The organism is Acinetobacter sp. 25-47-122, assembly GCF_056779695.1.
In genome coordinates, this window is sequence record NZ_JBWYIJ010000004.1 from 1 (window position 1) to 115,343 (window position 115,343).

The following is a 115,343-nucleotide window of genomic DNA, read 5'->3' on the forward strand; positions in this document are numbered from 1 at the left end:
AGCTCAAGAAGCTCTTCGTCGTCTACAAGGTCACATTTGTTTAAGAATACAACGATGTATGGAACACCTACTTGGCGAGAAAGAAGGATGTGTTCACGAGTTTGTGGCATTGGACCATCAGTCGCAGCACATACAAGGATCGCGCCGTCCATTTGAGCAGCACCAGTAATCATGTTTTTAACATAATCGGCGTGGCCCGGGCAGTCTACGTGAGCGTAGTGACGAGTTGGAGAATCGTATTCTACGTGTGATGTATTAATTGTAATACCACGTGCTTTTTCTTCTGGTGCAGAGTCGATTGCAGCGTAGTCTTTAGCTTCACCACCGAATTTCTTCGCACATACAGTTGCGATAGCAGCAGTTAAAGTTGTTTTACCATGGTCAACGTGACCGATTGTGCCCACGTTAACGTGTGGCTTATTACGTTCAAACTTAGCCTTAGCCATGAGATCTTCCTCGTTTACGTCGAACACAATTCTAAGATTGTTCAGTATCGACCTGTCGCCAAAAAAATGACACTTTAAATACTTGAAAAGCAGACTAATAAGCCTGCTTTCTTTAAAACTTTGTAGAGTTTTCTACTAAACTGTATATCTGGAGCTCTTATCGAGATTTGAACTCGAGACCTCTCCCTTACCAAGGGAGTGCTCTACCACTGAGCTATAAGAGCATTTAATACTTCGATGGAGCGGGAGACGAGGGTCGAACTCGCGACATGCAGCTTGGAAGGCTGCCGCTCTACCAACTGAGCTACTCCCGCATATTGGTAAGACACTAGATCGAAGTTTTAAAATTGGTGGTGAGAGAAGGATTCGAACCTTCGAAGCTTACGCGGCAGAGTTACAGTCTGCTCCCTTTGACCGCTCGGGAATCTCACCATTTACACTTACTTCAGTGTTGTTCTTTACTCGACTACTTAAACTCTCTAAGATGGTGCCGGCACACGGATTCGAACTGTGGACCTACTGATTACAAGTCAGTTGCTCTACCAACTGAGCTATGCCGGCGTTTCTTAGTGTTTCGTACGTTTCGTATCGGAACGGTGTGCAGTTTAGCAAAACTTGAAATCCGTGCAAGTGTTTTTTTCAAAAAAAACCCTAAAAACTCACAAAATCAATCCGTTTGATGATAATTCAACCGCTTTGATCACTGCGCGAGCTTTTATTTGGGTTTCATTCCACTCAGAATCAGGATTTGAGTCTGCAACAAGACCCGCACCAGCCTGCACATAAACCTTATTTTCGCGAATAACACAGGTTCTAATTGCGATAGACATGTCCATTTCACCATGCCAGCCTAAATAACCAACAGCACCGCCAAAAATTCCACGTTTTACTGGCTCAACTTCGTCAATAATTTCCATAGCACGAATTTTTGGCGCCCCAGAAAGTGTTCCTGCAGGGAATGTTGCTTTAAAAACATCCAAAGCATCTACGCCTTCCGCAACTTCCCCTTGCACATTAGAAACAATATGCATGACATGTGAATAACGTTCGATCACCATTTGATCAGTGACTTGCACTTTACCGATTTTTGATACACGCCCAATATCATTGCGACCCAAATCAATCAACATTAAGTGCTCTGCGATTTCTTTCTCATCGGAAAGTAAATCTTTTTCCAGCGCTAGATCTTCTTCTTTTGTTTTACCGCGTGGTCGTGTGCCCGCTAATGGGCGCACAGTCGCCACCCCATTTTCTAAACGCGATAAAATTTCTGGTGATGAGCCCACAATATAAAATGGCTTTTCATCACTAAGCGTCTTTCCTTGTACTAAAAACAGATATGGTGAAGGATTAAGATGACGTAATGCACGATATACTTGTAAAGGATCACCATCAAAGTCCGATACCATGCGATGACCAGGAACCACCTGCATCACATCACCCGCACGAATGTACTCTTTAACAGTTTCAATCGATTCTAAGAATTTTTCTTTACCTGTTAATGATTCAAAATGAGGGGCCGTGTGAGGCTTTGCCTGCAAGCTCACCGGTGTGGCAAGTAATGATTCGATTTCATCCAGCTGGGTTTGTGCTTTATTAAAAGCATCTGCATCCTGTGTATCCGCATGTACGATAATAAATAGCGTGTCTTTTAAATTATCAAAAACCACAACTGTTTTAGACAACATGAGCCATAAATCTGGCAATCCAACAGGATCAGCATCAGGAACGTTATTTAAGCGTGGCTCAATATAGCGTACCGCGTCATATCCCAAATAGCCCACCAAGCCCCCTGTAAAGTTGGGTAAATCTGGGAGTTCTGCTTTTGACGGCACTTTGAACTGCGATTGAAAGTCACGGATATACTGGAAAGGATCTTGGCACTCAAACGATTCGACTTGGCCATCAGCATGCTGAATTGTTAACTGTCCTTCATTACAAGAGAATACCGTTGACTCGCCCAGACCAATAATGGAATAACGCGCCCAGTTTTCACCACCTTCTACAGACTCAAATAAATAGGCTTGTTGATGTTGTTTTAAACGTGCAAATACTGACAATGGAGTATCAGTATCTGCTAAGCGTTGGCGATAAACTGGAATTAAGTTAAAACCTTGCGATTGAAGTTGTTGAAATTGAGTTGACGTTGTCATGAGGAATTCTCTGTAGTTTTCGATGCATATTGAATGTTCTATAAAGTCTGTGCTGAGAGACGCCATCGAAAAACATTAAAACTATTCATTCCTCTACCCTTCTTTATTTATTACAACTTATTTAGAAATCAACACAGTTAAATCATCAACTACTTGTTGCGGCTTACATAACTGAATATCATCACCATGATTATAACCATAGCTTACGACAATACAATCAATACCCGCACGGCGCGCTGCCTCTACATCATTCGATGAATCACCAATCATCAAGGTATTGTCCACATCAGTTCCAAAGGCCTCAACACAATGCAACAAAGGTTTGGGATCTGGTTTTCTCACCTCAAAACGATCTCCACCCACCGTATCCACAAAATAGTGATCCATGTTTAATTCAGCTAATATTTTTCTAGCGGGTAATTCCGGCTTATTCGTGACACACACCATTTTTTTTTGATGAGCTCGACCCCACTCTAAAAATTCGATAATGCCGTGAAATGGACGCGTATCCACGCACGGTTCGGCATTATAAATTTCTAAAAAAGTATCCAATAATTGTTGATGCTCAGAAGGCTCTACACGCCCAGTCAGATGCATTAAAACACTCTGACAGAACAATGAAGTTCCTTTGCCAATCCAATTTCGAACTTGAGTTTCTGTGACCAAAGGCAGTTCTAATACATTCAAACTCATATTCATGGCACGATATAGATCAAATGCCGAATCAACCAAGGTTCCATCCAGATCAAAAAGAATTAAGTCACGCTGTTCCAAATTCGCAATATTCATTATTTTAAACCTAACAAAAAAGGCATGCGAAAGCATGCCTTAAAAAATCACATGCAACTTAGTTGAAAATAAACCAGGCAACCAGTGCCACAATCACTAACACCAATAATGCCATTAAGCCAATATTGGCATTTTTTTGAGTTTCCAACTCTTTTTCCGTACAAGCTGCAGGAATATTTACCTCACACGCTTCATGCTTATTGACAGTTGCATTAACATCAACTCCCTCAGGAATTGGCGCTGGTTTAGGAATTCCTACATTTTGAGGCATACCATCTCGTGTAAGCTGAACTGAGCTATCTCGCTCTTTCAGATCAGGCATACCCTGCTCAAGCATTTCAGCTGCTGCTGTCTTCTCTACTGCAACCTTTGAAGAAATTTCAGCTGTTGCGATTGCTTCGCTAGGCTGCTGAATATCTTGTAATGTTTGTGCAGATTGCGCAGGTGCTAAAACTAAAAATTTATGGCTAGCAAATTGCAGAATATCGCCATCTTTAACAATAGTTTCGCCTTCAGCAACTTTTGTATCGTTAATAAACGTGCCATTTGACGAACCTAAGTCTTGAACAGTGAGCACCTGCTCTTTTAGAAACAAAGCAGCATGACGACGTGATACATCTGCAGACTGAATCAAAATATCTGCATCTTGATGACGACCCACCAACATGTCTCGATCGATATCAACTTCTTTACCCGCAAATTCGCCAGTAATTGTTTGTAATTTCCAAGTCATAGTTTCGATCCATTATTCAAGTTTTGACATTTTAACATGGCTGTTTTCGAGATTCACATTGAACGCATGTTATCGAGATGGTCTCAATGTCGTGGTTGTGACCGTATTTTGTGTTCTTTGCACATCTTGTTTTGGCTCAATCGCGATAGGGGTTTCCACCACGACTTGGGCATTGTTTGTATTTGTTGTGGCAACTTGATTGTAAATCACAGGCTTTGGCAGCACTCGCGTTGATTTCACCACAGGATCCTGAGTCACGATGACATTTGGACGTTCAATCACACGCCCTACTGGCTTAGACTGTGCTGTTGGAGCAGTATAACGCTGTACCTGCGGCTCTACTGCTTGAGGTGTTGATGGCACTACGATAGGCTTGACGGGTTGAGGAGTACTTGATACAGGCAACCGCTGTTGGAAGATATCATCAACATTATCCGGTAACTTTTTAAATGTCCCATCACCATCCAGTGCTAACTGCAAACTGTATAAACGATCATAGCGTTGCTGTGACAATCTACGAATATCAGCCGTATCTCCTACGATTGTTGGATGAATAAAAACGAGTAGGTTTCGTTTCACATTATTCTTTGCATCTGCTCTAAACAGTCTACCCAAACCAGGAATCGAGCTTAGACCTGGGACGCCTTGACGCGTTAACTTAGTATCATCTGAAATCAGACCACCCAGCACAATTGTTTGACCATTTTCAGCCAAAATTGAGGTTTTTATGGCACGCTTAGTGGTCACCAAGTCTTTCGCCTCACCACTATCTGGCTTCACCGAGGATACTTCTTGTTCTACAGCAAGACGAACTGTTCCACCTTCACCAATTTGTGGAATAACCTTTAATGTTACACCAACATCTTTACGCTCAATTGAAGTATAAGGGTTTGCTGTTCCACCTGTTGTTGTCACAGATCCTGTCTGGAATGGGACATTCTCACCCACAACGATATAAGCTTCCTCGTTATCCATGGTGACAATCGATGGTGTAGACAGTAAGTTCGACTTGGTATTGGTCTTTAATGCCTGAATCAGTGCGCCATACAGTTTACGCGATCCATTCGCACCTTCTTTATATTCACCCAAGGCCAATGAAGCACCAGCTCCAATCAAACCAGCACCCGTAGCTACATTACCAAGGAATCCAGAAGCCAATTGACTCAGCCCTACACCCGCTTTATCAAAATTGATTACACCAATACCACTACTGATGTCACCTAGTGCCCACTGAACACCCAATTGATCTACGTCATTTCCTTCAACTTCAACAATAGCAGCCTCAATGAGAATTTGTTGACGACGCACGTCAAGTTGATGAATAGCAGATTCAATTTCACGCATGAGTTGAGGATCTGCTTTTACCACTAATGCATTTTGTGCACCATCAGCAATAATACTCACGCCATTACTATTAAAACTTGTAATGTCTTGTTGATTTTGATTTGAACCACTATTCAAATTAATCGCTGGGGTACTAACACTCCCATTTGAAGACGTATTACTCGAGGTATTATTAATTAATGAGTTACTAGCACTTGAATTGGAGCTTGCACTATTTGAATTACTGGTACTATTCACCGCCTGACCAGATACTAAACCTTGTAAAATTTCAGCCAAATTTTTTGCGCTTGCATACTTAAGCTTAAATACTTTTAGACCGCCCAAGCGATCAGCTGAAGGAACATCAAGCATTTCGATCATTTGACGAATGCGTTTACGAGTACTTGGATCACCCTTGATCAAAATCCGATTAGTACGTGCATCTGCAATAATACGTACTCGAGAACCTGAAATGTCTTTGGCACCACCCGTAGAAGACATTGAATCCAACAAAACTATCAGCTCTTCAGCTTGGCTAGACTGCAAGCTAATAGCTTCAATATCGTTTTGTCCCGTTCCATCTAAATTACGAATAATCGTTTCAAGCTGTGCAATATTATTCGCACGATCTGAGACTATAAGCGCATTTGTTCCTTGTACCGCCGCCAAATGCGCAAATTGCGGCATGAGTGGTCTTAACGCGGGTATTAGATCATTGGGGTTAGTATTTTCCAGCCAAATGACACGAGTGACCACTTGATCACCTCGTGCGTTCCGAGAGGCATCAAAAGGCACACCTGAATTTTTTACATTATTGTCAGGGACTAAGCGGATAGTGTTACCCGTAGGTACAGCAACAACACCATTAACGTTTAACACACCCAAGAACAGATCATAGACTTCAGCTTTGTTTAAAGCCTTATTTGAAATAACCGTCACATTACCCCGAACCCGCGGATCAACTGCGAAGTTTTTTCCCGTGATATCTGCAACTTCGTTGATAAATGCAGTCAAATCTGCATCACGCAGGTTAATTTTCCAAGTTTGCGCTTGCGCAGCGGTACTTACGACAGCCAATACTGGTGCTACTGCGACCATCGCCCAAAGTGACCGATTTCGATTAAAAAAATCCATAACTTGTTATATTTCCTAATACTTTATGCAAATTAACACATTTTAAAATTCTTGTTGGAAGGTCATCACTTGATCACCTCGTTTTACTTCAATGCGAACTTTACCTTCTCGTTTAGCCTGTTCTAGCAGTTGTGCATCGCTTTGTCCTTGACCGACTGATTGCCCATTCAAGGATAAAACGCGATCGCCAGGTCTTAATCCCAGTTTACTTCTCAAAAATGCAGGCGTTCGATCAGTGACTTCATAACCTTGACCACTGTCAGTGTTGACACCCATATTACTTAAGTATTGTTCACGATTTTCTTGAATTTGATTGATTGCCTGCCCAATGGCATTTTGAGTGGTCGTTTGACCAGAATTCGGTGTTACGTTAGCAGAATTTTGCTGTGCATCAGGTATCAGTGGCTGATTAAGATTTTCTATTCCGGTAAATCTCAACTCAGTCGTCGCACCACTTGACTGTTTCAATACCACATGATCCCAATATACTTCTGAAAGCTGATAAGAACTTCCTTCTAAGGTTTGTCCAATGGTATAACGATCAGCAACCTCTCGAACTTTAATCACGGCTGAAGATTGACTACTCGGCGTCGAAACCACAACCCCTTGCAACGTAAGCGCTAAATTAGCATCAGCAGCACTTACTTGCGCACCTGTTTCTTGAAACAATGAGAAACTCGATATATTCGGAACAGGAAGTTGCTGCGAACCTAATGCGACTTGCTCAACTTGCATGACTTGCGGTGGTGCAACCACCAACCAAAATAATGAAGCGAGCTTCCACATCATGATTAAAATCAGAACAAATAAAGTAAGTGGAGCAATTCGATCTAAATCTTTAAATGAAATTTGTGAGAACTTATCTTGGAATCCCTTCATTAGAAGCCTCCACTCAGCAGTGGCTGTCTCGTACTGACAACAAAGGTATCCAAACCAGCTTTACCATCATATGAAGGCACATTCATTAATAATCTTTGGGTCACCTGTGCATCCAACATTAATGCAGGATCTAAACTAAGGTTGGCCATTTTTTGCCCGCGCTGATCTTGTACATCAATGAGCAGTTTTCCAGCTTCGTCTGAAAATTGCCCTTTTAAGGATGGCATATTCATTCGTTCTTGTTTTTGGGCAAATGTATAAGTTAGCGTACCACCACCCCATTGCATCTCTCCGTCAGTTTTTGCAAAACCATCGTTTTGTTTGAATTGAAATGCTACATCCTTCAGTTGAATACTATTCTGAGGCCATTGCCAATCCACAAATGTTTTAAGTGTTTCAGGAGCAATATTTCCACTCATATTTTTGATAATTATTTTTTTCCCAAGCCCATAACCCACTACACCATTGAGTTGAGTCTGACCACTATGTATTTCTAAGTTGGCACCAGCCCTTAATAAAATCAGATCGAAAGGACGTGTTTGCCAGATGACAGAACCCGCGAGATTTCCTTTTTGCCAATCTGCTTGACCTTGCCAGATATTGCCACTGACATTTTTTAAAATTTGATTATTTTTATAAAATTTAGCTATAAGCCACGATGCTGGAACTTGTAAAAAAACAAATAATAAAAAAGCGAAGATAGCGACGCTTAACCACACCATTTTTTTTGATTTTTTTATCATTCCATGTATACCAACATCTAAGTCTAATTAACCGCAAAATGTTTGAAAATTTTCTATCTTGGTATTATGCATAATTTTTACACTTCTCCAATTCACTTATAAAAAAACCAAGCAGATTTGCTTGGTTTTTTTAATATTAGTGTCATTACATGACAAATCAGTGAAATTAGATAAGAAAATCTTCTAATTTGGCACCTTTTTCAAGCTCTGCAACCAACCAACGTGGCTTCTTTCCACGCCCTGTCCAAGTCTCCGCAGTATTATTTTTATTACGATAACGAGGCTCTACAGATTTACGCGTGCTTTTCTTACGCTTTTGTGCACCATATTCAATGAATTGCTCTAAAGACATACCCACTGATTCAGCAATTTGAGTAATCTGATGATAAGCATCTTCAATTTCCTGATCTTTCTTAGACTCGATCAAAGCTTGGGCTTCAGCAGTTAACTTTCTTAACTCTTCAACAGATAAATTACTAATATCAGGCATAACATTTACTCCAAAAAATTCAATATCATTATTAGATTTATAAAGCGTCATCTTATTGTTATAAATTATTTTAATCAATCCATCATGTTATTTAATATACATAAATAAAACAAATAATTTAACACATTAATTAACCGAGTCTATTTCTATTATTTTTTCTCTAATATGCTCTGGAATCAAAACCTTTTGCATTGTATTTTTATCCACGCAAACTATAACGGCCTCAGCAATTGCCACAATTTCATTCTGCTGCTCACTCCAAACTGTATATTCCATCCTGAAGGCAGAGTTACGCAATTCAACCACTTTAGTTCCAATGCGTAAATAATCAGGATAAAACACTGGTTTAAGATATTTACAACTATTTGAAGCCACAACAGTATTAATATTTAACGCTAAGATTTCTAATTGATTTAAATACTCTATTCGAGCAGTTTCAATATAGCGATAATAAATCACATTATTGACATGTCCAAAAGCATCCATATCACCCCAAGCGACTTTTTGATGGGTAATGACTTTGTACTCATTCATTTGTTTCATTCATCATTCTCATAACTTAAATTGAATAAATTTATTATGGGTCTCAAAGACACTGTTCAATTGCTGAGTTAATACAGCATCGCCTTTTAATACAGATTTAATTCTTAAATAGTTCATTAAAGGGTGATCAGGATATAATTGCAATAATGCCTCAGCATCCTGTTCACGATGAGTCGCAGTATAAATATGCCATTTAGAAAAACTCAAAATCGGTAATCCAGGATATTTCATTTCAAAATGATCAATCTGGTTTTCAAGCATTTCATAATCAGGATTTTGTTTTAACAATTGTTGTTGAAACCATAAATAAAAAATATCCTGATCGAACCGTTCTTCTAATAAAGACAAAGAAAGTTGAGTTTCATCAAAAGCCATCTCAGGAATGCGAGAAATAAGTTTTAACCATAACGATTTAATACCATATGAAGACGACACAATTTGATCACTCATTTGAGCATACCGAATTTGAATAAGCTCTAAATCTGTATTTGAAACGTTGTCAAAATCATTGAGTAGCTTTAAAAGCCATTTCTTTTTATGTTCCAAATCTAAATGACCATATTGCGTGGCTTTTAAATAATGCCATGGATATTGAATCGCAAATCTACCCCATAGATGATTCAACTTATGCTGATAAGCATCTTCAAGATCTTTTAACCAAGGTGACAGCATATGACCATGTAAAAACTCTAAATGGGTTAAAGCCTGATCTGGAAGCTCTTGAGCTAAATAAATTTCAATACGCTGGAGTTCAGCCAATTCAAAAGCATCTGCAGGACTTTGTTGTAAAACTCTCAACGCATCATCAATACGATCTTGCTTCAACCAAATACGAGATTGAATAACTTCTTTGAGTAATCCTGAGTTCTCAAACACAGGTTGTAAATATTCTCGCTGTTTTGTGTTGGCCTCCAAAACCCACAAAACACCTAATTTTTCATACGTATGTAACCTTGAAAAGTCTGTCACTTGTTGAATTTTACGCTGCTCTCTTGATCTCATCTTTCCAACCCAAAACCATAAAAGATGAAGAGATAAAGCAACGAATAGAAGAAAAAATGAAACAAACCAGAGGTTCGTTTGAATCTGAATACCGTGCCAAAGCATGTAAATATAACCTGGCCCTTCTTGATAACTCAGCACACTTAACACGGCTAATATCATTAAACCAACTAATGCATAAACTATAAAAATATGTTTCATGATTAGCCCTCTAAAATTGCTTTACTGTTCAATTTAGGGACAGGTAAAAGTTGTGCTTGTTTGAGATGTTTCGCTTTATTTTTTATTTTGATTGCCGCAGCATCAGGCAGTTGATCCAGTTCATCGATAATTGAGGTCAGTGCATTTTGATAATCAATGTAATGTCCTTGTTGTAGTGCTCTTTGAGCAAATAACACTCTCAATTGAACTTCTTTTAAAACTAATCTTCGATTAAGTAATACCGGCATCTGTTCATCAACGCGTTCAACTTTGAATACACGCTCAAACCATGAGGATTGCGAAGAGTTATCACTCGTGAGTTGCTGTACTTGTTGTTCATTTTTCAAATTTGCATCAATATTTTCAAGCAAGTCACCTAACTGAGCAATTTGAATATTTTTTGCCACAACATATTGTTGAATCATTTTTTGATCATGCTCAACAGCTCGATGCATTGAAACCTGCAATGTATCTGCCAAAGCCAAGCGCTCAACCAGTTGATCCAGTTGATTGAGTTGCTCAAGTGCATATACAAACTCATGTTGATCTAAGGCAAATTGAATTAGCTCTAATTTTTGACTTAAGAGTTTGATTGGATTGATTTCAGATTGAATTTCTTGTTGATTATTGTTTTGCTGAGGTGGATTGGATTGAGACGAAACCTGCTGATTTGAGCGCTGAATTGCTACCAACTGATCATTCAAACTTGCCACTAATTGCTCTGATTTATGTTGAGTTTGTTGTAGCAACTCAACTTTTTCTTGTAATGAAAAATGATCATAGCTGAGTTTAATCAACCAAATGATTAAGCCTAAAATGAATAGATATAAAATTTTCTTCATGAGTGCCTATGTTCACTTTCAAGCTGCGACAAAATCGTATCTGGCATTAAGTCCGCAATTTGAGTGATTTGAAATTTAGTATTTGAGGTCTGTTGATACATACACACGATCTGATATAAACGATCCGCTAAAACCAAGTAATGACCGTGTTGCATAAATACAGGATAATTTTTGCATAAACTCAGCCAATTTTTCCAACCGGCTTCACTACTAATCAATACAGCATAAGGTTGTGGATTTGCAGTGAATGCTTCAAGTAGATGTTTAAATTTATCTTGAGCATCACTTGGGCAGTAGCGGGAGTATAAAACAAAATTAAGTACTTCAATTTTAGCAGTACGACACTGCTGCATCATGAACTGACGGCCACCTTCTCCCCGCCAAAACGCAATACGTTTGAGATCAGCATTTTGTGTTAAAACCGGAAGACTTAACATTCCTTCAGATGTTTCAACATCTGGAACTAAACTTTTAACACCATATCGACTTAGAGCTTCAGCTGTTTTCCGGCCAACTGCAATCCATTTGATATGATTTAAATCGGTCAATCTAAGTCCCGATTTTTCGAGAAACTGCATGCCAACTTCAACGGCTGTTGGACTGACGACCACAATCACTTGTGCTGAAATTAATTGCTGAAAGAGCTGATCAAGTTCATCACTCCAATGAACAGCAGCCAACTCTAGTACAGATAACTCGATAGGCTCATATCCTGCACGTACCAGTGCCTCATTGAGAGGCTTAGCACGATCTGCAGGTCGAGTATTGATAAACTTCATTTCATTTTTTTATTTATACAGTGCTTTTAATAAATCAGCAGCACCTTGGTCAATCAAAGCTTTTGCTAGTGAAACACCCAACGTTTCAGCTTGTTCAACTGGACCTTCTACTTTAGCAACCAATAATGTTTGACCATCCACACTGCCTACGCGCCCCTCTAATTGAATCTGTTGATCATTTAAAGTCGCATATCCCGCAATCGGTACCTGACACCCGCCTTCCAAATAAGCATTAAATGCCCGTTCTGCACGAACACACGCATCAGTTTCTGCATGTAATAAAGGTCGAATCAACTCTAATACGCGTGCATCGTCACCTCGACACTCAAGACCTAATGCACCTTGGCCAACTGCGGGTAAACTCGTCTGTGCATCCAGCGTGTGTCGAATACGCTCTGCTAAACCTAAACGTTTTAAGCCTGCACTTGCCAGAATGATGGCATCGTAAAGCCCATCATCAAGCTTAGATAGTCGTGTGCCTACATTTCCACGTAAATCTATAATCTCAAGATCTGGACGGGCTTTTAAAATTTGACATTTACGACGCAAACTTGAGGTTCCTACTTTGGCACCAAGGGGCAAATCTTCAAACTTGCTATAATTATTCGAAACAAAAGCATCTAAAGGATCTTCTCGCTCGCAAATCACGGCAAGACTTAATCCTTCTGGGAGCGCCATCGGCACATCTTTCATGGAATGGACAGCCAGATCTGCACGACCATCAAGTAATGCAGCCTCAAGCTCTTTAACAAATAAACCTTTTCCACCAATCTTGGCTAAAGGAGTGTCTAAAATTTTATCACCTTGGGTCACAAACGTCACCAACTCAACTTTTAGGCCAGCATGTAGGGTCTCAAGTCGCTCACGAATATGCTCCGCTTGCCATAAAGCCAATGGACTTTGACGAGTTGCAATTTTTAAGGTTTTGATCATTTTAATGCTGCCAAACTTTAGACATCCTAAACTTACCCTGCTGTCCCAAAATTGCAAGTAAATTGTTCGGCAATCACTATAATTTTAGGCAACTAAATATTTTGAATTCTTTCTCTAAGCAAAGGTAAGTGACGGCGACTGACCGCCAATTTCTCTTCAAGTTCACGACAACGAACTTGATACTGGCCTGAAGCAACCAACTCCAATCCATCCAAATAATCCAATGCAATCAGCGCATTTCGATGAATTCGTATAAATTTATTTGAAAACTCACGCTCTAGATCTTTTAAAGTCTCATCAATCAACACACTGCCGTTTTTGTGTCGTACTGTTACGTATTTCTGATCAGCTAGAAAATAGTAAACATTTTCGATAGGAATGAGTTCAAGACCACGATACGTTTTCGCAGCGATTTGCTGACGTTGATGTTTTTCTTCCATATTTTCTTTTTGCTCTATATTCGACATTTGAGCTTGAGTAAGTTTAGTTAAATTATTGAGTGTATTTTCTAATTCTGATTTGATAATCGGTTTTAATAAATAGCCTTTCGCTTGTGCCTGAATCGCAGTCAAAGCATGCTCATCATAGGCCGTGCAAAAAACAATAGCGGGCATTGGGTTTAGCTGTGAAAGATGCTGAGCACATGTCAAACCATCCATTTCAGGCATTTGGATGTCAAGTAAAATTACATCAGGCTCATATTGTTGCACTAAGGTCAAAGCTTCTTTTCCATGGTGCGCAGTTGCAACAACTTGATGCCCCAATTGAGTGACCAAGCGAGATAAGCGCTCAACCGCGAGTGGCTCATCATCACAAATTAGGATGTCCATTGTTCCTCCTTGCTCAAGTTAACGTTACTTATTTTAATGTATTAACTTGATTTTATTTATATTGGTACTGGACTACAGTCGTGTAAATTCCATTACCTGCATGACTCCTAAACTGTACCGTATACCCATAGTGTGCTTTCAAACGCTGTTTCACGTTTTCTATCGCAATACCATTCCCCTCCCTATTGGCCATTTTATCGGCTATATAAGGGTTAGTAATGACTATAGTGACTTGATTTTGTAATATTTCAACCAATATGACAATCTTTGCATCAATTAACTTTTTCTCCACCCCATGAAAGATACTATTCTCAATTAAAGGCTGTAAAGTTAAAAAAGGAATACTTGCTTGGCCCAACTGCTCTGGTTGCAAGATATTCCATTCCACATTTAATCTCGAACCCAACCTTAGCTTTTCAACCGCCAAATAATGTTCACACAATTGGATTTCTTCTTTTAATGTGACAATTTTCAGCTCTTGAAAGCTTGCTCTAAACAACCTTGAAAGATCGATGAGCATTTGCTCTGCTTTATCTGGATCACTCCCAATCAGACTCACCACACTATTTAAACTATTAAAAAGAAAGTGTGGATGTATTCTTGCTTGCATGGCTTGAATTCGAGCATTCAATTCACCTTGTTGCTGCTTTAACCACTCACCCCGAACATAGATATATCGTAAACAAAAAGTGATCAACAATACGCCATAGCTCATGTGTAAAATCACATGATCAAATAAAAGTAACCATGAAAATTTTTGTAAAGAAAAGTTACTTCCCCAAAAAAACAGAAAATTCAAACTACAAGTAGTGAAGAGGATGATGAGTTCTAATAGTACAAATGTATAAATCGCAGACTGCAAAGTGGTTAGTTTTTGCCAAAACTCCCTAAATAAATCAATTACGGCAATAAAGACCAATACCACCCAATTGATATAAAGCACATACTTGATCACTTGTGATGTCTGTAAATTTGACCAAGACTGTGACTCTGCTAGGCACAGCAATAACGCCAAAAAAATACTGGCAATAAATAACTCTGCAAAATATTGCCATTGCCCAATACGTACAAAGAAATTCGCATCAATAAATTCTTGTTTATCTTTTGAAGAATTATCCATAGGCAAGACTTCGGCATCTTGATTTGAATTTGTTATACTGGATGCAAAATTACTGCTTTTTCTTTTACTGAGCCGACATGACCACATCTTCTAATTCCTCTAATCCGTCACAAGCCCAAACTTCAGGTATGTGGGGCGGTCGTTTTTCCGAAGCAACTGATGCCTTTGTCGCTGAATTTACAGCATCTGTCCAATTTGACCAACGCTTTTATAAACAAGATATTGCAGGTTCAATCGCACATGCAACGATGTTGGCAAAAGTCGGTGTACTCACTGAACAAGAGCGTGATGACATCATCGCAGGCTTAACCGCAATTAAAGCGGACATTGAAGCTGGCAACTTCGAATGGCGTATTGATTTAGAAGATGTTCACATGAACATTGAATCTCGATTAACACAACGTATTGGGATTACAGGGAAGAAATTACATACAGGTCGTAGCCGTAATGACCAAGTAGCAACGGATATTCGTTTGTATGTACGTGATGAAATTGATGCCATCCTAGGGTTATTACACAAACTGCAAAAAGGCATTCTAGGTTTGGCTGCTAAAAATACAAATACAATTATGCCTGGCTTTACCCATCTTCAAACTGCACAACCTGTGACGTTTGGACATCATTTAATGGCATGGTTTGAAATGCTGGTACGTGACTCAGAACGCCTGATTGACTGCCGTAAACGCGTGAATCGCATGCCTTTAGGTTCTGCTGCGCTTGCAGGTACCACTTATCCAATCGATCGTGCTTATACAGCAGAACTTTTAGGATTTGAAGCAGTTGCAGAAAACTCATTAGATGCTGTATCTGATCGTGATTTTGGTATTGAGTTTAATGCTGCGGCATCACTCATCATGATGCACTTATCTCGCATGTCTGAAGAATTAATTCTTTGGACATCTGCACAATTCAAGTTTGTGAATATTCCTGACCGCTTCTGCACAGGCTCTTCGATTATGCCTCAGAAGAAAAATCCTGATGTACCTGAACTTGTTCGTGGTAAAACAGGCCGTGTATATGGCGACTTAATGAGTCTACTTACCCTCATGAAAGGTCAACCTTTGGCATATAACAAAGACAACCAAGAAGATAAAGAACCACTATTTGATGCTATCGATACAGTTCGAGGCTCTTTGATGGCTTTCGCAGACATGATTCCTGCACTTGTTCCAAATATTCCTGAAATGCGCGAAGCTGCGCTGCGTGGTTTCTCAACAGCAACCGACCTTGCTGATTACTTAGTGAAAAATGGTGTTGCATTCCGCGATGCACATGAAATCGTCGGTAAAGCAGTTGCGCTTGGCGTACAAGAAGGTAAGGATTTATCAGAACTTACGCTTGAACAACTTCAACAATTCTCTGATTTAATTCAAGCTGACGTCTTTGAAAAAGCATTAACTTTAGAAGCTTCTGTCAATGCACGTAACCACATCGGTGGAACAGCACCTGCTCAAGTTGAAGCAGCAATTGAGCGTGCTCATGCGCGTTTAGAAGCTCTTTACGCTTAATTTCTGATTTTATTTTTGGAGTATTGATATGTCTCGCCAAGTATTTTGCCGTAAGTATCAAAAAGAAATGGAAGGTTTGGATTTTGCACCATTCCCTGGTCCTAAAGGTCAGGAACTATTTGATAGTGTTTCTAAGCAAGCATGGGGCGAATGGTTAAAGCATCAAACTACTTTAATCAATGAAAAACGTTTAAATGTCTTTGAAGCTGATGCAAAGAAATTTCTTGAAGAACAACGTGAAAAGTTCTTCAACAATGATGAAACTTTAGAAAAAGCTGAAGGCCTAAAGCCTGAGTAAAAAAGAAAGCACTGCTTTTCTTTTTTACGTAAGATAAGGACGAAGTCCGCGTAGGCTTTAATCTAAAAAGAATCCCCATCTTTGGGGATTCTTTTTTATGCGTTACTTTAAAAATTAGGCAAGAAAAACACAGAAGGTGTGCACAGGCTTTAATCCCAAAAGAATCTGCGTAATAGAGGTCCTTTTTTATGGGACATCAAATAAATATCAATGGAGTCAAAATTTAGCTGACGAAAGAAGTGCTTGTGGTGGATTTAAAATATGACCTAATTGGTAAACTCCATCCATATTTAACTGCATCTCCATTCGGTCAACACGAATTGGGCCAAATTTAATGTAAATCTGCCGATTTTGAAGATCAAACCGCTGCTCCAAAACCTGTCCATTGAATTGTAAAGAGTTCATAGATGTTAAGTCCATAAGCGCTTTAAAAGGTTGCTCTTCATCCTTTATATAATGAATCCTTTTTCTATCACTCACAAAATTTTCTAAATGGTTTAAATCCTGAGATTTAAAAGATGTAATTTCACGAATTTGAGATTCCTCAATACCTAAAGCATTGACCAAACTTAACTGATCGTCTGGCAGTAATTTAAAATGCCCATTGTTAGGATGTGCCGCCCAACTCATACTCGAAAGACCCCAAGCACAGATTCCCCACAAAACTTGCTTAAATTGTCTCATTCCCCATCGCTCTCACTGAACGTAATAAAAGCCATCTTTAAAAACATTTCAGCCAAACACAACTACCATTTATCTTAAATATCATTTACTTAACAAGAGTTGTTAGACTCACGTCACAGACAAATCTTTTTTATTGATATTTATCTTGCTATCTAAAAAAGACTGCATAAATGTAAAGCAGAAAATAGACACATAAGATGATTATGAGTTATCAATTTCATCAGAGTAGGCTAATCTCTGTATTAAAATTAACCACCATTTGAGCGCATCATGTTTATCATTCGTCCTTATATTGAGACTGACTTAGAAGACATCATTCAACTCTGGGAAAGATGTGATCTAACACGACCATGGAATAATCCGGAAATTGATATTTTTAGGAAGGCTGCACAAAAAGATGACTTATTCTTGGTGGCTGTGAAAGATCAGTTCATTATCGCAACATTAATGGGTGGTTACGACGGTCATCGCGGGTGGATCAATTACCTCGCGGTACATCCCAATCATCAACGGAATGGTGTTGCTACAGCGTTGATTCAACATTTGGAAAAAAGATTGATTGCACTTGGTTGTCCAGAAGTTCAGCTTTTAGTGCAAAAAGAATTTATTGATATTCAAAACTTTTATGAACAATTGGGATATGACGAAAAAGAAGTTGTATGCCTTGCTAAAAGACTCATTCACGACCATTAAGAAATTTTATAAAACAGGAGCATTTATCAATTTACCGATCCGTAAAAATATTGGGAATCGAATATTAAATTTATGACCGGTATCATTATTCAAAGTTAAGGCATATTGGCTCATCTGATTTAAGATTTGTGTCGCCTGATTATTGGCTTGCGTATTTTGTTTAAGATATTTCTTTAAAGCTGACCATGTATTTAAATAATCAATCAATTGATCAATCCGCCATTTACAATGCATGTGCTGCTCACAGGTCGGGATTTCTTCAAAAGGAAATGGAATCGTTTGATATTTCAGATCAATATAGTGACGCTCACTCTCCCAATATGTTTTCAATACTTGGTGATATAGCTTTTCAATACAGCTTTGAAGCTCCTCATTCTCCACTTCAATAAGCCCATATCCAATCACTGCAAAGACACCCTGGGGCTTCAGTGTTCGATAGACCTCTTGAAAAAATAACTCGAAGTCAAACCAATGAATGGCTTGGGCAACTGTAATCAGGTCAAAACATTGTGCTTTAAAATTGCTATGTTCAGCATTATCAATTCGGTAAATTACATTATCTATTGCTGGGGCTTGCTGAAGTTGTGCTGCGCTTATATCCGTTGCAATGACTTGATTAAAATGCGGAGCCAATAAGCGGGTGAATTGTCCTGAACCTGCCCCGCAATCCCAAGCCATTTCATAGTTCTGAACATATTTGAAGATTTCGTCAATCACACTTTGTGGATAACTTGGACGAGCTTGTTGATAAAGCTCACTTTGATCAGAAAATAGGTCTTTCATTTTTTATTCTGAATTTGATCGAGAAATCAACCTTAGCACATCAAAAAAAATGGATGATGAATGACTTCGATTCATTTTGTATTATTTTATAAGCAAAAAAAATCCTCAACATTGTTGAGGATTTTTCGAATATGGTGGCGAGACCCAGGATCGAACTGGGGACACACGGATTTTCAATCCGTTGCTCTACCAACTGAGCTATCACGCCGATGGGGTGTATTAAGCCGTAACTGAGCTCAATAGTCAATAAAAATCATGCATTTTTTATTTGTTCGAGTAAATTTTACCCAAAAAAAAATCTCTGATGGGATCAGAGATTGAAAATACAAATTCTTAAAAGAATATGGTGGCGAGACCCAGGATCGAACTGGGGACACACGGATTTTCAATCCGTTGCTCTACCAACTGAGCTATCACGCCGATGTCGCGTATTAAACAGTTTCATCTCGATATAGTCAAGCAAGTTTTTGGGATATTTAAACAAATGGATGTTTTTAAAACAACATTTAGATTATTCGATGTAAATACATACAAATCCAATAAAAAAAGCCAGTATTGACTGACTTTTAATATTTAAAATCGAACAATAGTTTTAAATTTTTTCCAAACTACTTAAACAACGATGTATTGCACCACATCCAGGCTCAAAATGATTAACGCCTTTCTCTTCTTCCATTCGACATGCTTCACTCACTAAGCGCTCTGCGACACCACGTCCACGGTTAGCCGGATGAACTACGATATTTTCAAGCGTTCGACTTTCACCTTGTCCAGTTGACCAAATGGCCCCAATGATCTTTGTATTAAATTCTGCCGTGTAAAGTAAGGTATACTGAGCTAAGTTTTGCTCAAGTTGTTCAATGGCATCTTGTCCGTCACTAAATTCTGGACTGGTGTCATATAAGCGCTCAAGCTGTTCACGAACTTCAACATTATCAAGCGAAGTTATTGCATGTACGGTTATAGGCATTGATTAACCCTCCTGAGCAATCTAATATGCTGTCACTTTCGTGACATCGAAAATCTACATTCATCATTTTTAACGTTTTTGAGGAACGTGTCTATGACGCAACGTATCAGTGAAGTGGTAAGAAACACAAACGAAACCAAAATTCGTGTTCGCGTGAATCTTGATGGTACTGGTCAAGGCACCCTCAATACAGGTGTTCCATTTTTAGACCATATGATCGACCAAATCAAGCGTCATGGTTTATTTGATATCGATATTCATTGCGACGGCGATTTAGAAATTGATGATCACCATACAGTAGAAGACTGTGGTATTACCCTTGGTCAGGCATTTGCACAGGCTTTAGGTGACAAAAAAGGTTTACGTCGCTATGGTCACTTCTATGCACCACTTGATGAGTCCTTGAGTCGTGTCGTTGTTGACCTATCAGGCCGCCCTGGCTTATGGATGGACATTCCATTTACGCGCGCGCGCATTGGTACTTTTGATGTCGACCTATTCTCTGAGTTTTTCCAAGGCTTTGTGAATCACGCATTAATGACACTCCACATAGACAATTTGAAAGGTAAAAATAGCCATCACCAAATTGAAAGTGTATTTAAAGCATTTGCACGAGCACTTCGTATGGCTTGTGAAGTAGATCCACGTGCAGAAAATACTGTAGCTTCAACCAAAGGTACTTTGTAATGACCCGTATTGCCCTTCTTGATTATGGCATGGGAAATCTTCACTCAGCAGCAAAAGCACTTGAGCATGTTGGTGCAACCGTTGATGTGACCAATGATCCTAAGCTGATTGCTCAAGCAGATAAAATTGTGTTCCCAGGCGTTGGTGCAATGCGTGATTGCATGCAAGGTATGCACGAGGCTGGCATTGACGAGGTTGTACGCAATGCCGTTTTCAACAAGCCTGTCCTTGCGATTTGTGTCGGCATGCAAGCTCTGCTGCAACACTCTGAAGAAAATGGTGGTGCAGATGCATTAGGCATTTTTGATGGTGCTGTTAAACGCTTTCCAGATATTGAAGGTTTAAAAGTTCCCCATATGGGTTGGAATCAGGTACACCAAGCAGATCCAAGCCATCCAATGTGGAACAACATTGATCAAGATGCTCGTTTCTATTTCGTACATAGTTTCTATGTTGAACCGAAACAATCTGAGATCATTGCTGCGACATGTAACTACGGTTTGGAATTCTGCACCGCAATCCATAAAGATAATTTGTTTGCTACGCAGTTCCATCCAGAAAAAAGTCATACAGCTGGCTTACAGTTGTTGAAAAATTTTGTAGAGTGGAAAATTTAAAGCCATAATAAAGCTCACTGTTTTCAGTGAGCTTTTTTTCAGACTTTACTCTAAATATCTTTTACGACAAAGCCACCTTCAATTGGCTCAACAGTTACTTTAATTTCTGCTTTTAGATTCAGCGCAGCATAACGACTTTTAAGTTCTGAAATTAATTGTTCTGGCGTTGCATCTTTTAAAGCCAACTCATCCTTCAAAGGATACTGTTTAAAACTTTCTGATTTTTTACCATCTTTAGCGTCTGAAACCCATCGTTCTGCAGCACTCAGTACTTTCGCTAATTCAACTAGATGTTGAGCATTGGCAGGAGTTGACTCTTGCACCCATTTCGACAGCGTTTCCTTAGAGACTCCCAATGCATTCACCACATCAGTCGGTTTAATGTTTTTCTCTTTGATCAATTTTCTAAGTTTTTTAGCACCTTCGCTAAATAAATCATCTTCTTGAACTGCCATCGCTTCTGTCCAAATCTTATTCACTGTCTGCAGTCTCAATTTAACATTAAGCCTATGCAGTTGAGTCTAATATTGCCAAACAAATCAGATGAAATTGAAATTATTTTCAATATAGATAATTCACAAATAAAAGTGTGATCTAATTTTTCTCATTACTCAGTTTGAATTAAAAAAGAAAAATAAATTGACCCAATGATTAATTGTTAACTTATGTAAAGACAATGAGCACCAATTTTAATCATTAAAAAAATACACAAAATTCACAAAATCAATCAACGAATCGAACAAGTTGGCATTTTAGGTATTTACACCATGCTACTCGATAATATTCATGCATTATAAGTGTACATTTATTCTATCAAGCACCAAATTAAACCACAATAAATAATTGATTTTGTTAACATTTTTAAACATTACCCTTGTGTTGTATTAAGTTGCTGTTTTTACGGCATATCTTCAAAATTATTCCACTTATATTGTTTTTTTTCGATTTGTCTGAAATTTTTTTCTTTGTTAATTATGAACTTGCTGAAACAACAAAGATCCAACACTAACCACATATATTTTGGAGCAATCTGCACATGTTTAAACTTTTTACTGGAAAAATCAGTGGCGTTCTAAGCCTTGCTTTACAGGGAATTACGAAAGCAGTTGGTTTTATTCTAGAAACCGTAACGACAGTTGTAGATACCGTTGTTGACACAGTAGGGACGCTGACCAAACCATTAACGGATAAGTTAACAGAATTGCCACTGATCGGAGATACAGTGGAATCGGTACTCAATCTTGAAAATAATTTACTAGGAAATTTAAGCGGAGGCTTACACGCTATCGCTGATGATTTTTCGAAGGGAGATCTATTAGGGGGCATTAATACTGCATTGAATGGCACTACTGCAACTGTAGGCCAAACCATCAAAGATGTTTCAAATGTTGTAGGTGAAGTCGCTGGTTTAGCCGATCCCGTGACCGACCTGCTCAGCCAAGTGCCAGGTTTAGGTGCTGTCGTAGATGTTGTCGGAGAAACTTCTTCAAATCTTTTGGGATTCGTGAGTGAAACGGGAGATTATGTCGCAAGTACCAAACCTCTTGATCTCGTGACTGGTCTCATTGATGATCCTTTAGGCAGTGTCACAGGAACATTAGGAGATGTCTCAGGAACATTGGATAATTTACTGGATGATTTATCGCCTGTAACAGATGCTCTGTCATCGATTCCTGTCGTGGGTGATCTTGTAGGATTCACGGGAGAGATCACAAATGCTTTAGGTGCAATCCCAACCAGTATCACACCAACCAGCTTTGATCTAATCTCTAGCTTAGATACAACACCATACATTTAATTCAAAGTTCGTATAAAAAACCGTCAACATTGTTCTGACGGTTTTTTTTCATTGTTACTTCGCTCATTTGATGTTTCTTTGCTAAGATTGCTGCGAATAAACTCCAGAATACTGGCAAGGAGCGAAAGCATGCTGATTATCCCTGCAATTGACCTTAAAGATGGTAAATGTGTCCGTTTAAAACAAGGTCGTATGGAAGACGATACCGTTTTCTCTGATGATCCTGTGGCAACAGCACAACATTGGGTAGACGCTGGCGCTCGCCGTTTACATTTAGTTGATCTAAATGGTGCTTTCGCTGGTACACCTATTCACAAACCTGTTGTGGAAGCGATTGCAAAAGCACAACCTGAACTGCCAATTCAAATTGGTGGTGGCATCCGTTCTCTTGAAACCATCGAACACTACTTAGATGCAGGTGTATCATTCGTCATTATTGGTACAAAAGCAGTCAAAGAACCTGAGTTTGTTGAGGAGGCGTGTAGAAAATTCGCAGGTCACATCATTGTCGGTATTGATGCAATCAATGGCATGGTCGCAACTGATGGCTGGGCAAATGTAACTGACGTAAAAGCAACTGATTTAGCTAAACGCTTTGCAGATGCTGGTGTATCTAGTATCGTGTATACCGATATTGCACGTGATGGCATGATGCAAGGTGTGAATATCGAACAAACAGTTAATCTTGCGAATTATTCAGGTTTACCTGTGATCGCTTCAGGCGGTGTGACCAATCTTGACGACGTTCGCAACTTAAAAGGTCAGCCTGGTATTTTAGGTGCGATTACTGGTCGTGCAATTTATGAAGGCACTTTAAATCTTCGTGAAGCTCAATTATTACTTGATGAACAAGCGCTCTAATAGCGCATGTTTCTAAAGAGGTCTTAGGACCTCTTTTTTCTTACTTAAAAAATATGTTGAATTTATCTCCTACCCTTAAAACCAAAACACCACAACTTGCCCTCATTGCAATTACGATGATTTGGGGTGCCAGTTTCATTACAGTCAAATATGGATTGAGCTTCAGCACACCAGTGCTTTTCGTTGCCTTTCGATTTGCAGCAGCTGCGCTGGCTGTTGGTCTCATCTCACTTCAATATTGTAAAAATTTTAGTGCCAAAGATATTTGGGCAGGATTTTGCATTGGAACAGTGATTGCAATTGGCTATGGAACGCAAACCATTGGCTTACAGACCATCACCAGTAGCGAGTCTGCATTTTTGACAGCACTTTATGTGCCGTTGGTTCCCATCTTATTGTGGTTGCTCTTTAAAAAAAGGCCACATGTCATGACATGGATGGGGGCAGCACTCGCCTTTGTAGGTTTAGTTTTCTTAACAGGCAATGGGTTTGGTGCTATTCGGCTTGAATTTGGTCAGATCATTACCTTGATAGGATCAATTGCGATTGCACTTGAAATTATTCTCATTAGTTACTTTGCGCCTCGAGTCAATTTACGCCGAGTGACGATATTACAACTCATTTTTGCATCGTTAATTTGTTTTCTAATGGCACCATTGGTGGGTGAAACACAACTCCCTGAGTTTAACTGGATCTTCGTCGCGATTATTGGAGGTTTAGGACTTGCAAGTGCAATCATTCAGTTGGTCATGAACTGGGCTCAACGCGTGGTTGACCCTTCACAGGCTGCCATTATTTATTCTGGCGAACCTGTTTGGGCGGCTTTGATTGGGAGATTAGCAGGTGAGCGTTTAGCTATGCTTTCAATTTTAGGTGGCGTGTTGGTTGTGCTCGGTGTAATTACCAGTGAGTGGAGACCAAAATTTAAGAAGAAAGAATAAGCTTATTGGGGTTCTTTTAGCTTTAACATCATACATGGTTGAAAATACTGCACTTCAGGCATAGGCGCATAAAAGGGATGCAAAAGAGCCTTCCATTTTAAATACGCCTCTGACTGCCTAAAACCTTCCGTATGATCTTCAAGTTTGTCCCAATAAATCAGTAAAATATAAGCATGTTCATTATTCGTATTTTTAATCAGCTGAACCGCATTTAGCCCCTTCATTGGTGAAATAATGTCTTTAGCTAATTTAAAAGCATTTTCGAATGCCTGACTCTGATTCATTTTGATATTTAAATGAACATGCTCAATAATCATGACACCACCCCATTCATGAGTTTTAATTATTGATACATTGGCTCGTTATCATTGACCTTAATAATCCCTTTGATCGCACGATAAACAATCCAAACCCATGACAAACCAATCACTGCAATACAAAATGTTGTTGCACCCAGTGCTACACCAGCAAAGGCATTAGGATTGTCACCCGTGAAGAATAAGAATAAAAACGGGAGGAACGCGATGATATTCCAAATTAAATACCACCAAAAAGTACGAATTTGCCAAGTAAAATGACTTTCAAAAATTGAGCCCTGTACTTTTGATCGTTTCCAATAGTTAATAATTAGCGCAATAACCGCCAAAATACCTGCTGAAAAAATAGCGATGATATACAGGATATAAAGTAAAATCGTTAAGCTGCGGTTTGGATCTTGATCAGCTGTATAATTCATAAAGTCACCTTTTTAATTTTTTTGAGGCTTTATAATTTCAAACCATTAAATGGTGAAATTATCCATAAAATAATCAGTATATTAAACGCTATAGTACAGAAATAAATTTTTCGAAATGGTTGTTTTTGTGTTTTATGACGCAAGCGTTGCTGAGCAAGCCAAGCACTTGGCCATCCTCCTAATATAGAAACCACATGTAATGTATTTTCTGGTACACGTTGACTCCCCTGTTGAGCCGCCGCTTTATCGTGTGCATATAAGCCATAGGTGATCAGGTTCATCAATAAAATGACCAACACCACCATCATACTCAATAGCCCTAATAGGACTAATATAGCAAGCGTTAAGATATAAGTAATAATCGCCACTTGCATCGGTTGCATTTTTTGTTGAGTAACTGGTGAATGACGCGGCTTCGTTTTTACTTTTTTTGCCTGAGTCGCTTTTAAGTATGTTACTTGTTTCGCTTTAAATCGACCTTGACCATCCAATTGAACGATATACTCCAAAGCACAACCTGGAATGGGTCTTGGGCCTGGTTTGGCAAAATCTTTAATGTGAAGGAAAACGCGATCTTTGGATGAATCATTGGGTTGAATAAATCCATAGCCTTTTTCATCAAACCATTCAACTAGACGACCTTGATCACGCATATTTCCCCCAGATTTTTTAATTTTTTAAGCTGTTACAAATTTTAATCGTTCAACCAGCATATTGCGCATTTCTAAAGGATTTTTTTGCAAAATATCCTCGCTAACACGCCCCATTTCTTTGTTCTTTTGAGCCACTAGCAAACGCATCATCCAGAAACGTCCAGCTGCCATCGCTAAATAGAGTTCTAGGCATGATTTTTCATCACTGGTCATTTCACGTACACTTTGATAAGCCTCCAAGAATGCTAAGGCCTTTTCCTCATTCAAATGAACACTTGGATATTCTGTACAGAAATCATTCATCGTAATAGCGATATCAAACAAAAGTTCATCTTTATTCAACTCATAAAAATCGAGTATCCCTTTTAAAGTAGCCCCTTCAAATAAAGTGTTATCTCTAAATAGGTCAGAATGGATAAAACCTCGTGGACGATCAGGGTACATTGCGGTAAGAGCGTCATATAAACCTAACAAACTATTTAATAATACTTGATCGGCTGGATTTAGCGTAGGTCGAAGCTGCTGAGCCACACTTAACCAATAATCATGATTACGATACTCTGCGCGCTCTAAGGGAAAGTTATCGAGAGCCACATGTATTTGAGCCTGTGCAATAGCAATGGACTGAACCTGTTCAAGTGATGAAGGCATAGGATGCTTGCCACGCATTCTAGGCGCAATTTGTGCAGGTTTATTTTTTAAGATCTGAATCGAACGTCCTGAATGTTTCAAAGGTACAGGCACAGGCAGACCTGCCTGACCCAGATGCTCAAGTACAGGGACGAGTTCACCTGCGCCTTGCTCATCCATATCTTCAAAAATTGTTAAAACAAATTCGGTTTGATCTGCACAAACTAGAAAATAGTTCGTATTTTGAATACCTCCTTGAATCGGAATCAGGTCAATCACCTCTAATCCATAAGGCGTAGCAAAATCCTGAACTTCCTTTAAAGTCAAAGTGGTATAAACCGACATAAAAAACCTGCGAAAAAACTTACATTATTTTGATAGAATACCTGCTCCGACTACCAAGGTGTAGCACCAAAGTCTGTAAGTTTCATAATCGGCTGTTATTTTTGGAAAAAATTATGCTTGCTAAACGTATTATTCCTTGCCTCGACGTAGATAACGGTCGAGTTGTAAAAGGTGTTCAATTCCTTGATATTCGTGATGCAGGCGACCCAGTTGAAGTAGCACGTCGTTATAACGAACAAGGTGCAGATGAGATTACTTTTCTCGATATCACTGCAACATCTAATGGGCGTGACACCACTTACCGTACGGTTGAGCGTATGGCTGAAACTGTATTTGTACCACTGACCGTAGGTGGCGGTGTTCGTAAAGTTGAAGATATTCGTTTATTGCTTAACGCTGGTGCAGACAAAGTCAGTATTAACTCAGCTGCTGTCTTTAATCCTGAATTCGTTCAAGAAGCCTCTCAACGTTTTGGTGCACAATGTATTGTAGTTGCGATTGATGCAAAAAAAACGGGTGAAAATAAGTGGGAGATTTTCACACATGGTGGTCGCAAACCAACGGGTATCGATGCGATTGAATGGTCTGTGAAAATGGCAGAATACGGCGCAGGCGAATTGCTCATTACGTCAATGGATGCAGATGGTACAAAAGCTGGTTATGACTTAGCATTGATGCGTCAGATTAATGATCGTGTAACGATTCCAACGATTGCTTCAGGTGGTGTGGGTAATCTTCAACATCTAGCAGACGGAATTTTACAAGGGGGTGCTGATGCAGTGCTTGCAGCCTCTATCTTCCACTTTGGTCAACACACTATCCCGGAAGCAAAACAATATTTAGCTGAACAAGGCATTGAAATGCGTCTTTAATCATGCCCCATAAAAAAGAGGCAAATGCCTCTTTTTTTGCAAAAAAAAGAGCCCGAAGGCCCTAAAAACCAAGAAAAAACAGCGCTTGGTTCGTTATGCAAAGCGATAAACTGGAGAGTTCTACCATCAGATTTTCATTCTCCGATTTATTCATCTCATATCATAAATGACAGATCTGCACGAAATCTTGACAAAAGCTACATATTTTATTGACCAAACATGACAAATCAGACGTCAATTCAGCCAATTCCATATCTAATCTGACTTACTCCACTATAGCCAAAGCTTTTTTTGAAATATCGGAGCGCGCTGCTTTCTGCTCAACCCACTTTGCGGGGAAATATTGTTCAACGATATGATTGACTCGTTTTGAAATAAAAGACGGTAACTGCACCCCTAAAGGGTTATCTTCCTTCAAATCTGGCGTTGAAATGACGCGTGTCCCTAAAATGTAATCAAACCAAGGCTTAGTGACACACCAATTTGCATCTTGATTGGCGTTCATATGGTGGTCATAGTGCCAAGGAATTTTCTTTTTTGCCCAATGAGGTTCGAGGTGAGCTCTGCGATGCGTGTAGTAGTAGTTACAAGCACTATAAAGCACGGATAAACTCATGCCTTTCGAGATTGGATAAAATGCTGTTCCAAATACAGCAGCAACAATCCCCAAGGATACGATTTCATTTTTTGTTCGCCAATTTGAGATTCCCTCTACATAACCCTCATCATGGAAATCTTGTGTTCTAACTTCACGGTGATGTGCCCAATGAGATTCCATATTTTTAGGCACAGGACTAAACCTCGCTTTACCCGGACGGTGTACACCATGTAGAACATATTTATGCGCGACCCATTCAAATCCATTGGCAATGATTAAGCCTGCAACAAAACCTTTAATCATGTTCAAAATCCCTGTTTCTTTTCTTTCAATATATCTAACTCAAGCTCTCAACCATTGACGCAAGATAAAATTTTCATTGACAAATCACGACATATTTTTCAATGTCGTATGGTAGAAAAAGCGCTTGTATGGCACTGTAAAAACAGGCTTAATAACTCATCGTGATTTCAATTGATAAAACAAGAAAAGTATTAATCACATGCAGCAGATAAAGGATTATTCAGGCTCGGTTCATGGTGGACTTGGACATCTCTTACATAATTATTGTGAAGAGAACGGTCTCCCTATTTCTGCAAAATTGGCAAGTATTCAGCAAGCCGAACGCTTTGACTTTAGCATTTGGCGTGAAATATTAAATGAAATTTATGAAGTACACCCACAACCTGCGTTAGGGTTAGAAATTGCTCAATGGGTCAAACCACAACATTTAGGCATTATCGCGTATATCGCTTTATCATGCGATAACCTAGCAGAAGCACTCACCCGTTATCATGAATATCATCGTTTAATTTATGATGGTACACCTCTCGCCGTTGATCTGGAGCAAGGCGTATTTAGCGTACGTTGGGAAGATTTGCCAATGCATTTGTCGACACAAATCACGGATGAAATTGCGATGGCATTATTGGTTGAATTTCTAAAACGTTATGCGGGTATTGAGCATTTACATATTCAAGAAATTCACTTTCGCTTTCCAGCACCAAAAAATATTGCGATTTATGAGCGTTTTTTTCAGAGCAAAGTAAAATTCTCTCAGCCTCATGTCAAGCTTACTTTTCCAAGCCAGCTCCTACAAGCACCGATTAAACAAGCTGATCAAACTTTACAAAAACTCCTGATGCAACAAGCTCAAGATTTGTTAAGTCGACTCCCAAACAACACACAAATCGATGAGCGGTTACAGCAAGCCATTCTGATTGGAATACAGAGACACAATTATCAAATTCAAACTGTCGCAGAACAAGTGGGAATGTCCGTCAGACAACTTCAGCGCCATTTACAAAATCAAGGTGATACCTATCAGCAGCGTGTTCAAGAAGTCCGCAAACTTCTAGCGATTCAATATCTACAAGATCCTTATCTCAGCTTACATGAGATTTCGTTATTGCTCAGTTATTCTGAACAAAGTGCATTCCAACGCGCATTTCGTCAGTGGATGAAGATGACACCCCAACAGTGGCGTATTCAACATCATATTCGCACTTGATGATTGTGAATTTAAGTCTTCAGTCTAAAGATGATTGATGAATCACAAGAAAGGATTTTCTATTTCATTCTCAGCCGTCGTTTCTATTTTTTCTGCTAAATTTTTTTGATCTTCTAAGTAGATGACCATTGCATCTAAATATTGTTTTAACGCTTTCGCAGCGGCTAAACCGGCTTGGTCTTTGGTGATTTGCAAGTTGCCATAAATACTCACACGATCAAGATCGTTTTCAAGCGTTAAGTCATGAATGGAATGTGACTCAGTCCCATTTTCAAAAGGCTTAAACATGGCAAATCTCTTTAAGTTTATAAATATCAATCCCTGAAGATAAATGAATCTTCAGGGCGAATTCGAGCTTTTTTATTTAAGGATTTGTAATAAATATTGCAACAACGCTTGAACCAACTCTTTCACGATTGCATCTTGTGCTTGTTCATCGATCTTAGCCTCTTGATTCGTTGCGGTTGTATTGACAGGTACGCTTTGACTACTAAACTCTTTTTGCAGCGCTTTGAGTTGATCTGTTGAGATATCAACTGCACATTGGCTTTCGGCATCCCAGTGCGAATACTCTATGGCTTGTTGGGCTTTGACCTGATTGGCTTTTAATGGCAATTTATAAGTATTTCGCTTTTGCTCAGATGTAAGTTGAGGAAACAAATTCATGCCAAGCACTTCTTCTAACTGACATACACTGACCACTTGCATCTGTAGTGAATTATTATTGGGAGCGTAATATGCGCCAATAGCACCTGTTTTAGGTATATACACGGCTTTAAACACCGCTGTTGGAACAATAACACCACGTCCAATGGTTTTCAATTTTTTGCCACTATATACAGGCCCGGTAATCACATACACATCATGTTTCTGCTTCGTAACGATTGCACGTGTCGCTTCCTCAATTTCTCGCCAGATTTGTTGGTTATTCTGCGGAGCTTGAGGAACCATATTGGCTAAGGAAAAGCTGTCGTATTGTGCTGCTTTATTTGGCATATCAGCATTTGGAGCCATATGGCCACGGTCATATCCCGACCCACGATAATCTGCTAATAATGCTCGATGCTTTTCTGCTACACGAGTCTCCTCATGGAAACTGTCTTCTCTTTTTATTTTTTGGCTCAGCCGATCTGGATTCAGATATTCAGCTACCCATAATGGTGTTTTTGAGACACCAGAATACATGGTGGTAAATCCATTAAAGCATAATGGGTAGCGATCTTTATTTAAGCTCTCTTTGATTAAATAAGGTGGCTCTTGGCGATAAAATTGATTTAGACAAGCTGTATTATTAACCGAACCTGAAAATGGCAGATATGAAGACAACTTTTCTTGACCGAAAGCAATTGCAAAGCTTCCTGCTGCAACAATACCTAATACAGCTTTTACCACAATATTATTCAAACTCAGATTACCTATTCATTCCGTGTTCAACTTCTGGCCCAATACGTGGGCTTTATTCAAAACCGGCCACAGCTTAACAAGCTATGAATTTGAAGTACATCAAGTGAATTTTCAAGTGAATAAAGGATCTTCGCATTCCGTTCAAATATCACTCAAAATAAGTAACAAATTGTTGTTTTTATAGAATAGTTTTTTAATACTCTTTAAGGTTTTACGTGTATTTGATTGAATTACATCAATTACTTGTGAGATGGTATAAAAGTTATTTAGTAAATTAAAAGAATTGAAAGTGAGGACACTATGAAATTAGCACATACTTCTTTGACAGCATTAGTAATGGGTTTATCTTTGGCAAGTGCAAGTGCATTTGCTGAGCCACCAGTTCAAGCTGGCGAAACTTTGGAAAGCCTTTCTAAAGCTAAAGTCGTAACAACAGTGAATGGTCAGCCTGGTACTTTACAAGAAGTATTAGCTAATGGTCAGATGAAAGTTATTTCTGAAGGCGCTACAACACAAGCGCCTGCTGATACGAAAGCGCCTATTGGAAACTTACCACCTGCTGAAGCAGAAGAAACTGCTCCTCAAGCACAAACTGCAGTTCCAGCTCAACCTGAAGTAAATGCAACTGAAGAAGCGCCTGTAGAAGCACCAGCGGCTGAGTAAGGTATTAGGCTTAATAAAAAAACCGCCTTTGAGGCGGTTTTTTATATCCAAAATTTTAGCAAACGCTTACTCAGATTTCGATCTGGCTTCCCATTTCGACCACGCGATTTGGTGGAATTAAATAGAAATCACTCACAGGACTGGTATTCCGCTGCATTGATATAAATAATTTTTCACGCCATGGCGCCATTCCTTCTCCCACGGTATGAATCAGACGATCACGTGAAATAAAGAAACTAATTTGCATCATATCAAATTCAAAATTTAACTGCTCATATGCCGCTTTCAGCGCAACTGGAATGTTGGGTTGGTCTTTAAACCCATAATATACAAAAATCCTAAAGAATCGATTATCCATCTTTTCTACACGAATTCTCTCAATATCAGGTACATAAGGTACATCTTTAGTAATGACCGTAATCATCATATTACGTTCGTGTAGAACCTTATTATGCTTAATATTGTGCAACATCGCATGTGGAACGATATTAGGTGTTCCTGTGAGGAAAATTGCATCCCCAGGAACGATCAGCGTTTCATCACTCATCTTGACACTTTGAATAAAGAGATCAATAGGTAACGCATCAGACTCAAGCTTATTAAGTACGATTTGACGGCCATCTTTCCACGTCATTAAAACGGTAAATACAATTGCACCAATCAAGATTGGCACCCATCCACCACCAACAATTTTTAAAGAAGTCGAAGCAACAAAAACAAGGTCAATGATCAATAAAGGCACGGCGAAAAGTGCTACTTTCCAAACAGGCCAGCGCCAAACGCCATAAGCTAAAATCGAAATTAAAATCGTACCGCACAGCATCGTCATGGTCACTGCTACACCGTAGGCACTGGCAAGATTCGCGCTATTTTCAAATAATAAAATGAGAATAATGACTGAAATAAATAATACCCAGTTGATGAACGGGACATAGATTTGTCCTTGTTCAACATCAGAGGTGTGTTGCACGGTTAAACGCGGTAAATAGCGTAACTGGATCGCTTGATTAACCATTGAGAATACGCCCGTAATCACCGCTTGTGAGGCAATCACAGCAGCAGCGGTTGCAAGACCAATCATTGGGAATAAAGCCCAATCAGGGACCAACAGGTAAAATGGGTTCTCAATTGCATTTGGATCTCGTAAAAGTAAAGCACCTTGACCCGCATAGTTAAAAACTAGACTTGGCAATACAATCACAAACCAAGCAAGCTTAATGGGCATGCGACCAAAATGTCCCATATCTGCATATAGTGCTTCACCCCCCGTCATCGTTAAAATGACGGCACCCATCGTGAGGAATGCAACAAAAGGTTGGTTGATGATAAAGCCAAACGCCCAGTGCGGACTGATCATTGCCAACACGAACGGTGTTTGCATAACACTCCATAAGCCTAATAGTCCAATAGATGCAAACCACAATAATGTGATTGGTCCAAAGAACTTACCCATGGTCGCCGTGCCGTGGCGCTGAATTAAAAACAGTGCTGTTAAAATACCGACGGCCAATGGTAATAACCATTGATTAAACATCGGAGTCGCAATACTTAAACCTTCAATCGCGGATAAAATAGAAATTGCTGGGGTAATAATGCCATCACCAAAAAACAGTGATGCACCGATAAAGCCCAAGGCAATGAGATAAATTTTGCGCTGATCTGCAATACGGGTTGAACGTAGATTTAAGGCAAGAAGCGACATAATACCGCCTTCGCCATTGTTATCTGCCTTCATGATGACTGAGACATATTTAAAGCTGATGGTGAGCATCATGCACCAGAAAATGAGCGATAAAATGCCCAAAACGGTTGCCTCAGTAATTGCAATATGAGCCGTAAGGAAGCATTGACGCAATGCATACAGAGGACTGGTTCCAATGTCACCAAACACCACCCCTAATGCTGCCAACGTTACCGCAGGAAGTGCGGCTTTTTTTGCAGTGCTTTGCATATTTTAGTCTTCATGCATTCGACAGAATTTTTCGGCAATCATATCACTGGCTAAAAACTTTTTCTTTAAATCAATTGTTTCAACTTGGCATCTGCTTTTTTTTTAGTTATCATCGCACGCCTTGGTGAAGTGTCCGAGTGGCTGAAGGAGCACGCCTGGAAAGTGTGTATACGTTAATAGCGTATCGAGGGTTCGAATCCCTCTTTCACCGCCAGAATTTAAAAAACCGAATCTCATGATTCGGTTTTTTTTCGCCTAAAACTTCGCTTTTGGCACGTATCTCGCTTCATTTTACTGTCATCAACATCATGTTAAGTTAATAAAAACAATACTTAAGGAGCTGAGCAACCTAACAACGTTATTCAAATAGATGATTTTTGCACACCTATAAAATAGAGAACCTGCTATTCCGGAGATAATATGAATAACAGCGCCAACTATGTAAAACAAATTAAAAATGCAAAACGTGGTGGCTACACACCCACTATCGCTAAAGATGTGAATAAACACAAAATTCAAAAAGCGCTAAGATTAATTGAGCAATGGAGAAAATTAGCACAAGAGTTAAAACCTCAAATGCAATTTGATATGGCTTATACTCTTGAAGAGTGTGCACAAGACCTTGATCGTATTCTAAAAAACAAATAGCTGATCCTATAAAATTTTCTCAAGATGCCTGTACACGCTACGACGGGCATCACTATAAAATGAGGAGAAAAGACGATCAAAAATAAAGCAAAAACAATTCATCCTGCTCAATTTTAATTAATCGATTAATTTTTGACTTGCGTTTTAGTGAAAAAACGCTATTATTCTCTCCACGTTGCCGGCATAGCTCAGTTGGTAGAGCAACTGACTTGTAATCAGTAGGTCCACAGTTCGAATCCGTGTGCCGGCACCATTTTATACTTAGCCTCGCTTTTTAGTGAGGCTTTGTTGTTTTTGATGATTTATTTTTTTATTGCACTCACTTGTACATACCGTACGATTCCCTCTTGATAAAGTTTCGCACACAACTTTGCTGTCATCTTAATTTTTGCCAAATCTAAAACGTGATACGAATGAGCTTGGATGTTCTTTTTAAAAATATCACTCTGAATATACGTTGCAAATCCTGCAAATACCTCGCGACTCAAATCTTGAATATGTATATCTCTAAAACCCGTTTGCACTAAGATTGATTGTGTTTCATCGAATGAGTGCAAATGGTTCAGTTGAACGTCAGCTGCTTTTAATAATAATTTAACTTTCAATTGCGCTAGAGGACTCAAAGTATAGAACTTTGAATTCAAAGCAAGATAATGAAATGCTAAGCGTCCTTTTGAATTCAAAATACCATCTACAGAACGAAGAAATAAATTCAAATTACTGTGATAAGCAGCATCGATGCAAATTGCCGCATCAAATTTAAATTCAAATGATCTAGATTCTAAATTTAAAAATGTTCCCTGCGAGATCCGATTGACATGAGGTAAAAACTTACGCGTATGATTTACATAATATTGTTGTAATTCAATTCCTTCCAAGTATTCGATTTGAAATTTTTCTTTCCATAAAATTAAGCTAGCACCTTGCCCACAACCTAAATCAATTAATTTATCTTTTGAATTTAAATCGATAGATTGAGCAAGGGTTATTGCGAGTAACTCGCAGGCTTGTGGATAATTCAGCTGGTCAGTTTGCCATAGACCTAAATTACTCCAAGCACAATTACGGTGATCCCCCAATAAAACTGCATTGATCGCGTATTTATGTTGAGGTGCTTTCATCCATGCTTGGAGCTTCTTCATTCAATCCCTTAATATCCTAACTCTGGTGCAACCTGTACCTTAGGCTTTAAACCTAAAAATGGTAACGGCGCATCAAGTAATTTTGCTATATCCATTGCTGAAGTCACCGCGGACTCCAAAATTGGTAATCCATCACATGACCAAGAGCCACAATAAAATACTTTACGACCTTGTTGTTGGTGACGAGCACTCAACTCATGCGTTAGTGGTAGAGTATGACGGTCTACAACAGCTCTAGTGAGTTTCACTTTATGTATTACTTTTTTAGGATCAATCTCAATTACTGGATTCCAAGTTTGAAAAACAGGAGATTTACCCACTAATGTTGGCTCAATCGAATTCAGCCAAACAGTGAAATGCTGTTTAGTAAATTTACGATCCATCATATAACTCAATACGCACCAATCTTTACGCTTCACAGGCATTACCACTGAATCAGTATGAATGACCAATTCACCATCAACAAACTTAAATTGTTTGAGAAGTGCAATATCATCCGCAAACTGTTCAGCATCTAAAAACTCATGAACTTTTGTTGTTGGTGTCGCGACAATCACGCGATCAAATAAGTCAGACTCACCTGCTTCATTTTCCACATAGACTAAATCACCCTGCTCTTGTACACGAGTAATAGGCTGCCCACTTCTTAAATCGATATCTTCCAGCAATTTATCAACGAAAGCTGGCGTCCCACCTTGAATTCGAAGAAGTGCATCTCCATCCGTCAGTTGGCGTAAGAAAATCAACAATGGTTTCGCTGGCCATTCACCAATTGTTTTTGCATCACATGTACAAATGGTAAATAGGACAGGCATGACTGCCCCATTCCAAAATACCTCTTCTATTTGGTTATATTTAACGAACTCATCTAAAGTGATATCTTGATTCTTAGATTTAAAAAACTGCTTCAATGCAGATCTAAGTTGTAACATCCCTTTCACTAAACGGATGCCATATTGCTTTAATCCTTTTCGATTGTTAATGATTGGAAAGTTGCCTATGCGTGAACGTGATGTTGTCAGCCAAGTATCGATTTTATCTTCAAATAACCAGCTACATGACATATATGTACGTACTGGAAAAGTGTTGAGACCCAAATGTGTGGCAAGACTCAATGTATTTTTCCAGAGCATTGGATTCATGACACGTAATGGCGAATCAATAATCCCACCTTCATACTCAAGACTATAACTATCCATACCACGCCCTGGAAGCGCCTCGAAAACTGTGATCTGGTGACCAGCATCCTTGAGAATTCTCGCAGTTGCCAACCCTGCCATACCACTTCCAATCACTGCAATTTTCAAAATTATGATCCAAGCATTAAAAATTTTTTTAATTATGCGATAGAACACTTTGAAACTTGCTATTAAAAACTTCCAGATTTTATTTGTTTTTGATTAATTTTTAATCAAATAAATTTGCGTAAAATTCTTGCTACACTATTTGTCATACGCTAAATATTTAATACACTTGTATTTTTTAAGAAATCAAAAAATATGTTTAAAAACAAAATAGATATTTTCACCAATAATTTAATTTTTTAGTTTACAGCTTAAAAAAAATGCATTATCATTGTTTTGAAAATGAGAACTACATCACATTAATAAGAAGCACAAATAGAATGTGATCTAGAAAATAAATATAAATTACAGCGTATAAGGACCTCTGTTGTGTGGGATAGAGGTCCTTTATTTTTTTAAAATGATGATCACAAAAAAAGCGGAAATGATATTTCCGCTTTTCTCGTTCCAATTAACGTGCAATTTCACCAAATTTACCATTATTGAAATCATGAAAAGCTTGAATGATTTCTTCTTTGGTGTTCATGACGAATGGTCCATGCCCTTGAATTGGCTCATTTAGTGGCTCACCTGTAAGCACTAAAAATTGTGTATCTTTATATGCTTGCAATTGAATTGCCGCCTCACCATCACGAGCAAACATCACAATTGAACTGTCTAGAACTTTTTGAGTCCCATTAATTACGAGTTCTCCATTCAACACTACAACCAATACATTGTGATCTACAGGAACATGTATGAATGTTTCATACTCAGCTTTAAGCTGACCATCCCACACATTTATTGGAGTAAATGTTTCAGCAGGACCATAATGACCACCAAACTCACCCGCAATTACACGGATGTGACCAGCATCATCATCCATGGTAATTGTTGGAATATCATGAGATGTGATCGCTTGATAACGTGGTTGAGTCATTTTATCTTTGGCTGGTAGATTGACCCAAAGCTGTGCCATTTCAAGAATTCCACCTTTTTGAGCAAATTCAGGAGAATGAAACTCTTCGTGAACCAATCCGGCCCCAGCAGTCATCCATTGCACATCTCCTGCCTCGATAACACCACCACCACTGGAATCCTTATGTGCTAAACCACCTTGGTAGGCGATAGTCACTGTTTCAAATCCGCGATGAGGATGTGAACCAACACCTAACTGACGTGTCGTTGGCTCAAAGTGATGTGGTGCACCATAATCTAATAACAAAAAAGGACTAAGTGCTTGACCTAACCGATCATAAGAAAATAAGTTACGCACTGGCAGACCATCACCAACCCAATGTGTATGTTGGTTACGATAAACCCCAATTACTCTTTTCATCTTTTACTCCTATATTCGATAGGATGAACATGCGCTCATTTTAGACTTTGCACAGAAAATAAAAAGAGCTTTACTGCCACACAGATTCCTATTTTTATGATTATAACAATCTAAATTAATTCATAAATGTGACTATTCACTGAAATTTGAAATTTATAATTACAATATTCCTATTAATAAGACTAATTATCCTAAAAATGGTCACAAATTTATCTCATTTTCAGTCTAATATAACTGGTGACTGAATACGAGTTCATTGATACGTATTCACACTTACTAACATCATAGAGGCTAATAATAATGGGCAAACCTTACGTTCGTTTAGATAAAGATAATGCAGTAGTGCTTTTAGTCGATCACCAAACAGGTCTTCTTTCTCTTGTACGTGATATCGATCCTGATAAGTTTAAAAACAATGTTTTAGCACTCGCAGCAGCAGCAAAATACTTTAACTTGCCGACAATTTTAACAACAAGTTTTGAAGATGGTCCTAATGGTCCACTCGTTCCAGAATTAGTTGAAATGTTCCCTGATGCTCCATATATCGCGCGTCCAGGTCAAATCAATGCTTGGGATAACGAAGATTTTGTAAATGCTGTTAAAGCGACAGGTAAAAAACAACTGATCATCGCTGGTGTTGTGACTGAAGTATGTGTTGCATTCCCTACACTTTCAGCTCTTGCTGAAGACTTTGATGTATTCGTGATTACTGATGCATCTGGTACATTCAACCAAATTACGCGCGATGCTGCATGGAACCGCATGTCTCAAGCAGGTGCTCAACTTATGACATGGTTTGGTGCTGCAGGTGAGTTACATCGTGACTGGCGTAATGATATCGAAGGTTTAGGTGCTTTATTCGGTGAGCATATTCCTGACTATAAAAACTTAATGGTTAGCTATGTAAAGAACACCACTAAAAAATAATATTTAATAAAAGCGACCTTTGGGTCGCTTTTTTTTACCATATTCAAAACCCAAGATGATTTCTTGAACGGCTTAGTTTAACCTATGCTTAAACTTTATCGGATCAGGCGTCGAGGTGAAAATTGCATTCATTTGATGACTATTACTATTTTTATTTGGTCGTTAAATACGGCGGTTTCAGTGCTGCTAGTGACGCGTCAAATATAACTAAATCAAAGCTTAGTCGACGTATTTTAGAACTCGAAGCAAAATTTAATGTCACACTCATTCAACGTTCTACTCGCCATTTCAAAGTAACGCCTTTAGGTCAAGAATTTTTTCAAGAATGTGAAAAAGTAATCAACCAAGTTGATTGCGCTCATAATGTTTTACTTAAACAGAAAAGTGAACCTCAGGGTCTAGTTAAAATTAGTTGCCCACCCGTAATGATGCGTTATCAAATTCGCTCTTTACTCAATGATTTTTTGAAGCGCTATCCAAAAGTTCAAGTCGAGATGGAATTAACCAGCCGACGCGTAGATGTATTGCACGATGATATTGACTTGGCGATCAGAACTAATTTTTCTGCCAATGAAGACTCCACCATCGTGGTTCGTGATGTCATCAAAACCACTCATTGTTTAGTGGCAACCCCTGAGCTTTTACAGGGTCGCGTTTTAGAATATCCAACTGAAATCAATGATTTTCCAACAATTGTTTTAGGAACTCAAAAAACACACTATCAATGGAATTTGCACCGAATTGAAGGGCATGATCTCATTGAAATTCCATTACAACCACGTATTAAAAGTAATGATTTGGCTGGTGTGTATTATTCAGTGATGGATGGATTAGGTATTGCAGATCTACCTTATCTTACAGTGCAAAAGGATTTGGCAGCAGGACGGCTTATACACATCTTACCTGACTGGTGCTCAAATATAGGGACTGTGCAACTCGTTTATGCATCACGTAAAGGACAACGACTCGTGATGGAAAAACTCATCGACCACTTGGTTGAAGGTTTACGACAAGCAGCACAAAATCAAGAAGGTTATGCCTCTTAATAAAAAACCAGCACATCGTGCTGGTTCTTTACTTTTCAACTTAATTTAGATCTTACCTACAAGATCGATTGATGGTGCAAGTGTAGCATCACCTTCTTTCCATTTCGCAGGACATACTTCGCCTGGGTGGGCATGAACATATTGAGCCGCTTTCACTTTGCGAAGAAGTTCTTGAGCATCACGACCAATACCACCTGCATTAATCTCTACAATTTGAATTTTTCCTTCAGGATCAATTACAAATGTACCACGATCTGCCAAACCTTCAGATTCAATCAATACATCAAAGTTTTTAGACAATGTCCACGTTGGGTCACCAATAAGTGGATACTGAATTTTACCAATCACATCTGAAGTATCATGCCAAGCTTTATGTGTGAAATGAGTATCTGTAGATACACCATAAATTTCTACACCTAACTTTTGGAATTCAGCATAGTTATCAGCAAGATCGCCTAATTCTGTTGGACATACAAATGTAAAATCTGCAGGATAGAAAAAGACAACAGACCATTTACCTTTAAAATCTTGCTCAGAAACTTCAATGAACTCACCATTTTGATAAGCAGTTGCATTGAATGGTTTGACTTCAGTATTGATTAAACTCATGTGTTTTCCTCTATTTCTTTGTGAGAGTGTTGCTTCGTTGAAATAGAGAATACAAAAGATGATTGGATTGGTAAAACCGAAAGTATTTATAAAAACAATCGAATTTCCAGATTTAAAAGTTAATATATTTCTTTAAGAGAATAAATTAAATATAAAACACTGATTTTTTTTTAAAACTTATTTAATTGGTTTCAAATTTTTGAAAATAATACTTTTCTTTTTTCATCCCAAAGAGAAAGATCATTCACTCTGTATGACCATAAACGATTCGAGTAATATCCATTGGGTTTAACCTCACACTATGAAAGCTCACTGTTCGAGGCTTACGATTCACCATCTTTCCCAAGATCATTAATCAAACGCTGATCTATTTCTATAATCATTATAAGAAACGATTGAAAATCTTGCTGCTCTAGCTCATTAAACTTCCTCTTCTGCACTCACCTGATGATAAGATCGATTAAAATAGACAAGACTTTCCTCTTGCGAGCTTTGTTGAATAGCTACAACTCGGCAAATAAAAATACTGTGTGTGCCCACTTGTTGAATTTGCTCAATCTCACAATCAAAACTGACTAAAGCGTCCTTTAAGACCGGGCAACCTGTTTTCAATTTACCCCATTGGGCTAATCCAAAACGTTGTTCTGCACTCAATTGACTCGATGCAAAAGCATTTGAAAGAGACTCATGTTGAGAACTGAGCACATTGACAGATAAAACTTTGTTCTCAATAAAATACTGATGAGATCGGGATGATTGATTCATACACACCAAAAGCGTAGCAGGTGAATCAGTAACGCTACATACAGCAGAAGCCGTGAAACCATGCTGTCCTGTTTCACCAGCTGTTGTAATAATATTGACTGCAGTGGTTAATAAAGACATTGCGTTTCTGTAGTCTGAAGCTTCAACCATTTTTCTCTTCTCAAATATAAATTGCTAAACTCGTGCGAACCTAGGATATAGGTGATTGCACAGATGATCCATCTTGAATGTAGAAAATAAACTCAGCTAAAGCACTAACTTCTTAGTTTAAGATCGCTGAACCCGTACTTAAGGCTTCAAGTTTGTCACGTCCCACGTGACGAGACAGTGGTATCATTTCACAGTTGGTTGAAGGGTATAGCTTATCAGCATCGACAAATTGCAAAACTTTACGCAAAGTGTTCACCACTTCGTCAAGTGTTTCAATTTGATTGGTTGCCACATCGATTACACCGATTATGACTATCTTCCACGAATCAGTTCAATAAGATCCATGGATATATGTGAGTTTTGCACTCTAAAGAAATGATGCCCCAACTTAGATTTTTGTAGTATCGGGAGTGACGTTTCAAAAGGACGCCGTTCATTACTCAAAGTTCGTTTCCCATTTTTATTATCTTTCATAGAATTACTTTTACAAATATGTATGGCGGCTTCTCATTTCAAATTTTCAAGCGCTAGCTCAAGAATAGCAATTCTCTAGACAAATCAAAATTAACTTTGTATCAAATTACTCAGGGTCATAAATAGAAATAAATCAAGTAGCGATCTAACGTCGCTCGAATTACGAGTCTAAAAGCTCTATGATGAACTGTGCTCAGATTATTCACGGTATATTTACTTAAGACCAATCAAAATAATTCGATCAATAAACCTATCATGACTACCTAAAAAAAGAGCCTAGATAGTGAATCTAGGCTTCTCTTATTTTTATGCTGGGATACTTGCTACTATATCCTCTCGAGACCAGAGTCTGTGATTTTGTATCGCTTTCTTAAATTTATCTTGATGATCTTTAAAGGTTTTACTACTAAAAATAGCATCATTTATGAAAAATATTTTTAAATCATAATCTTATATAGATTATTAAATCCCAAGAAAAAAGATCGGCCATCTAAGTTTATTTCAAATACTTCACCTGATTCGACTTCAACTTGTTTAGAAACTTCTACAAGAATTTGCCCTCTCATCGTATTTTGAACTTTATGAAATGGGATAATGTTAATTCGAATGGTTTCACCATTCACTGCTTTTGCTGTAGTCCAGCCATTAGAGATATTCATTTTCACTTACTCATTAATGAGCTCATGTAAAATTAAAAATAATATTAAATATTTAAATCGAGAGTATGGATTCTAATATCGAAGAGGCTCAAGCCTATAATTCAAATTACAATTTTACATTAGCATGTATTTAATTATAAAAAGCCCACAATGAGATTGTGGACTTCTAAGATCGGCATGGTGCGAGTTCATGCTCTGCGTTAACTGTTTAGATATCATAGATATTAAAATCTATAAATTGAGAATACGCAATTCTAAGTTCTATCTAAACACTTCCGTTTCGCTTACGGATTCGATCAACAACGATTATACCATAAAAAATATTTTATGGTTTAATTTTAATATTTAAATGAGCTGGTAAATTTTACCAGTATTTAAACTATGAAAATTTAAATCAAAACTAGGTCTTATATTTTCATTATCAACAGTGATAAATTTAATATTTATTTGAGATAAGTTCGAAGCATGCTGCGAAGTATTAAATGTACCTATCACTGCATATTTAACTTCAAACTGATCTTTCACCTCAATTAATGAGGTATTCATGAAATAGCTACAATATCACTTGCTTGTAAGCCACGCTGACCTTGTTGCACAACAAATTGAACTCGCTGTCCTTCGACTAGATTCTTGAAACCATTTGCTCGAATTTCACTAAAATGAGCAAATACATCTTGACCATTATCTACAGCGATAAATCCGAAACCCTTAGTTTCGTTGAACCACTTAACTGTACCAGTTGTTAAATTAGACATCATTTATTTCCTATATTATGTAATGAATAATTAGAAAATAATTTTGAAGATAGACTTTTAATAGAATGAAAGATGTAATTAATATCAGATCAAAATAAAATTAGTAAACAATAAAATTATAATTCTAGAAAACCAATATAACACATATTTAATTGATTTATTGATTTAATTTTCTTTAATAAAAAAACCTAACTACAGATCGACCGCAATTAGGTTGTAAACTTTTAAATTAGTTTTTAATTGGTAGCGGGAGCTGGATTTGAACCAACGACCTTCGGGTTATGAGCCCGACGAGCTACCAGACTGCTCCATCCCGCATCAACAAGTGTATTTGTACGCTAATTTGAGATATATAGCAATCTAAATAATTTTTTTATCTAAAACTATAAAATCATTATCGTTACTAGATAAATTACTCAGATAATTCTGTTTTAAATTTTTGATGTAAAGACCTATACAAATTGAGTTTAGATTTTTCATTATTTAGTAATAATGTCGACTCTTCAGCCCAAGTAGCCTTTCCCACATCTAAACCAGAATGATTCAATGCCCAATCAGATATATACCCATAGATAAAAGAGTTATCAGCAAAGACCCATTTTACGATCTTATTTTGTTCATTCAGAAACACCTTATATGTAGGTAATGAACCAAAAAAACTAAATTTAGTGTATATATATTTGTAATGTTCGTTCATAGAATTATTTAAAAAAAAAGATGAACTATAATAGCAGTTTTATGTGTTTTAACTCATAAAAAAATATCGCTTGTAAAATCAATTCGAGGTTGATTTTAAAATACGGATTCACTTTTTTTCATAAAAAATTAATGATCACATGAAGGTCTTCTCGATCACTTTCTCAAGAATAATTTTAGAATTAATGTTGGCTATGCCTTTAATTTTGTTTAACTTATTAATAATAAACTGGGAAAACCCATTCAAATCTTTGGTGGCCACAAAGAGAACGTAATTCGAATCCCCTGTAATGATAAAAGCATTGATCACTTCATCAAAATTACGAATCTGACTCAGAAAGTGCTGATGATCTGATTCTGTCAGCTGATTGAGTTTAATCTCAACAATCGCCTCAACTTCAATACCCAATTTTTCATAATTAATTTTTGCTTGGTATTTTTCGATGACTCCATTGTTTTCTAAAATTTTGACACGTCGATGACATGCTGAAGCAGAGAGATTCACTAAATCTGCCAATTCTTGATGACTTAGTCGTGCATTTTGTTGTAATAGTCTTAAAATTTTATGATCAATGAGGTCTAAATTCATTCCTAAATATCATCCTGATTTTTTATATTTAATTCGAATACTATCCAGTTTTAGAACAATTTCAAGCATAATTATCGGATAAATATGAAAAAATGCCGTGATAAAATCGAATGAAATAACACGGACTAAGTTAGGTTAAAAATGATTACCTTAGATCAATGCAAAGCATGGGATGCTCAAGACAAACTAAGCTACTTAAAGAATGAATTTGCTTTACCTGAGAACACCATTTATTTAGATGGAAATTCCCTTGGGGCACGCCCTAAATCTGCTTTAACACGTGCTCACGAAGTGGTGAGTCAAGAGTGGGGAGAAGATCTCATCAATAGCTGGAACAAAGCGGATTGGTGGGGATTATCGACTCGGTTAGGTGATAAGGTGGCTCAGCTCATTGGGGCAAATCCAGGCGAAACGGTGATCTCTGACTCAACCACACTCAATCTGTTTAAAGCGCTCTCTGCTGCTGTCAAAATCCAAGCTGAAATCGCTCCTGAACGTAAAGCGATTATTGCGGAAAAGGACGTCTTCCCGACTGACCTCTATATTATTGAAGGTTATATTGACCTTGTTCAAAAAGGCTACCAACTGGTTTTAATCGAACATCCTGATGAATTAGAAACCACTCTGAAAGCCCATCAAACGGCAGTTGTGGTGTTGTCACATATCAATTACCGCTCAGGCTATTTCTATGACATGGAACAGGTCAACCAAACGATTCATCAACATAACGCTTTGGTCATCTGGGATCTATGCCACTCTGCAGGCGCTGTTCCAATCGATTTAAACAAGACCCAAAGTGATTTTGCCGTAAGTTGCACATATAAATACCTTAATGGTGGACCAGGTTCTCCTGCTCTAATCTGGGTAAATGCAAAACACCAAAATAAATTTTGGCAACCTCTTTCAGGATGGTGGGGTCATCAACGTCCTTTCGATATGGCTGATCACTACGAGCCAGCTCAAGGCATTCGTCGTTTTTTATGTGGCACACAAAGTATTTTGTCCATGAGTTTGATCGAATGTGGTTTAGATGTGTTCTTAAAAACTGACATGCAAAAGATCCGAGAAAAATCTCTAAATTTAACGGATCTCTTTATTCAATTGGTTGAACAGGAATGTGCTGAATTTGGTTTTGAGTTAATTACACCAATCGATCATTTACAGCGCGGTAGTCATGTGAGTTATTGCCATGAACACGGCTATGCCATTGTCCAAGCGCTTGTTGCGCGTGGTGTGATTGGAGATTACCGAGAGCCAGCCGTGCTCAGATTTGGGGTCACACCTTTGTACCTAAGCCATGAAGACATTTGGCATGCTGTTCAACATCTTAAACAAGTGATGCTGAATGAAGAATGGAAAAATGAAAAATATTCGGTGCGAGGTCAAGTAACTTAATTCAGTTACTCACTTTACATCACCATGGCCAGGAGGGCTTATGAGTAACTTCGATAAAATTCAAACACGCGAAGCAGGATTACATAAAAAATTAACCGCTAAACAAATGGGCATGATTGCAATAGGCGGTGCCATTGGCACTGGTCTATTCATGGGTAGTAAATTTGCCATTAGTTTTGCAGGACCTGCTGTCATTCTAAGCTATGCGATCGGCGGATTAATTGCTTTTGCACTAATGGCTTGCTTGGCAGAAATGACTGTACAACACCCCACTTCAGGCTCGTTTGGTGCTTACGCTGAACATTATATAAATCCACTTTCTGGTTTCTTAGTTCGTTATAGCTACTGGGCATGTATCGTGTTGGCTGTAGGCACAGAAATTACCGCCGTGGCTGACTATATGAAACTTTGGTTTCCTCATGTCGGTTCAGGTATTTGGATCGTGTTTTTTTCAACCGTACTTCTCGCAGTAAATGCTTATAGTGTCAAAGCATTTGGCTTAGTTGAATATTGGTTTTCGACGATCAAAGTGTTTGCCATCATTGTGTTTATTCTGTTGGCAATAGGTATTTTGACGCAAGATCCAAATCCTCATCAAGCGCTAACTCACAATCTCACTGCACATGATGGCTTTATGCCAAATGGATTTAAAGGTGTTTGGATTGGTGTCATTATTTCTATTTTTAGTTATCTCAGTATCGAAATGATCGCGGTTGCTGCAGGTGAAGCCAATGATCCTGAAAAAGCAGTTAAATACGCTTTCAAAAGCACTGCGATTCGCTTATTTCTATTTTATTTACTATCGCTGAGTTTAATTGTCACTCTCGTTCCATGGACTCAATTGATAGCACCAGGTGCAACCAGTCCTTTCGTGTCTGTTATGCAAATTGTCGGCATTCCTTTTGCTGATCATATTTTAAACTTCATTGTGATTGTGGCAGCACTGTCCGCAATGAACAGCATGTTATATATCTCAACGCGTATGTTATTCAGTTTGTCACGTTCAGGAGATGCACCTAAGCTGTTTGGTAAAATTCGTAAAAATGGGGTGCCCATCAATGCCTTGCTACTTTCGGCAACAGGTATTGCCGTGGCGAGTATTGTATATAGCATTAATCCCGAATCAGCATTTCCAATCATGATTGCACTGTCCATGTTTGGAGCTTTATTTACTTGGGGGGCGATCTTTGCCACACACTACTTCTTTAGAAAGAACTTGGCAAAAAATAATATCCACCTCAAATACAGCATTCCTGGTAGTCGTTATATTTCCTTTATTGGTTTGTTTGCCATTCTTGCAATCACGCTTACCACATGGTTTACGCAAGAATTTAAATCAACTCTCCAGTTTGGCGTGCCTTTTATCGTGATGTTAATCATTTTCTATCAAATGAAGAAATCATCCTTAAAGCATCAATTAACTGAAAATGAACAAGCCTAGTAAAGGAGCTGTAAATAATGCTCTATGACAACTCGAAAACTGTGGTGGATGAAAATCAGATCTTATCTGATTTTAAAAAAATGAGCCAAGCGACTTATATGCAACACCATCATATTGCCGATTTACAGTACGACTTTCAGAGAAGATCTACACTGGATTTTTTCCCCACACCTGTTGCCACCAATACTACTATTATTTTTATACATGGTGGTTATTGGCAATGGTGTGAAAAAAGGGATTTTGCCTTTGTTGCTGAATTTGTTTTAAAGCAAAATGCTCAATGTGTTTTGATTGAATATGATTTAGCGCCTCAAAGTAGTTTAAATCTGATAAATCTACAAATTCGCAAAGCGCTCGATTATATCCAAAAACAAAATTGGATCAGCCCCAATGTCATTGTGGTTGGACATTCTGCCGGTGCCCATTTGGCTGCTTTAAATTTAGATCATCCCTTGATTTGTTCAGCGATATTACTCAGTGGTATCTATGACCTAAAACCGATTCAAGAAACGCATTTAAACAAGGCTTTAAATTTATCTGAGCTAGACATTAAAAACTTAAGTCCAGTTGAACATTCTACGCACTTTGCGAAGCCCTGTACGATTGTGTATGGACTCGATGAGTTACCAGAACTGAAATGGCAAAGCCAAAAATATTATCAATTTCGGCAGCAACTAGAGCCTGAATTCACGCATCTCTTGAGTTTTGCAGGCACCAACCACTATTCCATTTTGGAACGATATTTTCAATCGATAATGACCACCTAATTTCTGCTCAGCTTTAATCAGCTGAATCACCAGCTTAATTCATATCTAGTCACATGGATGTTACTATGTCAAAACCATGCTTTTACAAGCTATTCCTTTCCTGCACCTTTATTTTGTCAAATCTTACATTTGCCGAGATAACACTCATAGATGAACAGCAAATTGTGAGTAAATCAGATCGTTTAAAACTTACTACGTCTGGTAGTATTCGTCTACAAGCTTTAAATTTCGATCATTACGATCAATCTAACGAAAATCAGAAATATCGCAGAGATGGTTATAGCTCAAATAGCCGTATGTATGCCAATGCTGATTATGCATGGAATGAACGTTTGCATTTAATTGCAGGCTATCAAAACTATATCAATCTTCCCAAGATGCTGGATTGGGACGGTCATTACCGTTCCTCTGATGAAAACATCACCACCGAACAGGCGTATATTGGTCTGCGTGATTCAGAATACGGTACCGTTAAATTTGGAAAAATCTATAGTATTTATTACGACATTGTAGGTGCCAAAACTGACCTATGGAATTACTCAACCTTGGCTCAGCCCCAAACGTGGAGCCCTGTCGCTTATACAGATGGTACGCAAGCAGCTCATAAAACCTTAAGGTACGAGTTTAAAACGGGTAAAGCAGACTTATATGCCAGCTATTTATTCAAGGATAATACGACGGTCGCAGATACGGATGTGCAATATCAACGCAAAAATGGCGCTGAATTGGCAGTTGATGTGCATTTAAATAAAAATTTAAGTTGGGCGACCTCATGGAAATACAACGATGCCAGTCTGAATAATCAACAAGATAAACATAATTTAAAGCAAGAAATTTGGGCAAGTTCATTATTTTATTTTGATGGAAAATGGATGCTCAGCTTTGGCATTGGTTGGTATAAAAATCTAGTTCCAAATTTTGATGCTTACAGTGAATCGAGCGATATTCAACTCCAATCATTGCTGAATACTGAGGCTTATGGGGTTGAATTTTATGCGGGACAGCACTTCAAGATTGAAGAATACGGTATCAAATTCATTCAGCCCTATATCATGGGAAATCAACTTGAATATACCAGTGGCTCCGAATTTAAACGCCGAGATCTCGGTGTTGGTATAGCAGCTAGATTTAACCATGGTTTTGGATTTGATTATGAACGTTTATATACACATGATACGTTTCAAACCCCTAATATGCATTTATTCCGTTTACGTTATGAATGGTAAATTCTAATTTTAGGTAAACTATCCTTCAAAGCCTTGTTATTTAAAAAGGCTTTGAATGATCACTCATGGATTCGCATCAAATCTCAATAAGTTGTAGCGTTATACAAAGTCTTTACTAAATTTTATTTAATGCAGAACATCTCAATTAACTTAATATTTTTAGGAAGTTGCATTGACATGGGTTCAAAATAAATCGTATCGAATGAATTATTATCATCTACGGCTTTACCTTGCGGCGTAAAACGCTGACTTTTGACATAGGCTCTGGCTTTATTTTGACAATCAATTTGATGAACGGCTTGTATGTAGCCCTTGGGTTTGATGTTTAATGAGGGTACGCCATGCTCATACACATATTTATAATCAATTTCAAAAATATGAGGGGCTTGATTGAGTGATTTAATGGTCGTTTTATCAATATAAGACCAGCCCCCATCATCCCGATCAAACATGGTCCATTGTGGTGATTGTGCTAAGCTCATGCTGCTACACAGCACACAAGTTAAAAATATAATCCCGTCTTTCATTCAACTATCCCTAATTCAACTATGAACAAACGTTTTACTATATCACCATAAAAACAAAAAACCCTTTGTTATACAAAGGGTTTTTAACTATTTAAATAATTAATTTTAAATATATTTAAAACGATTACACTTCAAATAAATTAACAAATTAATTAGGTATATGATTCAGAACGGTAAATCATCATCTAAATCAGACGGTGCTGTCGCCATAGGCTTTACCGGCTGCTGCTGAGGTTTAGGTGATTGGAAACCTTGATTAACATTGCCATAGTTGCCTTGAGGCGCCTGATTACCATAACCACCTTGAGCAGGCGCTTGGTTCCCATAACCACCTTGGTTATTATTATTGAAACGAGGTTGCTGATAACCACCATCACCTTGATTATCACCTTGCTGACGATTATTAGAATCTAACATCTGCATTTGTTCGCCACGGATTTCTGTCGTATAACGCTCTTGACCATTTTGGTCTGTCCACTGACGGGTACGTAAAGAGCCTTCAATATAAACTTTTGAACCTTTACGTAAATATTGCTGTGCAATTTCACCTAAACGATTATGTAAGACGATACGGTGCCATTCTGTTTGTTCTTTGCGTTCACCTGAGTTTTTATCTGTCCAAGATTCACTTGTTGCAATTGAAAACTGCGTTAATGAACCACCATTGGGAAATGTTTTTGTCTCAGGATCTTTACCTAAAGTACCAACTAAAATAACTTTATTCACGCCGCGCATGTGCTCTAATCTTCCTATTCGATTCTATGTTTTACTTTATAAGAGTTATGATTAAATGGCTACCTCTTTACCCAACAAGTGCGTTAAATGTTGTCGCGCAGTTTCGTCTAACTGCTGCTTATCAACTTTGACATAGACCACTTGTTGATCAGTCATTACCACGACCTCTTCAATACCACGAATTGCCAGTAATTGAGAAGTCCATTCATCTGTTTCTTGGACTTTGGGCAAACTCAAAATCAGTGATGATAAATAACGTGGCTGCTTTAACCCAAAACTAATCAACAGCCAAAGAATGGCAATTCCTGTCAGTACACCCCAGCCTAGAGCAGTGTTATTTAACATCAGCAATTGACCACCCAATATACCGCCAAAAAAAGCACCTAAGAATTGACCACTGGCATTCACACCCATTGCTGTCGCTTTGGATTGGATAGGTGCTGCCTTCGATAACCAAGATGGCAGTAGTGCTTCCATCACATTAAAGGCAATAAAGAAAAGACCTAAACCAAGCAACAAAATGTATTTCGATTCAAATCCAAAAATCATCACGATCAAACCGGCGATGATCCCAGCAATCGCAGTCAGAAAAATACCTCGCATTTTTCGATATTTTTCAGCAAGAATGATACTAGGAAAAGCAAAAAATAAACTGATTACCAATAAGGGAAGATAGATCAAACCATGCTGAGCTAAAGGAATATCTGCAAAGTCAATCAATTGAGAAGGCACATAGATGAACATCGCCGTCAGCAATAAATGCAAAGCAAACACAGAAACATGTAAGCGATTTAAATCGCCCATTTTCAAAACTTGTTTTAGCTGAGTGAGATAACCTTGCTGAAAATTTTTATGATGACGTGTTGTTTTGGGAACAAGAAATAGCATTGCAATGGCAAGTAATCCCATGAGCGTGGTGACCCAGAATAAGCCTGAAATACCCACCACGCTGGTCAACCATGGCCCTAAACTAAATGCAATTACGAAAGAGAGACCAATACTCATCCCCATCATTGCCATCGCTTTCATACGATTTTCTTCACGCGTAACATCTGCCAATAACGCCATGACGACAGCAGAGACAGCTCCACCCCCAGCTATTGCACGCCCTATAATCACACCATAGATTGTGTCTGACATTGCGGCGATTGCACCACCCAAGGCAAACAGCAATAAACCCAATACGATCAGCGGCTTTCGGCTATAACGGTCTGCAATCAAACTAAAAGGAATTTGTAGTATTGCCTGAGTCAAACCATACACACCTACGGCCAAACCAATCAAAGCAGGTGTTGCATATTCATAAGCCTGTCCCGCAACAGAAAAGACCGGGACAATCATAAACAAACCTAACATTCGCAATGCAAAAATGCTGCTCAATGCAAATGTGGAACGGCGTTCTAAGGCATTCATCATAAAATTTAGGTTATCGCGTGATTTCTATGTCTACTTTGATTATAGAATATTCGGCTGATGAACAGGCATGAATTTTATTTGAAATAAAGATCAACACCATCTGTTTTCCCTAGAACAAATGCCTTAAGCAAAAAAAGCACAGCTTGTGCTGTGCTTTTTTTGATGTGTTCATCTAGCCTTGTAGCGCTTGACGTTTTTTATATTGAATAGATGCAATCACTGCCCAAACAATAAATGCTACACCAATCAGACCTGTTACCACTTCAGGAACATGTACACCTGTACCACTCGCAATCATAATGAAAGCCAATGCACCAATTGCATAGTGCGCACCATGTTCTAAATAGATGTAAGCATCTAAAGTGCCTTTTTCAACGAGATAGATGGTAATCGAACGAACAAAGATTGCACCAATCGCAAGACCTAACATAATCACCACAACATCTGAGGTAATCGCAAAAGCACCAATCACACCGTCAAAACTAAATGATGCATCCAATACTTCTAAATACAAGAACCCGCCGATACCTGCTTTGACTACGCCTGTTGGCACACCATTACTATCGTGACCAATTGCATTACCATTTTCATCAATTTCAGGCTCACCACCCAGCAAATGACTCAGTACTTGTACGCCAATATAAATGACGATGCCCCAGATACCCGCCATAGTCACGACTAAGCGTTTAGCTTCATCAACATTAGCTGCCATGATCAGTAAAGCCACCAAAGCAACAAATACAGATAGTGCAGGTACAGATGCCAATTTCGCTAAACGACGCTCAATCCATTTGAACCAATGCGTGTCTTTGCCATCATCCAAGAAAAAGTTAAGGAATACCATCAATAAGAATGCACCACCAAATGCTGCAATTTCAGGATGATGATTCATCAGTCGTGCCGAATATTCTTTAGGGTCATTTAATGCCAAATTGACAACTTCCATCATACCCATATCCGCTGTGACCGCGACGATCACAATTGGGAAGATTAAACGCATACCAAATACTGCAATGAGAATACCCACAGTCAGGAAAAGCATTTTCCAAAAGTGATCCCAATGACGAAGCACTGAAGCATTCACGACAGCATTATCAAAAGAAAGTGAAACTTCCATCACAGCTAAAATTGCAGTGATGGTCAGTACGGTGAACATGGTCTTGAGGCCAGCTTCTGGACCATGGGTATAACCCCAATAGGCAGACAGCGCAAGACACACGATCGTGAATACGATAGAGAAACCAAAATGTTTCCACATAATCTAGCGACCTTATAAAAATGATGTGAATCAATAAAAATTTTACAAAACATAAACTTAGAGTTTTTATATGACGATTATTAAACGAAGTCTGTGCTTAGTGATTTGTAAAAATTCTATAAATTGAATGTCTGATTTCTAGCGCTAAAAGACACTCAATTAAACTGTGCTAATTATGACGAGTTTTCAAAATTTATCCAAAGTTCTTCGTATGATTTTTTTGTTGAAGATGATGTATCGCTCAAGCTAGTTTTGTAACGACAAATTGATATGATCTTAGATGATACCTAGAGATAATTTTATTCAGGATGGATTTATGCGTTTTTCAGAAGCCGTTTGGCAACGAAACTACGATTTATATCAAAAAACATTAGCACTCCCTTTTAACCAAGAACTGGCGCTTGGAACACTCGATCGAGAAGTTTTTTGCCATTACGTCATCCAGGATGCGCATTACCTAGTTGCCTATGGTCGTGCATTGGCTATTTGTGGTGCTAAAGCATATGACTCCGATGCCATTATTCAATTTACGCAAGGCGCTAATGAAGCAATTGTGGTTGAGCGTGAACTGCACAATGGTTTTATGCACGAATTTGGCATCACTAAAGCTGATTTTGAAAATACACCTTTGACTGCTGCTTGCCATCATTACACCTCATTTCTGACAGCTACTGCATGGTCAGAGAGTTATCCTGTCGTTTTAGCTTCATTACTGCCGTGCTATTGGATTTATGCGGAAGTGGGCAAAGACATTCTTAAACGTAATATTGCAAATAATCCTTATCAAGCGTGGATTGACACTTATGCTGGCGAGCATTTCAACGAAGAAGTACGCAAAGTCATTGAAATTATTGACCGAGTTGCGGCAGAAAGCGATCAACATACCATTGAAAAAATGCATCAAGCTTACACACGGGGAGCTGAACTCGAATATTTATTCTGGGATAGTGCTTATCATCAACGTCAATGGTTAAGCCTAGATCACTCATGATGCTATCACCTGCATAACCAAATTAAAGGTCGGTGATCTAAACTGCATTGCCGACTTTCAGGCTCATTTCGATTTAAATGGATTTAAAACTGGATTTTAAAGCAAACTTCAAGCACAATTACTATTGATAATAATTCTCATTATCATAAATAAAATTTACTTGAGGTTTTCTATGCAACATTCACTGGGAACAGAAGCAATCCGTGCATATTTCACTTTACAATGCTGTTGGTTAAATAATGAAGAAGTTTATTTAGAAAAAGGCTGTACACACTGTGGATCTGCTGCCACATATCTCATTTATTTTACCAATCATCATATTCAAAATTTAATGCTCGACTTCATTGCTCAATACTCTTGTTCAAGCTCTATACGTTTTGATTTTCTAGATTTACAACATTTCGAAGCCGAATATAACGATTTTCTTCAACACTTAGAAAAAGAAGTAAATTTTTACGCACGTCAACATCATGCTATTGAAAGACATATATGTTTTGAACAGGTGGACTCTATTTTCGAACGTCACTATTCACGTGCTTGCTGATCAATATTCACCCGAAATTCACTTATATTTAACATCCTATGGCTCATCATGACATCAAATTTGTGAATTGATTCTGTCTTGTTCATCTATTTAAAATCAGATTGCAGGAGCTCTCAAAGCACTTTACATTGGACTTTTGCTGTTCAATGAAATTTTACCGACATAATTTGTCGTGTTTTATTTTTCATTTGTGCTTGAACAAAATTAAATCGCTATCATATATCACCTTCACTCAGCATATTTTCGAGATGTTTTATGAGCCAAAGTCATATCCGTATTCGAGGCGCACGCACCCATAACTTAAAAAATGTGAACCTTGATATTCCACGCGATAAATTCGTGGTGATTACGGGACTTTCAGGTTCAGGTAAATCTTCACTGGCTTTCGACACCTTATATGCAGAAGGTCAACGTCGCTATGTTGAATCTTTATCTGCCTATGCACGCCAATTCCTGTCACAAATGGAAAAACCTGAAGTCGATTCGATTGAAGGTTTAAGCCCAGCTATTGCCATCGAGCAGAAATCAACCAGTCATAACCCACGTTCAACGGTCGGTACGATTACTGAAATTTATGACTATTTACGTTTGTTGTATGCTCGAGTGGGTACACCCTACTGCCCTGAGCATGACTTGCCGATGGTGGCACAAACCGTGTCGGAAATGGTTGATGCGGTTAAAGCACTTGAAGAAGGTACGGCTTTATTGTTACTTGCTCCTGTTGTACGTGAGCGCAAAGGTGAATACACCAATTTATTTGAGCAATTACAAAGCCAAGGTTTCGTCCGTGCACGTGTAGACGGTGAAATCATGGAAATTGATCCACCGCCTGAACTGGATAAGAAGAAAAAACATACCATTGAAGTCGTTGTCGACCGTTTTAAAGTCCGCGATGACTTAGGCAACCGTATTGCAGAAAGTTTTGAAACCGCACTGCGTTTAGGTGGTGATATTGCTATTTTGTCATGGATGAAAGGCGAGCAATCTGATCGTGTGTTTTCAGCAAAACACTCATGTCCTGAATGTGACCGTGCCGTTGCCGAATTAGAACCTCGTCTGTTTTCTTTTAACAACCCATTTGGTGCTTGCCCAGTCTGTGATGGTTTAGGGACACGCAGCCATTTTAGTTCTGACAAACTCATTCCAAACCCTGAAGTCAGCATTAGCCAAGGGGCAATTCGTGGTTGGGATCGTCAGCGTCCATACTATTACAGCATGATTGAAAAAGTCGCTGCACACTTCGACTTCTCTCTTGATACGCCGTGGAATGAACTTGATGCGGATACCAAAAAGAAATTCCTTTACGGTACAGGCAAAGAAAAAATTGACTTAAGCTATATCGATGAACGTGGTCGCCGTCATAACCGTGTGATGGCTTTCGAAGGAGTTTTACCACATTTAGAACGTCGTTACCGTGAAACTGAATCAAACTATGTGCGTGATGATTTAGCACAATACTTATCTAATGCTGCGTGTGACGCTTGTGGCGGTTCACGTCTCAATGAAATTTCACGTCATGTGCGTGTCAAAGACAAAACCATTGCCGAAATCACCAAAATGTCGATTGGCGATGCTGAAAGCTATTATCAAGATCTCAATCTTGAAGGCGCCAAAGGTGAAATTGCCGATAAGATTTTTAAAGAAATTCGTGAGCGTTTGCACTTCCTTGTATCAGTCGGCTTGAACTATTTAAGTCTATCTCGTTCAGCCGAAACCTTATCAGGTGGTGAAGCACAGCGTATCCGTTTGGCTTCGCAAATTGGTGCAGGTCTTATGGGCGTCATGTACGTGCTTGATGAGCCATCGATTGGTTTGCATCAACGTGATAATGACCGTTTGCTGGAGACTTTGGTTCGGTTACGTGATCTCGGCAATACCGTTTTAGTGGTAGAGCATGATGAAGATGCCATTCGCGCAGCTGATCATATTATTGATATTGGTCCGGGTGCAGGTGTCCATGGCGGTCATGTTATTGCTGAAGGAACGTACGATGAATTGGCAGCCAATGAAGACTCTCTGACTGGTAAATACTTGTCAGGTAAGTTAAAAATTGAAGTGCCAAAAATGCGTGTGCAACCGCCAAAACCTGATGAGCAAATTAAATTGATGGGTGCATGTGGTCACAACTTAAAGAATGTTGATCTCACCATTCCTTTAGGTGTGATGACCTGTGTGACGGGTGTATCGGGTTCAGGTAAATCGACTTTAATTAACCGTACTTTATTGCCACTTGCAGCAACACAATTGAATGGTGCAACGACGTTAACGGCAGAAAAATTTGATTCGATTGATGGCTTACAATTCCTCGATAAAGTCGTGGATATTGACCAAAGCCCAATTGGACGTACACCGCGCTCAAACCCTGCAACTTATACAGGTTTGTTTACGCCAATTCGTGAACTCTTTGCTCAAACCCCAGAAGCCAAAGCGCGTGGTTATGCCGCGGGTCGTTTCTCATTTAACGTGAAAGGTGGTCGCTGTGAAGCCTGTGAAGGCGACGGTATGATTAAAGTTGCGATGCATTTCTTACCGGATATGTATGTGCCATGCGATGCCTGCCACGGCAAGCGTTATAACCGTGAAACATTGGAAGTCGGCTATAAAGGCAAAAACATTTCTGACGTATTAGAGATGACGGTTGAAGACGCCATGCATTTCTTTGATGCGATTCCTGTCATTCATCGTCGTTTAGAAACTTTACATCAAGTTGGTTTGGGCTATATCCGTTTAGGTCAGTCGGCAACCACGCTTTCAGGTGGTGAAGCACAGCGTGTGAAACTTGCACGTGAGTTGGCGAAGCGTGATACAGGTAAAACACTGTATGTGCTTGATGAGCCAACCACAGGTTTACATTTCCACGATATTGCGAAACTTTTGGATATTCTTCATGAGCTACGCAATAAAGGTAATACCATTGTGGTGATTGAGCATAACTTAGATGTGATTAAAACTGCCGACTGGATTGTGGACTTAGGTCCTGAAGGTGGTGCTGGTGGCGGTATGATTATTGCTGAAGGTACGCCTGAAGAAGTAGCGAAAAATAAGGTTTCGCATACGGCGAGATTCTTAAAGCCGATGTTGAAATAATCTCCCCTAACGCCTCTTTAACAAAGAGGGGGAGGATTTTTAAATAATAAATTTTATGCTAAAACGGTGATTAATTCACCGTTTTTTTATTAGGGGAAACAATGCTGTTTTCAGAAAGATATGGTTATAAAAGTGTTCGAGAAACTATTCAAAAAGAGAGTATTGATGAAAGTTTAAGAAATAAATTATGGTCTTTACTTTATGAGCATATTTTTTCTCAAGATTTATCTTATGACAATATTGCTAAACATTTTTCCCCTTTAAGAGTAGAACTATGCAAAAACTTCTTTAAAATTCCGATTGATGAAATACTTCCCCCTATACAATTTAATGCTTTCATAAAGAAACACTTATTTGCAGGTGAATGGTTTAAATTTTATGATTTAATAGAATTCATCATAAAAAATCAAAAAAATTCTATCTATGTTGATTACAAAACTGTTTTTGATATCAGAAAATTTATAAAAGAAATTAACGTAGTTCTAGAATCCGAGCAGTCAGTATATAGATTAGTTGCCAATCAAATTACCGAAATCACATCAGAAGAAGAAATCCAATCTATCGAAGAAGCCTTAGAAAATTCAAATCCATTTTCAGGTGTTCAACAACATTTAAATCAAGCTCTAACACTTATGTCCGACCGCCAAAATCCTGACTACAGAAACTCGATTAAAGAATCGATTAGTGCGGTCGAATCTATTTGCAAGACTGTTACAAAAGACGATAAAGCCACTTTAGGAAAAGCACTTAAAATTATTGAAGATCAATTCGGTTTACACCCTGCACTTAAAGGAAGTTTAAGCCAACTTTATGGCTATACATCCGATAGCGATGGTATTCGCCATGCAATGTTAGAAGAATCTAATCTAACCTATATCGACGCTAAATTTATGCTCGTTGCGTGCACCAACTTTATTAACTATTTAATTGAGAAAACCAAAGATTAAAACTGAAATTTAATGATATGACAAGCGACATGGATGTCGCTCGTTTGATTGGAATATAAGGATGTGTCCTCAATCAAACAAAAGCATTTTGCCTACTTTTTTTCTTTCAAAAGTAGGAAACTCCTACGCAAATTTAATAAAAAACCTAACTGACAATTGAGGACGTAACTACCGCCAATATTCACATAATCTTAGCTTGAAACCGTATTACGCCCCTGTGCTTTCGCTCTAAATAATGCTTGGTCTGCCTTAGCAAATAAGGCTTTCCAAGAATCAGCGCCGACAGCGACACCCACACTGATCGAAACCGTAAATGATTGACCTTGCTCATCTGTAAATTGTAAATCACCAATACTCTTACGCATCTTTTCTGCAGCACGTAACCCATGCGCTAAGTCTAAATTTTCAATCAACACCAAAAACTCATCCCCACCAAAGCGAACGACTAAATCAGTTGATCGAACATTATGACTTAAACAATTTGCCACCTGCTGAATGACTTGATCCCCTGCAACATGACCATATTGATCATTAACCTGTTTAAAATAATCAATATCTACAATCATCAAACACGTTTGGGTAAACTTATTGGGCTGAGCTTCCATAAGTTTGGTATAAGCTTCTAGAGCAAAACGATTTGAAACACCTGTTAATTTATCAGTATTGGCAATATTCTTTAATTCAAATTCAAACTCATCACGTTGATGCAACATTTTCTGAAGTTTTTGCATCGCTTCGTGTAATGAATGTACTTGCTTCTGCTGATCTTCAATAAAATGACTATCGACCAAAGCATTGGCATACGACAATTCAACTAATTTATCTCTCACCATGATAAGCGGCGAAATAACTTTACGTTGAACATAGATCATCGTAAATAAAGCAGCCAATAGTGAAATTAAAGAGACAATCAAAGTGAGTAGGAAGTTCAGTTGATTCGCGTCTTTTTCTGACTTTGCGATTTCAACGCTCTTATTTAGCAAATAGTCTTGTAAATCGATAACTGTTAAGAATTTACCAGATACAGCTACACTTAATTCAGTCCCTGATAAAAAATAAGGTTGTCCCTTTCGGCTTTCATCAATTAATCGCATGATGATAGGTAAACCTTGATCAATAAACTGAGTTTTCACTTCTTGGTGTAAGCGAGCGAATTCAGCTGTACGATGGCGTTCGGGTTGGATGGTATTCACTAAATCCCACAAATAGCGAACTTGTTTTTGCGTTTGTAATGCGCGTGCAATATTGTCACTTGGTAACGGCTGCTGAAATGTCACATGTGCAGTTACATTTGAAGCAACACGTCCAGCCTGATCACGCAAATCTGCTAACACCAAAATCATGGTGTAATAATGCCCCATCGAACTGTCTTTACTTTTAGACTGCATTACCAGTTTTTTCAGTAAATCATGGCTGCTATCCCACGCATTAAACATTGTAAGAATAGCTTGATCTAAAGCTTCAGGCGTACGCTCTGCAAATGGCAACGAAATATAGTGATCGACTTGTTTGCGACCTTCCGCTAATTTTGGATTTAGGTATTGAGCGACGTACTCTTCTAACCCATCATATCCAGACTGATCTAATCGATGAATCGAGACCTTAATTTGTTCATCTACTCCCGCGCGATACTCAATAAGCGCTTGTTTATTTTTTTCAAACTCTTCTTGTGAACTCGACATTGCCATGTTCGCAGGGCCACGCTCGCGTGAAATACGGTTCGCTAGAGCAGCAACGGCACGAAGATTTTCTATTTCAATCAATGCTGTTTGTGATTTCTGATATTCGCGATAATGGCTAATGACCAATGGGATTGAAATACAGAGGATAGATAAGACGATAATCATCACGAACACAAATAGGCGGCGACCAATTTGTTCGGAATGTGATTTTAACATCCAAACTACCTCTAAAATAAAAGACCGTATAAAGCGGTGAGATTTATAAAATTTCTTTGAACTTAGTTATATTTTACAATATAACCATGCTTAAAAAGCACTTAAAGCACAAGTTTTTATTTAAGAAACAATGTGATAAATATCACACTATTGTAATGCCGTAAATTTTTTTTGTTCAATATTTAAATTATTTTTCCACCAATATACAAGTGACATATTTGGCAGTATTTACTTTTTTTGAATTAAAATCAGATGATTATTTTGATCACTTAATCAGCATCGAAAAAATAGATCATGCGCATAATTTTTAATCATTATACAAACCTCATCCTTTAAACCATAATGCTTACATTGCAAAGACACTGATTCATATCAGATTTGCTTAATGAATTTTGTTCTACCCTCGGATGTTTCTCCCACATACAGAACATCCTTTTTCAGCCCAGCCATCCCAATCGGCTGGGTTTTTTTTATCTTTTATATGACTTTTAACGTAAATAATGAAATAAACCAAGTCGATCTAAAATATCTAAAGTGATTTCCTTTCGTTGCTGAATTTTATCACCATTTTTCATTTCTAAATTTAATGCAAAGGCAGTGACTTGACCGCTGGCTTGTTCTACAAAACCCACATACCAGCCCACCTGAGGCTCAATATCCATTCCCCAACCACTTTTGGCATATAGCTTATTCGCACCACGTGATTCGACATACATCATGTCTCTTACATCTTGTTGTACATCTCTACGAAAGGGCAATGACAACTGTGCCAATCTATAAACAAATTTAACTTGTTGATCAGGTGTAATCTCTAAAGGACCTTTTAACCAAAATTGATCTATCTCATCCCCGACTTTTGTATTTCCATACTGAATTCGACTTAATTCCTGTTGCATCAATGTTGGTCCAATACGGTGTGCTAAGGCTTGATACACAGGTACAACAGATGCTTGTAAGGCTTCACCAAGCGTAAAATCACGTTGCCAACTATCATATGAACGCTTATTTCCATCCCATTTAAACACTTCATACCGAGTTGATTTATGATGTTCTAATCCAATCAAAGCATTCACTATTTTAAAAGTGGATGCAGGGATAAAATTTTCTTTTGCTCTTGTTCGATCAGAACCGTAAGTTTTAACGTGTTTGCCATCATAGGTGAGAAATACACCTTGAATATTTTGCTGATTAAATAGGGTCTCAATATGATGCTGATTCTTTGATTCACTGCTATTCAGCATTGAATCGTCTTTTAAATCGTATGCTTTTGTTCTCGGATTAATATGATCTAAGGCCTGGCAGGCAGATAAAAAAACAGACGTTAAAACAAGTGCAACAACGTAGATTCCTTTCAATTCAATGTTCCAATTTGACCAATGCATTTAATTCAATTTTGACAGATTATTTCCAATTTTTTTGTCTATTTTTAACACTTTTTTTAAAAATAATATTTACATGTGCAATATGCTGGTGCATAATGCCCCACATTAGGGCGAGATAGAAATATACCTCAGCAGAATTTCTGTATTTCCCTCAAGTTTTGGCGAAAAAACCTAGTTTTCTATGAAAACTAGGTTTTTTTTTGCTCATTATTGATAAAGAATACACCCAATTATGCACTATAATGGTGCAAATAAATATAAGTTAAAAAAATCCAGCTTTGGAGAAAGCTGGGTATATAAGAGAAATAACAACTATAATATTTAGTAAATCTAAAAGGTAAAACTCAATTTATTTAAATATAAAAAAAAACTTAGTTAACGAGCATGTAATTATGTGAAAATTAACTTAAATTGCAAACATCGTAACCCTTTGAAATTCCGAATCGACCTAACACTTTACTGCCAAGTAGGTGAAAAAAGTCACATTATTTATTTTCAAATGAGTTAAAATTAAACGAAAATCTTAAATTTCATGTAAATTAACATTTTCTTTATACGTTTTATCCGATTTTAATAATCTTTTTTTTGTATAATTTCGATGCAATTTTTTAAGCTTAACCGACCTTGAAAATCTCCTTATCACATTGTTATTTTTGAATAAAATGTTCAAAAATTCATGTTCTTAATCTTCTTGTATCAAGACATAACACACAAAATAAATTTAGACCAGCATAGTTTTACCTTAAAGATCATTGACTTAATACATTGTTACAATACAATATTTACTGCATATTCATTCGACATTTATTTGGTAACTATTATGAAAAAAATTAGTTTAGCCACTGCTTTATTAGTAGCAATGACTGGGGCACACGCGTATCAAGTTGAAGTACAAGGGGCTGCTGAGTACTTTGATGACTCATTAAACAATGATAACTACACTGGTTCTGTACAAGGTACTTATTACTTCAAGAATGTTGACTCAACTAAAGGTCCTTTAGCTGAAGCGGCTTTCTTAAATCAAGCATCTAATGTTTCTGTTGCTTATAACTTCGGTGAATATTCTGCTGATGTTAAAGTACCTGCTTACGGTATTAATGAAGAAGTTAAAGCAGAACAACATAACTACGGTGCTAAAGCTGAAGCTTACATCCCAACTAAACTTATTCCTTTATATGCAAGCGCGTCATATAGCCATTCAAAAACTGATGCTAAAAATGACTTCACTGCAAACAACCCATTAAACCACCCACAAGTTGCTAAATTAGCAGATGGTAACGGCGATCGTTATGCTTTAGAACTTGGTGCAATGTTACTTCCAAACTTCTTAGTTGCTGTAGGTTATACAAGCGTTGCTGATCAATACTCTTTTGATGTCTTTAAAGCAATCAACAACGGCAGCGTATTCTCAGCACTTGAAACAGGTACTATTGCTGAAGATCAAGATGCGATCACAGCTCGTACTAAATATGTAGGCGGCATCACTGATACAAATATGTCTGTTGGCTTTGAAGCTGGTTTAGTATACGGTGAAGATACACTTTACCAATTAAAATCTGACCTTTACTTCAATCCACAGTTAAGCGCAGGCGTTTCTTATACTGAATCAAGCTTTAATGACACTCCAAGCTCAGCTATCGGTGCTAACGTAAACTACTTCATCACTCCAGCTGTAGCTGTTGGTGCAAGTTATGTAAATGCTAACGCTGAAAATGGTTCTAGTCGTGATACTGAAACTGTTGGCTTAAATGCTAAATTCCGTTTCTAATAAATTATTAGATACAGAATCAAAAAAGGACGCATAATGCGTCCTTTTTTAATCATTCACTATTTACTCAGGGCTACGAATTACACTTAAGAAATGTAAATGTCTTTCGTATTGATCAATGACATCTTGAATTAAGTCTTCTTGTGTCCAGTCCATTACATCATAGGCCTGTCCACCCTCTCTTAAAAACACTTCCGCCTGATAATGATCCTGCTCATTCACCATTGTATCTGGCATAAAGCTCGGTGGCGTTGTTCTTTGTGACATCACTTGATATACGAAATTCAACTCGTCATGATGATCTACCCTCAACTCTATTCCTTCACCCAATCGATTTACACTAACCTTAAACTGTCTTCTTTTGAACTCTTTCTGAACTTGCTCTAATGCTTGAGATACTTGAGATTCAATAAATACATCAACCTCTTCCTTAGAATGAGGATAGTGCATAATCAATCCTAAGCGTTTTTGCCAACTCCGTGGTTGATGAATTGCTCGAGGTGTAATTCTCGCCTCTTGCAGAGCATTCATTTTAATTAAATCTACTTTTAAGGCTTTGAGTAATCCCCAACAAATAAAAAGCATAATGACGGAGAATGGCAACGCACTCATGATGGTCGCAGATTGTAAAGCACCAAGTCCACCGACCAATAATAATACAATTGCCAATACCGCCATAAGCACCGTCCAAAAAAGTCGTTGCCATGTCGGAGAACCTTCACCTTTAGCCGTCAAATAGTCTGTAACTAATGCACCTGAATCCGCTGAAGTGACAAAGAATAAAATAACCAGCGATGTTGCTACCACACTCATCATTGAAGCGAATGGTAAGCTATTTAAAAATTCGAACAATGCAACGGAAGAATCCTTCTGTACTGCTAGCATGAGTGCTTGATTGCCTTCTTGCATAATACTGAAGAGTGCAGCATTCCCCATAAAGCCCATCCAAATGAGTGTAAATCCAGTAGGAATCAACATAACCCCAACAATAAACTCTCGAATGGTTCTTCCATGTGACACACGTGCGATAAACATCCCGACAAATGGTGACCATGATATCCACCATGCCCAATACATAATCGTCCAACCACCAATCCAACCATTCGGTTGATAAGCATATAAATTAAATGTCATGGTAAAGAGATTAGAAACATACTGACCCATGTTCTGAATTGTGGTTTGCAAAAGATAAATGGTAGAACTCGCGAAGAATACAAAGAGCAATAAACTTATTGCCAATACCAAATTCAACTCAGACAACCGTTTAATTCCTTTTTCTAAACCTAGAAAAACGGACAATGATGCCAATGAGCTGACGATAATGATCAGTATCACTTGAGTACTTGCTGATTGAGGAACATCAAATAAATAATTCAAGCCTGAGTTAATTTGCGTTACACCAAAACCCAACGTTGTCGCCACACCAAATACTGTTCCAATCGTGGCAAATGTGTCTACGGCATCCCCCATGGGACCATGAATTTTTTTTCCAATGATCGGATAAAGCGCGGAACGTACTTTTAAAGGCAATTGATGTCGATAAGCAAAATACGCCAAAGACAATCCAATCAATGCATAGATTCCCCATGCATGAAGTCCCCAGTGGAAGAAAGTCACTCGCATCGCTTGCTGCGCTGCCAAAACCGTTTCTCCATCACCGACTGGCGGAGAGACATAATGCATTACAGGTTCTGCTACCCCAAAAAACATCAAGCCAATCCCCATACCTGCGGTAAAGAGCATTGCAAACCAAGAGCCATTACTGTAACTCGGTTGGCTATGATCTGGACCGAGCCTGATTTTGCCGTAGTCAGAAATTGCGATATAAGCCAGCACGATCAGAAATATGGCAACTGCTAAAACATAGAACCAACTAAAAGAATCCGTAATCCATTGGTTCAGTTGCTGAGTAACCAATTCAAAACCATGAGGAGATAACACCACAGTGGCCAAAAATACAAAAATAATGAGTACCGTGCTGATAAAAACACGTGGATTCACATTTGAATACCATGAAGGATGCTGAGAAGACATAATTCCCCTATATATTTATTTTTCGGTGAAACGCTTCAAACTGGATAAAACGCTATATGAAATGAGATCATTTATCCTCAACCTCATACAAAGCCGAGTTAGTTTCATCAAAGACGGAATAGAAAAATCGACTCAATATAGAGCATCGGAGACTGTTTTTTGATCTAAGTACTTATTATTCATGATTTTGCAGATGAATGCCGTTAGCAAGATGTAACGTTCTGTTTTAATCATCCTGATGCTTTGGCAAATGAGCAATGTATTGCAGTGCAATTAAGCGCGAAACAATCAAAGCCAGATACATGACTCCACTAAACATTTGAATCATGGCAATCAGTCTCGCCAGCGGACTCAAGGGCATAATATCTGAAAGACCTGTTGCCGACTGAATACTAAAACTGAGAAACAACAAATCTAACCAACTATGTTGAACAGATTGTTCAGGCGTTATGCTAAAACTCAGTGGGTCATATAGCTGGCAGATGCTATACAAAAATGCGAAGCTCCATGCAATTAAAGTAAAAACAGCCGCTGCCGCAAATAATTCATCTTTGGTCAAATAGCGGTCTTCGAACATATATCGAACCAAACCATAAGCCGCTGTCGTATACGCGATAACTTCAAATACATGCGCTGTAATTTGAATATAGGCTTGATGATATCCAATCAGAATCAAGAAAGAAAAAATGAGAGCTCCTAATACCCCAAATAAACCTACAGCACTAAAAATTGGGGTCATTTTGATGACTTTAGCAATAATAAGAAGGACTAAAGCGCCGAGAATCCAAGTCATGGAGCGATAAGCCAAATCATGACTTGATATCACTGCGAGGAATAAAATCAGCAGCTGTAAAATCAGTAGACACGCGGATGGTAAACGTACGAGATCACGTATCACGCGGCATATTAAACTCATCTCAACTCCAACTATTTTTATTGTTTTGTTTGAATGAAAGCATAGCGGACAGTTGATGACTTGTATGTCATTTAAAATAGAAATTTGGTAAAGAAAAAAAGCCCCTTAAAGGGGCTTTTTATCATGATCAGTATGGTTTAGTGGTCTGACGCACCAGAAATACCAATACCTGTTTGTGAACGTACAAACTGTGCATCAAATGCTTTACGTTCTGCTTGCGCTTGTGCAGAATTGTCTGTCACAGAGAACAACCAGCAGAAGAAGAATGCTAAAGGCATCGCAAATAATGCAGGACCGTTATATGGATTAATTGGTGTATCAGAAATACCAAGCGTATCTACCCAAACTGCTTTAGAAAGTACGATGAGTACAACCGCTAAAACTAATCCAACAACACCACCGGCAACTGCACCACGCGTTGTTAAACCTTTCCAGAACATTGAAAGTACAAGCACTGGGAAGTTTGCACATGCAGCAACAGAGAATGCTAAACCTACCATGAAGGCAACGTTTTGTTTCTCGAACAAGATACCCAAGATCATCGCAAAGATCGCAAGACCTAAAGTCGCGATTTTAGACATACGAAGTTCAGATTCAGGTGTAGTTTGTCCTTTTTTCAATACGTTCGCATATAAGTCATGTGAAATTGCTGAAGCACCTGACAACGTTAAACCTGCAACAACTGCGAGAATCGTGGCAAATGCAACCGCTGAAATGAAGCCCATGAACAAGTCACCGCCTAAAGCATCAGACAAGTGAACCGCAGCCATGTTATTACCACCAACAAGCTCTAGCTTGCCAGTTACTGCCATTTTCGCAATATCAAGGAATTGTGGGTTGTTCGATACATAGAGAATCGCACCGAAACCAATGATGAAAGTTAAAAGATAGAAGTAACCGATAAAGCCTGTTGCAACAACAACTGATTTACGTGCTTCTTTCGCATCTTTTACTGTGAAGAAACGCATGAGGATATGTGGTAAACCAGCTGTACCAAACATCAATGCTAAACCAAGAGAAATCGCATCAATTGGGTTTGATGCCAGACTACCTGGTCCCATGATTTTGGTTGCATCATCTAAGGTTAAATCATGTACTTTAGAGAAGACTTGAATCGATTGCTCGAACATATTGGTGAAGCTAAAGCCAACGCCTTTCATCACCATAAATGCCATGAAGGTAGCACCTGACAACAACATCACTGCCTTAATGATTTGCACCCATGTTGTCGCTAACATACCGCCAAACATAACGTATGCCATCATGAGCAGACCGACGATGACGACAGCAATGTTATAGTTCAAGCCAAACAGAAGCTTGATCAACTGACCAGCGCCGACCATTTGGGCAATCAAGTAGAATGCAACAACAACAAGAGAGCTTAACGCTGCCAGTGTGCGTACAGGTTTTTCTTGTAAACGGAATGATACAACGTCAGATAAATTGTATTTACCCAAGTTACGCAAACGCTCTGCTATCAAGAAAAGTACGATAGGCCAACCTACCATGAAACCAAGTGAATAGAGTAAGCCATCGAAACCTGACAGGAAAACCATCGCAGAAATACCAAGGAACGATGCTGCGGACATATAGTCACCAGCAATGGCTAAACCATTTTGGAAACCAGAAATTCCACCGCCTGCGGTATAGAAATCTTTGGTGTTCGTGGTTTGTTTAGCTGCCCATTTGGTAATCCCCAGCGTTGCACCGACGAAAATCAAGAACATGATAATCGCAGGCCAATTTGTTGCTTGTTGTTCTGCTGCACCTAAATCAGGACCTGCGAATGCCAATCCAGATAACATTGCAGTCCCTGCAAATGTGAGTAAAGAATTCCATTTCATCTTAGTGTAGTCCCTTCTCGTGAGTGATGGCTTCAACTTCGCGCATAGCTTCTTCGTTTAATTGATCGAGCTTATTGTTGGCAATGTACGAATACACACCACATAACAAGAAAGACAGCACGATGATGCCTAATCCTAGAGGGATACCCCAAGTGGTTACACCACCTGAAAGCGATGACAATAAAAATTCTTTGTTATAGCCAACTAAAAGCATAAAACCAACGTAGACAAACAGCATAATGCCTGTCAATGTCCAGCTCAGTGTGCTTTTCTTTTTGACCATTTCTTTGAACTTGGGATTCTGTAGAATTTGCTCTACTTGTCTCTCATCCATAAACAAGACTCCATATGAGACCCAACCGTAGGTCATTTTTTTTATTTAAATTATTCCGATTTTTAAATTAGCAAGATTTTGCATTGGTTGTAATTTAGACTTTGGTCGCTAAATTTTGATCAATTTGAACGTGACAGTTCATGGATGCGTTATCATTACACGAGATTCTCAAGTGTAAGTCCTATGAACAGTTGGTTGATTATTGGGGTACTCGCCCTCTACATCCTCATCCTTTTTATTTGCGCCTTTTTTGGTGAAAAACATGCCAGTCGGCTCAGCCCACGTGGACGCATGTTATTGTTTAGTTTGACCTTAGGCGTGTACTGTTCGTCTTGGACATTCTACGGTGCAACGGGTGCTGCTGTTCGTGAAGGGATCATTTTCCTTCCAATCTACTTAGGCCCACTTCTGTTTGTCTGGTTTGGTTATGATATTTGGCGTCGCTTAGGTCGGGTACGTCAGCACCATGCTATTTCCTCAATTGCTGACTTTGTGGCAGCACGTTATGGCAAAAGCGGACCTCTCGCCTCACTCGTCACCATTTTAGCCGTGATCGCCATCATTCCTTATCTTGCCTTACAACTGAGAGCCATTGCACTCAGTGCATCCGTGATGTTGCAACAAGATTCAGAAGTGATGAATCTGACCACCAATGGTGTTCTTGCACTTACAGGGGTTCTCGCAATTTTGGCTATGATGTTTGGTACACGTCAGATTGCCAACACCGAACAGCATGGTGGTTTAATGCTGGCAGTCGCTTTTGAATCCTTTGTTAAATTATTTGCACTCCTCTGTGTCGCTTTTTTCTTTTTATTTGAACGCCCCGAAAACCTCATTCAAGTTTCCGCAGACGTATCCAAAACCTTCCATGAAATTCAACTGATGGGCGTGCCAGATACCTTTTGGATTCAAACACTTTTAGCAGCATTAGCGATTATATGTTTGCCACGCCAGTTTCATGTTGCTGTAGTTGAATTACGTGATGAAAAACATATTCGTGGTGCGCGCAGATGGTTTGCCGCTTACATCATTTTAACCGTTGTCGCGATTATTCCGATTGCAAGTTGGGCACTTCATGCTGCACCAGAATACATGGCAGTCCCTGATGTTGCCGTGCTGTCACTGCCTTTGAGCTATAACCAAGAATGGCTGACGCTCTTAGCATTCCTTGGAGGATTTTCGGCTTCAACTGGTATGCTTTTAGTCTCTTCAGTCGCACTCTCAATCATGCTCAGTAACGACTTGATTATGCCTGCGCTATGGCGCTTGGGTTGGATTTCTCGTCATGACAAGCGTTTACCTCGAATGCTGAAATTCACACGTCGCGTATGTATTTTGGCGGTCATGCTACTTGGATTCTTGTTCTTCCATTTCTTTAATGACATTGATCAGCTGTCAGTATTTGGTCTTTTGGCATTTAGTGCTGTTGCACAGTTTGCACCTGCACTTATTGGGGGGTTGTACTGGCGTGGTGGAAGTAAGCAAGGGGTCTATGCAGGTCTCATCGTTGGTTTTGTGATGTGGAGTTACACACTGCTCTTACCAACAATTTTAAGAAGTTTACCAGATGAATATTATCAATTTACTTATTCGTTTCTAATGTTTGGTCCTCTGGGATTTGACTTATTAAAGCCTGAAGCATTACTTGGTTTTGAATCATTTGCGCCATTAACACATGGTGTAATTTGGTCACTTGGCTTAAATATCGTGCTCTACATCTGGATCTCACGAATTTATCGTCCAAGTATTGCTGAGCAAATACAGGCAGAAAGTTTCTTCTATTACGAAACTAAACCCCTACAAACGCAACAAACCTCAAATGAAGTTAATTATTTACATCATGATGTCGCACGATTAAAAGTGGGTGACCTGATCACGCTTGCCAAACGGATTACGGGTGAAGGTCCGACCATGCATGCGTTTAATCAATTCTGCTTATCCAATAATGTGATATTAAACGAAAACAGCAGTGCCAATGGGATGTGGTGGCGTTTCACTGAACAATATCTTGCTGGCACAATTGGAGCTGCATCGGCACGTACCCTACTCACTACAGCCATGGTTAACAATGGATTAGCACTTGGACAGGTCGCTAATATTCTAGACCAAGCATCACAATGGCAACGCTTTAACCAAAATCTAATTATGACCATGATCGACCACATGACCCAAGGGGTAAGTGTTGTCGATGAAAACATGTGTTTAGTCGCATGGAATAATCAATATCTCGTTTTATTCGATTATCCAAAAGATTTGGTATATGTGGGCTGCCCGATTGCAGACTTGATCCGATACAACGCAGAGCGCGGTGAATGTGGACCTGGTTCCGTTGAAGAGCACGTACGTAAACGTATTCATTGGATGAAAGTAGGTAGCGCTCATGAGTTTGAACGTATTCGTAAAGATGGTCGTGTTATCCAAATGCGAGGAAATCCAATCGAAGGCGGTGGCTTCGTGACGACATTTGCTGATATTACGGCATTCCGAGAAACTGAAGCACTACTTGAAGGACGCGTTCAAGATCGCACTCAACAACTTGCCAATGCCTTGGCAGAACAACAATTGGCACGTGAACAAGCTGACAAAGCCAATATGTCAAAAAGTCGATTCATTGCTGCAGCAAGTCATGATTTACTTCAACCTATGCACGCTGCACGGTTATTCAGTACGGCATTAGAACAAAGCATTCAAAATGAAGAAGATGCTAAAACGCTACAGCAACTCGATCGTGCCTTACATGGTGCAGAGAGTATGCTTTCTGCATTATTAGACATTGCACGTTTAGAAGGTGGAACAATACAACCTAAACGACAAGCCTATCCATTACATGACCTATTGAGTGACTTAGAACTACAATTTAAATCAATTGCAGCACAACGAGCGATCTCCTTCCGAGTGCATGACGTGAAATTCTGGATTGATACAGATCCTCAATGGATTCGCCGTATTATTCAAAACTTTGTCAGTAATGCCCTAAGATACACAGCAAAAGGTCGTGTAATTGTTGGGGTGTTACGTTCAGCAGAAAGAGCAAACCATATTCGTATTGGTGTTTGGGATACTGGTCCAGGGATTGCTGAACAACAACGTATTAAACTCTTCCAAGAGTTTGAACGTTGTGGACATACCTCGCCATGGGGTGAACAAGGTTTAGGTCTTGGACTCGCCATCGTTCAGAGAATGACCAGCATGTTGGGTTATCCTGTGCATGTGTATTCCGAGTTGGGTAAGGGTTCATGTTTTATGATTGAAGTCCCACTCATCGATGCACCAAAGGTTGTGACCGCACCAGTTCAAGCCACACCATTAAAATCTGCAGCGTATAAAATTTTATGTTTAGACAATGATGAAACTATTTTAGAAGGCATGGCAACTTTGCTTACTAAATGGGGTTATCAAGTGTTTAAAGCCACAGAACCTGAACAAGCGCTTGAGATTATTCAACAAGAGAACATTCAAGTTTGGTTGGTCGATCAACACCTGAATTCAAATAAAATAGGATTAGATTTTATTGTAGAACATCGTCAAGAAAATGTGCCTGTGGCATTGATTACAGCTGATTCAGATCCTGAGCTTCCGCAAAGACTCAAAGAGCTGAATATTGTCCTATTGAAAAAACCTCTCAAACCTGCCTCTCTACGTTCATGGTTATCAGGTTTAAAAATTTCAAAATAAGATTCGAAATAGTCACATTTTGATACATTCATCACCCAGTTTTTCCACGAAAAGCTGGGTGATTTTTATACATATTCACACCGTACTTTACAATGATTGGCAGATCTCAGCTTTAGAGGTGGCAAAAGAGAACAAAATAAAGCTAAAAAGAGCATTGGCAATTGACCAAAAAAATCAAAGTCCGATTTTCTATGGCAAAACACATCAAAAGTTGAAATATCATTTAAAACAAATAGTTACAAGTTTACTAACATCATGTTTTTAGATGACAAATTTACTCATCAAATAAAAATTAATACTTTAGTCTTATTCTTATTGCAATCAACATAATTCTAAATCTAGCCATCAGCACATCTTCTTTCGATTAAAGCAATCAAAGTGCCTCAAATTTTCTCGAGAATAAAAGTATCAAATGGAGTCTTGCAATGAACATTTCAGAAGCTATGCCACATGGTTTAGATCGTAATCACGAATTTCATCGCCAATATGGTGCCAATGCAATTTTGCCTGAAATCAAGTGGCAAGAAATTTTTCCATCTACATCCTTAAAAAATGTACATGTACGTGCCTTGGAACAGATTTACCAAACTGCAGTACCTTTGGCTTTACAGGTTTTTGAACAATTAAAATTTGATGTATTTACACCAGCAGCTTATCACCCTCAAGGCTTAGGTTTATTTGATAAATTGGCACAACAAGAAAATCAACTTATTCAACGTTTAGCATCAGAATGCCGAGATTTAGATGAACATACGCGTCATCAAGTGTGGAGTATGTTGTTGCGTGGTGGTGCCGTTTTGGTATTTAAAGCTTGGCTTGGTAAAGTGAAAACTGGTGAAAATACGCTTGATACCACGCAGTTTGATGAAATTTCAGATTTACTCTTTATCAAAACACCGCCGCTTGCACTCGCAGAAAAATTAGGCATCGATGCACATGCAGATTTCGATCATATTTTTCTCATGTATGGCAATGAGGTGTTTTTAGATCGTTTTAATGGGCTTGAAACGGCTGCACTCTTTGTTGATTTGAAAGTTTATGATGCCGCTTTTTTAAGTCTTAGAGATGATCGCGTTGCAGAATATTTAAAACGCAAGGGCTATGTAACACAAGATCAAATTGATGAACTTCAATGTGCACTCAATCCTCTATATTGTAATGAGTTGACACCTAAACAGGACTGTTTAGCCTAAAGTAGATACGCATCGAAAAAAAGACCTTTGATTAGGTCTTTTTTTCAAATCTAAGAATCAATTAAACACGTTTTTCTTCGATGTTTAATGCATTAATCGCTAATACAGCCTGAGTACGATTTTGAACGCCTAATTTACGGAAAATCGCGGTCACATGCGCTTTAATCGTTGCTTCAGAAACATCAAGTTCGTATGCGATCTGTTTATTCAACAAACCTTCCGCAACCATCATTAACACTCGGAATTGTTGTGGTGTTAGAGATTGAATACGTTCTGCTAAAGCTGTTTCATCTGCAGCACGTGGATCAAAGTTTAAATTCGCAGGCAGATTTGGCGGTAACCACATATCCCCTTCTAATACCTGACGAATCGCTTCACCAATGTGACTTGGATGCGCTGATTTTGGAATATAGCCCATTGCACCATGTGCAATCGAGCGTTGAATAATTGAAACTTCTTCATGCGCCGATACGACAATAATTGGTAACGATGGATACTGTGCACGCACATGCACCAACGCTGAGAAGCCTGATGCACCTGGAAGATTCAAATCTAAAAGTACTAAATCTGGTTCAGGACCTTTTTCTAAACGTTCATAAAATTCATTAACAGCAGCTGTTTCATGGATTTGGGCTTGCGGTAAGCTGTAACGAACTGCTTGAATTAAAGCATGACGAAACAGTGGATGATCATCAACGATTAAAATATTCATAAGCGAGGCGAGAGATCTCAAACACAATCAATATACTAACTGTGCTATAGCTGTTAAGGATATATAAATATTAACGAATTTTTGCAGAAAATGTCGGGCTAAATCTTACAAACGCGATTTTTTTATGTAATTTTGAAAATTCGATAAGCACATCACTTTTAAATATAAAATTTATTCAAATATTGAAATAGCTTATTCATAATCATAAATATACGTTTATTCAGTTATTTATCACTTATTTGTATCTCAAAAAGATTTAATTATCGCCATATACGCAAAAATGATATTTATTCTTATTTTGCTTATTTTACAGAATAAGCATAAATCCACATAAATAGTGCATCCGAGATTAATTTTAAATTTTTAGGTTTGTACTATGTCTACTGCTCAACAAAAACCATTAAATATCGTTGCTGTCTCTGGCGGTCTAAATAATCCTTCAAAAACTGAAGCGCTTGTTCAAGCGATTTTGGATGAGTTAGGTGAAGCAACACCTATTAATGTGCATTTTATTAAATTTAGCGAAATCGGTCATTTATTAGGTGGTGCCATTTATCGCAATCAGCTGCCGCAACGTGTTCAAGATGATCTTGCTGCTGTTGAAGCCGCGGATGCGTTGATTGTGGGAACGCCCGTATATCGCGCATCTTTCACAGGTTTATTTAAACATTTCTTTGACTTTGTAGAACAAACTGCGCTGGTTGATGTGCCTGTATTACTAGCTGCATCAGGGGGCAGTGATCGCCATGCCTTAGTACTTGAGCATCAATTGCGTCCTTTATTTAGCTTCTTCCAAGCACAGACTTTGCCAATTGGCGTTTATGCAACTGATCGTGATTTTACGCCTGAATACACCATTCACAGTGAACTATTACGTGCGCGCATTACCTTAGCCATTGCTCGTGCTTTACCAATTTTAGAGTGGGCACCAGCCAAAGGTAAACGTGCTGAGGTTGTGAAAGATAAAACCCAACAAGCCAATCAAAACTTGGGCATTAACAAACAAATTGAACAAGAAGAAGTATTACCTTCAGCAGCAGTACCAAGTTTAGATGCAGCAGAGTCACGCTTGCATCACAAGAATAATGCTGCCCCAAAAATTGAAGTGGCATAAATATAATTGAATCAATGAGGGTATAAGCCATGTCTAATGCACAAAAACAAGCGATTAAATTTGCCTATTGGGTTCCAAATGTCAGTGGTGGTCTTGTCGTCAGTAATGTTGAACAACGAACAGACTGGAGCTACGACTACAATGTTCGACTCGCGCAAGCTGCTGAAAAAAGTGGATTTGAATATGCTTTGACACAGATTCGATTCACGGCAGGATACGGTGCGGAGAATCAGCATGAATCTGTAAGCTTTAGTCATGGCTTATTGGCAAAAACTGAAAAATTACGTGTAATCGCAGCAATTTTACCAGGCCCTTGGAAACCCGCGCTGGCGGCTAAACAGCTCGCGACAATTGATCATTTAACCAATGGTCGTATCGCTATTAATGTTGTGAGCGGATGGTTCCGTGGTGAATTTGATGCCATCGGTGAAGAATGGCCTGAACACGATCAACGATATGCACGTTCAGAGGAGTTTATTCGTAGCTTAAAAGGCATTTGGACGCAGGATAACTTTAGTTTTGATGGAAAATATTATCAATTTAAAGACTACACCTTGAAGCCAAAACCTGTTCAAAGCCCACATATTGAAATTTTCCAAGGGGGTAGCTCGCGTGCCGCACGTGATATGGCATCTCGTGTTTCTGATTGGTATTTCACCAATGGAAACACGCCTGCTGAAATTAAAAAGCAGATTGATGACATCCGTGAAAAAGCCAAGCTGAATCAACATCAAGTCAAAATTGGGGTGAATGCCTTTATCATTGCTCGCGATACTGAAGAGGAAGCAAAAGCTGTACTTCAAGAAATCATTGACAATGCAAATGTAGAAGCAGTCAATGCCTTTGGTGATGCAACTCGTGAAGCTGGTGCCGCAACTCAAGAAGGTGAAGGTAACTGGGCAAAATCAACATTTGAAGATCTTGTCCAATACAACGACGGGTTCAGAACAAATCTCATCGGTACACCGCAACAAATTGCTGAACGTATCGTTGAATTAAAATCAGTTGGTGTGGATCTGATCTTATCTGGCTTCTTACATTTTATAGAGGAAGTTGAATATTTTGGTGAAAAAGTACTGCCTTTAGTTCGAAAACTCGAAGCTGAACAGCAACAACACATCACCGCTAAATCAGCTTAATTGGTCTTCGATTAATTAACAACGATCTGAATGAAATCAGCGCTTTGTTCAGTCTTGTTTTGACCCTGATAACTATAATAATAGCGTCATGCAGTAGCAACTTAACCCCCAAGGCTCGGCTTGGGGGCTTTTTATTGGATAGTTCATATAATCTGATCAGCAACAGTACATCGAAAATTGAATAAATCGTACATTGTTCAGCTGTTGCACGGTTATAATCACCTCAAAAATGAAGACAGCACAGCCTTATGGGTTCAATTCAATCAATAGAACATTCAAACAATTCCTCTGGTGCTTCAGCGAATAAAATGGCGGTTCATATTATTTTCGCTATTGCATTAGCGCATGGATTACATGATCTGATCCAGTCTTGCTTACCAGCCATTTATCCCATGCTGAAACTCAATTTTGACTTGAGCTTTACCCAAATCGGGATTATTTCTTTGGTCTATCAAATGACTGCATCTATTCTGCAACCTTGGGTTGGACTCTACACTGATAAGCATCCTAAGCCCTACCTCCTCCCTTTGGGTATGTGCGTTACACTGCTAGGTATCGTTCTGCTGGCATTTGCATGGACTTTTCCAATCTTACTGATTTCAGCAGCACTCATCGGTGTGGGCTCATCTGCCTTTCACCCAGAAGCCTCACGAGTAGCGAGAACAGCATCAGGTGGTCGCTTCGGAACTGCTCAATCCGCTTTTCAAGTGGGTGGTAATAGCGGCTCTGCCGTTGGGCCACTGTTGGCCGCAGCAATCATTGTACCGAACGGCCAAGCCTCAGTTGCTTGGCTCATGATATTTGCCATTTTCGCTATTTATCTGCTTTACAGAATCAGTCGATGGACCATTCAATATGGTGTTCAAGCTGCTTCAGCAGTAAAAGCCAAGCAATCAATACCGTTGAAAGGTTCTAAACTTGTACAGGGAATTGTGATTATCTGTGCGTTAATGTTTGCAAAATTCACGTACATTGCAAGTATTGGAAATTACTATACCTTCTATTTGATCGAAAAGTTTCAGGTCAGTATTCAACAGGCTCAGCTTTATTTATTTGCTTTTTTAGCTGCAGTCGCAATCGGTACTTTTGCTGGCGGCCCTATCGGTGACAAAATAGGTCGTAAAGCTGTCATTTGGATTTCCTTCATTGGCATGGCACCCTTTGCATTACTCATGCCACATGTGAATTTGATGTGGACGTGTATCTTTGCGATTCTTGCTGGATTGATTATGTCTTCCGCATTTTCAGCAATGGTTGTATATGCACAAGAAGCGATGCCAGGTCGTGTCGGCATGGTCTCTGGTTTGATGTTTGGTTTGATGTTTGGGATCAGCGGTATCGCGGCAGCAGCTTTGGGCTATGTGGCAGATCATCAAGGTATTCGTTGGGTATTTCACTTTAGCTCATACTTACCACTACTGGGTTTATTGACCTTCTTTTTACCTAGAACCAATTGATCTGCGTAAGATGATCATCGCTACGATCTCAGTTAGGATTAAAAGCAATTAAGATTTATTTTTAGGCAAAGGTTTATTATGTATACAGGTATCGTGCAAGGGTTAGAAAAAGTATTAGATATACAGCATAAAGAGGGATATCGGACTTTTGTTATTTCTAATGCGCTCAACCTTTTTCATGATGTATTTATCGGCGCCAGTGTTGCGATTAATGGTGTTTGCTTAACCGCTACACAAATTGATCTGATCGCTGGTCAAGTGCATTTTGATGTTTCAAATCTGACACTTGAATTAACCACTTTAGGTCAACTCAACGTCGGTGATGAGGTCAACATTGAACGCTCCGCTAAAGTAGGTGCTGAGAATGGTGGGCATAATTTATATGGTCATATTGAAGGCACTGCAACCGTAAAGCATTTAAGCAAAAATGGTGAAACGTTTCATATCGACCTTGAAATTCCAAATGGCAATATCAAATATTTCTTCTTAAAGGGCTTTATCGGTTTAAATGGCTGCAGTTTGACAGTCAATCGGGTTGATCGTGCAAACAATCAAATCTCAATCGATCTTATTCCAGAAACTTTACGCTTAACCACATGGAAATATGTTCAAGTCGGCGATCAAGTCAATTACGAAATTGATCAGATGACACGTACGCTTGTCGATACTTTAGAAAATATTCATCAAAAATAAATAAAAGCCTCTACGATAGAGGCTTTTTTCATAATCAATTGGATCTAAGAGTAGAAACTTGGATCTGGAATTTTTCCAGTTAATGCCCACTCTCCGACTTCCTGATATTTATAATCAATTGGATCATGCAGGGTTTGGGTTCGTACATTACGCCAGAATCGATCTAAATTCAGTTTTGCAGTAGTCGCGCGTGCACCCATCACTTGAAAAATATTTTGTGTCACATAAAGTGAAGTACTAGTCGCTGCAATTTTGGCGGTTGCGATTGCAATTGAGGCTTCACCACGTTGCTCCGCAGTTAATGTTTCCCCTTCATCCCACGCCTTTTGTAATGTATTGATCGCTTTTTCCGCGAGCAAGCGCACACCTTCAAGTTGCACATAAAATTCGGCGAAATGCTTCTGGGTAAATGGATCATTCACCGCTTGTTCAACCAGTGATTTCGACCAAGCTTTTTGTGTTTGAACTGTCTCTTTCGCAACATTGAACGCTCCCTCAGCAACACCTAAAAATAAATGCACGAAAATCAGTTGAGCAATTAGCGGTCTCAAACTTGAATAAGGTGTACTTAAAGGACCGGGATTGAGGAGTAATTCATCCTTGCGAATTTTGACCTGTTCAAAATGACTGGTACCACTATCCGTTTGACGTTGCCCCATATTATTCCAATCCCCAAGAAAGCTCACGCCCTCTCGTGCTGTTGGAATCACGCCAATCAGTAACTTTCCATCTTCATTAAATCCCGAACAGAGCAGGATATCTGAATCAATTGATCCAGAACAAAAACTTTTATCACCATGGAAGATAAATTCTTCATCAGAAACTTGTTTCGCGGTTGTTCTACGATCTAATGGATTTAACGTATTTCCCCAAAATAAGTTGTGTTTGGCGGTTTGTCTAAACCAATCTCCATATTGAGCTGGCTGTGCAAAAAGTTGTACCGTCGCAATAAGCAAATGATGAAAGCCATATACATGCGCAAGTGAACTATCAACTTGAGCAATGGTTTGAATAGTTTTAAAAATCGTGCTCCAAGTTGCACCTTGCCCACCAAATTCTTTTGGAATAGATAAAGACAACAAACCACTTTGTCGAATTAGATCTCGCTGAGCCTTTGGATTTCCACCTTGTTTATCTCGTTCTGCTGCGGTTTTCGCAAACTCAGATGCAAGTATTTGCGCAGTCTCAAGTGGCGTTTCAGGATTAAAATTTAGGGGAGAATTCATTGTTATATTCCGTATCGCATCTGCTGATAAGCTTAGCAGATCAACATGATTTGACTTATCACAATGCCTGCTTTTCTTATCACTGAACTAAAAATACCGCTAGTTGAACTAACGGTATTTAAAACATGACTTCGTCTGTTTAATCAGGATTACTGCTGTGATTTCACTTCAGCAATTAATTGATCCACGACCTGTGGATCTGCCAAAGTTGAGGTATCGCCCAAACTATCTAGCTCATTAGCGGCAATTTTTCTCAAAATTCGGCGCATAATCTTGCCTGAACGTGTTTTTGGTAATGCTGGCGCCCAATAAATTGCATCTGGTGTAGCCACAGGTCCTAAAACTTTTCTTACCCAACCTACTAGCTCTTTCCTGAGTTCTGCTGACTCTGGCGTATCTGCCTGTAAAGTTACATAGGCTGCAATCCCTTGACCTTTGATGTCATGTGGCATACCCACAACGGCTGCCTCTGCAACATGTTCATGTGCAACCAATGCACTTTCAATCTCTGCAGTCCCCAAGCGGTGTCCCGAAACGTTCAGAACATCATCCACTCGCCCCGTAATCCAGTAATAACCATCTTTATCACGGCGTGCACCATCTCCCGTGAAATAATTCCCTGGATAAGTTGAGAAATATGCCTCGATAAAACGATCTGGATCACCCCAAATGGTACGCATTTGTCCTGGCCAAGAATCTTTGATCACCAAATTACCTTCAGCCTCTCCTTCTAGCTCTTTACCATCAGCATCAACCAAAGCAGGTTGTACACCAAAGAATGGGCGTGTTGCAGAACCAGGTTTAAGTGCAGTTGCGCCCGGTAAAGGCGAAATCATGAAGCCACCTGTTTCAGTTTGCCACCATGTATCTACAATTGGACAACGACTTTCACCAACTACGGTGTAGTACCAGTTCCAAGCTTCAGGATTAATTGGCTCACCGACGGAGCCCAACAAGCGTAAACTACTACGGTCACTTTCACGGATAAATGCATCACCTTCACGCATCATCGCTCGGATCGCCGTTGGTGCCGTATATAAAATTGTGACGTTGTGCTTATCTACAATATGTCCTGTGCGTGCCCAAGTTGGATATTGTGGAACACCCTCAAACATCAATGTTGTCGTCCCATTTGAAAGCGGACCATACAACACATAAGAATGACCAGTAATCCAACCGACGTCAGCGGTACACCAGAAAATATCGTCTTGTTTTAAATCAAATACTTCCCTAAAGGTAAAGTTCGCGTAAGTCAGATAACCGCCTGTAGTATGTAGCACACCTTTAGGTTTACCCGTTGAGCCTGAAGTATATAAAATAAACAACGGATCCTCTGAATTCATTGGTTCAGGTGGACAGATATCTGTGACTGTCATGATTTCCATGTGATACCACAGGTCACGCCCTTTATGCATCGTGATTGGGTTACCAGTACGATGTACCACAATGACATTTTGTACAGAACTCGTCCCGTCAAGCTCCATCGCTGCATCAACGTTTTCTTTCAGTGGAATTGGCTTTCCACCACGCATGCCCGAGTCTGCTGTAATGATGACTTTTGCTTGGCTATCATCAATACGACTTGCTAAAGAATCTGGTGAAAAACCTCCAAACACCACGCAATGTACCGCACCAATACGTGTACATGCCAACATCGCAATGGCTGCTTCAGGGACCATTGGCATATACAGAACAACACGGTCGCCTTTGGTCACGCCATGCTTCTTGAGAACATTGGCAAAACGACAAACTTCATCGTGTAATTCTTCAAATGAAATAATTTTATGGCGTGATGGATGATCACCTTCCCAAATAATCGCAGGTTTATGTGGGTGTTCTTTTAAATGTCGATCGAGACAGTTTTCACTGACATTTAATTGGCCATCTGCAAACCATTCAACTTTGTAATTCTCTTTATCAAAGTTGGTATTTTTGACTTGTGTAAAAGGCTTAATCCAGTCTAGTTTCTTGGCTGCTTCGGTCCAAAATGCTTCGGGGTTTTCAATAGATGCTTTATACCGCTCGAAATATTGCTCTTCATTGGTTCGTGCAGTTTTTTTAAAAACTTCGGGTACTGGATATATTTCATTCATAATTCGCATCCTTGATTTATGTTTCTCATCTCGAGAGTTGTCTTGATCATACTGATCATTTTTTGTCTTATATCTTGAGTATGACTATACTTTAAAATTTCAAACAATCATGCTTTGGTCGTAGACTGAGCATTCATTTATTTCAAAAGTTATCCGTATCTTCTTGCCAATTGAACAACCTAAAATATCTAACAATCAATGATCCGAATCATTGCTGATCATCATTCCTAAGCAAGTAAAATCTGTCGTTGTCAAAAAACTCCATTTTTTTATCAATAAATACCATTTCGATTTTTTTGTTGGACAAGGTGCTGAATGTTTATAAAAACATGCAATTTTTTTGTTATTTTCAGTTTATTCAATGAATAAAAATGACGATAAAACCTGCGAACGTGATTTTTATTCACTGTATTTTCAGGCAAAATGTAAACATTCAATACATTTGGAACACTCGTGGCTGAACAACAAAATTCTTTGAGTCAGGTGGCTCAAGGTACGACTCAACTTCTACAAGATGCAAGTGAGAAAACGGCTCAAACCGTCATTGCACATACTGCGAAATACAATGATGCATATACCACCATTGATAAAATCATGGATGGCTTTTGGGAACGAATCCCTTATATCTGTATTGCTTTGATTGTATTTACCTTATTTTGGTTGTTGTCTAAGCTGTTCAAATTATTTGTCAGAAAAGCACTTTCAGAGCGTTCATATACCAAACAAAATTTAGTGCTCGTCCTCAACCGCGTCGGTAGCTCTTTTATTATTTTCTTTGGCTTCTTAATTGCGATGGTTATTGCAATTCCAGGGTTTACACCTGGACAGCTGATGAGTGCACTGGGGATCGGATCTGTCGCAATTGGTTTTGCATTTAAAGATATTTTTCAAAACCTGCTCTCTGGTATCTTAATTCTACTCGGTGAACCCTTCAAAATTGGCGACGATATCATTGTGAATGGTTTAGAGGGGACCGTTGAAGATATTCAAATTCGTGCAACCTACTTACGTTCACCTGATGGTCGCCGTATCGTCATTCCCAACGCAACGGTTTATACCAATGCAGTTACTGTTAATACGGCATATCCACGTCGTCGTTGTGAATTCGTGGTCGGTATTGGTTACGAAGATGATGTTCAAAAAGCGAAAGATATTATTTTGAGTATTTTAGACCGGGATCAACAAATCCTCAGTCAACCTGCATTTAGCGTGAATGTCTCTGCCTTAGCTGATTTCTCAATCAACCTCACTGTACGTTGGTGGGTGAATACGGGTGAAACTGCGACATCTACATCTATTAGTTTAGTTCAAGAAAAAGTGATTCAAGCTTTTGCTGAACATGAAATCTCGATTCCATATCCAGTTCAAGAGGTTAAAGTCTATCGCGGAGATTCTTCACAAGAAGATGAATCACCACGTGCTAAACAGACGACCTAACACATAAGGAATCACCGTCTCAGTACGAATAATTCGGTTGCCTAAGCTGACAGCTTGGCAGCCGTTTTTTATGAGTAAATCAATCTCATAAGGAATATAACCACCTTCAGGCCCAATCAATATCGTACACGGGTGCTCAATCGCATGAGGCATACTGTGGGTTGCATAAGGATGTGCTACATAAGCTGGTCGTTCAACGGAAATCATTTGAGGAAGAACATCTTCCACAAAAGGTTTAAAGCGTTTATACATTTCGATTTCAGGTGGAAATGTATCACCCGCTTGTTCTAAGCCCAGTTGAACATAGTGATCAATTTGTTGTAAAAATGGTGTTTGCCAATAGCTTTTATCGACCCGATAGCTGTGCAGCAAAATGATTTTTTCTACGCCTAAAGTTACAGCATCTTGAATCAATCGTCTCAATACTTTCGGTCTAGGCATAGCAACGATTAACGTTACAGGTAATTTCTTCGGTACAGGCTCTTCATAAAGTGGCTGAATTAAGATTTTCCTTTCAGAAATTTCTATGACCTCAGCTGTATATCGACCAGCACCTCTAATACCAACCTTTAAAGTATCTCCAATTTTAATATCAAGTTGATGCTTCAGATGCTCAATTTGGCGTGCAGATTGAATCGTCCAGAGGTCATCCTGTGCTGATGCAGGATCAAGCAATACAATATTCATATACTTAAAAACTAAAGGTATTGATTCAGGACATGAATATGTTTTTGCAATGACCCTGTATTCCGTTGCATGATCTTTTGAGCCTGATTTTGTACTGCTAAAATCGTTTCATCCTGAGATAAGCACTGAATAAGATGATTCACCACCTCTTCCGTAGTTTGACCGATTAGAATCCCTTTTTCTTCCACAAATTCATCGACAATGGTTTGAAAGTTAAAGTAGTTCGGTCCAATCACAGTCGGGACATTGAGTGATATTGGCTCTAAGATATTATGCCCACCGCCAGGTTCATTTAATGATCCACCCACAAAACTTGCTTGGCTCAATGCATACCAAATCCACATTTCACCCATACTATCAGCAAGATAAACTTGTGTATCAGCCTCAATGATTTCACCTAAACTACGTCGATGCATTTTTAACTCATGACTTTGAATGGCTTGTGCAACTTCATCAAAACGTTCTGGATGACGCGGTACAATAATCAGCAAGACGGCAGGATGATCATTTAAATAATCTTTAAACTTAGATAACAGATTTTTCTCTTCAGGATGATGTGTGCTTGCAATCGTAATAATTTGGCGTGCTTGCAAATCCCAATCTTGATGAATTTGTTGCGCTTTCAATAGCATTTCTTCGGGCGCATGAATATCAAACTTAATACTACCCACTGTTTGACTATGCGCTGTAGCAGCACCTAAAGCCCTAAATCGATTCAGTGAAGCTTCATCTTGAGCCAAAAGTTGAGTCAGACCGCTGAGCATAGGCTGAGTAATACTTGGTACTTTGGCGTATCCTTTTGCTGACTTTTTAGATAAACGTGCGTTCACCAAAAAAGTGGGTATTTTACTAATTTTCGCCTGATCAATTAAATTGGGCCATAGTTCTGTTTCAACCAAAACCAACATTTTGGGTTGATATTTTTTAAAAAAAGCACTGACTAATTTTTTTTGATCTGCAGGTAAATATACTGCTTGAAAAAGATCTACATATGGTGCTTTTGCAAATAAGGATTTAGCTCGTGCCTGACCTGTTTTGGTGGTATTCGAAACCAACACAGCATACCCAAGCTTTAAATAATGTTCTATCAGAGGTTGTGCAGCATTGGTTTCTCCAACTGAAACCACATGAAACCATATCGCATTAAGATTTTTTGGAGATTGAAACGGACCGAAGCGCTCTAAGCACTCTTGATGAAATTGCTCAATATTGTCTGCTCGCTTTTTTATACGCCATTTATAAATTGGCTTTAGTAAAGCCAATGCTGCGTTATACCAAAATGGAGTTGTCAAAACGTAAGACCTCGAGCATTCTTAAAAAAATAGGGCATGACCACGAAGTTGAGATCATACCCTGCGAATTTTTTCGGTTCAAATACTTATCTTAAATTTCAATTTCCTTGTAAAAAAGGATAATCGATATAGCCTTCAGCCACATTCGTCCCGATCATATTTTCTAACTTTAATTCATTCAAAGGAGCATTCTGTACCAAACGCTCATATAAATCAGGATTGGCGATATAATCTTTACCAAAAGACACTGCATCAGCTTGACCTGAAGTGAGAAGTTGTAAAGCATCCTCTCGACTTAAACGCATATTGGCAATAAAAGGAATACCTTGTCCACGCGCTTTTAATTCTTGACTAATACTGTCTTCTGCCAAATATTCACGTGTAAAGAAAAATGCAATGTTTCTTTGACCGAGTTGTTCTAACACATAACCAAAAGTTTCACGTGGATCATCATCACCCATATCGTGTTCATCACCACGAGGAGCTAAATGTACACCTACTCGACCAGCACCCCAAACTTCAATTAGCTCATCCACGACTTCTAACAAGAAACGCGCACGATTTTCCACCGAGCCACCATATTCATCTTCACGCTGATTGGTTTTCGATTGCAAGAATTGATCAATTAAATAACCATTCGCCGCATGCAATTCCACACCATCAAATCCTGCCTCTTTAGCACGAATTGCTGCTTGTTTATATTGCGCTGTAATCGCATGAATTTCAGAAATTTCTAATGGATGTGGCAAGACATAAGGACGTTTCGGACGCAACAAACTGACATATCCGGCTTGTTGAACAGCACTCGCCGAAACGGGTATATCACCCTTCAGTAAATCTGGATGTGACACACGTCCAACATGCCAAAGCTGAGCGACAATTAAGCCATTTTTTTCATGAACAGCTTGGGTTACTTTCTTCCACCCTTCCACTTGAGCATCAGTGAATAATCCTGGCGTATTTGAATAACCATTCGCCTCCTCAGAAATTACGGTCGCTTCTGAGATAATTAATCCACTACTTGCACGTTGCGCATAATACTCAGCCATCATTTCTGTTGGTACACGATCATCTGTCGCACGACTACGCGTTAAAGGTGCCATAACCACGCGATTTTTGAGCTTTAATTCACCAAAGACTACTGGGCTACTAAAATCAGTCATTCATTTATCCTCTTCACTCATTATCGTTAGAGTGATTGTTGAAGGTGTTCTGCAAAACTTTTTATCAGTGCTTCATTACGAGAAAAATAAGACCATTGACCATGCTTAGTAACATGAACCAAACCTGCTTGTTGTAAAACAGATAAATGATTAGACATGGTTGACTGAGATACATCTGCAATTTTTTCAATCTGTCCTGCACATACGCCACGACTAAAATCTTGCACGCACTCATCTTGTGGAATAAAGCGCTCTGGATCTTTTAAACATTGTAAAATTTGGCGGCGTATCGGGTTCGATAAGGCTTTAAAAATTGCTTCAGTATCCATCTCATTTCACTCAAGTTAATGATCTGCACTGTGCTGAACTCATTATATCGATTTTTATAGATATTAATATCGAATTATTACGATATTTAACAAATCGAGTTTATGAATGACTGTGCCGAATAATTCTGATTCTAACATTGAACTGATTTAATCTAGCAAGCTTCGTGTTAGAACAAAAAAAGCAGGGCTTTTACCCTGCTTTTTTTAAAAAAATATTAAAGCCCTTGTTTCAAACTAGCTTCAATAAATTTATCAAGATCACCATCTAACACGGCACCCGTATTTGAATTTTCAACGCCAGTACGTAAGTCCTTAATACGTGAATCATCCAACACATAAGATCGAATTTGGCTCCCCCACCCAATATCCGATTTAGAATCTTCTAGTGCTTGAGCTGCTTCATTACGCTTATTCATTTCCAATTCGTACAATTTAGCACGAAGCTGTTTCCAAGCATGATCACGGTTAGCGTGTTGTGAACGCTGGTTCTGACAAGCCACCACAATTCCAGTTGGTGCATGGGTTAAACGCACGGCAGAATCTGTTTTGTTAATGTGCTGACCACCTGCACCTGAAGCACGGTATGTATCCGTACGGACATCTGCTGGATTGATCTCAATTTCAATGTTGTCATCAATTTCTGGAGACACAAAAACCGCTGAGAATGAAGTGTGACGACGGTTGCCTGAGTCAAAAGGTGATTTACGAACTAAGCGATGTACACCTGATTCAGTACGTAACCAGCCATAAGCATATTCGCCTTCTACACGAATAGTTGCCGATTTAATCCCAGCCACATCACCGTCAGATTCTTCCATTAACTCAGCTTTAAAGCCATGACGCTCAATCCAACGTAAGTACATACGTAATAGCATAGATGCCCAATCTTGAGCTTCAGTACCACCTGACCCCGCTTGAATTTCGACATAGCAAGGATTTGGATCCATTGGATTACTAAACATACGTCTGAATTCAAGTTTAGCCAGTTCAGCCTCAGCTGAATCAAGTTCTGCTTGAACATCTGCAAGCATTTCTTCTTCATCCGCTTCTACAGCAAGATCAAGCATCGCTTGTGCATCATCAAGTTGTGTTGCTAAACCATCTAAAACATTTAAAACGTTTTCGAGCTCACCTTTTTCTTTCGCCATCGCTTGAGCACGATTTTGATCATTCCAAATTGCTGGATCTTCAAGTTCGCGGAGAACCTCCTCTAAACGCTCTTTCTTTAGATCGTAGTCAAAGATACCCCCGTAGTGTTTGACCACGTTCGCTCAAGTCTTTTAGCTGGAGAAGATAAGGATTAATTTCCACGGTGTAGATCCTAAATATGTCTATATCAAAATTGCCAATATTTTAACACAGCCAAGTAAAACTTGAGAGTTTGCTTTTTTATTCAATATTCTCTTGACCATTGTTTAGTTATTATTAACAATACATTTAATTATTAAAAAATACTTACTTTATTTTTACAACAATAAGCAGAGACTTATGAAAATGAACAAAACCTATTTGGCTTTGGCCATCCTCCCTTTGACAACTTCAGCCATGGCCTACCAAGCTCAAATTGATGCTGGATATACCTATTTTGACCATGATAGTCTCAAGGTTGATTATCACGGTGTATTTGAAACAGAAGGTACTTATTACTTCAAAGCAGTTGATACTGAAAATAAACCACTTAATGAGGCTGCATTTCTTGGCCACCATAATCGCGTTTCAGCGAAATATAGTTTTCAGCATATTAAAGACGATAAAGTGTATATAAATGATACAGTTGCGCAAAGCAAACAAGAGCTGCACGGCTATTCAATAGGGGGAGAATATTATATTGATCAACTGTACTTCACAGGTGAGGTCGGTCGTCAACATTATAAAGTGGAGTCACGCTCAAGCTCACTAAACGGTTCATCTCATGCTAAGCAGCGTTTCGATCTAACCACCTATAGAGCTCTCGTTGGTTATACTCCTATTCAAAATTTACTGATAGCAGTAGGTATTAATGCTTATAAAGGTGAAGGCTTTGATGAAAATGCTTTTGCTTTAAAAGCCAAATATGTCACCCCATTAGGCCAAAATGGTCAATATCTCAATTTAGAATTGGATGGTAGCTTTGGACATGATATTGATTCGATTACATTTGGTGGGGATTATTATTTAACTCAACGCTTAAGCCTAGGTAGTGCTTATACGCGAGATACGAATAGCACTAGTAAAATTCATAAAGACGAATACCAATTACGTGGCAAATACTTTATCAATAATAACCTCTCTCTTGGGAGTATTTTAAGATTCAGTGATGATGAAAATAAGTTTAATGTAAACGGAACATATCGATTCTAATTCCATTCAACATGGGGAAGTAGCAGTGCCAAAACTGCTACTTTCGTTCAAATTGCATACAATTCATATTCAAAAACAACATAAAATGACTAAAACACCTTATCTTTCACATGAATTAACATGATTTTTTATTTTTTAAAATCAATAATTTAAAGTTTTATTTTTACATAAAAATTACACAAGATACATTACTGTTACTTTTGCTTGATTGATCCTTCATGATTTTCCCCTACACTGAACTTGTAACAAAAAATGTATTAACAACTAACTCTATTGAGGGGAAGTATCCATGAAAAAATTAGCAATCGCGTCTGCACTTCTTTCTGCTTTAGCTGTAACTGGAACTGCAAATGCATATCAAGCTGAAGTAGGTGCTTCTGCAGGTCTTATCGATCCTGATAATGGTAGTACAAGTGGTTCATTTGGTGTTGATGGTACTTATTATTTCCAACCAGTTCAAACACGCAATGCTCCACTAGCTGAAGCTGCATTCCTTGATCGTGCAAGTAATGTAAATGCGAAATACCAATACAGCGAAGTTGGTGATGATGAAAGACATCAATACGGCGTAGGTGTTGAATACTTCGTACCTAATTCTGATTTTTATGTAAGCGGTAATGTTGGTCGTGATGATCGTAAATTTGATATTGGACCTGATTTTGATGAGACAGTTTATGGTGCTGAAGTAGGTTATTTGCCTGCACCTGGCTTATTAATTGCAGCAGGTCTTAAGGGTTACGATAACGACTATGATGATGGTGTTGACCCAACATTACGTGCTAAATATGTAACTACATTGTCTAACGGTAAAGATATCAACTTAGAAGCTGGCGCTGCATTTGGTGACCTTGATGAATATAATCTAGCTGCTGATTACTTCATCGATAAAACTTTAAGTGTTGGTGTAGATTACTATAGTAAAGATACTGGTCCTGCAGATACAAACGAGTTTGGTGTAAGCGCACGTAAATTCTTCACACCTCAAGTAAGCTTAGAAGGTCGTGTAGGTTTTGGTGAACTTGCGAATAATGATTACAACAAATTCGGTTTAGCTGCTAAATATCGCTTCTAATATCTTGATTAAGATTTAATGTTTCTTAAAAGCCCATCTTAATGATGGGCTTTTTTTGTGCAAAAACCCGATGGAATGTCATTTTATGTACATTGACTCATCCCCTTTTGTTCTTACAATAGAAACCAGCTGTCACAAAACAGTCATATTTCTATAACAAAGAGAGTCAATATATGTTTAAAAAAATTACACTTGCGACTGCACTTATTGCAAGCTTAGGAACTGCACATGCGTATCAAGCTGAAGTTGGGGCTACAGCCAAATTGATCGATCCTGATAATGGTAGCAATTCTGCAGGTTTTGCGCTTGATGGCACATATTATTTTAATCCTGTTCAAATCAAGAACTCTCCATTGAACGAAGCTGCATTTTTAAATCGTTCGAGCAACGTGAATGCAAAAGTATCTTATGACGACTTTGATGTAGTCGAATACTGGAATTATGGTGTTGGAATTGAATACTTTGTTCCAAATACTGATTTCTATCTAAATGCCAATCTTTCTCAGGAAACTCAAAAAATACCTAACACCCCTGATAATGATGTCACAAACTATAAAATTGAAGCTGGTTATTTCTTAGCACCATCTTTATTGGTCGCAGCTGGTTTACGTGGTTGGGATGATGACAACGATGATGGTATTGACCCTACTATTCGAGCAAAATATGTCACTCAAATTGGCGCAAACGATGTGAATTTAGAGGCTGGTGCTGCATTTGGTGATTTAGACGAGTTCTCTTTAAGAGGCGATTATTACATTGATAAAACACTCAGCGTGGGTGTCGACTATTTCAATCAAGATTTCAACGGCGGATCTTTTGATGAATTTGGTGTAAATGCTAAAAAATTCTTCAATCAGCAAGTAAGTGTCGAAGGTCGAATTGGTTTTGCAGATGACGGTAATACCTTTGCTGTACGTGGTGCATACCGCTTCTAATCTTTGAGTGCTAAAAACCGCTCTGATGAGCGGTTTTTTTATTGATGCATATGTACAATGCGCATTTGTAAACTGGTATTACCATTAAAGGTATTTTTATCCAGCTCATAGACCAAGCGAATTTCATTGAGCATCGGATCAAACTGATATTTATCTGCTGCGTTAAAGGCGATTGCCTCTACCACTTGACCATTTTCTAAAGCTACACGCAGTTTCAAGTGCTGATCCTTAAGCCAGCGATAATCCAAAATTTTAAATATTCCCTCGAATACAGGCGCAGGAAACTTTTGCCCCCAAGGACTTAAATTTTGTAATACGTCCACCGTTTCAATTTGGAAAGCTGAAGCTGGCAACTCCCCATCCGTCCATAAAGTTGCAGTAAACAGACTTTCATCTTGACTGCCGATCAACTGCTCAAATACCTGCTTAAACTCAGCAAAATGTTCTTTTTTAATGGTCAATCCAGCTGCTGCTGCATGACCACCAAAATGACTAACAAGATACGGATATTGCTCAGCCACACGCTCAATCGCATCCCGAATATGAATTCCCTCAATTGAACGCGCTGAACCTTTGATATGAATGTCATCTTCATCACGGGCAAAAACGATACTCGGACGATGGAACTGCTCTTTTAAGCGTCCTGCCACAATTCCAATCACGCCTTGATGCCAATGTGGCTCAAACATAATTAACGCTGCAGGTATTGCATCCTTATCTAGCTGAATTTGATCTAATGCAGTCAATGCTTCTTGTTTAATCTTACCTTCTACCTGACGACGTTCCACATTGAGTTGATTCAGCTGTTCCGCTAAAGGATATGCTGTAGCCAAGTCGGATGCTAAGAGACATTCGATGCCAATGTCCATGGTTTCCATACGCCCTGCCGCATTAATTCGCGGTCCAATCACAAAACCTAAGTCTTGCGCTGTCAGTCCTGCAGGATCACGTTTGGCAATATCTAATAAGGCTGAAATCCCAGGGCGACATAATCCTTGTTGAATCCGCTTTAGACCACTGTCGATTAAGATTCGGTTGTTATAATCCAAACTGGCAACATCGGCATAGGTCCCAAGCGCAACCAAATCCAAATAGTTAGTCATTTGTGCAAAAGACTTGCCCATTTTTTTACGATGACTGGATAGGTTCGCCAACACATAAAAGGCAACTCCTACTCCTGCCAAAGCTTTACTTGGAAACTCACAACCGAGTTGATTCGGATTCACCACTGCCTCAGCCATAGGCGTTGGCTTGGTTGTGAGATGGTGATCGGTAATAATTACTTGCATCCCATGATCTTGAGCTTGCTTAACTCCATCATGACTTGAAATGCCATTGTCGACCGTAATCAACAAATCAGGCGTAAAGTTGGCAAACGCAAGATCTACAATAGCAGGTGTCAAACCATAGCCATACTTAAAGCGATCAGGGACTAAATAATCAACATCTGCCCCCATGTCACGTAGTGCAAGCATCATCAGTGCTGTACTGGTCGCACCGTCAGCATCATAGTCACCGACAATCACAATTTTTTTGTGTTGATCAATGGCTTGGTCGATCAACTGAATTGCAGCATCTAACCCCTTCATAGTTGGCGCTAATAAGTATTTTAATTTCAGTTCTAGTTCTTGTTCAGATTCAACGCCTCGACGTGCCAAAATTTCGGCAATAAATGAAGGCACGCCCTGAAAATTTTCAGGGCGTGTTAAAAATGGACGTTGCTTGATTTCAAATTTTGGCATTTATGGCATCAATCGTTGTAATTTCCACGCACCGTCGATTTTTTCATAACACAAACGGTCGTGCAAACGGTTTGGGCGACCTTGCCAGAACTCATAATAATCTGGCTCTATACGGTAACCACCCCAGAAGTCAGGCTTATCTAAAGTTTGTTGATCTGCCACACGCTCATGCAAATCATTAAAGCGTTGCTGTAGCTCGTCACGGCTCGCAATCACACCACTTTGTGGGGTACTAATATGCGCTGCAATTTGACTATCACGCGGACGCTTATGGTAATAATCAGCGGATTCTTGTTCCGAAATTTTTACCACTCGACCTGAAATGCGAATTTGGCGTTCTTGTTCTGCCCAATAAAACAGAATTTGCGCATAAGGATTGGCTACTAAGTCGAGTCCTTTTTGGCTGTCATAATTGGTATAGAACGCATAACCATTTTCATCCGCACCTCGAAGTAATACGGTACGTACGTGCGGTCGACCATCGGCATTTGCCGTAGCCAATGACATGGCATACGGTTCGTGAAGCTGAGCTTCTAACGCATGGTTAAACCACAATAGAAACTGTTCATGTGGATCAGCATTCACTTGATCCTCATGTAATTCGCCTTTTTGATAATTTAGGCGCAGTTCACTGAGATCTTTAATCAAATCACTCATGAGTCAATCCCCGATTAAGCTGCTGCATTAGCACGTACAGCATCTGCCAAAGCATGTGCCAGTGCAGTCACTTCTTGAAGATTATCACCTTCAACCATCACACGAATTACAGGTTCAGTCCCTGACTTACGAATCAGTAATCGACCACGACCTTTAAGTTGCGCTTCGGCTTTGGCAAATTCTGCAGCCAATGCAGGTACTGAGTATGGATCAAACATTGCATCTAAACGGACATTTACAAGCACGTTTGGCAGTAATTTAAAGTCAGCAACCAACTCATGCAATGCTTTCTTCTGTTCAACCATGACAGTTAAGACTTGTAGGGCTGCAATAATCGCATCACCTGTGGTGCTCTTGTCTAGAGTTAAAATGTGACCTGAAGGTTCACCACCAATAACCCAACCGTTTTCCTCTAAACCTTGCAATACATAACGGTCACCAACTTTGGCACGTAGCAGTGGAACTTCTGCTTTTTCAAGTGCTAATTCAAGTGCCATATTGCTCATGAGCGTACCGACAATACCGGCCGGTTTATTGGCACTTTGTGTCGCCAAGATATATAGAATATGATCGCCATCAATCAGCTTTCCATTCTGATCCACTAGAATGACACGATCTGCATCGCCATCAAATGCAATACCCAAATCTGCTTGGTGATCAACTACAGCAGCTTGCAAACTCTCAGGATGAGTTGAGCCACAGCCTTGGTTAATATTCAAACCATTCGGTTCATTATGAATCGCAATCACTTTGGCACCGAGCTCACGGAATACCGCAGGACCCACGTTATATGCTGCTCCATTGGCACAGTCGACGACAATTTTTAAATTGTTTAAATCGTAATGGTATGGGAACGTTGATTTACAAAATTCAATATAACGACCTGGAGCATCATCAACACGCACACTTTTTCCTAGACTCGCAATATCATCAATGACAATATCTTTCTCGAGTTCAGCATTAATCTCATCTTGAAACTCGTCTGGTAATTTTTTTCCTTCTGAAGAAAAAAACTTAATGCCATTATCATGATAAGGGTTATGTGAAGCTGAGATGACAATCCCTAAACTGGCATGCAAAGCACGAGTTAAATGAGCAATGGCAGGCGTAGGTAATGGACCCAATAAATGCACATAAACACCAGCTGCGTTTAAACCCGATTGTAAAGCCGCTTCTAAAATATAACCTGATAAACGAGGATCTTTGCCCATCACCACAATCGGTTTATTTCTTTTTGTTCTACGCTTAAGTACTTTACCCGCAGCAAACCCTAATTTGAGTGCAAACTCAGGTGTGATTGGAAATACACCGAATTTCCCACGAATACCATCAGTACCAAAATAACTCATTCATTCTCTCACTTCTTAGCGGGTGATTAACATCATCCTTTTTCAATGCGCACCACTTTACACCAAAATAAAAAAACCGTCATTTACATGACGGTTTTTTTTAAAAATTGTTTTATAACAGGCAATTAACCAACACGGTAATTCGGTGCTTCTTTAGTAATGGTCACATCGTGAACGTGTGATTCAGACATACCCGCAGACGTGATTTTCACGAATTTCGCATTTTGACGAAGATCTTCAATCACTGCAGAGCCTGTATAACCCATAGATGAACGTAAACCACCCATCATTTGATGCACGATGTTGCCCATTGGCCCTTTGTAAGGTACGCGGCCTTCAATACCTTCTGGAACCAACTTCTCAGCACCTGCTTTAGAGTCTTGGAAATAACGATCCGCAGAACCTGTAGCACCCGCCATTGCACCCAATGAACCCATTCCTCGGTAAGCTTTGTAATAACGACCTTGGAAGAATTCAACTTCGCCTGGTGCTTCTTCAGTACCAGCAAGTAAAGAACCCACCATAATCGTACTTGCACCTGCACCGATCGCTTTTGCCATATCACCTGAGAAGCGGATACCACCGTCTGCGATCAATGGAATTTGATCTTTCAGTGCGTTAGCAACAGAATCGATCGCCGAAATTTGTGGCATACCAATACCTGCAACAATACGAGTCGTACAGATTGAACCAGGACCGATACCTACTTTCACAGCATCTGCGCCTGCATCAAGTAAAGCCAATGCAGCATCGCCAGTAGCAATGTTACCGCCAATGACTTGAACTTGTGGGTAGTTGGCTTTAACCCAACGTACACGCTCGATAACACCAGCAGAGTGACCATGTGCAGTATCGACTACAATCACGTCAACACCCGCATCAACCAATGCTTCAACACGGCTTGGAGTTTCTACACCTGTACCAACTGCAGCACCCACACGTAAACGACCTAAGTCATCTTTACAGCTATTTGGATAAAGCTCAGCTTTATTAAAATCTGTTACAGTGATTAAACCTTTTAGTTCGTTGTTTTCGCCAACAACAATCACTTTCTCAATGCGATTTTTTTGAAGAAGTGCCTGAATGTTTTCTTTCGATTCACCTTCACGAACAGTGACCAAACGATCTTGACCAGTCATGATGTTGCTTACTGGCTGTTCAAGATTAGTTTCAAAGCGTGTATCACGACCTGTCACAATACCAACTACTTTGCCATCTTTCACCACTGGCACACCGCTGATATTGTTCGCTTGCGTAATTGCGATTAACTCACGCACAGTCGTTTCAGGGGTTACTGTAATTGGATCTTTCACCATGCCTGCTTCGAATTTTTTAACACGACGTACTTCAGCAGCTTGCGCTGCAATATCCATATTTTTATGAAGGATACCAATACCGCCATTTTGTGCCATTGCAATTGCCATACGGGATTCAGTCACCGTATCCATTGCTGCAGACACAAGAGGGATATTCAAATTAATGCCGCGAGTTAAACGTGTCTTTAGAGAGACATCTTTTGGGAGAACAGTAGAGTAGGCAGGGAGTAATAGGACATCATCAAAAGTTAACGCGTCTTGAACGATGGTCAACATAACAGTCTCACTGGTAATTTCCGTGCGCCATTATATACAAATTTTAAGGTAAATTTCATTTCTTATTATCGACAATTTTATGAAATTTACCCATCACCCCTATTTTTATACAATTTACTATCCGAGAAAATCATAATAAGAGCATATAAAACAGAAACATATTTTAAATCATTCAAATTAACTGACCTGATCGTAATCGTCATCATTCGACGATGGAACAATTTCAATATCAATTAATGGGATCAGATGATGGGCTTGTCGAGCTTTGGCACATTGCGCATCTCCGGCTTGGACCTCTCTACACGATGAACTGCGAACCGTATAAATCGAGCAAGAGACCTGCTTCCCTATTTCTCCTTCTAGAGCAACGCATCGCGGGTTAGTTTGATTCGTCCCCACCATACAAGCATATACAGGGTTAATATCCTCAACCATCTCGGTAGGGATGTTCATCGCTTCCGCACCATAAAATGAAACACGGAAATAGGCACAACAAGCACCACAACTTAAACACGCATCCTGTGCAGAAATCTGAGAGAGCATTTTTAAATCTCTTAAAAATAATTTTTTAGTGACGAAATCCTAAAAAAATTTAATTTCAAAAACAAGATTTATTTTTATTATATTTATTTACTAATCAATAACTTCCATTAAAAAATGCACCATTATGAATCACTTTCATGGTGCATTATTTCAATACTATTTATAAATAAACTAAATCTTTTGAAGATTCAGATCTTTATGCGTATACAACCATTTATAAACAATAATGTTGCACTAAAGTGCCCACACCAATGACAAGGAAAATTATTGCGCCAATTTTGTGAATCAAGGAAATAGGTAATCGATTCGCCAATTTATCACCAATAAATACTGCCGGCGCATTAGCGATCATCATACCTAATGTCGTTCCAGCCATCACCCACCAGATACTGTCAAAACGTGCAGCAAGTGCCACTGTCGCAATCTGCGTTTTGTCGCCAATTTCAGCCAAGAAAAATAAAATAAATGTCGCTCCAAAAACGCCAAATTTTTGCCATTTTTGAATACTACCTGACTCATCCTCTAATTCATCAGGGACCAACATCCAAGCAGCCATAGCAATAAATCCTATTGCTAGAATCCACATGAGGATCTCGGGACTTAAAATTGTTGTAACCCATTGTCCTAGAGCAGCTGAAACCCCATGATTGACAATTGTCGCTAACAAAATAGCAATTAAGATTGGAACGGGTTTACGAAAACGTGCAGCAAGAAGTAAAGCCAACAATTGGGTTTTATCACCCATTTCAGCTAATGCGACGATACCTGTAGACAGAAGGAATTCATACATGATGTCTTTCTCTGGCTAGCATAACAAATACCAATGACCCACCACCCCTGCTAGCCAAAAATCTGCAGAATGGTAAATCAAAGGTCTTGCCAACAAAAGAAAGAAAGCTCGAAAGGAGCTCATTTGGTTCTTTGCTATGATGACCATGCTCGTTTTAGAGCAAATATGTTGACCATCACCTGTTCTGTTGCAGAACAGCGGCTACTCCCCAATGAAGTTTCTCCATTATAAGCCTGGCTTTTTGTTTTTACAAATAAAAACCCCACCGAAGTGAGGTTTTGATTCTGCATCCAAAATGCTTTTAAAAATAATTAGATAAGCAATGTACGAATATCTTTAAGCAGCTTCGTCAATTTATTGGTAAATCGAGCAGCATCAGCACCATTAATGACACGATGGTCATAAGACAATGACAATGGAAGCATTAAACGTGGATCAAAACCTTGTCCATTCCACACAGGTTGCATCGTTGCAGGTGAAATACCCAAGATTGCCACTTGCGGCCAGTTGACAAGCGGAGTGAATGCAGTACCACCAATTGCGCCTAGGCTTGAAATCGTGAAGTTGGCACCTTGCAGATCTTTCGGTGACAATTTCTTATCACGTGCTTTTTGACCCAACTCACCGAGTTCAACTGCGATTTGCTTAATTGATTTTTGATCTGGATTACGTAGCACAGGCACTGTTAAACCATCTGGTGTAGCAACAGCAATGCCCATATGGATTTCTTTACGCAGTAATACGGTTTTGCCATCATCAGACAAATGACCTGCAAACTCACGTTCTTCTTTTAGCAAATGCGCTACAGCCTTGATGATGAATGCCATAATGGTCAGGCTAATGCCTTCTTTCTTAAAGTTGCCTTTAAGCTCATTACGCCATGCTTCAAGCTCCGTAATATCTGCCGCATCGAATTGGGTCACTTGCGGGATATAATTGTTCAATGACAACTGTGGAATAGACACTTGCTGTAACCGTGTTAACGCTTTTTCTTCTACACCACCAAAGGCATCAAAACTTGGTAATTTAGGCAATCCTGCTGGTGCAGCAACTGTCGGTGCAGCAGTTACAGGTGCTGGTGCAGTTAAACGTGTTTTCACATACGCAAAGATGTCTTCTTTCATTAAGCGTGCATGTGGACCAGAAGCTTTGACTTCTGCCAACACAACACCAAGCTCACGCGCCAACTTACGTACCGCAGGACCAGCATATACTTTAGCATTTGCTGCATTTTGCTCTTTGGTCAGCTTATCTGCTGAAGGAGCAGCTGTTTGTACAGGAGCAGCAGCTTGCGCAGGGACTGCTTTTGGTGCTTCCGCTTTTGTACTCACTGGTGCTGCTACAGGGGCTTCTGTAACTGGGGCTACTTGACCTTCAGCCTCAATCGTAACTAAAGCCACGCCTTCAGACACGTTTTGACCCAATTCAATATGAATTGCGGTAATCACACCTGTGGTGGTACTTGGTACTTCAACGGTCGCTTTATCTGATTCAACCACAATGATGCTTTGGTCTTTTTCAACCTTATCACCAACAGCCACTAAAATTTCAGCTACAGCAGCTTTGTCTACACCTAAGTCAGGGACAGCAATCTCAACTTTACCTGCTGGCGCTGAAGCAACTGTCACTTTTGTTGATTCTGCAGGTGGTGCCGCTGCAGCTGGAGCAGTCGTCGGTGTAGTTTCTGCAGCAGCTTGCGCCACGTTTGATACTGAAGCTGCTGTTTTCACTTTCAGAATCACAACACCTTCTTTGACTGTATCACCGACTGAAATTTCAATCGATTCAACTGTACCCGCAATAGCACTTGGAACTTCGACTGTCGCTTTGTCAGACTCAACAACAATGATACTTTGATCGGCATCAATTTCGTCGCCAACCGCAACCAAGATCTCACCCACAGTGGCTTTTTCAACACCAATGTCTGGTACTTGAACATCAACAGTTTCAGATGCCGGTGCTGCTTTTGGTGCTTCCACTTGAGATTGGGCTACAGGTTCTGCTTGAGCTTGTGCTTTCAATTCTTCAACTTGTGCTGTAGGTGCTTCAGATGACGTTTGCCCCTCCGCTTCAAGCTCTACCAAAACCGCACCTTCAGCAACTTCGTCACCAAGGCTCACCAAAATACTTTTCACCACACCTGCTGAAGTGCTTGGCACTTCAACAGATGCTTTGTCAGACTCCAACAAAACAATGCTGTCATCGACACTAATCGTATCACCCACTTTGACCAAAATTTCAGCCACTGTAGCTTTATCTACACCAATATCAGGAGTCGTAATTTGCATGCTTAGTTCTCCTCTTTGTAGTCAGCTACAGCGTGAAGTTCAGGCGTTGTTTGAGGTGCCCAAGCGACTGGACGGTCAGTATCTAATTCAAAGCTAGAAATCGCATCTTTAACTAGACGCGCATCTACTTCACCCTCGTCAGCAAGTTTCTTCAGTGTCGCAACAACAATATGTGCAGCATCTACACCAAAGTAGCTACGAAGTTTTGCACGTGTATCTGAGCGACCATAACCGTCTGTACCTAATGCTACAAATGGACGGTTATCTGGAAGGTAAGCGCGAATTTGCTCACTGTAAGCACGCATATGATCTGTTGCAGAAACGACGATACCTTTCGTACCACGCAACTGCTTCGACACCCATGCTTCTTTTACATCTTCAGTAAGTGGATGTAAACGATTATATTCTTCGCACGCCATACCATCACGCGCAAGCTCATTAAAGCTTGTTACGCTGTAGACATTCGAATGAATTTGATATTCATCACGTAAGATTTGAGCCGCTTTAATCACTTCACGCAGAATTACACCTGAACCTAAAAGCTGAACTGTGGCTTTTTCATCTTCCTCAAGTAAATACATACCACGTTTAATGCCTTCTTCAGCACCTTGTGGCATCGCTGGATGCTCATAGTTCTCATTCATTACAGTTAAGTAATAGAACACACGCTCCTGATCCACATACATGCGTTTTAGACCGTCATGTACAATCACCGCAAGTTCATATCCGAAACATGGATCATAAGAAATACAATTTGGAATCGTATTCGCAAGAATATGTGAGTGACCATCTTGATGCTGTAGACCTTCACCATTCAGCGTAGTACGACCAGCAGTTGCACCCAATAAGAAACCTTGCGCCTGTGCATCACCTGCCGCCCATGCAATATCACCAATACGTTGGAAGCCAAACATTGAGTAATACATGTACATCGGGATCATAGGAAGGTTATTGGTTGAATAACTTGTTCCTAAAGCAGCCCAAGCACTCATCGCACCTGCTTCATTGATCCCCTCTTGAAGCATATGACCATCTTTCGCTTCACGGTAATGCATCAACTGCTCTTGATCTTCAGGGGTATATTTTTGACCGTGCGCGGCATAAATGCCCAATTGACGGAACATCCCTTCTAAACCGAAAGTACGCGCCTCATCTGGAACAATTGGTACCACACGGTCTTTAATTGCTTTTTCTTTCAGTAGTGCAGAGATTAAACGTACCATCACCATGGTCGTTGATTGTTGCTTACCATTAGAACCAGCTAACACTGCATCAAATACAGACAACTCAGGAATCGCTAAAGATTCGCTCTCTTTACGACGTGCTGGTAAGTAACCACCTAATGCCTCACGGCGAGCCTTCATATACTTAATTTCAGGCGAGTTTTCACTTGGGCGATAAAATGGAACTTCTTCAAGTTGCTCATCGGTAAATGGCAAGTTGAAACGGTTACGTACATATTTAAGCGATTCAAGTTGCATTTTCTTGATTTGATGCGTTTTATTGACCGCTTCAATTTCTTCAGATAAGCCGTAACCTTTAACAGTTTTCGCGAGAATAACCGTTGGCTGACCTGTAGATTTCATGGCTTCTGCATAAGCAGCATATACTTTGTAAGGATCGTGACCGCCACGATTTAAATTATCGATATCTTCATCACTTAAGTGTTTAACTAACTCTTCAGCTTCAGGATATTTACCAAAGAAGTGCGCACGTGTATAAGCACCACCTTTCACTTGATAACGCTGATAATCACCATCTACAGCTTCTTCCATAATGGCTTTAAGCGCACCAGATTCATCTTTAGCAAGTAGTGGATCCCAATGACGACCCCATACTACTTTAATCACGCGCCAACCTGCACCACGGAATAAAGACTCAAGTTCTTGGATGATCTTACCATTACCACGAACTGGACCATCTAAACGTTGCAAGTTACAGTTTACAACCCAAACCAAGTTGTCTAACTTTTCACGACCTGCCAACGAGATTGCACCAGTACTTTCTGGCTCATCCATCTCACCATCGCCAAGATAAGCCCAAACCTTACGATCTTCTTCTTTAATCAAACCGCGGTTCATCAAGTACTTTTGAATATGTGCTTGATAAATGGACATGATTGGACCCAGACCCATCGATACCGTTGGGAACTGCCAATAGTCTGGCATTAAGTATGGATGTGGGTACGAAGGCAAACCAATACCATCAACTTCACGACGGAAATTGTTTAGATGCTCTTCAGTTAAACGACCTTCCAAGAATGAACGCGCATAAATCCCTGGTGCACAGTGACCTTGATAATAAATCATGTCACCGCCGAAGTTATCACTGTTCGCACGGAAGAAATGGTTAAAGCCAACATCATATAAAGTTGCAGAAGATGCAAAGCTGGCTAAGTGACCACCAAGATCGTCGCCTGTTTTATTGGCGCGAAGCACCATTGCTAAAGCATTCCAACGAATCAAAGCACGAATTCGGCGCTCCATATCTGGATCGCCAGGCATTGCAGGTTGCTCTTCTACTGAAATCGTATTTAAGTAAGGAGTATTTAGACGCTGAATGGGAACATGTTTCGCAATCGCACGTTGATACAGTTTTTCAAGAAGAAAGGCTGCTCTTTCCGTCCCCATATGCTGTAAAACAGAGTCAAAAGCGTCCTGCCACTCTTGGGTTTCTTGTGCGTCGGTATCACCGTAATACGCCATATTACACCTATATTCATGCCTATTTGTATGCCCTATATTTAACATATTTTCGCGATACGCAGTTATGGCTATAAATGAATACGACATTAGACTAATATTTCGATAATAAATAGTACTTGACCGTTTATTACACAAATTAACACTAAAACGCCAATTCTGCTGTTTTTTTATACAAAGCTTTATTTTAATCTTGAATTTAGTCAGGTGACCTGACTGCAAAAACGAAAATCGCCAAGACTATGCTTGGCGATTTATTCAAATGACTTAACAATGGATGCGTATTAATGAGGTTCGATAATTAATTAAGGCAACATCGCTAGGTAAGTTGAAGGATTTTTACGCTGACCATCTTTGACCACTTCATAATGTAAGTGAGGACCAGTACAGCGTCCAGTACAACCTACATTGGCAATATGCTCACCAGCAGTGACTTTATCACCTACTTTAGCAATTAAGCGTGAAGCATGTGCATATCGTGTGATATACCCATTACCGTGGTTGATTTCGACATATTGACCATAACCTGTGCCCCAACCTGATTTAGTCACTATTCCTGGACCAGTTGCATATATTGGAGTTCCTGTTGGTGCAGCAAGATCTAAACCAGAATGGTTTTCAGCACGTCCGCCCATTGTTCGGCCGCCATAATTTGAACTGACACGACCAGTTGGAAGTGGGTGTGTCACTAACCATGAATATGCATTATTTGAAGAGTAACGATTTGAACTTGTCGTTGTAGTTTTTTGAGCAGGGTATTTACTATTAAGCAGCGCATTATTTAATTCGATTGGATCCGCCTTCGCTCGAACTGTCACATCGACTTGTGCTGTCGCTGGAATGTCCATGTCATCAGGATGACTATAAGAACCTTGTGATAGTGTTCTTGTTAACTCTTCCAATCGATCAGGATTGGAGGCTTGTGTGGCATCTAATTGAACTAAATCTGCAAATGCAACCGAAGCTGCTGAAGCTGCTAAAGAAAACGCTAATAAAATACGTCGCGTATACATATAAACCTCATTAAACTGTTCTTACTCAAGTCTCTTGTGTGATCTCTTCCTTGATATCGAAAGAAACAAGCGTTTAAGATTAAGACAAAACAATGTAGGAACAATGTATGTCAGAACCAAAAAATATGTTTCAACAAACAAGACAACACATAAAAACAGGAAACTTATCGTTTCTCACAAAGCAAGTTGCTGACTGGCAGAGACTTACAAAATTAATTCAACCGCTATTGCCCAAAAATGAACAATGGCAAGTTGTCTGTTATCAATACGGTATTTTGACCATCACCGGTGAAAATCAAGCCATGATTAGTCAACTCGGTTACCTTCAAAAACAGTATATTTCTCAGTTATCACAAATCCCTGAACTCAAAGATTTACAAAAAATCCAAGTTCGTCTTCGAGCAAAAAAAGAAATTCCCCAAACACAAACTGAAAATTCCAAAACTTCTTTATGTCCGACAACGCAAGAAATGTTACTCAACGCTGCTAGTTTTGTGAACGATCCTAAGCTTAGCCAAGCTATGATACGTTTGGCAAGCAATAAAAAGTAACTGGACCATTTGATTTAAACGTCATTCACTATTTTAAAAGCGAATTAAGTCACACTTAACAATGTTACACTATAACATTTAACCTGAAGACAATGACTTAGATCACACTTACATATTGAATTGGACAAGACTTTTCGTCATCAAATGTTACAATTTCATAATTAGATGGATCACTCTGAACATTGCGAAGCAATTGATTATTGAGTGCATGTCCAGATTTGTAACCATCAAACTTCGCAATAATTTGATGTCCGAGTAAATAAAGATCACCCACCGCATCTAATATTTTATGACGTACAAATTCATCAGCAAATCGTAAGCCTTCTTCGTTCACAACACCTGAATCATCAACACCAATTGCATTCTCTAAACTAGCACCCAAAGCTAAATTATTCGCCTTAAGATAATCCAAATCTTTCATAAAGCCGAAAGTACGTGCCTCACTTACTTCATAAACAAATGTTTCCGTTGAGAAATCAATACTGGCAGACTGATATTCTTTGGCAAAGGCTGGGTGATCGAAATCAATCGTAAAATTAAGTTGAAAACCATCATGCGGATTAAAAATAGCGCGCTTATCGTCAATTAATGCTTCTACAGGCTTTAATATTTTTATAAATTTTTTAGGCGCTTCTTGCTCCATCAACTCACCTTGCATGAGTAAATAGATAAATGGACCGGCGCTTCCATCCATAATTGGAACTTCTGAAGCTGATACTTCAATAATCAGATTATCAATACCAAGACCTGCAATCGCACTCATAATATGTTCGATAGTCCCAACTTTGGCATTTTCTTGTACCAAATTCGAACACATAAATGCTTCTTGAATCAGCATCGCATTAGCAGGAATATTTACAGGCGGATTTAAATCAATACGACGAAAAACAATACCCCCATCAGCTACATGTGGTACAAAGTTAATCATTACTTTTTGCCCACTGTGTAATCCGATACCACTCGCTTTCACGACTCGTTTCAGGGTGCGTTGTTTCAACATGTTTCTTCAATATTCATCTAAAATCTAGTATACGTTAGCACATTTAGCCATTGATAAAAATCAAAAAGGTGGCATAAGCGCCACCTTTTCTGTTTGATCATCGTAAACACATTATGTTACATGTTATTTACGCTGTTGATTTTTAAGATAATCCTGAATGCTCATTGGTGCAGATCGAGGCGCTGCAGAAGGCTCTGGGGCTACACTCTCTTGATTCTGACGTTTACTGATTGCTGGAACATCATCTTCATCCAAAGCAGCAGCTTGTCCACCAACTGATGGGTTTACACTCACTGGCGCACGGCGCTTCACTTCCGTTTCATTCGCATTACGAGTTAAACCTGTCGCAATCACAGTAACACGGATTTCATCACGCGCATCTGGATCAAATACAGTACCAAAGAAGACTTCACCTTCATCCAGATCAACAATTTGATTGACAACATCTGTGATAATTTCAGTTTCACGTAAGGTAACATCATTACCGCCAGTGATATTAATTAAAACACCCTTCGCGTTCATAATATTTACGTTGTCAAGCAACGGACTGCGAATCGCAAGACGCGCTGCATCTTCAGCACGATCTGGACCGCTACTCTTACCTTCACCCATCATCGCATAACCGCGTGTGCTCATCGCTGTTTTTAAATCGGCGAAGTCAAGGTTGATATGACCAGGACGCACAACTAGATCAAAGATACTTCGTACCGCGTTAAGCAAGACATCATCCGCTTTGCGATAAGCATCTTGCATCGAGATATCACCATAAACGCTAAGTAGGCGTTGGTTTGGAATGATAATCAATGAGTCAACATGCTTTTCAAGTTCTTCGATCCCTTTTTCAGCAGAACGTTGACGACGACGACCCTCAAAGTTAAATGGAGTGGTGACAACACCAACCGTCAAAATACCCATTTCTTGTGCTATTTCAGCCACGACTGGTGCTGCACCAGTACCAGTACCACCACCCATGCCGGCAGTAACAAATACCATATCTGCACCTTCCAGATGCTGACGGATTAATTCGCGACTTTCTTCTGCTGCAATTTGACCGACATCAGGATTTGCTCCTGCACCTAGTCCACGCGTACTTTGTTGGCCCAATTGGATTTTGAATGGCGCATTCATACGATCCAAAGCTTGTTTATCTGTATTTGCACAAACAAATTTCACGCCTTTGATATCAGATTGCACCATGTGTTGTACGGCATTACCACCACCGCCACCAACACCAAACACAGTAAAACGGGCTTGACCGTTATTATCGGTTTGTTCATCTTCTAAAAATTCAAATGAAGCCATGACCTTAACTTTTCCTAATAAATTTGGCAGTCACTTAAGCCCGTATACTGCCTTGATCTTCAATAATAAAAATTTGTTTTTAGGATGCGTTGCAATCACATTCTTGTCAAGCACATGAAGTTGCTCTTACAAGTTGCAAACAATACTCCCTTAAAAACTAAACTTAAAAAATACCTTTCAATTTGTTATTAAACGCATTCCAACCATTCGCTATGCGCTCTAATAATGGACGCTTATTCACTTCTTCAGGTTGCTCAACCGATTCTTGTAAATCGCTTTGACTAAATAACAGCAGTCCTGTTGCGGTAGAATACATTGAACGTCTTAATGCAGGTAAATGTTGATCATCCGCATATACTTGTAGCGGAGGGTTGCCTAAATGAGCAGAAACACCCAACATACGACGTGATAATGTGATCATACCCTCAATCTGACATGCATCACCACTTAAAACTACACCGTGATATAAACTTTGTAGCGCACCACGTTGTTGTAACTCATCACGCACCATAGAAAGAATTTCTTCGTAACGTGCAATAATAATCTCTGATAGCTCAATCCGACTGATCGCTTGAGGACCATCGATCGCTTCAAACTCGATCATATGTTCAGGTTTGACTTGCTGTAAATCAACACAACCGTAAAGCAATTTGAGTCGTTCAGCTTCTTCGGTCGTCGTTTGCAATACTGCGGCGATATCACGCGTTACATTTTCACCACCACGTTGAATGGTGTGTGCTAGCACTAAATGACCTTCAATATAAACTGCAATATTGGTTGTACCAGCCCCAATATCCAATAAGCATACACCATACTCTTTTTCATCTTTCAGCAATGCACCTTCAGCCGTTGCTAAACATGAAATCACCATCTTTTCGACAAAAATATTGGCGCCTTTCATTGCACGATCTAAATTTTGCATGGTGCTGATTGGTAGCATCATGAGTTGATAATGCGCCGTCATGCTATTTGCTGAAAGGTTAATTGGATTATGCACCCACTCAGGTGAATCATCCAACTCAAAACCCAATGGGACTGCACTTGCAAGATAATGATCAGAAGTTAAATGACTGGCTTTTGCCATTTCTAAAGCTTTAACCACTTCTGAAGTCGTAATGGTGCGTTCTGGATTAGAAATCGGTGTCCGGCCTGTCGCATAAGCACTTTGCAGTTCTGTACTCGGGATCGATACCCATGCTGAATGCACACGGCACTCCGCCATATCTTCTGCTTCTTGTACCGCATTCTTAATCGCAGAGATCACTTTTTCAAGGCTAACAATTTTTCCTTTGTTCATGCCTTTATTTCGCGCAGTCGCCATACCGATGACCTGGATATTATCCGGCGCATGCACTTTACCAATTAGAACTGAAACTTTATGTGTCCCAATGTCTATCGCAACAACTGAGGGAACAGCCTCATTCATGATTCACTACCATTTTCTTCATTGTTTATATCTGGCTTATGCCTATTTTTAAAGCCACGTATTATGGCTTTGCAACTCTTGAATCTGCAATGTTAATGTCATTAATGGTTACAACAAACTGACCATTTATAATCTTTGGTGGTGTCGCATTTTTCCATTGAATCGCCAAGCCATTACGGTAACGTAAGTCAATCGCTGAAACTCTTGGCCAAACCACTTTCAGATCTGCTTGAGATAAGTGACTCAATCGTTGCAGTTTGCTCATGGTCTGATCCTGATCCACAATAATACGTAAACCCGAATCGAACTGCATAAACCATGTCCGACGATCTGTTAAATATAGCTCTTTCAAACGCAGATTCACTGGACTAAACAGTTGATTAATTTCATGATAACGTCTCATCATGACTTTTGACTGATCTGACGGACCATGCATAAGTGGTAAATTTGCGTGATTTCTAGAATATGCCTCTGTATACACCACACCCTGATCACTTAACAGACGTCCTGTTCCCCAACGTGCAATCGGATGTTTCGGAATAACACGAACCTTAATACCGTCTGGCCAAGCTCTAGAGATGACCACTCGATCTACCCAAGAAATCTCTAATGCCTTATCACGAATTTGCTCAAGATCAGCAGTAAAATAATTGCCTGTAATGGTAGGCATTAACTGCTGTTTTACTTGACTAATTTCAGGCTCGGCTTGCAGACCAACCACATCCAAAGATGCTACCTTTGCACTGGTCATGACGCTATATAAGCCATAAATCCCGACCAAAAGTACACAACATGCAAAAATAAGCATGACCCAACCACCCGCATTAATCATTTTCTCTTTGCGAGTCGGTGGTTTGTCATGAATCGATGTAATCGCCGCACGTTTGCGACGCATCGATGGAGGTAGTTGAGCCATAACTTAGTGTGATTCTTTCGCTAAGGTTTGCTCTAAAATAGCCAAACACAAATCTTCAAAACTATAACCTACTGCTTGAGCTGCTTTTGGTACCAATGAATGACTGGTCATGCCTGGAACAGTATTCACTTCTAGCAGCCAAAATTGACCTTGCTCGTCCTGCATAGCATCAATTCTACCCCAACCACTTGCCCCAACAGCTTGAAACGCTCGTAAGCAAAGCGCTTGTAAACTTTTTTCTTCAGCTTCACTCAAACCACAAGGGATACCATATTCAACATCATTACGTTGGTATTTAGCTTCATAATCATAAAAGGCTACATCAGCTGGAGGTTGTAAACGGATGACTGGTAATGGTTGACCGTTTAAAAATGAAATCGTAAATTCACGACCTGTAATCCACTTCTCAGCCATGACCACGGCATCATGTTGAGTCGCTTTTTTAATTGCTTCAGCTAAATCCTCTGCTTTCTCAACCTTACTCATGCCCACACTCGAGCCTTCGTGCACGGGCTTGATAATCAGTGGTAATCCAAGCTCTGCAACGAGTGCTTGTGCATCAGTATCTTTAGAAACAATGCGGTATGGCGCTGTAGGAAGTTCAGAACCTTGCCAAATTTGCTTGGTCTTTACTTTATCCATTCCGATAGCCGACCCCTGCACACCAGTTCCAGTATATGGAATATTTAACCACTCTAATGCGCCTTGGATTTGACCATCTTCTCCACCACGACCATGTAACACAATAAATGCACGATCGTAATTTACCAGTTCAGTCACACTGCGTTCTTGAGGGTCAAAACCCTCTGCATTCACCCCTGAACGTACCAATGCTTCAAGTACAGCCTTACCACTATCTAATGACACCTCACGCTCTGCAGATTTACCACCAAGCAATACAGCAACTTTGCCGAATTTAGAAGCATTTGACACGTTTAGTTCCTTAAACTTATAAAATTTTCAATTTAGCCAAATCATCAAACGACGATTATTTTAAATAGAGCTGGTTCTGAGCAAGCTCAATTGAAATTGCTCCAACGTTACCCGCACCTTGAGTCAATAACAAGTCATTTGCTTGTAACACTTTTTGTATCACATTTGGCAAATTCCCTTCTACTGGATCAATCAAGATTGGTTCAACATCACCACGCAATCGGATACTTCTTGCCAATGAGCGACTATCTGCACCAACAATCGGCTTTTCACCTGCAGAATATACTTCTAATAGCAGTAATTGATCGACTTGTGACAAGACATCAACGAAATCATCAAAACAATCACGTGTACGGCTAAAACGGTGAGGTTGGAACATCATCACAAGTCTACGATCAGGATGACTTGCACGCGCAGCTTTAATCGTTGCTTCAACTTCTTTTGGATGGTGACCATAATCATCAACCAGTTTGACCGTTCCATCACCTAACTCAAATTCACCTTGAATTTGGAAACGACGCCCTACACCACTAAAACTTTCTAAAGCACGAGCGATTGCAGCATCAGATACACCTTCATCAGTTGCCACACCAATCGCAGCTAACGCATTAAGGATGTTATGCAAACCAGGCATATTAATGGTTAACTTGAGTGGCTCTTTGTTTTTACGAAGCACTGTAAAATGTGATTGCATCCCTTCTTGTACCACATCTATAGCACGAATATCGTTATCTTCGTTAAACCCATAAGTTAAAACAGGTCGACCAATACGTGGCATGATTTCACGAATATTTTGATCATCGCCACACACTACGGCTAAACCGTAGAACGGAAGTTTCTGCAAGAATTGAACAAAAGTATCTTTCAACACATCGAAGCTACCACCATAAGTATCCATATGATCAGCATCAATGTTGGTAACAATAGCGGCCATTGGTTCTAAATATAGGAATGAAGCATCAGATTCATCTGCTTCAGCTACAATATAACGACTCGCACCTAAAGCAGCATTTACTCCAGAGCGATTAAGCAAACCACCAATCACGTATGTCGGATCCATGTTTTCTTCAGCAAGCATACAGGTCACCAAACTTGTCGTTGTGGTTTTACCATGTGTACCTGCAACCGCAATACCATGACGGTAACGCATCAACTCACCCAACATTTCCGCACGACGAACTACAGGGATACGTGTTTCAATCGCTGCTTTAATTTCTGGATTTTCTTGGTCAATCGCAGTCGATACAACCAATACATTCGCACCGTCAATATTATCAGCAGCGTGTCCGATATGAACTTTAATGCCATTTTCTTCAAGCTGTGCAGTGGTTTTAGAGGCTTTAATATCCGACCCTGAAACTTTATAGCCTTGGTTTTTTAAGACTTCCGCAATCCCGCACATTCCTGCACCACCAATACCCACAAAATGGATATGCTTGATACGGCGCATTTCAGGAATTTTAATCAGGTTTTTTGCTTTATCAGCTGGGTTCGTTGAAGACATAATTTTCTCTAAAACTTACAAATCTTGAATTAAACCAACCACACGCTGAGTTGCATCTGGTTGAGCTTGTTGACGTGCTTTAACAGCCATTTCCGTCAACAATGTACGGTTCATGAGTGGCAATAAAACTGTTTTTAATGAATCAGGAGTGAGTGTCGCTTGTGGACAAATTTTTGCAGCATTAATATCTGCTAGGAATTTGGCATTCGCGGTTTGGTGGTCATCTACTGCACTTGGCAAAGGTACAAATACGGCTGCAACACCCGCAGTAGCAATCTCAGTGACCGTCAGTGCACCAGCACGACAGATTACAAGATCGGCATTGGCATAGGCTTCCGCCATATTTTCAATAAACGGTTGAACTTCTACCTGTAAATGATCAGGAGCATCGGCATAACGTGCCCGCGTGCTATCAGCATGATTTTGACCACACTGATGATAAACACTTAAAGGAACATCTAATTGTTTCAGTGCTTCGGGTACGCGCTCATTCAATGCTTGTGCGCCCAAAGAGCCGCCTACAATTAAAATTCGAATAGGCTGATTGGCTTTTTCTCGCTCTTGATATCGCCAAGCAGGGCTCAATATCGCAGAAATTTCCTTACGTACGGGATTACCTGTAGTCACGATTTTATGATTTTCTGGAAATGTTTTCGGGAATGCCTGACAGACCGTTTTAGCAACACGAGCCAATTGGGTATTGGTGAAACCCGCTACTGCATTTTGCTCATGAATGATGACAGGAATACCAAGAATACGCGCAGCCAAACCACCAGGACCTGCAACATAACCGCCAAAACCAGCGACTGCATCTACGTTTAATCGCTTCATATAGCTCATTGCGCTGAGCGTTGCTTTTAAAATTTTAAAAGGGGCTTGCAGCTTACGGACGATTCCATTGCCACGCACACCCTGAATATCAATTTGATAAATTGGAATTTGGTGATTTTTAAGCAAGCGGTTTTCCATACCTGAAGGCGTTGCCAACCATGACACTTCGACACCTTGCTGTTGTAATTCCTGAGCAACTGCTAGGGCAGGAAATACATGTCCACCTGTACCTGCAGCCATCATCATGACATGTTTAGGTTGTTTATGCTGAGCTTGTGTCACGGTCTAATTCTTCAAATCTAAGAGCTAACAGAAAATTTTATATAAGGCATCAATTGTAATCACAATCGTATATCCATGAAAGTTTATTTACTTTTTTTCACGGACCCTTTAATTGTTTTTTTCATATGATTTCAGAGTTTAAACTAGATTTATTATGAGGTGTGCCTTTTTTATGTATTTTACCATTCGATCTAGTTTATAACGCACCAAAATAATGATTAATGTGCACATTAAAAACCACCACAGTATTGGCTCTATTGTTCCTTCGTATCTGCACTACCACCATATTGGATATAAACTTATGTCTAAATGGTATGAGGCAATAGTTCTATTTATGATATTGCTATATCTCATTGAGATTCAGCTCGCGAATAAAAGGACTTTTAAACGCAAATGTCAAAAATATCATCTTATGACATTTGGATTATTTTGGCAGGCTACCTTGCTGCAATTCATGTCGGTAAACTTTCTGCTGTTATTCCAATTCTTCAAAAAGATTTAAATCTAAGTTTCACCCAAGCAGGCCTATCCTTATCACTGGTTCAAGGTGCTGGAATGCTATTTGCCCTGTGTATTGGTGCTGTATCTGAGAAAATAGGACTCAAAAAATGTCTTATTTTTGCACTCATTCTATTGGGGATGAGTAGTTTTGCAGGCTTATGGATTGATCATAGTATTAGCCTTTATTTTTTTCGATTTATGGAAGGCATTGGATTTCTCACCATTAGTCTTTGCGCTCCCGCAATTTTAAAACGCCTAAGCACGCCTGAAACCATGAATTTTAAAATGGGGTTATGGAGTTCTTATATGGGAGTTGGGGTTAGTCTTGCTATTTTGACCATCCCTGTATTACTCGAATGGCTCAGTTGGCAACACATTTGGGCATTATTTGGTGCCTTTTGTTGGCTGGTTGCCTTGATGATTTACCATTTTTTACGTTATGACGATAAGCAAACCACTGTAACGACAAAGGCACTGAGCACATCAACCTCCAACTCTTTTTTATCTATTGTTAAAGTCACCGTGACCCATCCACCCATTCTCTGTCTAGCCGTTATCTTTGCTTGCTATACCAGTCAATGGATCACACTCACAGGTTTTTTACCCAGTCTTTATGTCTCATTCAATATGGATTTAAAGCTTGCAGGAATTTTGGTGTCAATGGTTGTATTATCTAACTTAGGTGGAACCTTTGGCGCAGGCGTATTACTTCAAAAAGGCATATCTCCTTTTAAATTACTTCAATTTAGTTTTTTAAGTCTAATTTTATGTAGCTGGGTTGTATTTTCACAACCCTATTGGTTGATTTTTGAGTTGCAATATTTGTGCGCTATTTTGTTTTCTTTTATCGGTGGCATTATTCCGACGACCGTCTTTGCCAATACGCTTAGATACGCACCACAGGTCAATGCAGCAGCATCCAGTATGGGCTTAGTGCTGCAAATTTCTGCATGTGCGCAGTTCCTTGTTCCCCCAGCAACAGCAGCTCTCGTTTCGTCTTCTCACCAGTGGTCCAATGCCGCATGGGTTACCGTAAGTCTTTCCACCCTAGGACTATTGACCAGCTATTATTTATTTAAAATATATACGCAAAAAAAAGAGCCTATTTAGGCTCTTTTTTGCAGATCAGC

106 protein-coding genes, 9 tRNA genes, 1 pseudogene and 1 riboswitch (1 of these 117 running past the window's edge) are annotated in these 115,343 nt (G+C 39.3%); of the genes and pseudogenes, 37 read left to right on the forward strand and 79 right to left on the reverse strand.

The features are described from left to right. The 19 genes from AC1M9P_RS04375 to AC1M9P_RS04465 form a co-directional block, all read right to left on the reverse strand. The coding region (locus AC1M9P_RS04375) for a GTP-binding protein (RefSeq protein ID WP_481586822.1) at positions 1-446 on the reverse strand (446 nt) is incomplete at its 3' end. 149 nt (positions 447-595) lie between these two features. Continuing rightward, positions 596-670: transfer RNA gene (locus tag AC1M9P_RS04380), tRNA-Thr, on the reverse strand. Between the two features lie 14 nt (positions 671-684). Next, a tRNA-Gly gene (locus AC1M9P_RS04385) sits at positions 685-760 on the reverse strand. 34 nt (positions 761-794) lie between these two features. Further along, positions 795-878: transfer RNA gene (locus AC1M9P_RS04390), tRNA-Tyr, on the reverse strand. Positions 879-931: 53 nt separating this feature from the next. Further along, positions 932-1,007, reverse strand: a tRNA-Thr gene (locus AC1M9P_RS04395). Between the two features lie 98 nt (positions 1,008-1,105). Further along, positions 1,106-2,599, reverse strand: coding sequence for an anthranilate synthase component I (trpE, locus tag AC1M9P_RS04400; RefSeq protein ID WP_179999025.1), 1,494 nt, complete (start codon positions 2,597-2,599; stop codon positions 1,106-1,108). 117 nt (positions 2,600-2,716) lie between these two features. After that, entirely contained in the window at positions 2,717-3,388 is a 672-nt protein-coding gene (locus AC1M9P_RS04405) for an HAD-IA family hydrolase (protein ID WP_481586823.1), read from the reverse strand. A 58-nt stretch (positions 3,389-3,446) separates the two neighbouring features. Continuing rightward, positions 3,447-4,121, reverse strand: coding sequence for an FHA domain-containing protein (locus AC1M9P_RS04410; protein WP_481586824.1), 675 nt, complete (start codon positions 4,119-4,121; stop codon positions 3,447-3,449). Positions 4,122-4,190: 69 nt separating this feature from the next. Continuing rightward, positions 4,191-6,578, reverse strand: a complete 2,388-nt coding sequence (gspD, locus tag AC1M9P_RS04415; protein WP_481586825.1) for a type II secretion system secretin GspD — start codon at positions 6,576-6,578, stop codon at positions 4,191-4,193. A gap of 42 nt (positions 6,579-6,620) precedes the next feature. Continuing rightward, positions 6,621-7,457, reverse strand: a complete 837-nt coding sequence (locus tag AC1M9P_RS04420; protein WP_481586826.1) for a type II secretion system protein N — start codon at positions 7,455-7,457, stop codon at positions 6,621-6,623. Further along, the gene (gene gspN / locus AC1M9P_RS04425; protein ID WP_180028789.1) at positions 7,457-8,200 is read right to left on the reverse strand and encodes a type II secretion system protein N; all 744 of its coding nucleotides are present in this window, start codon (positions 8,198-8,200) and stop codon (positions 7,457-7,459) included. The genes AC1M9P_RS04420 and gspN overlap by 1 nt, the downstream gene beginning before the upstream one ends. A 166-nt stretch (positions 8,201-8,366) precedes the next feature. Further along, positions 8,367-8,690 (reverse strand): H-NS histone family protein, encoded by a 324-nt coding sequence (locus AC1M9P_RS04430; RefSeq protein WP_035267603.1) that lies wholly within the window; start codon positions 8,688-8,690, stop codon positions 8,367-8,369. Between the two features lie 126 nt (positions 8,691-8,816). After that, a complete protein-coding gene (locus tag AC1M9P_RS04435) occupies positions 8,817-9,233 on the reverse strand; it encodes an acyl-CoA thioesterase (RefSeq protein ID WP_481586827.1) in 417 nt (138 codons plus the stop codon). Positions 9,234-9,242: 9 nt separating this feature from the next. Further along, positions 9,243-10,436: a heme biosynthesis protein HemY gene (locus AC1M9P_RS04440; RefSeq protein WP_481586828.1), complete on the reverse strand. Its 1,194-nt coding sequence runs from the start codon at positions 10,434-10,436 to the stop codon at positions 9,243-9,245. Positions 10,437-10,438: 2 nt separating this feature from the next. After that, a complete protein-coding gene (locus AC1M9P_RS04445) occupies positions 10,439-11,278 on the reverse strand; it encodes a hypothetical protein (RefSeq protein WP_481586829.1) in 840 nt (279 codons plus the stop codon). Further along, positions 11,275-12,057: a uroporphyrinogen-III synthase gene (locus AC1M9P_RS04450; RefSeq protein ID WP_481586830.1), complete on the reverse strand. Its 783-nt coding sequence runs from the start codon at positions 12,055-12,057 to the stop codon at positions 11,275-11,277. Before AC1M9P_RS04450 ends, AC1M9P_RS04445 begins: the two co-directional genes overlap by 4 nt. A gap of 9 nt (positions 12,058-12,066) precedes the next feature. Continuing rightward, positions 12,067-12,987 (reverse strand): hydroxymethylbilane synthase, encoded by a 921-nt coding sequence (gene hemC / locus AC1M9P_RS04455; protein ID WP_481586959.1) that lies wholly within the window; start codon positions 12,985-12,987, stop codon positions 12,067-12,069. A gap of 95 nt (positions 12,988-13,082) precedes the next feature. Further along, complete coding sequence (locus AC1M9P_RS04460) at positions 13,083-13,820, reverse strand: LytR/AlgR family response regulator transcription factor (protein ID WP_481586831.1); 738 nt, start codon at positions 13,818-13,820, stop codon at positions 13,083-13,085. A gap of 52 nt (positions 13,821-13,872) precedes the next feature. Further along, positions 13,873-15,027, reverse strand: a complete 1,155-nt coding sequence (locus AC1M9P_RS04465; protein WP_035267548.1) for a sensor histidine kinase — start codon at positions 15,025-15,027, stop codon at positions 13,873-13,875. On the opposite strand from AC1M9P_RS04465, the gene argH reads away from it, so the two are divergent. Both argH and AC1M9P_RS04475 read left to right on the forward strand, forming a co-directional pair. Continuing rightward, positions 15,018-16,448, forward strand: coding sequence for an argininosuccinate lyase (argH, locus tag AC1M9P_RS04470; RefSeq protein WP_051586571.1), 1,431 nt, complete (start codon positions 15,018-15,020; stop codon positions 16,446-16,448). The two genes, AC1M9P_RS04465 and argH, sit on opposite strands and share 10 nt — an antisense overlap. A 28-nt stretch (positions 16,449-16,476) precedes the next feature. Further along, positions 16,477-16,746, forward strand: coding sequence for an oxidative damage protection protein (locus AC1M9P_RS04475; protein WP_035267550.1), 270 nt, complete (start codon positions 16,477-16,479; stop codon positions 16,744-16,746). 216 nt (positions 16,747-16,962) lie between these two features. On the opposite strand, the gene AC1M9P_RS04480 is transcribed toward AC1M9P_RS04475, so the two are convergent. Continuing rightward, positions 16,963-17,376, reverse strand: a complete 414-nt coding sequence (locus AC1M9P_RS04480) for a hypothetical protein (RefSeq protein ID WP_481586832.1) — start codon at positions 17,374-17,376, stop codon at positions 16,963-16,965. Between the two features lie 324 nt (positions 17,377-17,700). On the opposite strand from AC1M9P_RS04480, the gene AC1M9P_RS04485 reads away from it, so the two are divergent. After that, positions 17,701-18,123 carry a GNAT family acetyltransferase gene (locus tag AC1M9P_RS04485; protein WP_179999046.1) on the forward strand — a complete coding sequence of 141 codons (423 nt, stop codon included), beginning with the start codon at positions 17,701-17,703 and terminating at the stop codon, positions 18,121-18,123. Between the two features lie 6 nt (positions 18,124-18,129). On the opposite strand, the gene AC1M9P_RS04490 is transcribed toward AC1M9P_RS04485, so the two are convergent. From AC1M9P_RS04490 to AC1M9P_RS04505, 4 genes are all read right to left on the reverse strand, one after another. After that, positions 18,130-18,906 (reverse strand): class I SAM-dependent methyltransferase, encoded by a 777-nt coding sequence (locus AC1M9P_RS04490; protein ID WP_481586833.1) that lies wholly within the window; start codon positions 18,904-18,906, stop codon positions 18,130-18,132. 132 nt (positions 18,907-19,038) lie between these two features. Further along, positions 19,039-19,114 (reverse strand) — tRNA-Phe (locus tag AC1M9P_RS04495). 136 nt (positions 19,115-19,250) lie between these two features. Further along, positions 19,251-19,326, reverse strand: a tRNA-Phe gene (locus tag AC1M9P_RS04500). A 172-nt stretch (positions 19,327-19,498) separates the two neighbouring features. Then, positions 19,499-19,876: a GNAT family N-acetyltransferase gene (locus tag AC1M9P_RS04505; protein WP_035267556.1), complete on the reverse strand. Its 378-nt coding sequence runs from the start codon at positions 19,874-19,876 to the stop codon at positions 19,499-19,501. Between the two features lie 93 nt (positions 19,877-19,969). Between AC1M9P_RS04505 and hisB the strand changes: the two genes are divergently transcribed. Further along, complete coding sequence (gene hisB, locus AC1M9P_RS04510) at positions 19,970-20,563, forward strand: imidazoleglycerol-phosphate dehydratase HisB (RefSeq protein ID WP_035267557.1); 594 nt, start codon at positions 19,970-19,972, stop codon at positions 20,561-20,563. Beyond that, complete coding sequence (gene hisH / locus AC1M9P_RS04515; RefSeq protein WP_035267559.1) at positions 20,563-21,180, forward strand: imidazole glycerol phosphate synthase subunit HisH; 618 nt, start codon at positions 20,563-20,565, stop codon at positions 21,178-21,180. Before hisB ends, hisH begins: the two co-directional genes overlap by 1 nt. A 50-nt stretch (positions 21,181-21,230) precedes the next feature. Here hisH and AC1M9P_RS04520 read toward each other — a convergent pair whose 3' ends face one another. Further along, the gene (locus AC1M9P_RS04520) at positions 21,231-21,659 is read right to left on the reverse strand and encodes a helix-turn-helix domain-containing protein (RefSeq protein ID WP_228133253.1); all 429 of its coding nucleotides are present in this window, start codon (positions 21,657-21,659) and stop codon (positions 21,231-21,233) included. A 557-nt stretch (positions 21,660-22,216) separates the two neighbouring features. On the opposite strand from AC1M9P_RS04520, the gene AC1M9P_RS04525 reads away from it, so the two are divergent. The 3 genes from AC1M9P_RS04525 (at position 22,217) to AC1M9P_RS04535 (ending at position 24,780) form a co-directional block, all read left to right on the forward strand. After that, positions 22,217-22,978: a hypothetical protein gene (locus tag AC1M9P_RS04525; protein ID WP_481586834.1), complete on the forward strand. Its 762-nt coding sequence runs from the start codon at positions 22,217-22,219 to the stop codon at positions 22,976-22,978. 129 nt (positions 22,979-23,107) lie between these two features. Beyond that, positions 23,108-23,839: a 1-(5-phosphoribosyl)-5-[(5-phosphoribosylamino)methylideneamino]imidazole-4-carboxamide isomerase gene (hisA, locus tag AC1M9P_RS04530; protein ID WP_481586835.1), complete on the forward strand. Its 732-nt coding sequence runs from the start codon at positions 23,108-23,110 to the stop codon at positions 23,837-23,839. Positions 23,840-23,892: 53 nt separating this feature from the next. Further along, positions 23,893-24,780: a DMT family transporter gene (locus AC1M9P_RS04535; protein ID WP_481586836.1), complete on the forward strand. Its 888-nt coding sequence runs from the start codon at positions 23,893-23,895 to the stop codon at positions 24,778-24,780. A 2-nt stretch (positions 24,781-24,782) separates the two neighbouring features. On the opposite strand, the gene AC1M9P_RS04540 is transcribed toward AC1M9P_RS04535, so the two are convergent. From AC1M9P_RS04540 to AC1M9P_RS04555, 4 genes are read right to left on the reverse strand one after another with little or no spacing between them, the layout of a single operon-like run. Further along, on the reverse strand, positions 24,783-25,097 hold the full coding sequence (locus AC1M9P_RS04540; protein WP_481586837.1) for an antibiotic biosynthesis monooxygenase family protein: 315 nt from the start codon (positions 25,095-25,097) through the stop codon (positions 24,783-24,785). A gap of 26 nt (positions 25,098-25,123) precedes the next feature. Next, positions 25,124-25,516, reverse strand: coding sequence for a DUF4870 family protein (locus AC1M9P_RS04545; RefSeq protein WP_035267567.1), 393 nt, complete (start codon positions 25,514-25,516; stop codon positions 25,124-25,126). A gap of 29 nt (positions 25,517-25,545) precedes the next feature. Continuing rightward, a complete protein-coding gene (locus tag AC1M9P_RS04550) occupies positions 25,546-26,169 on the reverse strand; it encodes a DUF1294 domain-containing protein (protein ID WP_481586838.1) in 624 nt (207 codons plus the stop codon). 24 nt (positions 26,170-26,193) lie between these two features. Further along, the gene (locus AC1M9P_RS04555; protein ID WP_179999064.1) at positions 26,194-27,144 is read right to left on the reverse strand and encodes a homoserine kinase; all 951 of its coding nucleotides are present in this window, start codon (positions 27,142-27,144) and stop codon (positions 26,194-26,196) included. A 113-nt stretch (positions 27,145-27,257) separates the two neighbouring features. Here AC1M9P_RS04555 and hisF point away from each other — a divergent pair, with 113 nt between their 5' ends. Continuing rightward, positions 27,258-28,016 carry an imidazole glycerol phosphate synthase subunit HisF gene (gene hisF / locus AC1M9P_RS04560; protein WP_035267573.1) on the forward strand — a complete coding sequence of 253 codons (759 nt, stop codon included), beginning with the start codon at positions 27,258-27,260 and terminating at the stop codon, positions 28,014-28,016. Positions 28,017-28,281: 265 nt separating this feature from the next. On the opposite strand, the gene AC1M9P_RS04565 is transcribed toward hisF, so the two are convergent. Then, a complete protein-coding gene (locus AC1M9P_RS04565; protein WP_180028773.1) occupies positions 28,282-28,917 on the reverse strand; it encodes a sterol desaturase family protein in 636 nt (211 codons plus the stop codon). Between the two features lie 199 nt (positions 28,918-29,116). Here AC1M9P_RS04565 and AC1M9P_RS04570 point away from each other — a divergent pair, with 199 nt between their 5' ends. Then, positions 29,117-30,124 (forward strand): AraC family transcriptional regulator, encoded by a 1,008-nt coding sequence (locus tag AC1M9P_RS04570; protein WP_481586839.1) that lies wholly within the window; start codon positions 29,117-29,119, stop codon positions 30,122-30,124. Between the two features lie 42 nt (positions 30,125-30,166). On the opposite strand, the gene AC1M9P_RS04575 is transcribed toward AC1M9P_RS04570, so the two are convergent. Both AC1M9P_RS04575 and AC1M9P_RS04580 read right to left on the reverse strand, forming a co-directional pair. Beyond that, positions 30,167-30,412, reverse strand: a complete 246-nt coding sequence (locus AC1M9P_RS04575; protein ID WP_179999072.1) for a hypothetical protein — start codon at positions 30,410-30,412, stop codon at positions 30,167-30,169. A gap of 72 nt (positions 30,413-30,484) precedes the next feature. Continuing rightward, a complete protein-coding gene (locus AC1M9P_RS04580; protein ID WP_481586840.1) occupies positions 30,485-31,528 on the reverse strand; it encodes a DNA/RNA non-specific endonuclease in 1,044 nt (347 codons plus the stop codon). Between the two features lie 300 nt (positions 31,529-31,828). Between AC1M9P_RS04580 and AC1M9P_RS04585 the strand changes: the two genes are divergently transcribed. Further along, positions 31,829-32,191 (forward strand): hypothetical protein, encoded by a 363-nt coding sequence (locus tag AC1M9P_RS04585; protein ID WP_481586841.1) that lies wholly within the window; start codon positions 31,829-31,831, stop codon positions 32,189-32,191. 70 nt (positions 32,192-32,261) lie between these two features. Here the strand turns inward: AC1M9P_RS04585 and AC1M9P_RS04590 are convergent, their stop codons facing one another. After that, positions 32,262-34,142 carry a potassium transporter Kup gene (locus AC1M9P_RS04590; RefSeq protein ID WP_092766472.1) on the reverse strand — a complete coding sequence of 627 codons (1,881 nt, stop codon included), beginning with the start codon at positions 34,140-34,142 and terminating at the stop codon, positions 32,262-32,264. A gap of 123 nt (positions 34,143-34,265) precedes the next feature. On the opposite strand from AC1M9P_RS04590, the gene AC1M9P_RS04595 reads away from it, so the two are divergent. The 3 genes from AC1M9P_RS04595 (at position 34,266) to AC1M9P_RS04605 (ending at position 35,043) form a co-directional block, all read left to right on the forward strand. After that, positions 34,266-34,356 (forward strand) — tRNA-Ser (locus AC1M9P_RS04595). Between the two features lie 206 nt (positions 34,357-34,562). Further along, positions 34,563-34,790, forward strand: a complete 228-nt coding sequence (locus AC1M9P_RS04600) for a hypothetical protein (RefSeq protein WP_035267585.1) — start codon at positions 34,563-34,565, stop codon at positions 34,788-34,790. Positions 34,791-34,967: 177 nt separating this feature from the next. Then, a tRNA-Thr gene (locus AC1M9P_RS04605) sits at positions 34,968-35,043 on the forward strand. A 49-nt stretch (positions 35,044-35,092) separates the two neighbouring features. Here the strand turns inward: AC1M9P_RS04605 and AC1M9P_RS04610 are convergent. From AC1M9P_RS04610 to AC1M9P_RS04620, 3 genes are all read right to left on the reverse strand, one after another. Next, positions 35,093-35,932 carry a methyltransferase domain-containing protein gene (locus tag AC1M9P_RS04610; protein ID WP_481586842.1) on the reverse strand — a complete coding sequence of 280 codons (840 nt, stop codon included), beginning with the start codon at positions 35,930-35,932 and terminating at the stop codon, positions 35,093-35,095. Between the two features lie 8 nt (positions 35,933-35,940). Continuing rightward, positions 35,941-37,239, reverse strand: a complete 1,299-nt coding sequence (locus tag AC1M9P_RS04615) for an FAD-dependent oxidoreductase (protein WP_035267588.1) — start codon at positions 37,237-37,239, stop codon at positions 35,941-35,943. 448 nt (positions 37,240-37,687) lie between these two features. Beyond that, positions 37,688-38,554 carry a pirin family protein gene (locus tag AC1M9P_RS04620; RefSeq protein ID WP_481586843.1) on the reverse strand — a complete coding sequence of 289 codons (867 nt, stop codon included), beginning with the start codon at positions 38,552-38,554 and terminating at the stop codon, positions 37,688-37,690. Positions 38,555-38,854: 300 nt separating this feature from the next. Here AC1M9P_RS04620 and ycaC point away from each other — a divergent pair, with 300 nt between their 5' ends. Both ycaC and AC1M9P_RS04630 read left to right on the forward strand, forming a co-directional pair. Next, entirely contained in the window at positions 38,855-39,481 is a 627-nt protein-coding gene (ycaC, locus tag AC1M9P_RS04625; protein ID WP_035267592.1) for an isochorismate family cysteine hydrolase YcaC, read from the forward strand. Between the two features lie 122 nt (positions 39,482-39,603). Then, positions 39,604-40,527 (forward strand): LysR substrate-binding domain-containing protein, encoded by a 924-nt coding sequence (locus tag AC1M9P_RS04630; protein ID WP_035267593.1) that lies wholly within the window; start codon positions 39,604-39,606, stop codon positions 40,525-40,527. Positions 40,528-40,572: 45 nt separating this feature from the next. Here the strand turns inward: AC1M9P_RS04630 and ahpC are convergent, their stop codons facing one another. The 8 genes and pseudogenes from ahpC to gigD all read right to left on the reverse strand — a co-directional run bounded on the left by ahpC (position 40,573) and on the right by gigD (position 45,224). Next, positions 40,573-41,136 (reverse strand): alkyl hydroperoxide reductase subunit C, encoded by a 564-nt coding sequence (gene ahpC / locus AC1M9P_RS04635; RefSeq protein WP_035267594.1) that lies wholly within the window; start codon positions 41,134-41,136, stop codon positions 40,573-40,575. A 420-nt stretch (positions 41,137-41,556) separates the two neighbouring features. Beyond that, on the reverse strand, positions 41,557-42,051 hold the full coding sequence (locus AC1M9P_RS04640) for a flavin reductase family protein (RefSeq protein WP_481586844.1): 495 nt from the start codon (positions 42,049-42,051) through the stop codon (positions 41,557-41,559). A gap of 112 nt (positions 42,052-42,163) precedes the next feature. Beyond that, positions 42,164-42,597: pseudogene (locus AC1M9P_RS04645) on the reverse strand (uroporphyrinogen decarboxylase/cobalamine-independent methonine synthase family protein); the annotation flags it as partial. A gap of 365 nt (positions 42,598-42,962) precedes the next feature. After that, positions 42,963-43,184 (reverse strand): hypothetical protein, encoded by a 222-nt coding sequence (locus tag AC1M9P_RS04650; protein WP_035267598.1) that lies wholly within the window; start codon positions 43,182-43,184, stop codon positions 42,963-42,965. Between the two features lie 345 nt (positions 43,185-43,529). Continuing rightward, the gene (locus AC1M9P_RS04655) at positions 43,530-43,730 is read right to left on the reverse strand and encodes a hypothetical protein (RefSeq protein ID WP_092766478.1); all 201 of its coding nucleotides are present in this window, start codon (positions 43,728-43,730) and stop codon (positions 43,530-43,532) included. Beyond that, complete coding sequence (locus AC1M9P_RS04660) at positions 43,727-43,939, reverse strand: cold-shock protein (RefSeq protein WP_035267602.1); 213 nt, start codon at positions 43,937-43,939, stop codon at positions 43,727-43,729. Before AC1M9P_RS04660 ends, AC1M9P_RS04655 begins: the two co-directional genes overlap by 4 nt. Positions 43,940-44,180: 241 nt before the next feature. Beyond that, positions 44,181-44,257, reverse strand: a tRNA-Met gene (locus tag AC1M9P_RS04665). A 514-nt stretch (positions 44,258-44,771) separates the two neighbouring features. Next, positions 44,772-45,224, reverse strand: coding sequence for an Lrp/AsnC family transcriptional regulator GigD (gene gigD / locus AC1M9P_RS04670; RefSeq protein ID WP_481586845.1), 453 nt, complete (start codon positions 45,222-45,224; stop codon positions 44,772-44,774). Positions 45,225-45,365: 141 nt separating this feature from the next. Here gigD and kynU point away from each other — a divergent pair, with 141 nt between their 5' ends. The 4 genes from kynU to AC1M9P_RS04690 all read left to right on the forward strand — a co-directional run bounded on the left by kynU (position 45,366) and on the right by AC1M9P_RS04690 (position 50,053). After that, entirely contained in the window at positions 45,366-46,619 is a 1,254-nt protein-coding gene (kynU, locus tag AC1M9P_RS04675; RefSeq protein WP_481586846.1) for a kynureninase, read from the forward strand. Between the two features lie 40 nt (positions 46,620-46,659). Next, the gene (locus AC1M9P_RS04680; protein ID WP_180028467.1) at positions 46,660-48,060 is read left to right on the forward strand and encodes an amino acid permease; all 1,401 of its coding nucleotides are present in this window, start codon (positions 46,660-46,662) and stop codon (positions 48,058-48,060) included. Between the two features lie 14 nt (positions 48,061-48,074). Continuing rightward, on the forward strand, positions 48,075-48,827 hold the full coding sequence (locus AC1M9P_RS04685) for an alpha/beta hydrolase (protein ID WP_481586960.1): 753 nt from the start codon (positions 48,075-48,077) through the stop codon (positions 48,825-48,827). Positions 48,828-48,892: 65 nt separating this feature from the next. After that, complete coding sequence (locus AC1M9P_RS04690) at positions 48,893-50,053, forward strand: porin (RefSeq protein ID WP_481586847.1); 1,161 nt, start codon at positions 48,893-48,895, stop codon at positions 50,051-50,053. A 122-nt stretch (positions 50,054-50,175) separates the two neighbouring features. Here the strand turns inward: AC1M9P_RS04690 and AC1M9P_RS04695 are convergent, their stop codons facing one another. From AC1M9P_RS04695 to AC1M9P_RS04710, 4 genes are all read right to left on the reverse strand, one after another. Continuing rightward, the gene (locus AC1M9P_RS04695) at positions 50,176-50,580 is read right to left on the reverse strand and encodes a hypothetical protein (RefSeq protein WP_481586848.1); all 405 of its coding nucleotides are present in this window, start codon (positions 50,578-50,580) and stop codon (positions 50,176-50,178) included. Between the two features lie 165 nt (positions 50,581-50,745). Next, complete coding sequence (gene ssb / locus AC1M9P_RS04700; protein WP_481586849.1) at positions 50,746-51,315, reverse strand: single-stranded DNA-binding protein; 570 nt, start codon at positions 51,313-51,315, stop codon at positions 50,746-50,748. A 51-nt stretch (positions 51,316-51,366) separates the two neighbouring features. Next, positions 51,367-52,731 (reverse strand): MFS transporter, encoded by a 1,365-nt coding sequence (locus tag AC1M9P_RS04705; protein WP_481586850.1) that lies wholly within the window; start codon positions 52,729-52,731, stop codon positions 51,367-51,369. A gap of 172 nt (positions 52,732-52,903) precedes the next feature. Continuing rightward, positions 52,904-53,989, reverse strand: a complete 1,086-nt coding sequence (locus tag AC1M9P_RS04710) for a DUF475 domain-containing protein (protein ID WP_179999088.1) — start codon at positions 53,987-53,989, stop codon at positions 52,904-52,906. A 316-nt stretch (positions 53,990-54,305) separates the two neighbouring features. Here AC1M9P_RS04710 and tenA point away from each other — a divergent pair, with 316 nt between their 5' ends. From tenA to AC1M9P_RS04730, 4 genes are all read left to right on the forward strand, one after another. Further along, entirely contained in the window at positions 54,306-54,980 is a 675-nt protein-coding gene (tenA, locus tag AC1M9P_RS04715) for a thiaminase II (RefSeq protein WP_481586851.1), read from the forward strand. Between the two features lie 172 nt (positions 54,981-55,152). After that, positions 55,153-55,524 carry a hypothetical protein gene (locus AC1M9P_RS04720; protein WP_180028470.1) on the forward strand — a complete coding sequence of 124 codons (372 nt, stop codon included), beginning with the start codon at positions 55,153-55,155 and terminating at the stop codon, positions 55,522-55,524. A gap of 255 nt (positions 55,525-55,779) precedes the next feature. After that, positions 55,780-58,611, forward strand: a complete 2,832-nt coding sequence (gene uvrA, locus AC1M9P_RS04725) for an excinuclease ABC subunit UvrA (protein ID WP_481586852.1) — start codon at positions 55,780-55,782, stop codon at positions 58,609-58,611. 101 nt (positions 58,612-58,712) lie between these two features. Next, positions 58,713-59,558: an AbiJ-NTD4 domain-containing protein gene (locus AC1M9P_RS04730; protein ID WP_481586853.1), complete on the forward strand. Its 846-nt coding sequence runs from the start codon at positions 58,713-58,715 to the stop codon at positions 59,556-59,558. Positions 59,559-59,749: 191 nt separating this feature from the next. Here AC1M9P_RS04730 and AC1M9P_RS04735 read toward each other — a convergent pair whose 3' ends face one another. Beyond that, on the reverse strand, positions 59,750-61,456 hold the full coding sequence (locus AC1M9P_RS04735; RefSeq protein WP_481586854.1) for a GGDEF domain-containing protein: 1,707 nt from the start codon (positions 61,454-61,456) through the stop codon (positions 59,750-59,752). A 488-nt stretch (positions 61,457-61,944) separates the two neighbouring features. After that, entirely contained in the window at positions 61,945-62,838 is an 894-nt protein-coding gene (blaOXA, locus tag AC1M9P_RS04740; protein ID WP_481586855.1) for a class D beta-lactamase, read from the reverse strand. An 820-nt stretch (positions 62,839-63,658) separates the two neighbouring features. Between blaOXA and omp33-36 the strand changes: the two genes are divergently transcribed. Beyond that, positions 63,659-64,606, forward strand: coding sequence for a porin Omp33-36 (gene omp33-36 / locus AC1M9P_RS04745; protein WP_035265773.1), 948 nt, complete (start codon positions 63,659-63,661; stop codon positions 64,604-64,606). 63 nt (positions 64,607-64,669) lie between these two features. Here omp33-36 and AC1M9P_RS04750 read toward each other — a convergent pair whose 3' ends face one another. From AC1M9P_RS04750 to AC1M9P_RS04765, 4 genes are all read right to left on the reverse strand, one after another. Further along, positions 64,670-66,640, reverse strand: a complete 1,971-nt coding sequence (locus AC1M9P_RS04750; protein ID WP_481586856.1) for a BCCT family transporter — start codon at positions 66,638-66,640, stop codon at positions 64,670-64,672. 226 nt (positions 66,641-66,866) lie between these two features. Next, the gene (locus tag AC1M9P_RS04755; RefSeq protein ID WP_481586857.1) at positions 66,867-67,556 is read right to left on the reverse strand and encodes an ion channel; all 690 of its coding nucleotides are present in this window, start codon (positions 67,554-67,556) and stop codon (positions 66,867-66,869) included. Positions 67,557-67,693: 137 nt separating this feature from the next. Further along, entirely contained in the window at positions 67,694-69,400 is a 1,707-nt protein-coding gene (locus AC1M9P_RS04760; RefSeq protein WP_180028478.1) for a cation acetate symporter, read from the reverse strand. Between the two features lies 1 nt (position 69,401). Beyond that, the gene (locus AC1M9P_RS04765; protein WP_035265779.1) at positions 69,402-69,734 is read right to left on the reverse strand and encodes a DUF485 domain-containing protein; all 333 of its coding nucleotides are present in this window, start codon (positions 69,732-69,734) and stop codon (positions 69,402-69,404) included. Between the two features lie 183 nt (positions 69,735-69,917). Between AC1M9P_RS04765 and AC1M9P_RS04770 the strand changes: the two genes are divergently transcribed. Both AC1M9P_RS04770 and AC1M9P_RS04775 read left to right on the forward strand, forming a co-directional pair. Further along, positions 69,918-73,409, forward strand: a complete 3,492-nt coding sequence (locus AC1M9P_RS04770; protein WP_481586858.1) for a hybrid sensor histidine kinase/response regulator — start codon at positions 69,918-69,920, stop codon at positions 73,407-73,409. A gap of 425 nt (positions 73,410-73,834) precedes the next feature. Continuing rightward, complete coding sequence (locus tag AC1M9P_RS04775) at positions 73,835-74,602, forward strand: hypothetical protein (protein WP_481586859.1); 768 nt, start codon at positions 73,835-73,837, stop codon at positions 74,600-74,602. 61 nt (positions 74,603-74,663) lie between these two features. Here the strand turns inward: AC1M9P_RS04775 and AC1M9P_RS04780 are convergent, their stop codons facing one another. After that, positions 74,664-75,314: a response regulator gene (locus AC1M9P_RS04780; RefSeq protein ID WP_035265788.1), complete on the reverse strand. Its 651-nt coding sequence runs from the start codon at positions 75,312-75,314 to the stop codon at positions 74,664-74,666. Positions 75,315-75,690: 376 nt separating this feature from the next. Here AC1M9P_RS04780 and msuE point away from each other — a divergent pair, with 376 nt between their 5' ends. From msuE to AC1M9P_RS04800, 4 genes are all read left to right on the forward strand, one after another. Then, a complete protein-coding gene (gene msuE, locus AC1M9P_RS04785; RefSeq protein WP_035265789.1) occupies positions 75,691-76,428 on the forward strand; it encodes an FMN reductase in 738 nt (245 codons plus the stop codon). 29 nt (positions 76,429-76,457) lie between these two features. Then, positions 76,458-77,567: a dimethylsulfone monooxygenase SfnG gene (gene sfnG, locus AC1M9P_RS04790; protein WP_092766500.1), complete on the forward strand. Its 1,110-nt coding sequence runs from the start codon at positions 76,458-76,460 to the stop codon at positions 77,565-77,567. 308 nt (positions 77,568-77,875) lie between these two features. After that, positions 77,876-79,024, forward strand: a complete 1,149-nt coding sequence (locus AC1M9P_RS04795; protein WP_481586961.1) for an MFS transporter — start codon at positions 77,876-77,878, stop codon at positions 79,022-79,024. Between the two features lie 78 nt (positions 79,025-79,102). Next, a complete protein-coding gene (locus AC1M9P_RS04800) occupies positions 79,103-79,717 on the forward strand; it encodes a riboflavin synthase subunit alpha (RefSeq protein ID WP_481586860.1) in 615 nt (204 codons plus the stop codon). Positions 79,718-79,761: 44 nt separating this feature from the next. Here AC1M9P_RS04800 and AC1M9P_RS04805 read toward each other — a convergent pair whose 3' ends face one another. Together AC1M9P_RS04805 and acs are read right to left on the reverse strand one after the other, a co-directional pair. Further along, positions 79,762-80,943, reverse strand: coding sequence for an acyl-CoA dehydrogenase family protein (locus AC1M9P_RS04805; RefSeq protein WP_481586861.1), 1,182 nt, complete (start codon positions 80,941-80,943; stop codon positions 79,762-79,764). 149 nt (positions 80,944-81,092) lie between these two features. Next, entirely contained in the window at positions 81,093-83,036 is a 1,944-nt protein-coding gene (gene acs / locus AC1M9P_RS04810; RefSeq protein ID WP_481586862.1) for an acetate--CoA ligase, read from the reverse strand. A gap of 453 nt (positions 83,037-83,489) precedes the next feature. Between acs and AC1M9P_RS04815 the strand changes: the two genes are divergently transcribed. Then, on the forward strand, positions 83,490-84,473 hold the full coding sequence (locus AC1M9P_RS04815) for a mechanosensitive ion channel family protein (RefSeq protein ID WP_481586863.1): 984 nt from the start codon (positions 83,490-83,492) through the stop codon (positions 84,471-84,473). Here AC1M9P_RS04815 and AC1M9P_RS04820 read toward each other — a convergent pair. The 5 genes from AC1M9P_RS04820 to prfB all read right to left on the reverse strand — a co-directional run bounded on the left by AC1M9P_RS04820 (position 84,447) and on the right by prfB (position 89,255). Continuing rightward, a complete protein-coding gene (locus AC1M9P_RS04820) occupies positions 84,447-85,160 on the reverse strand; it encodes a 16S rRNA (uracil(1498)-N(3))-methyltransferase (protein WP_481586864.1) in 714 nt (237 codons plus the stop codon). The two genes, AC1M9P_RS04815 and AC1M9P_RS04820, sit on opposite strands and share 27 nt — an antisense overlap. An 11-nt stretch (positions 85,161-85,171) precedes the next feature. Continuing rightward, a complete protein-coding gene (locus tag AC1M9P_RS04825; protein ID WP_481586865.1) occupies positions 85,172-86,452 on the reverse strand; it encodes a 3-deoxy-D-manno-octulosonic acid transferase in 1,281 nt (426 codons plus the stop codon). Positions 86,453-86,550: 98 nt separating this feature from the next. Further along, positions 86,551-87,615 (reverse strand): alkene reductase, encoded by a 1,065-nt coding sequence (locus tag AC1M9P_RS04830; RefSeq protein ID WP_481586866.1) that lies wholly within the window; start codon positions 87,613-87,615, stop codon positions 86,551-86,553. A gap of 26 nt (positions 87,616-87,641) precedes the next feature. Next, on the reverse strand, positions 87,642-87,944 hold the full coding sequence (locus AC1M9P_RS04835; protein ID WP_035265803.1) for an ArsR/SmtB family transcription factor: 303 nt from the start codon (positions 87,942-87,944) through the stop codon (positions 87,642-87,644). A gap of 215 nt (positions 87,945-88,159) precedes the next feature. Continuing rightward, positions 88,160-89,255 (reverse strand): peptide chain release factor 2 gene (gene prfB / locus AC1M9P_RS04840; RefSeq protein ID WP_143047395.1). Its coding sequence is split into 2 segments (ribosomal slippage): positions 88,160-89,182 and positions 89,184-89,255, totalling 1,095 coding nucleotides; the frame shifts between segments, so codons are not numbered across the junction. A gap of 177 nt (positions 89,256-89,432) precedes the next feature. Here prfB and AC1M9P_RS04845 point away from each other — a divergent pair. The 3 genes from AC1M9P_RS04845 to AC1M9P_RS04855 all read left to right on the forward strand — a co-directional run bounded on the left by AC1M9P_RS04845 (position 89,433) and on the right by AC1M9P_RS04855 (position 92,291). Then, positions 89,433-90,284: a putative porin gene (locus AC1M9P_RS04845; RefSeq protein WP_481586867.1), complete on the forward strand. Its 852-nt coding sequence runs from the start codon at positions 89,433-89,435 to the stop codon at positions 90,282-90,284. Positions 90,285-90,573: 289 nt separating this feature from the next. Continuing rightward, complete coding sequence (locus AC1M9P_RS04850; protein ID WP_035265806.1) at positions 90,574-91,356, forward strand: putative porin; 783 nt, start codon at positions 90,574-90,576, stop codon at positions 91,354-91,356. Positions 91,357-91,529: 173 nt separating this feature from the next. After that, entirely contained in the window at positions 91,530-92,291 is a 762-nt protein-coding gene (locus AC1M9P_RS04855) for a putative porin (protein WP_481586868.1), read from the forward strand. Positions 92,292-92,329: 38 nt separating this feature from the next. On the opposite strand, the gene recJ is transcribed toward AC1M9P_RS04855, so the two are convergent. The 9 genes from recJ to AC1M9P_RS04900 all read right to left on the reverse strand — a co-directional run bounded on the left by recJ (position 92,330) and on the right by AC1M9P_RS04900 (position 104,967). After that, complete coding sequence (gene recJ, locus AC1M9P_RS04860; protein ID WP_481586869.1) at positions 92,330-94,033, reverse strand: single-stranded-DNA-specific exonuclease RecJ; 1,704 nt, start codon at positions 94,031-94,033, stop codon at positions 92,330-92,332. After that, complete coding sequence (gene pdxH, locus AC1M9P_RS04865) at positions 94,034-94,690, reverse strand: pyridoxamine 5'-phosphate oxidase (protein WP_481586870.1); 657 nt, start codon at positions 94,688-94,690, stop codon at positions 94,034-94,036. It abuts the gene before it with no gap. A gap of 14 nt (positions 94,691-94,704) precedes the next feature. Next, positions 94,705-96,039 carry a phosphoglucosamine mutase gene (glmM, locus tag AC1M9P_RS04870; RefSeq protein ID WP_481586871.1) on the reverse strand — a complete coding sequence of 445 codons (1,335 nt, stop codon included), beginning with the start codon at positions 96,037-96,039 and terminating at the stop codon, positions 94,705-94,707. 125 nt (positions 96,040-96,164) lie between these two features. Continuing rightward, the gene (gene guaB, locus AC1M9P_RS04875; RefSeq protein WP_035265814.1) at positions 96,165-97,631 is read right to left on the reverse strand and encodes an IMP dehydrogenase; all 1,467 of its coding nucleotides are present in this window, start codon (positions 97,629-97,631) and stop codon (positions 96,165-96,167) included. A 177-nt stretch (positions 97,632-97,808) separates the two neighbouring features. Beyond that, positions 97,809-98,174, reverse strand: coding sequence for a YkgJ family cysteine cluster protein (locus tag AC1M9P_RS04880; protein ID WP_179999146.1), 366 nt, complete (start codon positions 98,172-98,174; stop codon positions 97,809-97,811). A gap of 214 nt (positions 98,175-98,388) precedes the next feature. Next, positions 98,389-98,964 carry a TMEM165/GDT1 family protein gene (locus AC1M9P_RS04885; RefSeq protein ID WP_035265818.1) on the reverse strand — a complete coding sequence of 192 codons (576 nt, stop codon included), beginning with the start codon at positions 98,962-98,964 and terminating at the stop codon, positions 98,389-98,391. A gap of 75 nt (positions 98,965-99,039) precedes the next feature. Further along, positions 99,040-99,186: riboswitch (yybP-ykoY riboswitch) on the reverse strand. A gap of 89 nt (positions 99,187-99,275) precedes the next feature. Further along, entirely contained in the window at positions 99,276-101,252 is a 1,977-nt protein-coding gene (locus tag AC1M9P_RS04890) for a 2-oxo acid dehydrogenase subunit E2 (RefSeq protein WP_481586872.1), read from the reverse strand. A gap of 2 nt (positions 101,253-101,254) precedes the next feature. Beyond that, on the reverse strand, positions 101,255-103,957 hold the full coding sequence (gene aceE / locus AC1M9P_RS04895; RefSeq protein ID WP_092766512.1) for a pyruvate dehydrogenase (acetyl-transferring), homodimeric type: 2,703 nt from the start codon (positions 103,955-103,957) through the stop codon (positions 101,255-101,257). Positions 103,958-104,259: 302 nt separating this feature from the next. Next, positions 104,260-104,967 (reverse strand): M23 family metallopeptidase, encoded by a 708-nt coding sequence (locus AC1M9P_RS04900; protein WP_481586873.1) that lies wholly within the window; start codon positions 104,965-104,967, stop codon positions 104,260-104,262. Positions 104,968-105,074: 107 nt separating this feature from the next. Here AC1M9P_RS04900 and AC1M9P_RS04905 point away from each other — a divergent pair, with 107 nt between their 5' ends. Further along, complete coding sequence (locus tag AC1M9P_RS04905) at positions 105,075-105,518, forward strand: DciA family protein (RefSeq protein WP_035265826.1); 444 nt, start codon at positions 105,075-105,077, stop codon at positions 105,516-105,518. A 97-nt stretch (positions 105,519-105,615) separates the two neighbouring features. Here the strand turns inward: AC1M9P_RS04905 and lpxC are convergent, their stop codons facing one another. The 7 genes from lpxC to murG form a co-directional block, all read right to left on the reverse strand. Then, on the reverse strand, positions 105,616-106,518 hold the full coding sequence (gene lpxC, locus AC1M9P_RS04910) for a UDP-3-O-acyl-N-acetylglucosamine deacetylase (protein ID WP_092766514.1): 903 nt from the start codon (positions 106,516-106,518) through the stop codon (positions 105,616-105,618). Positions 106,519-106,641: 123 nt separating this feature from the next. Beyond that, positions 106,642-107,820 carry a cell division protein FtsZ gene (ftsZ, locus tag AC1M9P_RS04915; RefSeq protein WP_035265829.1) on the reverse strand — a complete coding sequence of 393 codons (1,179 nt, stop codon included), beginning with the start codon at positions 107,818-107,820 and terminating at the stop codon, positions 106,642-106,644. 163 nt (positions 107,821-107,983) lie between these two features. After that, positions 107,984-109,246 (reverse strand): cell division protein FtsA, encoded by a 1,263-nt coding sequence (gene ftsA, locus AC1M9P_RS04920; RefSeq protein WP_035265831.1) that lies wholly within the window; start codon positions 109,244-109,246, stop codon positions 107,984-107,986. A 61-nt stretch (positions 109,247-109,307) separates the two neighbouring features. Then, the gene (locus AC1M9P_RS04925) at positions 109,308-110,162 is read right to left on the reverse strand and encodes a cell division protein FtsQ/DivIB (RefSeq protein WP_035265833.1); all 855 of its coding nucleotides are present in this window, start codon (positions 110,160-110,162) and stop codon (positions 109,308-109,310) included. Positions 110,163-110,165: 3 nt separating this feature from the next. Next, positions 110,166-111,095 carry a D-alanine--D-alanine ligase gene (locus tag AC1M9P_RS04930; protein WP_035265835.1) on the reverse strand — a complete coding sequence of 310 codons (930 nt, stop codon included), beginning with the start codon at positions 111,093-111,095 and terminating at the stop codon, positions 110,166-110,168. Between the two features lie 55 nt (positions 111,096-111,150). After that, a complete protein-coding gene (murC, locus tag AC1M9P_RS04935) occupies positions 111,151-112,599 on the reverse strand; it encodes a UDP-N-acetylmuramate--L-alanine ligase (RefSeq protein WP_481586874.1) in 1,449 nt (482 codons plus the stop codon). 15 nt (positions 112,600-112,614) lie between these two features. Then, positions 112,615-113,712, reverse strand: a complete 1,098-nt coding sequence (gene murG / locus AC1M9P_RS04940; RefSeq protein WP_481586875.1) for an undecaprenyldiphospho-muramoylpentapeptide beta-N-acetylglucosaminyltransferase — start codon at positions 113,710-113,712, stop codon at positions 112,615-112,617. Positions 113,713-114,105: 393 nt separating this feature from the next. Here murG and AC1M9P_RS04945 point away from each other — a divergent pair, with 393 nt between their 5' ends. Then, positions 114,106-115,323 carry an MFS transporter gene (locus tag AC1M9P_RS04945; RefSeq protein WP_481586876.1) on the forward strand — a complete coding sequence of 406 codons (1,218 nt, stop codon included), beginning with the start codon at positions 114,106-114,108 and terminating at the stop codon, positions 115,321-115,323. 19 nt (positions 115,324-115,342) lie between these two features. Here AC1M9P_RS04945 and gshB read toward each other — a convergent pair whose 3' ends face one another. After that, a protein-coding gene (gene gshB / locus AC1M9P_RS04950) for a glutathione synthase (protein WP_035270267.1) crosses the window boundary here: on the reverse strand, position 115,343 shows a 1-nt sliver of it. 938 nt of this gene lie beyond the right edge of the window; only 1 of the gene's 939 nt is visible here; the start codon falls outside the window, past its right edge — the gene reads right to left on this strand; its stop codon straddles the right edge of the window (only 1 of its three bases is visible, at position 115,343).

Bases quoted from the DNA above. Each gene is read 5' to 3' on its own strand.
- trpE (WP_179999025.1), bottom strand. From the start codon at position 2,599: ATGACAACGTCAACTCAATTTCAACAACTTCAATCGCAAGGTTTTAAC.
- AC1M9P_RS04405 (WP_481586823.1), bottom strand. From the start codon at position 3,388: ATGAATATTGCGAATTTGGAACAGCGTGACTTAATTCTTTTTGATCTG.
- AC1M9P_RS04410 (WP_481586824.1), bottom strand. From the start codon at position 4,121: ATGACTTGGAAATTACAAACAATTACTGGCGAATTTGCGGGTAAAGAA.
- gspD (WP_481586825.1), bottom strand. From the start codon at position 6,578: ATGGATTTTTTTAATCGAAATCGGTCACTTTGGGCGATGGTCGCAGTA.
- AC1M9P_RS04420 (WP_481586826.1), bottom strand. From the start codon at position 7,457: ATGAAGGGATTCCAAGATAAGTTCTCACAAATTTCATTTAAAGATTTA.
- gspN (WP_180028789.1), bottom strand. From the start codon at position 8,200: ATGATAAAAAAATCAAAAAAAATGGTGTGGTTAAGCGTCGCTATCTTC.
- AC1M9P_RS04430 (WP_035267603.1), bottom strand. From the start codon at position 8,690: ATGCCTGATATTAGTAATTTATCTGTTGAAGAGTTAAGAAAGTTAACT.
- AC1M9P_RS04435 (WP_481586827.1), bottom strand. From the start codon at position 9,233: ATGAAACAAATGAATGAGTACAAAGTCATTACCCATCAAAAAGTCGCT.
- AC1M9P_RS04440 (WP_481586828.1), bottom strand. From the start codon at position 10,436: ATGAAACATATTTTTATAGTTTATGCATTAGTTGGTTTAATGATATTA.
- AC1M9P_RS04445 (WP_481586829.1), bottom strand. From the start codon at position 11,278: ATGAAGAAAATTTTATATCTATTCATTTTAGGCTTAATCATTTGGTTG.
- AC1M9P_RS04450 (WP_481586830.1), bottom strand. From the start codon at position 12,057: ATGAAGTTTATCAATACTCGACCTGCAGATCGTGCTAAGCCTCTCAAT.
- AC1M9P_RS04460 (WP_481586831.1), bottom strand. From the start codon at position 13,820: ATGGACATCCTAATTTGTGATGATGAGCCACTCGCGGTTGAGCGCTTA.
- argH (WP_051586571.1), top strand. From the start codon at position 15,018: ATGACCACATCTTCTAATTCCTCTAATCCGTCACAAGCCCAAACTTCA.
- AC1M9P_RS04465 (WP_035267548.1), bottom strand. From the start codon at position 15,027: ATGTGGTCATGTCGGCTCAGTAAAAGAAAAAGCAGTAATTTTGCATCC.
- AC1M9P_RS04475 (WP_035267550.1), top strand. From the start codon at position 16,477: ATGTCTCGCCAAGTATTTTGCCGTAAGTATCAAAAAGAAATGGAAGGT.
- AC1M9P_RS04480 (WP_481586832.1), bottom strand. From the start codon at position 17,376: ATGAGTTGGGCGGCACATCCTAACAATGGGCATTTTAAATTACTGCCA.
- AC1M9P_RS04485 (WP_179999046.1), top strand. From the start codon at position 17,701: ATGTTTATCATTCGTCCTTATATTGAGACTGACTTAGAAGACATCATT.
- AC1M9P_RS04490 (WP_481586833.1), bottom strand. From the start codon at position 18,906: ATGAAAGACCTATTTTCTGATCAAAGTGAGCTTTATCAACAAGCTCGT.
- AC1M9P_RS04505 (WP_035267556.1), bottom strand. From the start codon at position 19,876: ATGCCTATAACCGTACATGCAATAACTTCGCTTGATAATGTTGAAGTT.
- hisB (WP_035267557.1), top strand. From the start codon at position 19,970: ATGACGCAACGTATCAGTGAAGTGGTAAGAAACACAAACGAAACCAAA.
- hisH (WP_035267559.1), top strand. From the start codon at position 20,563: ATGACCCGTATTGCCCTTCTTGATTATGGCATGGGAAATCTTCACTCA.
- AC1M9P_RS04525 (WP_481586834.1), top strand. From the start codon at position 22,217: ATGTTTAAACTTTTTACTGGAAAAATCAGTGGCGTTCTAAGCCTTGCT.
- hisA (WP_481586835.1), top strand. From the start codon at position 23,108: ATGCTGATTATCCCTGCAATTGACCTTAAAGATGGTAAATGTGTCCGT.
- AC1M9P_RS04535 (WP_481586836.1), top strand. From the start codon at position 23,893: ATGTTGAATTTATCTCCTACCCTTAAAACCAAAACACCACAACTTGCC.
- AC1M9P_RS04540 (WP_481586837.1), bottom strand. From the start codon at position 25,097: ATGATTATTGAGCATGTTCATTTAAATATCAAAATGAATCAGAGTCAG.
- AC1M9P_RS04545 (WP_035267567.1), bottom strand. From the start codon at position 25,516: ATGAATTATACAGCTGATCAAGATCCAAACCGCAGCTTAACGATTTTA.
- AC1M9P_RS04550 (WP_481586838.1), bottom strand. From the start codon at position 26,169: ATGCGTGATCAAGGTCGTCTAGTTGAATGGTTTGATGAAAAAGGCTAT.
- AC1M9P_RS04555 (WP_179999064.1), bottom strand. From the start codon at position 27,144: ATGTCGGTTTATACCACTTTGACTTTAAAGGAAGTTCAGGATTTTGCT.
- hisF (WP_035267573.1), top strand. From the start codon at position 27,258: ATGCTTGCTAAACGTATTATTCCTTGCCTCGACGTAGATAACGGTCGA.
- AC1M9P_RS04565 (WP_180028773.1), bottom strand. From the start codon at position 28,917: ATGATTAAAGGTTTTGTTGCAGGCTTAATCATTGCCAATGGATTTGAA.
- AC1M9P_RS04570 (WP_481586839.1), top strand. From the start codon at position 29,117: ATGCAGCAGATAAAGGATTATTCAGGCTCGGTTCATGGTGGACTTGGA.
- AC1M9P_RS04575 (WP_179999072.1), bottom strand. From the start codon at position 30,412: ATGTTTAAGCCTTTTGAAAATGGGACTGAGTCACATTCCATTCATGAC.
- AC1M9P_RS04585 (WP_481586841.1), top strand. From the start codon at position 31,829: ATGAAATTAGCACATACTTCTTTGACAGCATTAGTAATGGGTTTATCT.
- AC1M9P_RS04590 (WP_092766472.1), bottom strand. From the start codon at position 34,142: ATGCAAAGCACTGCAAAAAAAGCCGCACTTCCTGCGGTAACGTTGGCA.
- AC1M9P_RS04600 (WP_035267585.1), top strand. From the start codon at position 34,563: ATGAATAACAGCGCCAACTATGTAAAACAAATTAAAAATGCAAAACGT.
- AC1M9P_RS04610 (WP_481586842.1), bottom strand. From the start codon at position 35,932: ATGAAGAAGCTCCAAGCATGGATGAAAGCACCTCAACATAAATACGCG.
- AC1M9P_RS04620 (WP_481586843.1), bottom strand. From the start codon at position 38,554: ATGAAAAGAGTAATTGGGGTTTATCGTAACCAACATACACATTGGGTT.
- ycaC (WP_035267592.1), top strand. From the start codon at position 38,855: ATGGGCAAACCTTACGTTCGTTTAGATAAAGATAATGCAGTAGTGCTT.
- ahpC (WP_035267594.1), bottom strand. From the start codon at position 41,136: ATGAGTTTAATCAATACTGAAGTCAAACCATTCAATGCAACTGCTTAT.
- AC1M9P_RS04640 (WP_481586844.1), bottom strand. From the start codon at position 42,051: ATGGTTGAAGCTTCAGACTACAGAAACGCAATGTCTTTATTAACCACT.
- AC1M9P_RS04650 (WP_035267598.1), bottom strand. From the start codon at position 43,184: ATGAATATCTCTAATGGCTGGACTACAGCAAAAGCAGTGAATGGTGAA.
- AC1M9P_RS04655 (WP_092766478.1), bottom strand. From the start codon at position 43,730: ATGAATACCTCATTAATTGAGGTGAAAGATCAGTTTGAAGTTAAATAT.
- AC1M9P_RS04660 (WP_035267602.1), bottom strand. From the start codon at position 43,939: ATGTCTAATTTAACAACTGGTACAGTTAAGTGGTTCAACGAAACTAAG.
- gigD (WP_481586845.1), bottom strand. From the start codon at position 45,224: ATGAATTTAGACCTCATTGATCATAAAATTTTAAGACTATTACAACAA.
- kynU (WP_481586846.1), top strand. From the start codon at position 45,366: ATGATTACCTTAGATCAATGCAAAGCATGGGATGCTCAAGACAAACTA.
- AC1M9P_RS04680 (WP_180028467.1), top strand. From the start codon at position 46,660: ATGAGTAACTTCGATAAAATTCAAACACGCGAAGCAGGATTACATAAA.
- AC1M9P_RS04690 (WP_481586847.1), top strand. From the start codon at position 48,893: ATGTCAAAACCATGCTTTTACAAGCTATTCCTTTCCTGCACCTTTATT.
- AC1M9P_RS04695 (WP_481586848.1), bottom strand. From the start codon at position 50,580: ATGAAAGACGGGATTATATTTTTAACTTGTGTGCTGTGTAGCAGCATG.
- ssb (WP_481586849.1), bottom strand. From the start codon at position 51,315: ATGCGCGGCGTGAATAAAGTTATTTTAGTTGGTACTTTAGGTAAAGAT.
- AC1M9P_RS04705 (WP_481586850.1), bottom strand. From the start codon at position 52,731: ATGATGAATGCCTTAGAACGCCGTTCCACATTTGCATTGAGCAGCATT.
- AC1M9P_RS04710 (WP_179999088.1), bottom strand. From the start codon at position 53,989: ATGTGGAAACATTTTGGTTTCTCTATCGTATTCACGATCGTGTGTCTT.
- tenA (WP_481586851.1), top strand. From the start codon at position 54,306: ATGCGTTTTTCAGAAGCCGTTTGGCAACGAAACTACGATTTATATCAA.
- AC1M9P_RS04720 (WP_180028470.1), top strand. From the start codon at position 55,153: ATGCAACATTCACTGGGAACAGAAGCAATCCGTGCATATTTCACTTTA.
- uvrA (WP_481586852.1), top strand. From the start codon at position 55,780: ATGAGCCAAAGTCATATCCGTATTCGAGGCGCACGCACCCATAACTTA.
- AC1M9P_RS04730 (WP_481586853.1), top strand. From the start codon at position 58,713: ATGCTGTTTTCAGAAAGATATGGTTATAAAAGTGTTCGAGAAACTATT.
- AC1M9P_RS04735 (WP_481586854.1), bottom strand. From the start codon at position 61,456: ATGTTAAAATCACATTCCGAACAAATTGGTCGCCGCCTATTTGTGTTC.
- blaOXA (WP_481586855.1), bottom strand. From the start codon at position 62,838: ATGCATTGGTCAAATTGGAACATTGAATTGAAAGGAATCTACGTTGTT.
- omp33-36 (WP_035265773.1), top strand. From the start codon at position 63,659: ATGAAAAAAATTAGTTTAGCCACTGCTTTATTAGTAGCAATGACTGGG.
- AC1M9P_RS04750 (WP_481586856.1), bottom strand. From the start codon at position 66,640: ATGTCTTCTCAGCATCCTTCATGGTATTCAAATGTGAATCCACGTGTT.
- AC1M9P_RS04755 (WP_481586857.1), bottom strand. From the start codon at position 67,556: ATGAGTTTAATATGCCGCGTGATACGTGATCTCGTACGTTTACCATCC.
- AC1M9P_RS04760 (WP_180028478.1), bottom strand. From the start codon at position 69,400: ATGAAATGGAATTCTTTACTCACATTTGCAGGGACTGCAATGTTATCT.
- AC1M9P_RS04765 (WP_035265779.1), bottom strand. From the start codon at position 69,734: ATGGATGAGAGACAAGTAGAGCAAATTCTACAGAATCCCAAGTTCAAA.
- AC1M9P_RS04770 (WP_481586858.1), top strand. From the start codon at position 69,918: ATGAACAGTTGGTTGATTATTGGGGTACTCGCCCTCTACATCCTCATC.
- AC1M9P_RS04775 (WP_481586859.1), top strand. From the start codon at position 73,835: ATGAACATTTCAGAAGCTATGCCACATGGTTTAGATCGTAATCACGAA.
- AC1M9P_RS04780 (WP_035265788.1), bottom strand. From the start codon at position 75,314: ATGAATATTTTAATCGTTGATGATCATCCACTGTTTCGTCATGCTTTA.
- msuE (WP_035265789.1), top strand. From the start codon at position 75,691: ATGTCTACTGCTCAACAAAAACCATTAAATATCGTTGCTGTCTCTGGC.
- sfnG (WP_092766500.1), top strand. From the start codon at position 76,458: ATGTCTAATGCACAAAAACAAGCGATTAAATTTGCCTATTGGGTTCCA.
- AC1M9P_RS04795 (WP_481586961.1), top strand. From the start codon at position 77,876: ATGGCGGTTCATATTATTTTCGCTATTGCATTAGCGCATGGATTACAT.
- AC1M9P_RS04800 (WP_481586860.1), top strand. From the start codon at position 79,103: ATGTATACAGGTATCGTGCAAGGGTTAGAAAAAGTATTAGATATACAG.
- AC1M9P_RS04805 (WP_481586861.1), bottom strand. From the start codon at position 80,943: ATGAATTCTCCCCTAAATTTTAATCCTGAAACGCCACTTGAGACTGCG.
- acs (WP_481586862.1), bottom strand. From the start codon at position 83,036: ATGAATGAAATATATCCAGTACCCGAAGTTTTTAAAAAAACTGCACGA.
- AC1M9P_RS04820 (WP_481586864.1), bottom strand. From the start codon at position 85,160: ATGAATATTGTATTGCTTGATCCTGCATCAGCACAGGATGACCTCTGG.
- AC1M9P_RS04830 (WP_481586866.1), bottom strand. From the start codon at position 87,615: ATGACTGATTTTAGTAGCCCAGTAGTCTTTGGTGAATTAAAGCTCAAA.
- AC1M9P_RS04835 (WP_035265803.1), bottom strand. From the start codon at position 87,944: ATGGATACTGAAGCAATTTTTAAAGCCTTATCGAACCCGATACGCCGC.
- AC1M9P_RS04845 (WP_481586867.1), top strand. From the start codon at position 89,433: ATGAAAATGAACAAAACCTATTTGGCTTTGGCCATCCTCCCTTTGACA.
- AC1M9P_RS04850 (WP_035265806.1), top strand. From the start codon at position 90,574: ATGAAAAAATTAGCAATCGCGTCTGCACTTCTTTCTGCTTTAGCTGTA.
- AC1M9P_RS04855 (WP_481586868.1), top strand. From the start codon at position 91,530: ATGTTTAAAAAAATTACACTTGCGACTGCACTTATTGCAAGCTTAGGA.
- recJ (WP_481586869.1), bottom strand. From the start codon at position 94,033: ATGCCAAAATTTGAAATCAAGCAACGTCCATTTTTAACACGCCCTGAA.
- pdxH (WP_481586870.1), bottom strand. From the start codon at position 94,690: ATGAGTGATTTGATTAAAGATCTCAGTGAACTGCGCCTAAATTATCAA.
- glmM (WP_481586871.1), bottom strand. From the start codon at position 96,039: ATGAGTTATTTTGGTACTGATGGTATTCGTGGGAAATTCGGTGTATTT.
- guaB (WP_035265814.1), bottom strand. From the start codon at position 97,631: ATGTTGACCATCGTTCAAGACGCGTTAACTTTTGATGATGTCCTATTA.
- AC1M9P_RS04880 (WP_179999146.1), bottom strand. From the start codon at position 98,174: ATGCTCTCTCAGATTTCTGCACAGGATGCGTGTTTAAGTTGTGGTGCT.
- AC1M9P_RS04885 (WP_035265818.1), bottom strand. From the start codon at position 98,964: ATGTATGAATTCCTTCTGTCTACAGGTATCGTCGCATTAGCTGAAATG.
- AC1M9P_RS04890 (WP_481586872.1), bottom strand. From the start codon at position 101,252: ATGCAAATTACGACTCCTGATATTGGTGTAGATAAAGCTACAGTGGCT.
- aceE (WP_092766512.1), bottom strand. From the start codon at position 103,957: ATGGCGTATTACGGTGATACCGACGCACAAGAAACCCAAGAGTGGCAG.
- AC1M9P_RS04900 (WP_481586873.1), bottom strand. From the start codon at position 104,967: ATGTATACGCGACGTATTTTATTAGCGTTTTCTTTAGCAGCTTCAGCA.
- AC1M9P_RS04905 (WP_035265826.1), top strand. From the start codon at position 105,075: ATGTCAGAACCAAAAAATATGTTTCAACAAACAAGACAACACATAAAA.
- lpxC (WP_092766514.1), bottom strand. From the start codon at position 106,518: ATGTTGAAACAACGCACCCTGAAACGAGTCGTGAAAGCGAGTGGTATC.
- ftsZ (WP_035265829.1), bottom strand. From the start codon at position 107,820: ATGGCTTCATTTGAATTTTTAGAAGATGAACAAACCGATAATAACGGT.
- ftsA (WP_035265831.1), bottom strand. From the start codon at position 109,246: ATGAATGAGGCTGTTCCCTCAGTTGTTGCGATAGACATTGGGACACAT.
- AC1M9P_RS04925 (WP_035265833.1), bottom strand. From the start codon at position 110,162: ATGGCTCAACTACCTCCATCGATGCGTCGCAAACGTGCGGCGATTACA.
- murC (WP_481586874.1), bottom strand. From the start codon at position 112,599: ATGTCTTCAACGAACCCAGCTGATAAAGCAAAAAACCTGATTAAAATT.
- AC1M9P_RS04945 (WP_481586876.1), top strand. From the start codon at position 114,106: ATGTCAAAAATATCATCTTATGACATTTGGATTATTTTGGCAGGCTAC.